Source organism: Acinetobacter haemolyticus CIP 64.3 = MTCC 9819 (genome assembly GCF_000369065.1).
Classification (GTDB): Bacteria; Pseudomonadota; Gammaproteobacteria; order Pseudomonadales; family Moraxellaceae; genus Acinetobacter; species Acinetobacter haemolyticus.
In genome coordinates this window covers 418,535-533,877 of sequence record NZ_KB849799.1, presented here as the reverse complement: position 1 = coordinate 533,877, position 115,343 = coordinate 418,535, and the positions used below count along the sequence as shown (strand labels likewise).

The window sequence follows — 115,343 nt, the reverse complement described above, 5'->3', positions numbered from 1 at the left end:
AACTTACGTACAGTGTTTGATGCAACTGTATTCAGTTTTTCAATCACTGAAGGCTCTTCTTCAGGGATGTCGATTTTAGCAGCGATCGTTTGACGACGTACTTGGTCACCTGAGCGCTCAGTGATTGAAAGACTATTTACGTTAGAAAGACGCGAATTAAAATTTTGAGAATCTTTGCTAAGAACGCGGGCTGCCAAATTAGTACCTTCAACATCGCTGTTTAACGATGAAGACTGAACCATTTCAGCATGTAACGGGCTTAAACTTAAGCCTGCCGTCAGCGCTAGAATATATTTTAGCGAAAACTGCATTGTATAAACTCCTAGAGAACATGCTTTTCTATTTCAACAAAAACACCTGAAATATAGTGCACATGTCTAATTATTCACTTTTGCAATTTGCAATTTGGAGGGCAGTTTTAACCATTTTATGCGTTTTAACGGCCCGTTCACTTGGTGTGGATAATATTCATCGCTTGCGAAGTGTGTCTAGTCATTGGAGATAAATAGCAACAAAAAGTACAAAAACACACAAATATTGATCAATAAATAATCAATATTGTAACAAGATATGTTTTTTGCTGATTTGGTATACTTTTGCTCTATTTATTTTATTGACTTTTTGTAAAGTTCTAAAAAGCTAGTCTATCGACTAGCTACTTCAGTGCCCAATAACCATACAGCAGTCGCGTACATACGGCTTCTGTTATAGGTTGTAATGACTTGGAAATTCGGATAAGTAATGTAATAAATCGGACCAGAACGATCTTGCAGTTGGATGACATTCACTAGATCAAGATCGTCGATTTTTACCAGCGGATTAACAGGTGTAATCCCAAGTCGTTTTAACTCACCATACGGTGTAGGGAGTGTCAAATCTTTTGCAATGATACTTTCTGGGTCATTTCCAAGATAACGTGCTGGAAAGCCAATCGGGCGATCTCGTTCCCAACCATGCTTCGCTAAATAATTTGCAATTGATCCAATCGCATCGATAGCAGAGTTTCTTAAGTCAATATGACCATTGCCATCGTAATCGACCCCCAGTTTTTGAATATTGCTCGGCATAAACTGAGGGTATCCAATTGCACCCGCATATGAACCGACAATACTATTGGTTGGATAACCTTCTTTGTAAGTCCATGCGATGAGCGCTGATAGTTCATCACTGAAGTAGTCAGCCCGACGTGGGTAGCCAAAAGCCAGCGTTGCTAAAGCATCGCGTGTTACAAAAGAACCTTTATTTGCCCCGTATCCTGTTTCTACGCCTAAAACCCCAAGGATCACTGCTTTAGGTACGCCAAATTGCTGTTCTGCACGATTTAGGGCATCTTCGTACTGGTTTTTAAAGCGGATACCGCGCTGAATGGTACCTTCAACCAAAAACATAGATCGATATTCGTACCAAGGTTTACTTTCACCAGGACGTGTCATGATATTTAAAATGTTGGGCAGATTACGCGCACCACTCATAGCGGTATCAACTTGCTCGCTACTTAAACCATAAGTAGACATCGTTTTTTGCTTGAACGCTGAATAATTAGGGTGGGAGTAAAATTCATTGGCATGAACCCAATTACAGCTTAAGAATAAACCTGCACTTAAGCTAAGAAATCGAACTGTTTTATTTAGAGTGTTATTCAACATATGTTTATAAAATTCCTCGTTATCGATGCGTATGAATAGACATAACCAGTCCAAAAGTCGCCATAAGTGTAATAATTGCAGTTCCACCGTAGCTCATAAAAGGCAACGGCACGCCCACTACAGGTAAAATACCACTGACCATGCCTGCATTTACAAATACATAAACAAAAAATGACAAACCAAATGCGCCAGCAACTAAACGACCATAGTTATGGAAACTTTGTAGACCAATTTGAAAGGTTCTAAAAATAATTGCGAAATATAATAGGATCAGCAGCGTCACACCAATTAAACCAAACTCTTCTGAATAAGCGGCAATAATGAAGTCGGTGTGACCTTCTGGTAAAAAATGTAGATGCGACTGAGTACCCTCTAGAAAACCTTTACCAGAAAAGCCACCTGAGCCAATCGCTGTTTTCGACTGAATAATGTTCCAACCTGTGCCTAAAGCATCCGCTTCAGGGTTTAATAAAGTTAGTACACGTTGCCGTTGGTAATTGTGTAGTAAAAAGTGCCATGCAATTGGGATCACGATCGCAACCGCACCCGCAGCTGCGGCAATTAATTTCCAAGATAAACCACTCAAGAAAAGCACAAAAATCCCACTTGCAATTACTAATAGTGATGTACCGAGATCGGGCTGTTCAGCAATCAGTACAAAAGGAATCAGAATCAGGATAAGTGATAGAAAAACCTGAGAGAAACTAGGTGGAAGCGCTTTACGAGACAAAAACCATGCGATCATCATCGGCATGCCAATTTTCATAAATTCACTGGGTTGGACACTTCCAAAGCCGGGGATATCGATCCAACGCTGTGCCCCCATACGCACTTCACCAAAAATCATCACCGCAAGTAAAGATAGAACCCCAAAAGCATAAAAATAAGGGGAAAACGCCTGATAAACCTTGGGTGGAATTTGCGCCAAACTCAACATGACCACAAAGCCAATACAAAAACTGATGGCTTGTCGACTGACTAAGCCGACGTTTTGTGCCGACGCGCTATATAAGATGGTTAGCCCAAGAATGGCATTTAGAATCAAAAAAAGACAAAGCCATGGGTCGATATGCAGTTGTTGCCAACGGGAAGGCTGTGTCGCTGTGCTTAAGCCATCACGAGGTGCTTGACGTAAAAATTTGTATTGGGAGCTTGGAGACATGCGATTCTAGATCAGGGAAATCAAGGCTTCGGGAATGCTAACATAAACGCTGATTTAGACAATGAAAATTTAGAAATTGTGACACTTCTTGGTTTTAAATCGGCATAAAAAAAGCGACGATTTTACAATCATCGCTTTGATATGAATGCTAGCTTATTTTTGAATCAACAGCTGGTCAAAGTGTTTGGTAAATACTTCTAACTCAGCTTGACTTAAACTTGGAATAAGTTTTTTGATCACGATATGTACAGCTGTTTCAACACCGCTAGTTGCTACGCTTGCCACACCACGTTTAACCATACCTAGACCAAGTGTTTTGTTGTACTCAGTCATAAAGTGTTGGATAAGTGCATCAGCGAAAGATTTAAATTGTTGGGTTAAAGCGTCACGCTGAGCTTTACCATTACCCGCTTGAACTTCAGCAAAGCTTTTCTTCATCTCTGTGACTAAGCTATCCGGCAAAACGGTACCAATACGTTGCTTACCATCATTGTCAGTAAACAAACTCTTTTCCATAAAGGCTAAAGATTCTAAGACTTGTTCGTTAGATGTTTTTCCTAGAAGCTGTTTCATCAAGGTTTCGACAATGCTACGAATTTTAATCGCAAGTCCTTCAGTGGTATCACGTTTTTCACTTGGCGGAAATTGTTGAACCAAATGAACCAACATGGTGTCAATTAACTCATCAGTAAGCTGAAGAGAAATTTTGTCACGTAAAGGGTATTGTGGCTCTTTACTATCACGATTGGCTTGTGCAAGTTGAATATCCTGACTCAAACTTGCTGACGGAAGAATACCGAAATAACTGGTCATTGAAGAACGTCCTCTATATCAAATTTATTCGTTTTATTGTCGTGCCAAGCGAATTGGCTCAGGCATCCATGACAAATCAGATACTCGACATGGATTAATATCCAATCCACCACGGCGAGTATAAGTCGCATAGACCATCAGCTTTTGAGGTCCTAGCAATTTCCAAATGTCAGCGAAAATTTGCTCAACACATTGCTCATGAAAACCATTATGCTGACGGTAGGAGATAATATAGGCTAATAGGCTGCGATAACAAGGTTTTTTGCCTTGAAAACGAATAAAAATCGTACCCCAGTCAGGCTGACCAGTAACGGGACAATTACTTCTTAATAAATGTGAGTGCAACGTGATTTCGACATCGTCTTCAGCTGTTGTATCTAGTTGCAACAACGTTGAGTCAGGATGTTCAGATAAGCGCTCTGGAACCAAGTCATCGATACAGATTCCTTGTGGTTTCGAAATTTCTAGCTCATCAACCTGAAAAAGTTGAAGCTCAATTTTTGCACCTGCAGCAGAGGATAAATCACGCTCAACAGTTTCGATGAATGCTTCTTTTGAATCAAACTTTGTGAAATTCAAACTATTGAAATAAAGTTTAAGCGACTTTGATTCGATTAAGTTCGGTGAGCTAGCAGGCAGTGTTAAGCGACCAATGGCAACCTGAGGTAGACCTAACTGATTGAGCCATGAAATTTCAAATACATGCCACCAGTCTTTACCTTGAGTGATTCCTTCAACATCTGCATATTGTTGACGAGATTCAGCACGAGAGATTGGAAATAAAACCTCCGGCTGATATTGAGTTGGGTATTGGGTTTCTTTACCCAATTGAGAATGTTCAACACTCATTCACGCATTCCTGAACCACGAGCCAATAAATGATAAGCGATTGCATATAAGACGACACAGCAAAGTGTCACAATGCCTAAAGAAAAGGAAACATTGACATCACTGTGTCCCAAAATGCCAAAGCGGAAAGCATTGACCATATATACAATCGGATTAATTAAGGATAAGTTTTGCCAAAATGGGCTTAGTGCACTAATCGCATAAAAAACACCGCCTAAATAGGTGAGGGGTGTTAGAACAAAGGTTGGGATGATCGAGATATCATCAAATGACTTTGCGTAGACAGCATTAATAAAACCGCCAAGAGAGAACAATAATGAAGTAATAATGACGGTATATATTGTCACGAAGAAATTATAAATTTCTAGATGCGTAAAGAACAGACTCATCAATGTCACAATCAAGCCAACCAAGACACCGCGACAGACACCACCAATTACATAGCCCCAAAGGATTAGATGCAATGGCACTGGACTCATAATCAGTTCTTCAATGCTTTTTTGGAATTTTGCACTAAAGAAACTTGAAGAAACGTTGGCGTAACTGTTGGTAATGACTGCCATCATGATTAAGCCTGGTACAATGAATTGCATATAGCTAAAGCCACCCATTTCACCGATACGTGATCCCACCAAATTCCCGAAAATCACAAAATATAAACTCATCGTGATCGCAGGTGGGAGCAAGGTCTGTGGCCAGATTCGCATAAAGCGGCGTATTTCTTTAACAACTAATGTCCACAGTGCGGTTTGTAACTGACTAAAGTTCATTGATCCGCTCCTGTAAGATTTTTTTCAACCATTTTGACGAACAATTCTTCCAGACGATTTGATTTATTGCGCATACTACTGACTTGAATATTTTGAGATTGCAATAACAAAAATAAGTCATTCATGTTATGTGCTTTATCCATGGTGACTTCTAAAGTAACTGAGTCGATCAAATTAAATTTGAAACCAATAATATTTAAATCCATGTGATTTATAGGTTCAGCCAAATCACAAATGAACGATTCTTCATTGAGTTGATTGAGGAAGCCTTTCATCGAAGTGTCTTCTTTAATCACACCGCGATCAATAATTGCGATGCGGCGGCATAGCATTTCTGCTTCTTCAAGATAGTGTGTGGTGAGAATGATGGATGTACCTTTTTCATTCATTTCCGTTAGAAATTCCCACATTGAACGACGTAATTCAATATCCACACCAGCTGTTGGTTCATCAAGAATCAATAGTTTAGGTTCATGCATCATGGCACGAGCAATCATGAGGCGGCGTTTCATACCACCTGAAAGCATACGTGATTGAATATTGCGTTTTTCCCACAATCCGAGCTTTTCTAAATAGTACTCTGCACGTTGTTCAGCTAACTTTTTAGGAATGCCGTAATAACCAGCCTGAGTTACCAAGATATCAAATGTTTTTTCAAATTGACCGAAGTTGAATTCTTGTGGTACGACACCTAAACATTGTTTTGCATGTGAAGGGTGAGTATCTAAATTGTGGCCAAAGATCTCAACTGAACCTGATGTTTTTTTGGTTAGTGAGCTGATGATGCCGATCGTGGTTGATTTACCTGCACCATTAGGTCCTAATAATGCATAAAACTCACCCTCAGGCACGGTCAGATTGATACCTTTTAACGCCTGAAAACCATTACGATAAGTTTTGGACAAATCGCTCAATACCAAAGCATCAGTCATAAAACGTCTCACGTTATTAAATAGAATGGGTATTCTGAGCGATATGGAACAAGAAACCAAGTGTAAAAGTGGTTTATCTTGTTCTATATATAGAACAGCGTGGTAAAGCGTATAACAAGTGATTTCCTCTAGTGAAATTAAGCGTTAATCGTTTTAAATTGCCTAATCAAGAAATCAATAAAAATCTGTAATTTCTTTGATATGTTTTGACCATTTGGATAGAGGGCGTAAAAGTTCATCATTGGACTATGGTAGTCCTCCAAACATCTTGAAATTTCTCCAGCATCAAAATATTTTTTTGCAATAAAATCAGGTAAAAAGACGATTCCGTAACCTTTGGTGCATAAATCTAGCAAGAGGTCTCCATTGTTACAGATAAATTTTGGATAACATTGGATCAACTCTGTTGTTTCATTTCTACTGAGGGTGATTTTATTGTGGCTGTTTTTTTGGCTATACAGCAAAATGTCATGCTTTTTTAGATCATCGATTGTATTTGGTATTCCTTTTTTATCAAGATATTCTTTTGATGCGTAAAAGCTTCGTTTATAAGTGCCAATCACCGTATTTTGGAAATTGTGATCTGCTACGTCATCAACTCTCAACGTTAGGTCAAATTGTTGCTCATAAATATCAACAAAACTGTCTGTTAGATATAAATCGATTTTAATGAAAGGAAATTGTTGAATAAAATCAGAAATAATATCGGTGAGAACGTCCCGGCTAAAGGACAGAGGAGCATTGATTTTTAGCTCACCTTCAGGATATTGCTGATCATAACTAATTTCATATTTTGCCCATTCTAATTCACTCATCATGACTTTCGCATGTTGATAAAATTTTTCCCCACAGGGCGTTAAATTCATTCGACGAGTTGTTCTGATAAAAAGCGAGACTTTTAAATCATTCTCAAGATATTGAATTCTTTTAGAAACTAAATCCCTTGAAATATTTAAATTTTTAGCTGAAGTACTAAAATTTCCATGTTCAACGACGCTTAAAAACGTATTGATGCAATCGATTCTGTCCATGGTTTATCCAATTGAAAGCTATTAAATTTATCTTTATGCATTTGAGCGAACTAAGCAAGTATGTTTCCAATTGTCTTTAAATTGCAGACAAACTGATTCAATTTTGCCATCTATTTTTTTACATTCCGTTTTGTTTTCATAGAACTACATTGTTTACAGTTACTATGTTGAGTTTGAAAATGAACAAATCACTTTTAGAACAATTATCACCAACAAATTGCCAAGTTATCTTCATTGATCATCAGCCACAAATGGCTTTTGGGGTACAGTCAATTGACCGCCAAGTCCTTAAAAATAATACGGTTGGTTTAGCTAAAGCGGCAAAAGTTTTTGGTATTCCAGTCACGATTACCACGGTTGAAACGGAGAGCTTCTCAGGTCACACCTACCCAGAATTGTTGGATGTTTTTCCTGACGCTCCTTTGCTTGAACGTACATCAATGAATTCTTGGGACGATCAAAAAGTTCGTGATGCTCTCGCTAAAAACAATCGTAAGAAAGTGATTGTTTCTGGTTTGTGGACAGAGGTTTGCAATAATACTTTTGCTTTTGGTGCAATGCTTGAAGGCGATTATGAGATTTATATGGTCGCAGATGCTTCTGGTGGTACATCTAAAGAAGCACATGACTATTCGATGCAACGTATGATCCAAGCGGGTGTTGTTCCTGTAACTTGGCAACAGGTTTTACTGGAGTGGCAACGTGATTGGGCGCACCGTGAAACTTATGATGCAGTGATGAATATTGTCCGTGAGCATTCGGGTGCTTATGGTATGGGTGTCGACTATGCCTATACCATGGTACATAAAGCACCTGAACGTACAACAACGAATCACCAAGTTGTGCCACCTGTTCCTGCAAAATAATAGATCATCGAAAGGCATGATTTCATGCCTTTCTTTTTGCTTATCATAAAAAATGGTGGGGTGAAAAATGTCTCAAATCGATTTAATTCTTAGAAATGCAAAAATTACGACCTTGAATCCACAGCAACCTGAAGCTCAAGCGATTGCTATTACAGCGGGTAAAGTCGTTGCCGTAGATGATAATGATAAAATTATGAAAATGGCATCAGCGACCACGAAAGTCGTTGATTTAAATGGTCGTCGCGTAATTCCTGGTTTAAATGACAGTCACTTACATTTAATTCGTGGTGGTCTGCATTATAACATGGAATTGCGATGGGAAGGCGTTCCCTCAGTTGCTGATGCATTACGATTATTGAAAGAACAGGCTGAAAATACACCAGCTCCTCAATGGGTACGTGTTGTTGGTGGTTGGAATGAATTTCAATTTGTTGAGCGTCGTCTACCGACATTGGATGAGATCAATAAAGCCGCACCAGATACACCTGTATTTATTCTACATTTATATGCAAAAGCAATGCTGAATCGAGCAGCTTTAGATGCACTTGGTTTTAATAAAGATACGCCTGACCCACCTGGTGGAACGATTCAACGCAATGAAAAAGGCGAACCGACTGGTCTGTTATTGGCAACACCTTCAGCGATGATTTTGTATTCAACATTGGGTAAAGCACCAATCCTTGAACGAGATGATCAAATCAATTCAACGCGTCATTTTATGCGTGAGCTAAATCGCTTAGGTATTACCTCATTAATTGATGCAGGTGGTGGTGGGCAAAATTATCCAGAAGATTATGATGTTATTCAACATCTGCACCAAAAAGAGCAGATGACGGTACGCGTTGCTTACAACTTATTTGCACAAAAAGCAGGGCAGGAATATCAGGACTATCAAAAGTGGACTGAGATGACCTTTCCTGGTGATGCATTCTTACAAATGAATGGTGCTGGTGAAAACTTGACATGGTCTGCTGCCGATTTCGAGAACTTTCTCGAACCACGCCCAGAACTGGTTAAGAGTATGGATGCAGAGTTAGAGCGTATCGTAGAGTTGCTTGCTGAGAAAAAATGGCCGTTCCGTATTCATGCGACTTATGATGAAAGTATTGAGCGATTCCTCGATGTCTTTGAACGTGTCAATGAGCGCAAACCTTTTGCTACTCGATTTATTATTGATCATGCAGAAACAGTGTCAGAAAAGAACATAGAGCGAATTGGTGCTTTGGGTGGTGGTATCGCAATTCAACACCGCATGGCTTTCCAAGGCGAATACTTTGTCGATCGTTATGGCGCGGCAGCTGCAAAAGCTACGCCACCAGTGAAAAAGATGCTTGAGTTAGGTGTTCCCGTTGGGGCAGGTACAGATGCGACACGAGTCGCCTCATATAATCCATGGGTCTGCTTATATTGGTTAACCACTGGCAAAACCGTTGGTGGACTACCGCTGTACGATGAGAAAAACTTGTTAGATCGCCAGACAGCATTGAAACTTTGGACTAAAGGTTCGGCATGGTTCTCAGGGGAAGCTGGTGTGAAAGGTGCTTTGGTGCAAGGTGAGTTAGCTGATTTAGTCGTGCTATCCGATGATTATTTCTCAGTTGAGGCTGAAGAAATAAAGAATATTGAATCAGTAATGACCGTATTAGGTGGAAAAATCGTATATGCGGGTGCTGAATTTAAACAGGATGATTCACCATTACCTCCAGCCTCGCCAACATGGTCGCCTGTGAGAAAGTTTGGGGGGTACTGGCGAGCTACAGAAAATCGCAATGCGCCGTCTAATCAACCATTGCAAGCTAAGTCTGCCGCTTGTGCATGCACCAATAGTTGTGGCATGCATGGTCATAGTCATGCTTGGGTTCTCGATGTTCCTGTGAAAGATAAAAAATCTTTCTGGGGAGCATTAGGCTGTTCTTGCTTCGCATTTTAATCCTTTCTTTTGCTGAGGTATGACTTGATTGGTCATACCTCTGAGATTTCCGCGATGAAAATGTACCTCTTATCTTTGGGAGTGGGGTTGTTGGTCGGCGTGTTGTATTACGTTTTAAATGTACGTTCGCCAGCCCCACCAATTGTTGCTTTAGTTGGATTGTTGGGTATGGTTGTGGGTGAAAAACTCATACCTCTGATTAAAGACTTTTTCCCTTCATAGCCTATTACGCTAGGTGTGATTTAAAAGCATATAAATTATTCAGTATTGTAGATCTTTAAATCATACATCTAGTCTCTTTTTAATTTCTTTTGTAGGGGGAGTGATGAAATATCTTTCGATTCAAACAAGAACAATGACGCTTTGTGGTTTTTATCTTTGTAGTCTGACTGCATCGACTTATATCTATGCAGATGAATTTTATTCACAAAATCCTCAGTATTTATTAGGAGATTGGAACGGAAAGCGTAACAATCTATCTGGTCAAGGTATTGATTTTAATCTCTCTTTCACCAATGAAACCGCGACCAATATAGATGGTGGCTTTAACGATGATTCAACTGTTCGTAATGCTAATCAGTGGACTTTTGGAACGACTTTAGATCTGGAGAAATTGAGTGGTTGGCAGAATACTCAAGCAAAAATTAGTATCAGCAAACGAGATGGTAGATCATTATCTACGGACCGTATAGCTGATCCAAGAACTGGTCAATTTAGTAACGTACAAGAGATTAGTGGACGTGGCCCTGTTTGGCGATTGAGTCAGGCTTCGATTCAAAAGGGTTTTGAGCAACAAGGAATCACTGTAAAGCTCGGTCGAATGAATATGGGGGAGGATTTCAATTCTGCACCCTGCGAGTTCCAAAACTTAACACTTTGTGGCTCTCAAGTCGGTAAAACTGTTTCTGAACTCTGGTATAACTGGCCCATTACGGTTTGGGCTGCAAATATTAAATATGATCTCAATTCCGCTTCAACTTTAGCTTTAGGCGTGTATGAATCCAATCCTGAAAATACAAAAAGGAGTAAAGGCTTTAATCTAAGTACGGATGGTTCAAAAGGTGTGTTAATCCCTGTGGAGTGGGTTTGGAAACCACAGCCAAATGGTCTAAATGGCATCTATCGCTTCGGTGCATTTTATAGTACGGCTGACGCGATTGATGTGTTAAGAGATGCGCAAGGAGAAGCCCAATTATTAGCTCAACAACGACAAGTACATTCAGGCAAATACAATTCTTGGTTTGTGGCACAACAACAGTTGACACAACATTCTGATGACCCTAAACGCGGGCTAACCCTTTTTCTCAATTTAAATATCAATGATAAAGCCACTTCAGAGCTTCTGGGTTCACAACAGATTGCTTTGCAATATAAAGGCTTATTTGATGCTCGACCAAATGATTCAATCGGATTGGGTGTGTCAAGAACGGAAGTAAATAAACAATTAAGGGCACGACAGAGATTGGAAAATCAAATCAATCAAATCACAGATTATCAAAATCCATCGTATGTGCCTATTCAATATGATGAAACAAACGTTGAGCTGAATTACACGTTTAATTGGTCACCTAGTGTGATGTTGCGTCCCAATCTTCAGTTTGTACATCAGGCCGGTGGTCTCAAAGAAATTAAAGATGCTTGGGTATTTGGACTCACTACACGGTTAAATTTCTAATTCAACAATAAATAAGGTGGAAATGATGCAAACAGAATTTGAGAGAAAACATAGCGTTTGGAGAACATGCCGCGATCCTGTTTTATTAACGATTGTCGGTGGTGCAATCGATACTATTGGTTTTATCGCCTTATTCGGTTTTTTTACGGCACACGTAACAGGTAACTTGGTTTTAGCTGGTGCTGCTTGGGTTAAAGGTGGTGCAGGGTTATGGATCAAACTGGCTGCCATTCCGCTATTTATTCTAACCGTTGCAATCACTAAATATTTGATTGATAAAAGCAGTCAAAAAAGAAAAACCTTATCTGCTCTATTTCTAGCCGAAGCAATATTTCTAACAGCTTTTATGCTGGCAGGTATTTATTTTGAACCTTTTACTAACCCAGATAGCATTACGATTGCGGTGACTGGCGGATTAGGATTAATTGCTTTGGCGATACGTAATACCTCGAGTAAAACACTGATTAAGCATATCAGCCCAAGTACGATGATGACAGGAAACACGACTCAACTCGGCATTGATCTCTCAAACTATCTTCGAAATCGTTCCTTAGACAATCGGAGCAAGCTTGAACATAGTTTAAGTATTGTTTTAGGTTTCGTTATTGGGGCTTTTTTAGGTGCGTTACTTTATGTTTATTTAGATTTTTGGAGTGTTGCATTCTTTATTTTACCAGTCTTGTATCTATCATTTTTAGCTTCTCAAGACCGCTTTATTATGCCTGAAACCTAGAGGTTAAAATGGATAAAAGTAGATTGGAGGCAATTAGTGATGGTGTGATTGCAATTGTCATTACAGTGATGTTAATTGAGCTTAATATCCCTCAGGGCAATACCTTTGCTGCCTTACAGCATGAGTTGCATACGCTTCTCAGTTATGTGCTGAGCTTTATTTATCTTGGGATTTATTGGAGTAATCATCATCATTTGTTCCAATTAGTCAAAACGGTAAATGGAAAAATCATGTGGGTTAATTTACATCTGATTTTTTGGCTCACCATGATTCCTTTTACAACAGCGTGGTCTGCACAAAGTAATTATGCCCCCATTCCTACAGCGGCTTTTGCTTTTATTTTGTTCATGTGCTCATTGGCTTATGATATCCTCGAACGATTGATTATGCGCGAACAGGGTGACAACTCAATAGCTCGGAAAGTCTTAGGCAAAGATAAGAAACTCGCAGTGTCTGTTATGTTGTACGCTAGTTCGATTTTTTTGAGTTTTATTGATACTCGTCTCACTCTATTTATTTTGATTTTGTTAGCAATGTTGTGGTTTTTTCCAAATAAGCACATTGAAGACTATTGTTCAGCAAAACAAGAGTAAGCACTGTACTCATTGAGTGAGAGGAAAATTTTAAAAATGGGCTATTTAAATTTTTCTCTGTTGGTGGGCTGTCTGTTTTTAATCAGCGCATGTCAGGCAATTCATTTGAAAGAGGAAAAATTAAGTCACGCATTAAAAAGTAAAGTTGATAATTTTCTACTCACCAATAAATTTAGTTATCAAACGGAAAACTTACTTTATTTGACGAAAACCAATCAAGTGCAATGCCTGAATAACGTAGATGCTTGTGTTAATCAAATCAAAACAATTAATGATAAAAAAGATGATTTCTATGCCGCGGTGAGTGAAATTTATTTAGCTAAAGCGATGAGCATGAATACTGACAGGTGTCGTATGCTTGGTCAGATGAATAGTTGTCTAGATCAGAAATTGCATTTTTTAGATAAGAGTCTTCGCTATAGTTATGTTTATCTCTTTAAGTCAAATAGCTCAGCTCAAGAGCGTATTTTTGATTATCGTTTGAATCAAGTGCGAATTATTTATAATGTCTCGATTTCCCAAATGCTTACAAGCGCATTTAAACGTGATGGTCGACTGAGCGATATTTGCTTTGAATCTCACTGTTATATTTTAGATTTTAAAAAATATCCAGCCTTAGAAGCACTCCCACTCAACTCATTTAAATCTAGTTATAACATGAACTTTTCTGGATTTAATATTGTAAATCGTCAGGATGGTTTAGGCGCTGAGTTTGTTGCGGAGCGTGAAGAAAAACCGATTCAGCCGAAATTTATTTTAAACCCACATGACTATTATAAAGGGCAGCCGAATCCTAATATCCATGCGCCTAAATTTTTTCCAATTACTGCGATAGCAGAGCCTAAAAAAGCCAGTTTAATCAATGAAATATTGGAAAATTCAAGCTTTAAAATACATTTGTTTGATCCTTTTCAAACAACACGGTTTGACGTTGAAGGACACCCTTATGTCATTACAGGAAATTATTCAGCGCCGTATGGTGCTTGGCTTGCTAAATACAATTTAGGTGCACTTGGTTATTGGACTTTAATTAATAAAGAACGAAATTTGATCATGCCGCATTTATATATGTTGGAGCCATACCATCCTCAGAAAAAAGTAGTGGTTTTAATTCATGGTTTGGCCAGCAGTCCAGAAGCTTGGGTTTCCTTGACCAATGATATTATTGGGGCTGAAGATCTGAGAGAAAACTATCAAGTTTGGAATGTTTTTTACTCAACAAATATGCCAATTTTCGAGAGCCGCTACCAAATTCATGCTTTGTTGCAACAAGCATTTAATCAACTTGATGCTTCAAGCCAAGCTGCCCATCAAGCTGTTTTGATCGGTCATAGTATGGGTGGGGTAATTAGTCGATTGCTTGTGAGTCAGGCTGATATTTCATCAGCAGCTGTAGAGAAAATGAATACAGCGCAGTTGGTACAATATCAACAACAAGCTGTGATCAAACAACGGTTTCAATTTGAGCCATTAACCAATTTTTCCCGAGCTATTTTTATTGCTGCGCCTCATCAAGGCACGCAATATGCGGACCGTTGGTTTACACAATTTGCCCGTAAAATTATAAAATTGCCACATGAGTTTTATACTGCGGTTGAGCAAGGTCAGCCGTTGAGCCGGTCAAATGAAAAAGGTTTGATTGAAAATGGTGCGGGTGATTTGAGTCATGGTTCTAAATTTATGCAGCTCAGCAAAGAGATTCAACCTAGCAAAGATGTTATTTATCATTCGATTGTTGGTAATTCAACTTCAGGACAATCGGTCGATAAAATGACTGATGGTATAGTGCCTTATCAAAGTTCTCATTTACCTAACGCTGCTTCAGAGTTGATTATTCGTGGTGGGCATTCTATCCAAGAAACACCAGAAGCTATTCTAGAAATACGACGTATATTGCGTTTACATTTAGCTCAAATAAAAGTTGAATCATAAAAGAAATCCCTAAGATATTCACTTAGGGATTGAGCTCAAATTTATGGAGCAATAAAGTGGCTTACCTTGGGTGGCGTATCACCACTATGTAGTGCTTGTATCTCAGCTTGTAGTTTTTGATCCTCAAAAGTGACTCTTTCATGTTGACGTAAATGTTCTACCCATGAGCTTACCAAGAAATATTCAATAAACTTGCTGTCATTGTTTGAATCTTGAAAAATCCCCCACGAGTAAGCACCATCTCTATATCGTTGATGTTTAAACATATCCATCAGTTGAATAAATTTATCTCGATTTTGTGCTGAAATCTGGTATTCAATAAAAATCATCACAGGTCCTCGATCTGGACGAATTTCATCTATGACCAGCGGGGCAGGCCAGTGTGAAGATGGTGCTAAGTTCAGCTCTTGTCCCTTAGCTAAATTAAAGAAGCGGCTAATCGGTAAAACCAAACATAAGCAGATTGAGGCTGTTAATAAGCTGGTTTGAATACTGGTAATGGAAGCAAGTTGTCCCCAAATCAAACTGCCAAGACTCATGGAGCCGAAGAAAAAAGTGACAAAGATTGCTAATCCTCGAGCACGAACCCATTCAGGTAATGACACTTGGGCAGATACATTGAGATTGGTGAGTACCGTAAGCCAAGAAAATCCAGCGATAAAACTAGCCATATAAGCCAAACCAAGATTCGGGATTAAAGCAAAAATAAACATGGCCAGTGCTGTGCCTAAACTACCAAAAACTACCAATTGATCGGTATTTAGCTTCTTTTTTAGCTTTGGCAAGGTAAATGCACCGACGACAGCACCGACACCGACCAATGCCAAAAGTGTTCCGTAGGTGGATGCACCACCTTGCAAGACCTCTTTTGCGATTAAAGGCAACATCGCCCAATAGGCGCTGGCGAATAGGAAAAAACTGATCGCACGAAATAAGGTGTTCTTTAACGCTTGACTATGAAAAGCGTAGCGTATACCGGTACGAATCGCGCCGAGTAGGTCTTCTTTGGGTAGCTGCCGTTGCATCGTTGGTGCTGGTTTCCACCAAAATAGCGCGGTGATTACGACTAAAAAAGTGAGTGCATTTAAGAAAAATGGGTAAGCTATACCTAAGGTTGTAATGATTAGACCTGCGATTGCAGGGCCAATTGCTCGACTGATATTAATCCCCACGCTGTTTACAGCAACTGCTTGTTGCAAAGCGGCTTTGGGAACAAGACTTGGAACGATTGCTTGCCAAACTGGCGCAGTAAATGCCGTACCAATTCCCATTAAAAAGGTAATGCCGATAATCGTGAGTGGTGTAACTGCATTAATATAGACTAAATATCCTAATAATAATGCGAACAGCGCTAAAAATGACTGAGTGACCAGTAAGATTTTTCGTCGATTAAAAATATCAGCGAAAGCACCTGCGGGTAACGCTAATAAAAATATCGGTAATGAAGTAGCAGTTTGAATGAGTGCGACCCAAATCGGTGAGTCGGTTAAACCTGCGATTAACCAGCCCGCACCGACATCATGCATCCATGTGCCAATATTGGAACAGACAGTCGCTATCCATAGAATTGTAAATGTTTTAGAGTGAAATGGATTTGTTGAATTAGACATTCGCCCCAAGCCCAAAGTAATTTTATATCTTTCTGTTATAGCTTGTTTTTCAGAGGGAATCAGTGGAATTTTTATTTTAATTTAATAGAAATTATTGAAAAGCAATTATGGTGCGCTCAGCGGGACTCGAACCCACGCCACAGGCTTCGGAGACCTGTACTCTATCCAGTTGAGCTATGAGCGCATGCGAGCCACATCATAGGGAAAAAAAACAAGCAGGTAAATATGTATGCCTGAACAAAGCTGTTTCTTGGCTATTAAAGCAGCAGTTTTAAGTTCCAATGGCCCGATTATGTACTAACGCTACTATAAGTGCTCTACAGAATAATTAATTAATTTAAGTGTTTGATTCAGCTGGATGGGAGGGATACGCGACTCTTGTAATGAGGTGATCCATTGCATTTGACAAACTTTCAGTTCGGGTATCGTTTTGACTTGCTGAATTTGTTGAATCAAAGGACGTGCCATTAAGCCACAATAACTACTCAATGTTTGGATCATGAGTTGTTGAATTTCTACAAATGCAAGTTTTTCTAAGCGATCAATTTCTTCATTTGTGGGATTCGCTAATTCTGCAAACTGAGTCGGATTATTTAATTTGGGCGATTTGTCATCTTCCTCATTTAAATTTATTTTTATTTCATTGGTTAGGTTTGGAGATGTGGCTTGTTCAGCCAATAATCCCATTTCGATTAATTGTTGTATAAGCTCAGTTGGTGCGAGCTTATCTTTGTGACTTTGATTTAGTTCATGAAAGTCATCATGATCAATTAAAAGTAATAAGCGACGTTGACGTGCGGTTAAAGCGATATTACGTTGTTTTAAAGCGGTTTGTCCCAGCTCAGTTTTAAAATAGTGTGACATCTTTTCGTCTTTCCCCAATCAAGACTTTGATAGGGGGCTAAGATAAAGTTGAAAAGTGACATTTATATTAACAATTTATTAAATATCATCATTTTGCTTTAAATAAACGCAATTATTTATCTCTAGGTCTATTTTACTAACTTAGTTTCTAATGCTTTGCGCAAATAGACGTCAAGGTCATCTTGACGAAGCAACCATTGCACATAATCTGTAGGCAAATCTTGAATCGCAGTGCCTTTGTGTTTCCCAAAAGTAATTGATTTCGGAATGCGAGCTTCTTCTGATGCAATATAAAGTTGTTCGATATTTTGAATATCTAGTTGGTGGATGATATGCATCAAAATATTAGCAGTTAAAATGATATCTGCATCTGCACGATGTGCGCCTTTTAGCATTTCTCTTGCTTTATCGCTGCCTTTAGAAATTAAGTAAATTAGTGCTGAAATGTTATGTGCTTCAGCATCAGGCCAGACATGACGTGCCAAGGCAAGTGTACAGATAGGTTTTAAGTGAGATGTCTCCACACCACAACGTGCGATTGCTGCGATGTCATAATCAACATTGTGACCAATAATATAAGTTGTTTCTGTTGGAAGTTGGAATTCATTATAAAAAGGTTGATCCACTAGATCGGATTCTAAAATATGATGGACAGCCATTGCTGCAAAGGATATCGGTTGACCGATTTGGTATAACTGATCAAAAATTTTTTTCTTATCTAAACTCAGTTTGCCACTTTCAATTTCGATAGGCGCATAGGCGATTTCAATCGGCAAACCATTTAGTGTATGTGTTTCAGTATCTAAAATGATGGTTTGCATAAAAGTTGACTCAATTGAAGTTGAATAGATGCACTTATCTTACAAGAAAATGAGTTTGAATATGCGTTAGAGGGATGAATTCTTTAAGTTCCAATGCTGTTATGAGTAAATAGAAATCAAGATTAAAAAAAACTTGAAAAAAAACGTGATTAAGCGTAAATCTTGTGAAGATTACACGACTTTAGAATCATGATTTCTAAAGCGAATAATGATAATGAAAATAGTTAAGGGAAAATCAGATGAAAATGAAGTTATTGACGGTTGTAATACTAAGTTCTAACTTGTTTTTTACTGCTTGTGGCGGTAGTGATGGAAATACTAGCTATATACCAAAACCAACAATACCTGAAAATAATATTCAAGAGCCAGTGGTAGGTATACCAGAGCTTTATACAAAAACAGATTTTAGTGCAGTTGCATCAGAAAGCTTGGTGATGACCTATAAAATGCTAGGGCAGAATGGTAAAGAGACTATGGCAACCAGCTTGCTGTTTGTTCCAGGTGGACCAATGCCTGCAACGGGCTGGAAAATTGTTGCATGGGCACATGGTACAACTGGTGTCGCGGATCAATGTGCACCAAGTCGTCAAGCAACCCATCCTGCTATTCAAAGTATGATTAGCCAATTTCTGGCGGCAGGTTATGTGGTGGTTGCGCCTGATTATGAGGGGCTTGGTGAACCCAGTGGTCGGGAACTACATCCATTTTTAAATCTAAAAAGTGAAGCCTATTCGATTACTGATGCTGTAGTTGCTGCGAGAGCTTATCTATCTAGTCGTGGAAAACTCACTTCACAACAATGGATGACCGTAGGGCATTCCCAAGGTGGTCACGCAGCTTTGGGAGCAGCACAATACGCAAGTCGAGCCAAGCTCGATTACAAAGGAACTATTGCCATTGCACCAGCGTCAAACCTTGAACTCATATTAAGAAAGGGTGAGGAGTCTGTTGAAAATGCGCCTGTTGAGCAGCAAATACCTATGTATGCCCAACTAGATACATACACAGCATTAATCACCGCTGGATTGCGCAATCTCCAGCCTACGTTTAGCTACATAAATATTTTTAAATCGCCAACAGATCAAATTGCGAGTAGGGCCGAATTAGATTGTGCAGATGTGCTAGGGGGAAGGTTTGGTGGTGCTATGCAAACGCATTTGCAAAGTAATGTTGATTTAACAAACTATCCTCGAACGCAAACAAATTTCATGACGATTCCATTGGTTAAAACTTTTTTAGAAAAGGATTCTCAACCAGCACAAGTAAAACTAAATCAGCCTGTAATCATTTATCAAGGTGTGAAAGATACAACTGTTCCAAAATTAGCAACAGATGCATTGGTATTGAATGCAAGAAATAAAGGTTCGAACATTCAGTATATTACCAATGCTGAATGGGATCATGGTACAGTTTATGGTGCGAATATTGAAAATATTGTGAATGACGTGAAAATGACGATGCCTGCTAATTAATTCATCGGGAGTAATTTATAATTAAATTATTCCTGAATTTTTACTTTTAAGTAAGCAATATCTGAACATATTATTCTCGTTGGTTTGTGCACGTAGACTTCTGATTTGAAATCAATCTTTTCAACATTATTGAAACCAAATGTTTTATAAATTTGCATACTTTCCTGAACTGCTTGTTTATATAGTAGTCCGGCCGAAAAATATGCGATTAAGGCTAAAGATAAACTTACAAGAATAGCCAATGCTGATTCTATAAAAATTTCTTCGTAAGATTCCCATTTAACTAAAAAGAAAATATTTATTAAAAAACTTAATATAAAGAATGAAAGTCCAATTGTTTTCTGTCTTTTTCTTAAACCTTCTATAGTAAAGCCGTGTTGAGGAAGTGAATAAATCAAATTTTGTTCAGGATGGTAGATTGCATATGCAAGACTTATATCGGTAAAGCTATTGGGATCAATAACGACATAAAGCTCATCACCTTCTTGAAAAAAAATATGTTCAGTAATCCCCATAACTGTATGGTGAGCAATTTGAAAGCTATATATTTTATAAGTTTTATTGATCCTATAAGCTAAAACGCGGGCATCAACATCAAACAAATTTGCTATGAGTGTTTGTGCTAAAGCAGCTTGCTCTTGTTCTATCTGAGTTTCATATTTTCGATTTCTAACACAGTAAAAATCATATATTTCTAAATGCTGAATTTTTCCGTTGATGCGAATCATTTTATCTAGACAATTAATTATAAAGCTCAATGCTAAGTTTAAGGAAAAATCTTAATGAATCAAAAGTGAAATTTTTATCAACATAAGCGATTTTTATTGAGAATTAAGCAAACTTCATTCTTCTTACTTATAAACTTCGTGCTACAATATGCACCAATCTTTAGCACGGCTTAAAAGCCCTAATTTATAGGACCCCCGCTAATGTTTGCCAATATTTCTATTGCTGAATTTGATCCAAAATTAGCTCAAGCGATTGCTTCTGAAGGCGAACGCCAAGAAGCTCATATTGAGTTAATTGCATCTGAAAACTATTGCTCTCCTGCTGTGATGGAAGCACAAGGATCAAAACTTACTAACAAATATGCAGAAGGCTATCCTGGCAAACGCTATTATGGCGGTTGTGAATATGTTGATGTAATCGAGCAACTTGCAATTGACCGTGCAAAAGAGTTGTTTGGTGCAGACTATGCAAACGTTCAGCCACACGCTGGTTCACAAGCAAACTCTGCTGTTTACTTAGCATTACTTAACCCAGGTGATACTGTTTTAGGTATGAGCTTAGCGCATGGTGGTCACTTAACTCATGGTGCGAAAGTAAGTTTCTCTGGTAAAACGTATAATGCGATCCAGTATGGCTTAAACCCTGAAACGGGTGAAATCGATTATGAAGAAGTTGAACGTTTAGCATTAGAACACAAGCCACGTATGATCGTTGCTGGTTTCTCTGCTTATAGCCAAGTTGTTGATTGGCAGCGTTTCCGTGATATCGCAGACAAAGTTGGTGCATACCTTTTTGTTGATATGGCGCATGTTGCGGGCTTAGTTGCTGCTGGTGTTTATCCGAACCCAGTTCAAATTGCTGATGTAACAACGACTACAACGCATAAGACACTTCGTGGTCCACGTTCTGGTTTAATCCTTGCTAAAGCAAATGAAGAAATCGAGAAAAAACTTCAATCAGCAGTATTCCCAGGCAACCAAGGTGGTCCTTTGATGCATGCAATTGCTGCTAAAGCAATTTGTTTCAAAGAAGCAATGTCTGAAGAGTTCAAAACATACCAACAACAAGTTGTTAAGAATGCTCAGGCAATGGCTGAAGTGTTAATGGCTCGTGGTTATGATGTTGTTTCTGGTGGTACAGAAAACCATTTATTCTTATTATCTTTGATCAAACAAGATGTAACGGGTAAAGATGCAGATGCATGGTTAGGTGCAGCGCATATCACTGTGAACAAAAATGCAGTTCCAAATGATCCACGTTCTCCATTCGTTACTTCTGGTATCCGTATCGGTACTCCAGCAGTAACAACGCGTGGTTTTGGAGAAGCTGAAGTTCGTGAGTTGGCTGGCTGGATTGCTGACATCATCGATAGCAAAGGCGATGAAAAAGTTATCGCTGAAGTAAAAGCTAAAGTTGAAGCTGTTTGTGCAAAATTCCCTGTATATGCAAACTAAATTGTATATTTAAAAAAGCGCCGTAAGGCGCTTTTTATTGTCTAATTAAATTGATTGGAGATAGGCATTCCAAACACTGATATTGTAAAATCTGTTGCAGTCGTAGAGTCTGAGTTGATAAAAAAGCACCCGAAGGTGCTTTATTTGAATCAATGGCGACGATGTTTTTTCTTTTTCCACTTTTTCTTTTGGTTTTGGCGGCTATCATAATAACGATCTTGACCAACTTGACGGCCCAAGGCAGCACCGCCAGCGGCGCCAGCAGCAGCACCGATATAACCACCTGTGGTTCCACCGACATTTTTACCTACAGCATATCCACCAACACCACCTAAACCGCCACCAATTGCAGCTTCGGTACGAGTACGTTTGCTACTTGCCGCAGCAGCGCCACCGGCACCACCTACAGCAGAACCGATCAAAGCGCCATTATGACCGCCAATTTCTTTACCAATTGCAGTACCCACAACACTACCCAGAGCAGATGTAGCAGCAACACGTGTTGCATTATCAGCATAAGTTGTCGTTGCTATAGTTGAGCTCGCTAAGATCGCACCCAATAATAAAATATTTGCTTTCATCATGACTCCATGTCCATCATCAATTGGACATCATTTCTAATGGCTGCAAATGTAACAAGGTTTGAGTGATAAATTGTGAAGACTATCGACCGTATTATTACGGTTTGGTGAATGGGTTGTAATCTTATGTTACGCTCAGCTCAAAATTAAGCCTTACTTCATAACTTAACAATAAAGCTGATCTGGTATTTCAGTAGACGGAATGATTTATCGTTATCTAAGCAGCATAATTTGTGATGAAATGGTGCTGTAATAGTAAGTTAGCCAGTTTCTCTATGTCTTTTGATTCGTAGAATCTGTAAACTATGCGCAATTTTTTGATTTTACTCGTGCTCTATTTTTGATGTGCACAGAGTCTTTAGATTTGAGATATTCCACCCATGAAAGCATCACTCCGTTTAAGACTAGATCAACTGTGTGATCGTCACGAAGAGCTGACTGCATTACTCGCTGATGTAGAAGTAATTTCGGACAATAAACGATTTCGTAAACTGTCCCGTGAACATAATGATTTAACTGAAATCACCGAAGTTTGGGGTAAATATCGTCAAGCAGAAGAAGATATTGAAACTGCTGAAATGATGAAATCAGATCCAGATTTCAAAGATATGGCTGAGGAAGAAATTAAAGAAAATAAAGCACGATTAGTTGAGCTTGAAGATCAATTGAATGTGTTGATGATTCCTAAAGATCCAAATGATGCAAATGCTGCTTATCTTGAGATTCGTGCAGGAACAGGTGGTGATGAAGCAGCAATTTTCTCTGGCGATTTATTCCGAATGTATAGTAAATATGCGGAGACACAAGGCTGGCGTATTGAAGTGCTTTCAGAAAATGAAGGTGAACATGGCGGTTATAAAGAAGTCATTTGCCGGATAGATGGTGAAGGCGTATATGGTCGCTTGAAATTTGAAAGTGGCGCACATCGTGTACAACGTGTGCCTGCGACAGAGTCTCAAGGTCGTGTACATACTTCAGCATGTACCGTTGCCATTCTTCCGGAAGTTGATGTCGACACCACAGTTGAAATTAATCCAGCAGATTTACGTATTGATACTTATCGTGCTTCAGGTGCAGGTGGTCAGCACATTAACAAAACCGATTCGGCAGTACGTATCACTCATATTCCATCAGGGGTAGTGGTGGAATGTCAGGAAGAACGTTCGCAGCATAAAAACAAAGCCAAAGCGATGGCTCTGTTAGTGTCGAGATTAGAAAATGCCAAACGCGCAGCTGCTGATGCTGCAACTTCGGAAATGCGCCGTGATTTGGTTGGTTCTGGTGATCGTTCTGAGCGTATTCGTACTTATAACTATCCGCAGGGTCGTATGACTGATCATCGTATCAATCTGACTTTATATAAGTTAGATGCAATTATGGAAGGTGATTTAACGGAATTGCTGGATAGCTTACATCGTGAATATCAAGCTGATCAGTTAGCAATGCTTGCACAGGAAAATGGCGGCTAATGAATATCGCTCAGGCATTAGAAATCAAAGGTGAAATCGACAGCTATGAGCGTCAAGAAGCTGCATGGTTGCTTGAACACATTTTAGGTGTCAATTCTTTGGAGTTAAAACTAAGACTTGAGCAAGAGTTAACTGAGATTCAAGAGCAAGCTTATCTAGATGGGCTTGCACGCATCGAGCAAGGCGAACCACTGGCTTATGTCACGGGTTCACAGCCGTTTTGGACGCTCGATTTAAAAGTTACACACGATACTTTAGTGCCACGTCCAGATACAGAGATCCTCGTTGAAACGGTGTTAAAGCTATCACTGGATCCGCAGGCCAATATTGTTGATTTAGGCACAGGGACGGGTGCAATTGCTCTGGCATTGGCAAGTGAGCGTCCCCAATGGTCTGTGACAGCAACTGATATTTACCAACCGACATTGGACGTTGCTCAGGAAAATGCGTTAAAGCATGGCTTCTCTCAGGTGAAGTTTGCCTGTGGCGCTTGGTTTCAGGCTTTGGTGGAACAACAGCAATTCGATTTGATTGTGTCTAATCCGCCTTACATCGATCCTGATGATGTACATATGCAAAAGCTAAAATCTGAGCCTGAACGAGCTTTGATTGCAGCCAATCATGGTTTGGCGGATATTGAAATAATCATTGCACAAGGTAAAGCTTGGTTGAAAGCAAAAGGCTGGATTGTACTCGAACATGGTTATGACCAAGGACGAGCCGTACGTGAAATTTTTGAGCTGCACGGTTTTGTACAAATCCAGACCATCAAGGATTATGGTGGCAATGATCGTGTGAGTTTGGCACAAAAAGCAGACTAATTACTTTGGGTAGAATGCTTTACAACTTGTGCCAATTCAGTATTACCTTGTTGTTCTAAGCCCTCTACTATTCCGATCGCATCGATCGGATCACGATTTTGGCTCATTTTAAACTGGCCGACCATCTCAGATACTTGAATTTCAACAGCCACAATGTGTCGTAACTCTTCAGCGATATATTCGCTTGGTGCATCTGACATTTTCCATGGTTTGTCCTGTTTGGCTTCATGTGTTCGAGTCAGGCGTGCCAAGATTCCACGTAATACTTTTTCATCCTGAGAGAAATAAATTTTTCCTTTGACGTGAACGACTTGATAATTCCAAGTTGGTACATGCTGATGATGTTGCTGTTTGGATGGATACCAATTGGGACTGATATATCCTTGTTGGCCTTGGAAGATCACAAGAACTTCAGCACCATTGTCTATTTGTGTATGGAGTGGGTTGTTTTTAGCGATATGAGCAACTAAAGTCGCATTTTGTTCATCATTAACTAGCAACTCAATAGGTAAATGCATAGCATCTAGCCCTGCATTATTCTGAGTGATGAGAGTCGCAAAAGGATATTGGCGAATTAAATCATGTAAAACATCTTGACGCGTTTCTTTAAATATTTGAGGGATATACATGAGTCAACTCCATTCACTAGCCTAAATGATGTAGGCGATTCTGTTTGTTCGGTGCAGATTTTCGATAACTTCCTGGACTCACGCCACTCCATTTTTTAAAAGCACGATGGAAAGCACTCGGATCATGGAAATTAAGATCATCACTAATACTTTGGATAGAGTCGTTGGTCTTGCTTAGTCTCTCAATCGCAATATCACAACGAATATCATTTTTAAGTTGTTGGTAACTTACACCTTCATGTTTCAGTCGTCTTTGAATCGTCGCTGTAGACATATTTAATTGTTGTGCAATATCTTTCAGTTCGGCCCATTCTGATGGTGGTTGCAACAGCAGTTGACGACGAATTTGAAGACTAAGCGAATTTTCATTTTTAAAACGTACAATTAAGTTATAGGGTGTATGTCTTAGAAAATCATTTAACGCTTGTTTGTCTTTTTTAATTTTATGCTTGAGATAATGGGCATCGAACTCAATACAATTTTGGGTTGCATGAAACTGGATGTTTTCACAAAAACGAATTCGATAATCTTGTATTTCCACAGGCTGATGGCATTTGAAAGACATCTTTAGAAACACAATTCGTTGGTCGCTTAACCAACACATTAAGCTATGTACTAACATCAAGAAAGTTGAATAGGTGAACATACGTTTCGGCTGATCACGGTCATGCAGAATTAAATAGGCTTTGCTTCCATTTTGAACCAACTCACCATGAATATCATCCAGTACTAAACTTAGGAATTTTAAAATTTCTCGAATAGCTTGTTCTAATGTATCTGCTTCAAATGCAAGTTTTGCCAATAGCTTGTAACTGCCACGACGCATCGGGTGGGAGTCCATGCCAAGAAACTCATCATTCATACTTTCAGCAAGCTCTACCCAAAGTTGAGCACATTGGGTAACGGGAATACGTGCTTTGGCAGAAGTTAATAGCTCAGCTGATATACCAGCCCGATTCGCAATATTGACAATATTTAAACCACGACTTGCAGCAACACTTAATGCTTCGCGTATCAAAGCATTTGAAATAGTATCTTTGGCAGAATTAAGGTCGAGTGGAGGATTTTTGCTCATACACGCATGTAATACAGGAGAGTAAATAGTTGAATGCTCAAAAGTTGCATTAAATTTGCTACTTTTTGGAATTGTATCGAAAAAAAGTTGAGATTACTCTCAGTTATAAAAATTTATATCTTTAATTTGATAGGAAATGTAAATGAAAATTCAAGGAAAACATTTTGTTATTACAGGCGGTGGCTCTGGTCTAGGTGCAGCAACGGCTGAATATTTAGTTGAAAAAGGCGCTTCTGTGACTTTGGTGGATATGAATGCTGAAGTTGGTGAGCAACAAGCGAAAGCTATAGGTGACCAAGCAGAATTCGTAAAATTAGATGTAACGGATGAACAAGCAGCTGAGCAGTTCTTTAAAGAGGTTGTTGAAAAGCATGGAAGTCTACACGGATTAATCAATTGTGCTGGGGTGGGACCATCGGCAAAAGTAGTGGGTAAAGATGGAGTTCATGATTTGGCAATGTTCTCTAAAGTCTTGCATATCAACGTCACTGGAACATTTAACATGTTACGTTATGCAGCAGATGCGATGAGTAAGAATAGTGTGGAAGAGGGTGATGAAGATCGTGGTGTGATTGTAAATACGGCTTCAGTTGCTGCTTTTGATGGCCAAATTGGTCAAGCAGCGTATTCAGCGTCAAAAGGTGCAGTTGTTGCGATGACCTTGCCGATTGCGCGTGAATTAGCACGCCATAGTATTCGTATCATGACAATTGCACCTGGTATCATGGAAACACCGATGCTGAAAGGTCTGCCACAAAATGTTCAAGATGCACTTGGGCAAATGGTTCCTTATCCTTCACGTTTAGGGCGTCCTGAGGAGTTCGCTCGTTTAGTTGCGCACATTGCTGAAAACGCATATCTCAATGGTGAGGTTATCCGTTTAGATGGTGCAATTCGTATGGCAGCGAAATAGATTGGGTTGTTTGAAAAGTACAGCCAATGCTGTACTTTTCACTTTTAATGTATCAGTTTGTAGTCTATTTTGACGCATCGTAGATTTGCTTATATATTGATAATGAAAATTATTATCAAGATTGGATTGAAATCATGCGATATCTGAACAAAGGTTTACTTACATTACTAGTATGTTCGAGTGTAAGTATTTCAGCTTTTGCAAACTTCACTCAAGCACCATTGCCATATAAAAGTGATGCTTTAGAGCCTGCTATCGATCAGCAAACGATGGAAATTCACTATGGTAAACACCATAAGGCCTATGTCGATAACTTAAATGCTCAGATCAAGACCTATCCAGAGTTGGATAAATTGAATATTGAGCAGATTCAGCAACAGATCTCTAAATACAATGCTGCAGTTCGTAATAATGGTGGTGGACATTTTAACCATGCATTTTTCTGGGAAAGCTTAGCCCCAACTGATAAAACGGGTAAGGTAAGCCCTAAATTGTTAAAGCAAATCAATCAAGATTTTGGTTCATTTAAAGCTTTTCAGGAACAATTTAACCAAGCAGCGACCAGTCGTTTCGGTTCAGGATGGGCATGGTTGATTGTCAATCCACAAGGTAAATTAGAAATTACCTCAACACCAAACCAAGATAATCCATTAATGGATATTGCCGAGAAGAAAGGTCAGCCTTTGCTAGGTTTGGACGTTTGGGAACATGCATATTATTTGAAATATCAAAATCGTCGAGCCGATTACACCAATGCATTTTGGAGTGTGGTGAATTGGAATAAAGTAAATGATCGTTATCAAAAAGCAAGTAAATAGTTTTTGATAAGGTATCCGAGACAAATAAAAAGTGATGGTTGAAACCATCACTTTTTTATTTGGATACGTTTATTGATTTTCCCAACGTTTATAAGCACGATTAAAACTAGAAAGTGATGAATAGCCTAAATTCCTTGCAATCTCATCTTTTGTTATAAAAGGATTCAGTAATAATTTTTGTGCTTTTGCTTTTCGTACTTGATCATAAAGAATCTGAAAACTTACATTTTGCTCTTGCAGCATCCGTTGCAAAGTACGTTTGGTTAGATTGAGTTTTTGAGCAACTTGATCAATATTGAGCAAGCCTTGATGCTGATCATCGATCAAATTTTTAACACGATGTAAAATATTTTGTGTCGCCACCAGCTCATCAAGCTCTTTCTGACATAATAATTTAAATTTTTCAGACGTTAGTGGGTCAGACATGCTTAATGGTTTCTCTAAAAACTTCGCTGAGCTTATTAAGCGAGTATGGGGTTGTTCATAATGTATTTCTGTAAAACTAGATGCCAAAATATGTTTAAAACGAGAAAAATATTCAGGACACTTACATTGTAGATCTATGCTTGGTTTAAAATCTGGAATAAAGAACCTTACCAAATGCACAAAGCCGGTTAAAAAGAAAACACAGCTAAATTCATAAGCTTGCAAGTCACAAGGGTCGTTAAAATCCATTACAGATTTATCGTAAATAATATTGTAATAGGCCAATTCATTTTCAACGACAAAATGTAAATCAACAAAAGAACATTGCAGACTCACAAATTGATTGATGGTTTGAATAGCATCAAGTGGATTTTTGGCAATGGCAACAGTGAAACCAAGTAAACCATGAGAACTGATTTTTAATTGTGTACTTGCATAAAAACCGATGCCTTGTTCTTGGGTCAAATCAATTGTTCTTGCAATAACTTTTTTGAAAGAAGTTAGACTAATTTTATAATTAATATCATGCAATTTTTCTATTTCTACTCCGGTGCCCCAAAATAATTCTTCTGCTGAAATATTCCATCGAGCAACGACTTCGCTTAGTAAGTGGACATAAGAACTACTAATAAAATGTGGATGATGAAGGCGGGGAATACTCATGGTATTAGGGGGATTCCTTTTGTAGTTTTGCTGAAATTTAGTAGAAATTAAAACAGTAAAATTAATTTGGAAATGTTCATTCATCGGATTTTTTTCATTTCATACCAAAATTGGCGTGAATTGTTATGATTTTGGCATCGTTTGTTTTAGTCTAAAAATCACACAATATTTTGAAGGAGTATACTTTGCGAGTCTTGTGTACGTTAGGAATGGATCCTCGTATATAACTTAGGACTAAGTTGTTGTAATAAAAATCAAAAATGCTTGGAGCAAAAAAGTGAAGAAAAAATATCTCAATGCAATAGTTTTAACGACGGGCATGCTCATTAGTGGTGGATCAGTTGTACATGCTGGTTTATTTAGTTTTCTATCGCCAAAAGCATCATGGCAAAACTGTGATGTGAAATCGTGTTCGGTAGGCGGAAGTACAAATGTCACTTCTAGCTATGCAAAAACGAAATATCCGATTGTATTAGCTCATGGAATGTCAGGGTTCTCGGCTGTTGGCCCATTGCAGTATTGGCATGGAATTACTGAAGATTTGGTGAGCAATGGTGCGAATGTATTTGTTACACAACAAGCTGCATTTAACTCATCAGAAGTAAGAGGAGAACAACTACTCTTACAGACCAAACAAATTTTAGCCATAAGTGGTGCTGAGAAAGTGAACTTGGTCGGTCATAGTCATGGGACGCATTCCATTCGCTATGTAGCGGGTTTGATGCCCGATAAAGTAGCCTCCGTTACCGCTGTTGCTGGCCCAGGAAAAGGTTCGAATGTAGCGGATGTGGTTTATGACTTTACACAATCACCAGTTGGGCCAATAGCTGCACCTGTCATTTCTGCTGGGGTAAATGCATTTGGTGCGTTGATTGGAATAGGTTCAGGTAACTACTATGACCAAGATTCTTTGGCTGGACTTTGGTCGCTGACGACTGCTGGGGCAGCAGAGTTTAATCAACGTTTCCCTGCTGGAATACCGACGGCAGCATGTGGTTCAGGGCGAGAACTTGAAAGTAACGGTGTTCGTTATTACTCATGGACTGGAATAAGTCCGTTTACAAATGCACTCGATCCATTTGATTATGCCCTAACGGCGACTTCATTGCTGATTCCGGGTGATAGTGATGGATTAGTTCCGCGTTGCTCAAGTCATCTTGGTACGGTCATTCGCGATAACTATGCATTTAACCATCTAGATGAAGTGAATCAGGTTCTAGGATTGGTTGGTTTTTTACAAAACCCTGTAACACCATTCCGCTTACAAGCGAATCGTTTAAAAAATCTAAATTTATAAGCAATATAGGGTAAGGGAGTAATTGATTTACTCCCTTCGTTTGATCATGGAAAGCTGAGAAACAATAGAGTAAAGGATTATGAGTGTTCAGAATTTTAATAATAAAAAAATCATTTTAATTGCGACTATATGCTTAATTATTTTCCTTGCTTTTATTTATTGGGTGTTTAAGCCATCAGTTCACGACCAAAGTCCTTTGAATAATTCACATTCACAGCGTGGCATAAATAGCGTAAGTGTTGAAAATAATTCTCAAGCACAGCTCTCAGGAAAGTTGCCTATTCTTGCCCCATCTTTACAAGGCACAGAAATTGATTGTCCTCTCCAAGTCGATGGAGACGGTAAATTGATTCTCACGATAGGTATTCGAAGCTGTTTTGATTATTTCTTTTCGAGTTTGGGAGAAAAAACAGAAACTGAATTAATTGGAGATATTCGTCAGTATCTACGTGCTACCTTGCCAGAAACAGCAGCAAATTATGGAATTTACTTACTTGATCAGTATGTTGCTTATACGCATGCATTAAAAAACTTGAAAACCAGCACGCATTTCAAAAAAGATGAAATTGATAAATTTCAAAATATTGTTGATCAAATGTCGAAGTTGCAACAGCAGTTTTTCAATGCGGCAGAAATTCAAGCATTTTTTGGAAATGAACGAAATTTTAATCAATTCAGTATTGATCAAATGCGTATACATGCCAATAAGACTTTAACAGCACAGCAAAAAGCAACTGAGTTAGCAAAGTTAATAGATCAATTGCCTCCTACTTTGGCTGATGGTGTTCGAGTGTCGATGCAATTTGCTGAATTACAGCAACTGACACAAGAAATTAAGGAAAAAGGTGGCTCTGCTCAAGAATTGCGGAATATGCGGGAAAGCTTGTTGGGTGTTGAGGCTGCTGATCGTTTGGAGAAAGTCGATCAAGAAGAAGCGGTTTGGCAGAATCAGGTAAATAATTATTTGTCACAACGTGATCAGATTTTAAAGAGTGATGTTGATGATGCGAGCAAGCAACGTGCTTTAAACCAGCTTAGAAATAACTCATTTGCAACTAAAGAGGAGTTATTAAGAGCACAAACTTATGAAATGATGCATGATCGGAAACGGTAAAATGCATTTTAATAAAGTACTTGTTTTCTATTTTAAGACATTAAGCTTAGAGTGGAAAAATTCATGAAATGTTTATAGAAATCTCATTTTATTGAGATTTCTTTGTTTAGCTTTTGACCTTTTCTGAGGATTTCAAATTCGACTGTTCCTGAGTTTAAGTAATTAGATATATCCACAAAATTGCTGACATCTCTGATGGTATTACCATTAATTTTTAATATAATATCATCTTCGAGAATTGTCCCGAATGCTGGAGAATCCTTATATATTACTTTGGCTTTAATACCTTCTAATTGTCCTGTTTTTGACTTGTCTAGATCAGATAGGTCTATAGGATATATGCCTGTAATTGATTCAAATTTATAAAAATAACTTACAATATACTCTTTTTGTGCGTTATATCTTGGCGCAGTTTGTATTAAAGAACTATTTGAGGAAGCATAAGGGTTATTATTTGAATTATCAAAGTTAGATTGTATTGTTGATTTTTGAGGAAAGGGAGTGGTGAAACTATAATAATCTACACTTCCTGTTGGCTTCTCATTAGTAAATAGTACAATTTGAGCTCCCATTTGATCAGCTCTTTTTTCTAGCGCTGCTACAACGTGCTCATAACCTCTAAAATCATCTCTACCATTAAATGTTTGGGATTTAATAGGAATATAGCCTTTTTCTAATAATTGTTTGGTAGATACATCAAACTCATCCGTTTTGAGTGCTTGAGCTTTAATATGCGGAGATATTTTAGGCTTTTTTAATGAGGGAATTGGTATGTAAACATTTGCATATATATTTGGATTTGTTGAAACTAACAATGTTATAAGACAGATGAACTTTAATAGAGTTTTTTCCATGATAAATCTCTTATATTCTATTTATATAATTTAACAAATTGTTTATTTAAAAGCGATATAAGTCATTAATTTCACTAGGTACTGTGGGTTGTTTTTGATTGTATTATGAGCTGCCTATGCGTCAGTGAACCAACAATGGCTACAGATACAGCTACAAAGTTATTTCTAAGCTGCCTATGCGGCAGTGAACCCGATAATGTGATCGTGTGTTGTTCGGGTACTTTTCTAAGCTGCCTATGCGGCAGTGAACAATTAAAAGTAATTCTTGATGAGTATGTGTTGTTTCTAAGCTGCCTATGCGGCAGTGAACAATAAAATAGCATAAATAAATTAAGAAAAAACATTAGCTTGGGTTGAAAAATACTTCAACACCCAAAGTTTTTATGCTGATTCATAAGGTATTGATTTTATTAAGCTGTTAAAGAGTAATAAAAATATTGGGGTAAATCCGTTGATTTGTCAAAATAAATGATGCAGCAAGCATTAAATGCTTTGCTAAATGAGATTAGCCACTTAAAATCAGCATTCGTTAAGCCGATTTTGAGATCATGGAACGTGTCTGATCATCTAGAACATACTTTTGAATTAACTGATGACGAAATGCATTTATATAGTCGTCAGATTTTATTAGATGGTTGGGATATTGAAGCACAAGAAAAATTAAAATTGGCAAATGTACTGATTGTTGGTGCTGGAGGGATCGGCTGTACAAGTGCAGAGTTACTTGCTCGTGCAGGTGTAGGCAAAATAACGATCGTGGATGCAGATACAATTGAGGTGAGTAATCTACAAAGACAAATCGCATTTACCTCAAATGATCTTGGGCAATACAAAGCAGAAACTTTGGCGAAACACCTACAAGAGATTAACCCACATATACAAGTCAGCTATCAAAATAAACGATTTGACGAAACGAATGCTGATGAATTGGTACAGCATCAAGATGTAGTGTTAGATGGTTGTGATAATTTTACGACGCGTTATCTCGTCAATGCTGTGTGTAAAACTCATCAAGTACCTTTGATTAGTGCTTCAGCAATCGGTTTCGAAGGTCAAATGTTTATGGTTGAATCTGATTCAGCATGTTATGAATGTTTGTTTCCTAAAGAAAATCAGACCAATGAAGGTCTACGTTGTGCTGAATCTGGGGTGCTTGCAACAACGCCTGTAATGGTAGCGTCATTACAAGCACATCACACATTGTTGTTTTTGGGTTTAGGCCTAACGCCGCTCAAGCAAAAATTGTTGCTTTGGAATGGTCTGAATCTAACACAACGTATTTTGCAGTTTGAAAAAGATGTAAATTGTCCAGTTTGTCAGGCAAGTGCGTCGGTAAATTGAATAAATTTTGCTAAACTAATGCCATCTTCGAGGCAATGAAAGATTATGAAAAGAAATATTTTAGTTGATGGATTACGATCTGTTGCACGTATAGGTGAAACAGTGATTGTTGCAGCACAAGCAGGTGTCAAATATGCAACTGAGAAGCCTAGTAATGCAAAATTAATGCGAGAAACTTTTGAATCATTAGGTTCAACCTATATTAAATTAGGACAGTTTATTGCGAGTACGCCGTCTTTATTTCCACGTGAGTACGTTCAAGAGTTTCAAGGATGTTTAGATCAAACTCCAACTTTACCATTTAGCTATATTCAGCAGGTATTGGCTGAGGAGTTTGAGGGGAAAGATTTAAACTCGATTTTTAGTTTTATTGATGAGAACCCATTAGCTTCAGCTTCGATTGCCCAAGTTCATGCCGCCAAATTGGTAACAGGCGAAGATGTAGTTTTAAAAGTACAAAAACCCGGTGTTGAAACCATTTTATATACTGATTTAAATGTGGTGCACTGGGCAACCAAACTTCTAGAAAAAGCTGTACCAAAAATCAAATTTGCATCGTTATCTGAAATTGTGGATGAGATCAAAACACGTATGGTACGTGAAGTTGATTTTATCGAAGAAGCACAAAACTTAGATGATTTTGTTCAGTATCTGAATATTTCGGGCAATCAAGCTGCGACAGCTCCAAAAGTGTATCACCAGTTTTCTACACGCCGTGTTTTAACCATGCAGCGGTTATATGGTGTGCCACTCACAGATTTTGACGTGGTAAAACAATATGCAAAAGACCCAACACAAGTATTAATCACAGCGATGAATACATGGTTTGGTAGTCTGATGTTGTGTAAAAGTTTCCATGCGGACTTACATGCCGGCAATCTGATGCTGCTTGAGGATGGCCGAGTTGGTTTTATTGATTTCGGTATCGTTGGTCAATTAAATCCAGAAGTGTGGACTGCTTGTATGGCGTTTATGGATGCCTTACAGCATACCAATTATATTGCTATGGCTGAAAACATGCTCAAAATGGGGATGACCAATCAGAAGATTGATACCCAAGTTCTTGCAGCAGATTTAGAGCGTTTATTTAGTGGCGTATTATTGGCTGATCCACAGGAAATTTTAAGCTCAAATCCAGCAGACTTGAATGATATTATGATGGATATGGTGGCTGTTGGTGAACGTCATGGCATCAAATTCCCTCGTGACTTCGCGTTATTATTCAAGCAAATGTTATATTTTGATCGTTTCATGCGTGTTCTTGCACCATATACCGATATTTATGCTGACCAGCGTTTGAAAATGGTTCACAATATCGAACCTGCTTCGTTGTTAAAGCACTAAAAATTTCAACGTAAAGTGATAATTGTTGTTTTATCCCCCTTTTTTATAAGGGGGATTTCATTTACTCAAAATTAGTAATGGTTTAAATAGATGAGATGTTAAGTGATGGATGCCATTATTATTGAAGGTTTAAAGGTTGATACCGTGATTGGTTGTTTCAACTGGGAACGCCAAATTATTCAACCGTTAATGCTTGATCTCACTATTCATAATGATCTGTCACAAGCAGCTCGATCAGATGAGTTAGAAGATACTCTTAACTATGCTCAGATTTGTGAGATTGCTGCGCAAGTGATTCAAGATGCAAAACCTAAACTGATTGAGCATGCTGCTCAGTTGGTATTAGAGGTCTTGTTTAATACGTTTCCTTCAATTGATTCTATTAGCATTACAATCCGTAAACCAGCCATCATTGCACAAGCAAATGCAGTAGGAATTCGCCTTGATCGCAACAGAAACGATTTTTGCGCTCGCGCTGGCGAGTAATGTTCAACAATTAGAAAATTTCAATTTTGCTTACGCTCAAATTATGAGTTTAGGAACAGTTGAGTTTTCTTCAATTTATGAAATCCCTTGTCGTGATGGGGTGGGTGCTGATTATTGGAATTCGGCATGTTTATTAAAAAGCCATTTAAGTGTTGATGAAATTGTTGATATATTAAAAAAATTGGAACAACAATCTGGGCGTGTCCGTCCATCGCATCATATTAGTTTGGATATCGATGTGATTGCATGGGGCGAAAGTTTAGATCAGATGCAATTTAATCCTAAAAAACTACCGCTTGCTTTAGATGTAAAGATTCCTTTGTATGAGTTGTGGCCAAATCAGATATTACAATATGATCAAAACAGAAAATATCCGATTATAACGCTTTAATTTATTTAAAATTAACATGATAACAACAGGAATAACGTGATGAAAACTCTTGTTTCCATTTCTATTATGGCGGTTTTGCTATCTGGCTGTGCGGCAATGAGTGTTGAGCAATGCAAAACAGCAAACTGGTTGAGTGTCGGTGAAAAAGATGGCTCAGCTGGATATGAATCTCGTTTAGATAAATATTATTCTTCTTGTCAGAAAGCCAATGTGGTTCCGAACCAAGCTTTATACGAAAAAGGCTATCAAAAAGGATTGGGATATTACTGTAGACCTGAATCTATTTTCAATGAAGCCTTAGAAGGGCGTGGTGATTATCGCGTTTGTTCGATAGAAAAGCGTGAGACATTACGTCCTTACTATCAAGTCGCACACGAATATTATCAAGCAAATTCGGAGTTTAATCGTTCTCAGAGTGATGTGAGCCATTATTTGCGAGAGTTGGAACGTAAAGACCTATCTGCTAAAGATCGAGATGAATATAAGAAACGTTTATCTGATCTACGATCAAATCGTAATCGTGTACAGTTCCGTTATCAGGATGCGGTTCGAAATTTAGAGCGTTTTAAAGCAGAACACGGTTTGCCGTGATTGATAAGATGGCGTTATATCTTTATATAACGCCATTGTTTTTAGATGTAATAACTGGTTTTAGTCATTAGCTTAGAAATAGCTGTCATGGTAATGCGCACTGGTACAGGCAAATCCACACCACCTGCTTTTAATGCAGTATCCCGATGGTGTAGTTCATCTTCATTCATTTGCTCAAGGATCTTACGCGAGCGTTGATCTTGTTCAGGTAATTGTTGAAGATGCTCTTGTAAGTGTTGACTTACTTGGCGTTCAGTTTCAGCTACGAAGCCCAAACTATATTTATCACCTGCGATGCCTGCAATTGCGCCCATACCATAAGATAAACCGTACCAAATTGGATTTAATACACTGGTGTGGCTGTCTAATTCTTTCAAACGATCTTCACACCAAGCGAGATGGTCTTGTTCTTCAACGGCTGCTTGTTGCATTTCTTCACGGACATGCGGCAATTTAGCGGTGAGTGCTTGACCATGATAAAGCGCTTGTGCGCATACTTCACCACTATGATTGACACGCATTAAACCTGCAACATGGCGAGCATCACTGACACAAAGTTGTGAGGCTTCATCGTTTGCTGGATTGCTGCGCTGGGAAGTTGTTGCCCCTGGAACTAAACTGCGTAATGCTTGGTCAAATGAATTGATCAGTTGATCCAGACCTGTGTAGTGACGCATGGATTAATCCTCTAATGTAGTAGGTGCATTTTTCAGTAATGGCTTCAGGCGTGTTAATAACCAAAATGAAAAAATGGCACTGAGAACAGCAGTAATGCTAAATAAGATTTTAATATCAATTTTCAAAATGCTTAAGATTAAAATTGAGAAAATTGCTGAAGAGACCATAAATACAGCATTTAATATATTATTAGCAGCGACAACGCGTGCGCGATGAGAGCGAGGTGAATAAGCCTGCATCATGGCATATAAAGGCACGATGTAAAATCCACCGCTAATACCTAATAGTGTAACAGCCAACATAACGTGATAATAAACAGCACCTTCAGAAAATACGTCACCTAAACTGAGCAGCTCACCAGTGCGCTCTGGTACAAAAGTTAAACTTGCTGCTAAGTAGAAAGCAAATACGGTTAAACCGATAGCACCATAAGGGACCATTTTAATATTAATTTCAGAGCCACCGATGCGTCGGCACAATAAAGACCCAATCCCGATTCCAACAGAGAAAAAGGTGAGTAATAAGCTCACTACATTTTCAGAGGCATGTAGATTTTGTTGCGTAAGCTGTGGGATTTGAGTGAGATAAGTTGCACCATAGAACCAATACCAAGAATTTCCTAATAAAACGGTGAAAACAATAGGGATACTTTTGGCATATTTGATGGTTTGAAAACTGGTACGGAAAAAGTTCCAATCTATCTTTAAATCAGGGGCAGCAACTTTTTGCGGGAGAATAAAGCGACTTGCTAAATAGCCTAAGCAAGCAATAATTAAAACTGTAATACTAATCCACAATAAGTTACCTGCGGAGGAAGCAATAACAGCCCCACCAAGGATCATACCAAACAAAATTGCAATCGATGTACCCGACTGAAAAAGTGCATTTCCAGACATGAGTTCTTGAGGTTTTAGAATTTCTGGTAAAATTGCATATTTAATTGGACCAAAACAAGTTGAGTGTGTCCCCATTAAAAATAAAGCAAATAATAATAGCCATAAATTACCCAATAGAAAGCCAGCTGTACCGATCATCATGATGACGATTTCAAGTAGCTTTAGAAAGCGGACGAGTTGGGATCTTTCATATTTATCAGCAACTTGACCTGCTGTGGCGGAGAAAAAGAAATAGGGCAAAATGAACAGTAACGCGGCTAAATTATTGAGTGTACTGACTGCTGCACTTTGTTGTTGAATCCAGCCATATGTAATCACCAAAAGGAGCGCTTGTTTATAAACATTATCGTTTAACGCACCAAAAAATTGAGTGAAAAACATTGGGGCAAACCGACGTGATGTCATTAACTGTTCATCTTGTTTCATCATGTGTTCACTTCATTATGATTTATAAAAATATGTGACGATCTGTAAAAAGACTGAGAAATACATGTATGATACTTTTAATGTTTGATTGGATGAAAATCAACAATTTGAGGTTGTTTTCATCGATCAGAAACGATAAATCAAAAAAGTATGTTTAGAGACCTACATGCCATCTAAATCTAAGTTTAAACAGTCAACATTGGTTCATTCTATGCATTTAATATTTAAAATGCAGAGCTTTCCTAAACTTATTTGTAGTGGTTTTTTGATTAGCTATTGTATATCAGTAGCTTATGCCGACGAAGAAGCTGTTGTTGTGGCTGAAAATTCAACAATAGAACGAATGAAAGATCAAGTGAAGTCGATTCCTTCACCTGAAATTCCTTATGAAACATTTAATTTATCTTCAGAATATTACAATCCTGCGCAAGATAGTGTTGCTGCACTTAAACAACAAGAAGAAGCTCCAAGTCAAATTGATACGCTGAAACCAATACAATTAGATGAAAATTTAGAGCATCTTCCTGTGATCGCTGTAGATCAGAATATGGCGAACGAGATTTTTCAAATTGCTGAAGAAGCCAAAAATGATGCATTGGCTTATCGAGAGAATGTAGCTAAAAATCCTGAGCTTGTAGTAAATGAAGCAACACAATCTGAATTAACAGAGATCAGTAACCCACCAGTTAATATTGATCGATTAATGCAAGAGATCCAAGCGGATAGCCAGATTATTGTTGAGGCAAATGAATCAGGAAGAACTCTAGCTGATCTACAATCAAAGACAGAGCAAGTAGAAGAAAAAGCTGGCTTTTTTAAACGTATAGTCAATCGCTTTAGACCTGAAAATTTACTCGGCGCGGAAAGAGTTCCTCGTATCAGTGCTGATGTATCAGGCGCTCCACCGGCGTTAGCGACCAATATCAAAGCAAAACTTTCAAGCTTTACCCAAGAAGCATTTGAAGATTTCAATGTTGCTTTACCACAGCTTCGTTCATTGACAAATCAGGCTGCACAAGCAGTTGGTTATTATGATGCACGCTTTAGTTTTGAAAAGCTGAGCGATAGTCGGGTGAAAGTGACGGTTGAACCAAATGAACCAGTCAAGATTGATAAACAGAATATTGAATTTACAGGTGAGGGTGAAAACGCACCTCAATTTCAAGTTATTCGTTTAATTCCAGAACAAGATGAAGGTGATATTTTTAATCACGGTAAATATGAGGCGACTAAAACAAAAATTACCAATGCAGCTTCAGACAATGGATATTTTGATGCTTATTGGCGATTACATGACGTTAAAATCAGTCAACCTGAAAAGACCGCAGAAATTAACTTAAAATACGACACAGGTGAGCGTTATAAGCTAAAAGCTGTTGAGTATAAAATGAGTGATCCAAGCAAGCCTTTACCGCTTACTCAAAAAGTGCTGGATAGTCTTGCTCCATGGAAAGATGGTGATGATTACGCATTCTGGCGTGTCAATGTATTGGCAAATAACTTAACCAATACGCGTTATTTTAACTACACACTTGTTGATACTATTAAGCCTGATGCAATTCAGCCGCCTTTAGATTTACCACCTGATTTACAGGCTTTGGTTGATCAACAACGGGTTGAACAGTCTCAGTTATTTAGTGCTCAACAAAAAGCAGATATCGCGCGGCAGCAAGTTGTCTCTGCTGAAGAAGTGACCCAAGATGTAGTCGATGAGTCGCAATTCTCTGGCAGTGAGCCAACACCTGCTTATTCCTTAGCGCGATCCATGCCAAATATTCAAAATGATGAGACAGAGCGTCAAGCGTTAGAAGAACAAGCTCGGCTTGAAAAGAAAATCCCCGTAGTTGTAACACTTAATGCGGATCGTCTCAATACGATTGAGACAGGGGTCGGTTATGGTACAGATACAGGCGCACGTATTCGTAGTCAGTATCGCCGTGCTTTTGTAAATAAACATGGGCATTCTTTTGATGCCAATATTGAAGTTTCTGAAATCCGTCAATCCATTGATGGTCGCTATAGCATCCCTTATAAACATCCACTCAACGATTATTTTAACCTTGTTGGTGGTTATGAGCGCGAAACCCGTGACAATATTGGACCAAATGTTGAATTATTAGTTGAGTCTGCGGTTGTTGGTGGTGAGCGGGTAATTAAAAATCCACTAGGGGATTGGCAACATACTTTTGGTCTACGTTATCGTTTAGATCGCCTCACCGGAAAAGGTGATGTTGATGTTTCAGAATTACCTGATGCTTTTAGGGCAGCGGGTACAAACTCTGAACAAGAGTCTTTATTACTCGGTTATGAGATTTCTAAAACCAACTCTAATACTCGTTTAAACCCAACTAAAGGCTTTAAACAGACCTATAAGGTGGAATTGGGAACTGAATCGATTCTTTCAGATGCCAATATGGCGATTTTAACTGCGGGCTGGCGATTTATTTATTCATTGGGCGAAAATGACAATCACCAATTTGTAGGGCGTGGGGACGCAAGTTATATCTTCACTGATGACTTTGATAAGGTTCCATATAATTTGCGCTTCTTTACAGGTGGTGACCAATCACTTCGTGGATTCGATTATAAGAGTTTATCACCAGAAGAAGATGGTTATAAGATCGGGGGACAAGCACTGGGTGTTGGTTCTTTAGAGTATAACTATCAATTTAAAGATGGTTGGCGTGCTGCAGTTTTCTCTGATTTTGGTAATGCTTTTGATAAACAATTTAGTAACCCGACTGAATATAGTGTGGGGGTTGGTATCCGTTGGAGATCACCAATTGGACCTATTCGTTTAGATGTGGCATCTGGGATCTCAAATGATAATCGTCCGATTCGATTGCATTTCTTTATCGGACCGCAACTTTAAAATTTTTTAATAGCCCTTTTACTGGGGAAATGATTTCGGGTTAATTATGACGGAAGAAGTAGAGCAGCAACAAACACCTTCAACAGGTCCAAAACGGGAACGGCGTATTCTTCGGAGTATTTTGCTGATGGTGTTGATCATCCTTCTGTTATTGGTCAGCTCTTTACTTGTGATGATGTCAACCGATAAAGGAAGTCGTTTCCTCTTAGATCGTGTTTTGCAAACCCAAAAAATCATTCATTATGAGTATGAAAGCGGTAATTTATTAAGAGGCATTATTCTCAAAAATGTTTTAGTGCAGTTAGAGGCAGTTGATGTTTCCTTAGACCGTGCCGATGTTTCTTTAGGTTGGAGAGCAATTTTAAAGAAAGAAATACATTTAAGTCATGCTGATGTAGCCAATCTCAAAATTATTAACAAGAAACCACCATCTGGTGAACCCTTTGGATTTGACCCGATCAAGCTGCCATTTATTTTGCGTATTGATGAGGCATCCTTAGATCATTTGGAAATTCAAACTGCGACTGCAAAAATCAATTTTGATGATATATATCTAAAAGATGCACTTTGGTCAGAGACTAAACTTAAATTTAAAGATTCCCGTATGGATATGGGGTATTTGGCAGTTAAAGATGCAACTGGTCAAATTGATTTTAGTGGCAAGTATCCATTAAATGCTAAAGCGGATCTGATAATTCCTGCACTAAATAGTATTGATATTGAAACAATTAAAGTGGTAGCGACAGGTAGCCTAGACACTTTGAGAGCTGGTGTAGCGACACTGACTCCAGATTTGCTCACTGGGTGGGCTGTGCTTCATCCGGTGCGGGATCAAGTGCCGATGCAAGGTGAATTGTTTTTTAGAAATTATCATTTGCCAATTTTAAAAGAACAGAAACTTTTTGCGAAAGATGGTATTGCAAGATTCAAAGGAAATATAGAAAAACTCGTTTTGAGTTTAGATACTGATTTGAAAGGCGAACAGATTCCTGAGGGTAAATATAATGCGCTGATGGAAACGGATTTGACGGATCAACTCAACATTCAGGACTTCAATGGTCAGTTGATGGGTGGTTCTGTCAGTTTGAAGGGTCTAGTCAATTGGAAAGATCATGTCTCATGGGATTTAAAAGGACGTTTAGATCGCTTAAATGCAAAAGATGAAACTTTGCCACAGATTGCGCAAGACTTTCTGCCGCCAAGTTTGGATGCAAACATTAGTTCAACGGGTATGTTGAAAAATGGTATGTCAGTCAATGCGCAACTTGCGTTTGATAAATACGAAACATGGCAAGTAAAATTGAATCAATCGGAGCAGAAGAATAATCAACCCGAACCGATGCTATTAGATGTTGCTTGGCAAGGTATAGATCGTGCAGTTCCTTATATCGGGTGGTTAAGTAGTGCTGAAGGGCATACTAATATCACTTTAAAAGATGATCAACAAGATATTTATGTAGCGACTACGGTACGTCCACATGAACAAGGGCTTTTACCTGCTGGTAAATACGATGCGCATATTGATTTAAAAGGTAGCCTACTCAATGTTGAAAACTTTAGTTATGTTGCTGAGAAAGGTCGCCTAGATGGTCAGGCAAAGGTTAAGCTTCCAACAGATAAACAGCAGTTGGCTTGGCAAGCTCAACTTAAAGCCAAAGATTTTAATCCACAAACGGTTGCTCTGGCTGCACCTGTCAATCTATTAAATGGTGAAATACTTGCTTCTGGTTTTGCCAAACCAAATCAGCAAATTATTCAATTTGAACGAATTGATTTGCAAGGGCAGTTGGCTCAAGCAAATCAAAAAGAAACAGTCGTATTGCAAGGCAAGGCAACTACCGCATTGATGTTTGATGATGTTCAAGCTGGCGGTGGCTTTAAAAGTTTCGCAGTTGATTACGATGGTTCTTTAAATGCTTTAAATCAAGGGAATGGTTTACTAAAAATTAATATCGCAGGTACACCAACCAATATAAAGATTAATGAATTAAAGCATGATGGCGTAGCTGGAAAACTGTTTGCTACAGGCACTGTTGATTTACAAGATAAGATAGGCTGGAATATAGAGACATCTCTCGTTCGTTTTAAACCGCAGTACTTTGTTTCAAGTTTAAAAGGTGAAGTCTCTGGACATGTTAAAACTCAGGGTGTTTGGTCTGATAAAGTTAAACGTATTGATATTCGTCAGCTCAATGCGGCAGGTTTTTTAAACAATAGACCGGTACGTGGTCGTGGCAACTTGTCTTTATTACTGGATTCGAATCAAACAGGTTTCTTACCACAACAATTTGAAGCCAATGATTTATTTTTTGCTTATGGTCAGAATCAGTTGCAAGCGACGGGTAATGCGCAAAGCTTACGCTTTAAAGTGAATGCTCCTGCTTTATATGAATTGTATCCAGGATTGCGCGGGCGTGCTTATGGCAGCTTAAATGTTCAGTCCCAACCACGTTTGAGCGCAACTGCAAATCTTGTAGTCGATGGTTTCGCTTTTAATGATTTGGCGAGCGTTAAATCTTTGCGTATTCAAGGTCAGTTGCCGACTTCTGAAACAACACCAACAAAGTTAACCGCAACTATAGACCAGTTGCGAAGCGGTAAACGAGAGTTAGAAAATGCGACCCTGAATTTAACAGGCACACGCAGAGCGCATTTATTAAAACTTGAAACAAAAAATGCACGTACTAATTTCTATGTTCAGCTCGCGGGTGGCTTTAATCAGAATAATGATTGGCTTGGACAAATCCAAAAAGGTAAATTTAGTTCACGTCGTGTGAGTTTGGTACAAAATCAAAATACACCTGTGATATACACTACCGCACGGACAGAATTATATGTTGGGCAACATTGTTGGCAAAGTGCTGAGAGTCAATTATGTTTAGATCAACCTGCCAGAATTAGTCCAGAAAAAGGCAATTTTTCATTTGTTACCAAGGATCTTGATTTAAAAGACTTTGCGGCATTTATGCCAGAAGGTATTGCAGTTACAGGTCAGTTGAATGGCTATGCAAAAGCATCATGGGCAAAAGGCACTCGACCTAAGTTAGATTCACGTTTAGTAACGCGCAAAGGTGAAATTGGGTTAGCAGCCGAAGACCCTCAAGATCCAGCAACGACAGTAACGTATGATGAGTTAAGCCTGATTGCTAAAAGTATCAGTGACGGTCTGTTATTCCGTGTGGATATGAAAACTCCTGATATTGGTACGGGCTATGCGAATGTTGTAATCGATCCATTCCAAACGGGTATGCCGATGCGTGGGGAGATTGCTTTTGATGATGTTCAGCTTAAAGTCTTTAAACCGTTTATCAAAGATGTACGTTCGATGGCTGGAACTTTAGCATTGGCTGGAAAAATCAACGGCACACTAACACAGCCTCAATTTACAGGTGAAATGCGTTTGAAGAATGGGGCGATTAGTATGATTTCGCTTCCTGTCAATCTCACCAATATGCAGCTTTATTCATCCATCCGACAAGATACTGCAAGTATTGATGGAGCATTTAATAGTGGTCAAGGTGTAGGGCGAATAAAAGGCCGCTTTGATTGGAAAGATAATCCTCATTTATCTTTAACCTTAAAAGGCGATAATTTGTTGGTTCGTCAAGCACCAATGATCACTGCGATTGTGCAACCTGACTTGAGCTTAGATGTTTACCCATTTGATCAGCGTTTAAGTTTGAGAGGAACGATTGATGTACCTCGTGCACGTATATCAATGCCTGAAAGCTCGGCGACTGTGGTCAATGTCTCTCCAGATGTGCGTGTGGTGCATCAAGGCCAAGATTTACTTGCGACCTTAAGAGCAGCAAAGCCGTGGGATATTCGAGCTGACATGACAGTCACGTTGGGGAATCAAGTTATTTTCCAAGGTTTTGAAAGTAACATTCCTTTGGTGGGCCGATTACATTTGTCACAACGTGGTTTAGAAACGGCTATGCGTGCTAATGGTGCAATAGGTGTCAGTCAGAAAGTTAAAATTGAAGCCTATGGTCAAAGCCTAGATCTGAATCGCGCGATTGCACGTTTTAACGGACCACTTGCAAACCCGACGCTTGATATCGATGCCAATAAGTCAGTGCAAGGCAGTATGGTGGGGGTGCGTGTCGCGGGTACAGCGACTGTACCAAACGTGCAAATTTATAATGATGCAGGTTTATCTGAACAAGAAGCACTCAATGCTTTATTAACGGGTCGCATCAATGAAGGTGGTAGTGGTTTAAGTAATACCGAAGGATTTAAATCTGATGTTAATAATACGATTGCTGCGGCAGGTATTAGTATGGGCTTGGGTGGCACACGTGCATTAACCAATCAGATTGGGCGAACTTTTGGATTAAGTGGTTTAGCACTTGATGCTCAAGGAACAGGTGATGATACACAGGTGAGTTTAACAGGCTACATCACACCTGATCTGTTTATTCGTTATGGTGTTGGTGTCTTCACACCTGTGAATAAATTGACATTACGTTACCAGATGAATCGCCGTTTATATTTGGAAGCGAGTCAATCATTAGAGCGGGCAATTGACGTTTTCTACAACTGGCGATTCTAACTTTAATAAAAACCTGTTTTAGTCAATAAAGCAGGTTTTTTATATTAGAGACTTTCACAAGCATCTGTGAAACGTAAATATGCCCTAGTAATTTGTATGTTTTTATTACCATGAGCGATATTTTAAATCGTTCATTTTGCAAAATAACTCGCTTTGAGTATGATGTGTGCATCAAATTAACCGCAGTATGATGATGAAAAAAGTTTTGTTGATTGCAATAGGTTTGGTCTTGGTTGGATGTGCAGACAAAAAGCCATTAACGCCAGAAGAGAAATGGCATGGTTTTTGTGTTAGTGTAGGTAATGCCGCGCGTTCGATTACATTAGATCGTCAAAATGCAATTGAGAAACAGCAAGCAATAGAACATGCGGGAAAAATTGAAGATAAAACCATTCATAAATTCATCTTGCAGATCATAGATGAAGTGTATGAGATACCAGTCGATCAATTGAAGTCTGATCCGAGTGCAATTCGTGATGAAATGAAGCAAAAGTTCACAGAGCAGTGTTTAGCGACACCACACGATGAGCTTCCAAACTATAAATCATTTTAATGTGTTCACCGAAAAGACAACACCAGTTGTCTTTTTTTATGGGTCTAATTTATTGTTTTACTGGACTTTGATCTAATACCAAAGCGGTATTTAAAAGGGTGCAACATTTCGCTATAAAATAATGGTCATCACGTAGATATACGGCAGTTGCATTAACTTTTATTGCGAAGTCTAGTAAAATTTTGCTGTCCACATTACTTGTAAAGCTTGTAGAAAGCTGGAACTTACAAGTAATTTTTTAAAGAAGAGGAATAACACTGTGCTAGAAGCTTACCGCCAACACGTTGAAGAACGTGCCGCACTCGGAGTCCCACCGAAGCCACTTGATGATGCTCAAACTGCTGAACTAGTCGCATTATTAAAAAACCCACCAGCAGGTGAAGAAGCATATTTAGTTGACTTGCTTGAAAACCGTGTTCCAGCTGGTGTTGACCAAGCTGCTTATGTAAAAGCTGCTTTCTTAGCTGCGATTGCAAAAGGCGAAGCGACCTCTCCACTTGTAACTAAAGAGCGTGCCGTATACTTACTTGGTACGATGCTTGGTGGTTATAACGTAGCACCGCTAGTTGAACTTTTAGACAATGCTGAACTTGCAGAATTAGCTGCTGAAGCGTTGAAGAAAACACTTCTTGTATTTGATGCCTTCCATGATGTTGCTGATAAAGCAAAAGCTGGCAATGTAAATGCAAAAGCAGTATTACAATCATGGGCTGATGCTGAATGGTTCACAAGCCGTCCAGACGTTCCGGAAGAAATCAAAATCACTGTGTTCAAAGTAACAGGTGAGACTAATACTGATGACTTGTCTCCAGCGCAGGATGCTTGGAGCCGTCCAGATATTCCGTTACACGCTAACGCAATGTTGAAAAACGAACGTGATGGTATCAATCCTGAAAAACCAGGTGAAGTTGGTCCATTAAGCCAAATCAAAGAATTGATCGCGAAAGGCAACCAAGTTGCTTACGTGGGTGACGTGGTTGGTACAGGTTCTTCTCGTAAATCTGCAACTAACTCTGTACTTTGGTTCTTCGGTGACGAACTTCCACACATTCCAAACAAAAAAGATGGTGGTGTGTGCTTAGGTTCTAAGATCGCTCCAATTTTCTTCAATACAATGGAAGATGCAGGTGCATTACCTGTAGAAATCGACGTTGCCAACATGAACATGGGCGACGAAGTTGTATTGAAAATTGATCACACTGCAGCAAAAGTTACAGCGTTCAAAGACGGCGCTCAAATCGCTGAATCTGAACTTAAAACACCTGTACTTCTAGACGAAGTACGTGCTGGTGGTCGTATTAACTTGATCATTGGTCGTGGTTTGACTGCGAAAGCGCGTGAAGAATTAGGTCTTGAGCCTTCTACTTTATTCCGTACGCCAGTACAACCTGCTGACACTGGCAAAGGCTTCACTCAAGCTCAGAAGATGGTAGGTCGTGCATGTGGTCTTCCTGAAGGTCAAGGTATCCGTCCAGGAACTTACTGTGAACCTAAGATGACGACTGTTGGTTCTCAAGATACAACTGGTCCTATGACTCGTGACGAGTTAAAAGACTTAGCGTGCTTGGGCTTCTCATCTGATCTAGTGATGCAGTCTTTCTGTCACACAGCTGCGTATCCAAAACCAGTTGACGTAACAACTCACCATACATTACCTGACTTCATCATGAACCGTGGTGGTGTATCTTTACGTCCTGGTGACGGTATTATCCACTCTTGGTTAAACCGTATGTTACTTCCAGATACAGTAGGTACTGGTGGTGACTCACATACTCGTTTCCCAATCGGTATTTCATTCCCAGCGGGTTCAGGTCTTGTTGCATTCGCAGCAGCTACTGGTGTTATGCCACTGGATATGCCTGAGTCTGTACTTGTTAAGTTCAAAGGTAAAATGCAGCCTGGTATCACTTTACGTGACCTTGTGCATGCGATTCCTTACTACGCGATTCAAGCGGGTGACTTAACTGTAGAGAAGAAAGGTAAGAAAAACATCTTCTCTGGTCGTATCCTTGAGATCGATTTAACAGAAATGGAAAATGACTTGACTGTTGAGCAAGCATTCGAACTTTCTGATGCATCTGCTGAACGTTCTGCTGCTGGTTGTTCTATCACGCTTTCTGAAGAGAAAGTTGCTGAATACCTACGTTCTAACATCACCATGTTGAAGTGGATGATCGCTGAAGGTTATGGCGATGCTCGTACACTTGCTCGTCGTGCTGAAAACATGCAGAAGTGGTTAGATAACCCAAGCTTGTTAAAAGCTGATGCTGATGCTGAATATACGAAAGTATATGAAATCGATCTTGCTGATATCAAAGAACCTATTCTTTGCTGCCCGAACGATCCAGATGATGCAAAACTTCTTTCTGACGTTCAAGGTGACAAAATTGATGAAGTATTCATCGGTTCTTGTATGACCAACATCGGTCACTTCCGTGCAGCGGGTCAATTGTTAGATAAAGTACCAAGTGGTTCATTATCTACTCGTTTATGGTTGGCTCCACCAACGCGTATGGACGAGCATCAATTGATGGAAGAAGGCATGTACAACATCTATGGTCGTGCTGGTGCGCGTACAGAGATGCCAGGTTGTTCATTGTGTATGGGTAACCAAGCACGTGTAGCACCGAACACAACATGTGTATCGACTTCTACTCGTAACTTCCCGAACCGTTTAGGTCAAGGTGCAAACGTTTACTTAGCTTCTGCTGAGCTTGCATCTGTAGCTGCTGTTCTTGGTAAATTACCAAGCCCAGAAGAATATCAACAGTATGCGTCGCAAATTGACAGCGCTTCTGCTGACATCTACAAATACTTAAACTTCGACAAGATGAGCGAATATACAAAAGAAGCTGATCAAGTTGATACTAAGAAAATCCAAGCTGCTCAATTGACTTAATGAGCTAGGATTAAGAAAAGCCGAAAGGCTTTTCCCTAGCGCAAGAACAAAGCTATGCTTTGTTTGAGCAGAAAGCTAAAATAAGGGCTGAAGATTCAGCCCTTATTTTTTATAAAATGAAAAGCATCTTAAATTTAAAAGACAATATCCTTGAGTTAGAAAATATTTTTTATAAAGAGCAAAATCTTGAGGAGTTAAAAATCTCAATCCAACAATTATTTTCTAAGATATTAAAAGCGTATCCGTATCTAAAACCTCCAACGTTTTCAATTATTCCTACTAAAAGTTTAGAATTTATCGTTTGGTATCAAGATCCGAATGCTGTTACTGAGACATTGTTAATCGAGCAAAATGGTTCAGATGCATATATATGGAAAGGTGCTGATCAGAAATGGTATTTGGATGATTTTTATTCTGAGCCACATCAAATTGCCTGCAAATTAATAGAAATTATGCCTGTATTTCATTCTCTTCCTGAAAATCCTAGAGAGGTAAAGCATCTACTTGAAATAGGTATAATGGATTTTGATGCTAATTTTTTTCCAAAGTTTTCAGAAAGAAAACTAGAAGATGATAGGGAGGTTCTTACATGGGATGATCGTTTTTTGTTGGTAGGAACTCAGCTAGAAAATCTTAAAATTTATAGTCATAAGCAATGGAACGATTTAGTTAATCGAGAAAATTATTATTCAGAGTAAGGTAGTTGTTTATGGCATTTACACATGATTTTGTTTTATTGAATAAAAATGAATTCTCTTACGATGACTGTTGTAAGCTTATAGGGAAGAATCCTTATTTTAAGTTAGAGAGGAACATTCCTATTCGCATAGAATGCTCCTCAATTTTAAATCACCAATAACCCAATACTTTCCACCACAGTCCGCCAATCACCACAAAGATGATAATATTAACCACGCTCATGACAAAGCCAGCTTTCCACCATTCACCTAGTGTGGTGTAGCCTGAGCCAAACACCACAGGGGATGTCCCCGTTGCATAATGGGTTAAGGTCATCATGATGCTAGAAGCAGCAGCCATCATTAAGGCAAACAACATCGGTGGTGCACCCAATGCGAGTCCAGCCGTATAAAAAGCTGCAAACATGGCAGTGATATGTGCCGTGGTACTAGCAAACATATAATGAGCATATAGATAAGCAAGCATCAATAACAAGCATGCAGGCATCCAGCTTAAACCTAGAGAGCCAATACTATTTTCGAGTACACCTGAGAACCAAGCGATCAAACCAAGTTTATTCAAATAAGTCGCCATCATCACCAAAGCGGCGAACCAAGTGATCGTATCCCATGCACTTTTTTGCGTCAGAATATCTTCCCAAGTCAGTACACCAGTGATCAGCAGCAGGCCTAAACCAATAAAGGCTGTTGTGGTTGGATCAACTGCCCAAGCAGAACCAAAGAGCATAGCTGGAATACCAGCCCATAACAGCAGCAAGATACCGAATACGCCGAGCATAATGATTTCATTTCGACTGACTGAACCCATTTCTGTTAATTTATCTTTTGCAAACTGAGCAGCATTCGGTGTTTCTTTAACTTCAGGTGGGTACATCCAATACATGATCAATGGCATGATGATCAAGGCAATTAAACCTGGTAGTAACATCGCCAATGCCCATGTACTCCAACTCAATGAAATTTCACTGTTGGTTGCCTTTGCCACGAGATCAACCACTAAAGGGTTAGGTGCGGTTGCGGTAATAAACATCGCGGAGGTAATTGGGTTCGCTTGGTAATTGACCAGAGATAGAAATTTACCCATACGACCTTCAGTGCCTTTGGCAGGATCAGAGTCATAACTGGTAGAAATTGCACGTACAATCGGGTGAATAATCCCGCCACCACGTGCGGTATTACTTGGGGTCACAGGTGCAAGAATCAGTTCGGAAAGCACCATGCTATAACCAATACCAATGGTTTTCTTGCCCCAAACGGCGATAAATAAATAGCCTAAGCGTGCGCCCAATCCTGTTTTTTGTAACCCTTTAGAAATCATGATGGAAATACCAATCAACCAAATCAATGGATTAGCAAAGCTGCTAAGCGCATCTTGAATCGCACCACTTGGACTATCATTGGTGACACCTGTCACGGCGACTAAGGTGATGGCAATAATCGCAATCGCACCAATTGGCATTGCTTTACCAATGATGGCGGCAATAACACCGACAAACATAGCCAATAAATGCCATGCTTCTGGATCAACACCAGACGGTACAGGAATAATGAACCAAATAATGAGAGCAATAGATATAGCGATAAATGTAGGGAGAGTTTTGAATCCCATGTGTTGTTTCCCCTTGTTGTCATGGGTTTAATCAAATTTATAGTTCTTTATGAATGAATCTTTAAAGAAATAACCGTTAAGTCATAATTATCGATGACTAGAGATCGGTAATTCAAAGAGTATTTTGTTGATTGCTTGTGAGATCGTTCATTCAATCACCATATTTATTTTAGATCGCTGGTAATACAGCAAGAGTGATAGAAATTTTTATTAAATTCTGATCTAACATGCTACATTTTGAACTTGCTTGATAAAACTATAAGTACGGTATGACACAACTAAGACGTTTTGTGTATTGCACACTGCATGATGATGACTATCAAACTACGTTTAGCCGAGGCGTTAACTACTTTCTTATATTTTTGATTGTGGCAAATGCTATGGCAGTCATGCTGGAATCAATCGACTCTATTTTTTATCCAAATCAGATGTTATTTGAAACATTTGAGAATATTTCGATCGTTATTTTTTCGGTTGAGTATCTGTTGAGGGTATGGAGTATTGCCGAAAAAGATCCACAGTCACCAGCATGGCAGCAACGTTTTGCTTGGATGAAGAGTGGTGGAGCAATCATTGATTTGCTCGCAATCCTTCCAGCGTATCTCAATTTCTTTGTCAATATCGATTTACGTGTCCTCAGAATTTTACGTTTATTGCGATTACTCAAATTGACGCGCTACTTTGTATCATTGCAGATATTATTACGTGTGATTCATCGAGAAAAAGGTTCTTTTCAGGCTGTTATTTTTATCTTAATTATCATGATTGTAATGACGGCATCTGGTATTTATGTGGTTGAGAATCAAGCTCAACCAGAAGAGTTTAGTTCGATACCAAAGGCTATGTGGTGGGCGGTAGTTACTTTAACCACAGTCGGCTACGGTGATGTAACACCAGTGACTAACATGGGTAAGTTTTTAGGGGCGATGATCACTATTTTAGGGGTCGGGATTGCAGCACTTCCAGCAGGTATTTTGGCTTCAGGCTTGGCTAATGAATTAAACTTACGCAATCAAAAGCTAGAACAAGAATTTCGCGAAGCTTTACAAGCAAGGGGAATTGACTTGTTACATGATCAACGTGAGATTGAAAATATTCGTTTAAAAGTAGGATTACCTAAAGAGCAAACTCATGAAATTATTATGCAATTGGTGAAGGAAAAAATCTTAGAAGATCAGGAGCAGGCCACTCAGCATAAAGCAAAAAGTTTTTGTCCACATTGTGGTGAAAAATTATCTGAGTAAATATCAATTTTATTGTAATAATCAATAAAAAGTTGAGAGAGTTAACTGTTATAGTAAGTGAAAATTTGAACAAATGAATTATTTTTCTATATGAGTTTACTTACTTTTTTCTCTTTTATTGTGTATTCAACCGTAACCTCAATTACACCTGGCCCAAACAATATTATGTTGGCTGCTTCTGGCTTGAACTTTGGCTTAAAGCGAAGTATTCCTCATATTTTAGGAATTGGTTTTGGCTTTGGTGTCATGGTAATTCTAGTCGGTTACGGGATTGGTGCGGCACTAGGTTCTTCGCCTTTGCTTTATGAAATTCTAAAAATCATAGGTATTAGCTACTTATTGTATTTAGCTTATAAAATCTATCGAGCGGGTAGTATTAAAACCGATACCAAAGTTGATAAGCCATTAAGTTTTATGGGCGCTGCTTTATTCCAATGGGTCAATCCGAAAGCATGGATTATGGCTATGGGAGCAATTACGACTTATAGCTCAGCAAATAGTCGATTGGTAGAATTCGTTTTTATTGGTGTGATCTTCGGATTGGTGAGTATTCCAAGTGTTGGGGTGTGGGCGTATATGGGTGAAAAGTTGAAAATGATTGTAAATCATCCGAGGAAAGTTCAATTGTTTAATACAGTGATGGCGCTGTTATTGGTCGCATCCGTTATCGTTCCGATTAAAGATTCAGTTAATTTTTTTATCCCTTAAAGATATTAAATGTTGTCATAGCATTACCCATACTTTCTTGCGTATAACCTAAAAACACCTTGCTTTGTTGATAAGTTTTCGTCATTTGACTGGACTTATTAAAGATAAGGAAGCTTACTCTGTCCCAGTCTAATATTTTTCAGCTACACAATGAATGAAAATAATATTTAATATAACTTAAAGTTGTTATAAGCAGGTTTAGCAAATATTAAAAAAAGATAACAATAATAATTATCATTTATGATATTTTCTTATTTGATGTTTATTGTAATTTTTAAGCATTTTTTAAGGTTGTTTATTAAATGAAATTCTCCCGCCATGATTAAACGGCGCTATTTATTGGTTTTACTCATACCTTTGGCATTGATTTCCTTGTTTGTTGGTGTTGGGGATATGAGCCTTGCTGGATTGATTGCAGGCAATCCACAAGATTGGCAACTCTTTTGGACGAGTCGATTACCACGCCTGATGGCGATTGTTGTTGCAGGTGCTGGGTTAAGTGTCTGCGGTTTAATTATGCAGTCATTAAGTCGAAATCGCTTTGTTTCACCAACCACAGCGGGTTTATATGACTGTGCACGGCTGGGCGTTTTGATTTCGATTATTTTGCTTCCAAGTGCTTCTATTTTTGCCAAAACTGGATTTGCGATTATTGTCACGCTGATTGGTGCGATGACATTTATGAGTATTCTTGCCACTTTAAAGCACCGAGATACGGTGTTTGTGCTACTCGTTGGGATGATTTTTGGCAGCATTATTTCAGCATTTACGACTTTTATTGCTTTGCAACTTGATTTGTTGCAGAACTTAGCAGGGTGGTTGCAAGGGGATTTCTCAACCATTTTGAATGGTCAATATGAATTGATTTATTTAAGTATTCCCGTTCTTGCCTTGATTTATATATTTGCCAATCGTTTTGTCTTGGCAGGCTTGGGTGAAGACTTTGCGACAAATCTAGGTTTGAACTATAAACAGACACTTTTCTTAGGTTTGCTGCTGGTCTCAGTAATTACTGGTGTAGTGATTGTGACTGTCGGCGCAATTCCTTTTCTCGGTTTAATTGTACCAAATCTAGTCAGCCTTTATTTAGGCGATCATATTCGCAAAACGCTTTCACATACGGCATTGCTTGGTGCGTTGCTGGTCTTACTGTGTGATGTTTTTGGTCGAGTGGTGATTTATCCCTATGAGGTTTCGGTCAGCCTGATTATGGGGGTGGTTGGTAGTGTGATTTTCCTGTGGTTATTACTCAGGAGATATCGTTATGCATAATACCACGAAGCTGGTTGTACTTGCGGTTGCTGTATTGGTCAGCATTGGATTATATCTCGGTTGGAATCTCGGGGTTGCATGGCAGTATGCACTGGGACTGCGTTTAAGAACGGTCGCTGCAATTGTCGTTGCAGGTGTTGCTGTTGGTGTTTCAACTTTGGTTTTTCATACGATTGTAAATAATCGCGTGGTCACACCACAAGCCTTAGGTTTGGATAAATTATACGAATTATCTAAAACTGCAATTATTTATTTCTTTGGTGCGAGTACGCTATTGTCGCTTAACTTTGTGACTGATTATTTGATCAGTTTGTTGTTAATGGTGACTTTTGCTTTATTACTGTATCGCTTCATTTTTCAGAAAGTTGCACAACAAAATATTTATTTCTTGCTGTTGGTTGGTCTGATTTGTTCGACTTTATTTGACAACATGACCACCTTTTTTCAGGTGTTGCTCGATCCTGATGAGTTTCAAGTCGCTGCATACGCAGGCTTTGCAAGTTTTAATGTAGTAAAGCTGGAAACGGTTGCACTATCGTTGCTGACTATTCTCCCGATTCTTTTTTATAGTTTTCGACATTATCACATATTGAATGTGATGGCGTTGGGACGAGATCACGCGTTAAATCTCGGATTGAACTATGACAAAACCAGCCGCTTGTTACTGATCCTCGTGGTATTGGCACTGGCATCTGCAACAGCCCTCGCAGGTCCAATGATGTTCCTTGGCTTATTGGTACTCAATATTACGTTGGAACTGTTTAAAACCCATCATCATCATATTTTACTGCTCGGTATTGTTTTAGTGAGTGTGCTATGTCTCATGCTCGGTCAATTTATCGTATTACATGTACTGAATTTCAAAACCACATTGAGCGTGATTATTAACTTTGTCGGTGGAATTTATTTCTTCTGGATATTATTGAAGGAAAATAAAAAATGGCAATAGAGCTGAAGAATTTACGAAAAAGCTATCATCAACAGTGCGTCGTCAATCAAGTCTCAGTCACGATTGCCAAAGGAAAATTTACCGCATTTATTGGACCTAATGGTGCAGGTAAAAGTACGGTACTTTCGATTATGAGTCGTCTGATTGATGCAGATCAGGGACAGGTATTGTTGGATGGTCAAGATTTACGTGACATGAAAAGTGCGGATATTGCCAAAAAAATGGCGATTTTAAAGCAGTCCAATCATACCGAATTACGGCTTAGTATTGAGGATCTGGTGGCATTTGGAAGGTTTCCATATTCTCAGGGGCGTCTGACCCAGCAAGACCAGGACATTATTGATCGTTCAATTGCTTATATGGATTTGCAATCAATGCGTCATCGTCAGCTAAGTGAGTTGTCTGGTGGGCAGCGACAACGCGCCTACATTGCGATGATTCTGGCACAGGACACCGAATATATCTTATTGGATGAGCCGTTGAATAACTTAGATATGAAGCATTCTGCTCAAATTATGCGTGTGCTGAAAGATCTTGCTGAAAATCATGGCAAATCCATCATTGTCGTGATTCATGACATTAACTTTGCCTCTGTGTATGCCGATCACATTATTGCAATGAAAAATGGTGAGTTGGTCTATCAAGGGCATCCGCAGCAGATTATGAATGAAAGCACTTTAGAAACGATTTTTGATTTTCATATTCCGATTCAACAAATTCAGCAACACAAATTAGGTTTGTATTTTATTAGTTAGGAGTTCGTTATGCTGTTCAAAAAGACGTTGCCGATCATGATGTTGAGTGCAGTATTGGCTGCATGTGGTCATTCAAATGAACCTTCTGCGGCGCAGGAAGGAACTACAAACAGTCATGAAATGAAGAGTTTTAACAGTAAAGCAGGTCAGATTTCGATCCCATCGAACTTGTCTCGTATTGCGGTATTAGATACGAATGCATTGAATACCATTCATACGCTTGGGGCAGATGATAAAGTCGTTGCTTTACCCAAAGGAACACCATTGCCTGACGTGCTAAAGAACTTTAATGACGGTCAATATCTGGATGTTGGTACAGTCAAAGAGCCAAATCTTGAGAAAATTGCAGGGAGTCAGCCGGAGTTGATCTTGATGAGTGGGCGTATGGAAAATTTGGTGAATCAGATTAAACAAATTGCGCCCACCTATTTTGTAGATGTGGATTACAACAATCAGTTTAATTCGTTTAAACAACAAACTTTGAATATTGCTGAAATGGTCGGCAAGAAATCTGAGGCAGAACAACAATTAAAAACCTTGGAGCAAGACATTGCAGCGCTAAAAGAAAAAACCAAAGGTAAAACTGCATTGGTGATCTTGGTGAACAACAGCAAGATTGCGGCCTATGGTTCAGGTTCACGGTTTGGTAATATCCATGATTTATACGGTTTTACCCCAGCAGATGCTTCGATTAAAGTGGGCTTGCATGGGATGGCTATTTCACATGAGTTTATTGCCCAGAAAGACCCAGACTATTTATTCGTAATTGATCGTGGTGCTGCAATCACGGGTAATCAAGAGGGCGCAAAACGAGTATTGAATAATAATATTGCCAATCAATCTAAAGCGGCCAAAAATGGCAATATTGTTTATTTGGATTCGAGCAATTGGTATCTAATGAATAACGGTTTAGGTGGTATGCAGGCAATGGTAAAAGAAGTCGCTGATGCTGTGAAATAGCTTCAGCCATGATAGCGAGGTGTGAGCACGAGGCAGAATCTGTCGTTAAGCGACGACAGATTCTTTGTTAGCTGAGTATTTTGCGTAAGCTAAAGCGATTAATAGCACAATTAAACCACCTAAGCTTAAAACGAAACCCACCCAAATTGGGGCTAACCAGCCCATATTATGGCTCAGTACCCATCCACCTAAAAAAGCACCAAGGGCATTGGCTAGGTTGAAGGCTGAGTGATTCAATGATGCCGCCAAAGTTTGAGCATCCCCAGCAATATCCATCAAATGGGTTTGTAAGGCACTACCTAAACCAATCACAGTAAAGCCAATCAAAAATAAAGCAGTAATCGCTGTATATAGATTCGCCATCATAAAACTGGCGAGTACGAAGGTGAGTGCGGAACTGATTAAAATTCCAATCATGGTTTTAAATAAATGGCGGTCTGCAAGCCAACCCGCAACTAAGCCACCAATGACCATACCCACACCCCAGATTGCCAACGCAATAGGAACAACAGAAATATCGGCATGTGTATATTCAGTGAGGATCGGGGAGACGTAACTATAAACGGAAAACATACCGCCAAACCCGATTGCGCCAACGGCAAGTGTTAACCACATATTAATATTTTTTAAGCCTTTCAATTCAGCCCGAATACTTGCGGTTTTTTGTGGGCGAATATTGGGCACAAAAAGACCGATGCCGATCAAGGTAATGAAGGCAATTAAAGCAGAGAACTCAAATCCTGTTTTCCAGCCGAATTGTTGACCGAGCCATGTGGCGATGGGTACACCAATGACATTCGCGATAGTCAGTCCCATCATCACTTGAGCAATTGCAATCGCACGACGTTGCTTACCCGCTAGCTCTGCTGCAACTAAAGCCGCTACGCCAAAGTAAGCACCATGTGGAAAACCTGCAATAAAACGAGAGACCAACATGGCTTCTGAGCTTGTTGCTAAGGCAGTTGCAGCATTTGCTAGGCCATAAAACAACATCAATGCAAGTAGCAATGTTTTGCGAGGAACTTTGGCACCCAAGATCGCAATAATGGGAGCACCAACCATAACACCGAGTGCATAGGCACTAATGAAATATCCAGCATGAGGGACACTGACATTTAAATCAGTTGCAATTTCTTGAATTAGTCCCATTGCAACAAATTCAGTTGTACCGATACAAAAACTACCAATCGCAAGTGAAAAAATCACGAGAAATAAAGAATAGTTTTTTGATGGGGAGCTAAGCGAGGGAGCGTTTGGGGAGGACATAGGGTCTCGAAGCAAATTAAGCGAAGATATTATATCGGGCAGATCACAGAAATGTGAAAAAGAGCACAAATTTTATAGATGTCACCTAAATTTGCAATCGTAAATTAGCATGATAATACTAAATCTTTATGATAATTATTTTCATTTATGTATAATGCAATGCATAAAATAATTGGCTAAACCACTACGCTTAATCAATGAGTATGTGGGGGAAAGGATGGGAAACAATTGTGAATAAATTATTGATAGCATCATTGGCACTGATCTCAGGTTACAGCACAGCACACGAACCTTATGTTGCACCAGTAGCATATCAAACCACCAACACGCAGGTTGCAATTTTGGCTGGTTATGCTGAAGAAGCTTTGCATAGTGAATATGCATTAAAAAGTCCGAAGTTTGAAATCACCGATCCAAAACAAGTTAAAAACACGGTAGAGCCAGACTCAAAACTGGGAACAGCTACGGTATTTGATTTGAAATTACCTGAAGCGGGTACTTATCGTGTGCAAACCACAGCAAGCTATCCGTTGAAATATGTGCAAGATCAAAAAGAATGGAAATTGTTCTTTGATATGGCAGCGGATAAAGCGCCTGCAAAATCTGAACGAGATTATCTGATCCCTGCCGATCTTAAAACTAAGAAAATTAATCCTGTAGAAGTCACTCGTGAATGGACGTTATTGACCTACGTGACGAAGGAAAAAGCTTCACCTGTACAGCCAATCGCAGCGCCGATTCAAGTTGAGTTTTCAACACATCCGAATGAACTAAAAGCTAATCAGCCTACAAAAGTAAAAGTTGCGAAAGCAAATCAACCTTTAGCCAATGCAGAAGTTGTAGTCCGTGCTAAGGGTGCAACGGATGAACAAGCGCAAACACTAAAAGCAGGCACTGATGGATCTGTAGATTTAACATTTCCACGCGCAGGTGAGTATCTAGTAGAAGTTACAGAGTCGGTTGATAGCAAGAAAAAACCAAGTAATCAGTTTTATAGCATTATTAGTTTATCTGTAAATTAACTCTGATCATAAGCTGATCTATATGTATGGATCAGCTTATTCATTTTATTCATCATCCATCGCATTGCTGTAAAATTTTACACCCAATTTAATGCGATCACGTCCATTACTCATACGCCAGCGATTGGTGTCTCTTAACGAATAAACCTCTGTACACGACAAATTTCATAGGATCCTTGTCCTATCAGGCTTTTTCTTTCTTAAAATTGCTAGCACTTTCTTAAATTCTTCTTTTTTTCCAAAACCAATCAAACGTAGAATAGCCATTTGAACATAGTCCAAACCGTAGCGAAATAAACTTACTGAAAGTCGTCCATGCTTCTTTATTTTTATCGCTTTTTTCCGATCATGTTGCCATTCACCTGTTAAATAGCACCAACAGAAACCGATAGCTAGCACTGCTATCAATTTCTTGACTCGTCTAGGGTCTGTTAAACGAGTATTTTCAAGATTGAATCCACGTCCTTTGAGACAACTAAATAACGTTTCGATTTCCCAGCGTAATGCATAATCACGAATAGCAGAAGCATTAAACATAGGAGAAACAACAAGTAAAAGCTCTCCATCTTCTAATCGTAGCGCACTAATATACAGTTTCACTCGACCAACCCAAATACGTCGTTTACGACATTCAGTTTGACCAACTTGAAGATGACGAAATAAATCACTAATTTTATGATTCTTGGCTAAGTGATTGGTCACAATAAAGTTTTTTTAACACGTATACAGAAGTTAATGTCATTTTCAATTAACCATGTAAACCATTTCTCACCGATAAATTCTCTGTCTGCAAACACATTCACAATACGATCTTTACCAAAAATGGAGATAAAGCGTTGAATCAAAGCAATACGCTCTTTTGTATCTGAATTTCCACGTTTATTGAGCAATGTCCAAACAATAGGTATCGCTATTCCACGATAGACGATGGCTAACATCAAGATATTAATATCTCGTTTTCCCCATTTCCAATTAGTTCTATCCAAAGTTAATTGGACTTTATCGAATGAAAATATATTGAAAATTAACTGAGAAATTTGACGATAATCGAAATACTGATCTGCAAAGAAGCGTTGTATACGTCGATAAAATGATTGTGGTAAGCACTTGATGGGTAAGGCTTTAGATGCAGAAGAAAGATTACATGTCTGTTTTACAATTAATGCAAGCATAATCAGTGTAAAACATTTTGCATGTGACTTGTTCCACTTTAGATATTTGTTTAAGATGAGATGTAACTCATTGAAATGTGTCATCATATTCGTCGTCAGAAAACAAGTATTATGCCATTATTTCAATGAGTTATCTTTTTTTGTCGTGTACAAAGCGAATAAACACAACCACAATACTCTTGTTGATAGAATTCTTCTCTTTTACTGATTTCTAGCATACGTACTGCACCGCCATGCTTGCGCCAATTATAATCCCAGTATTCGATATTAGGATAATGTGCAGCGGCGCGGAGACCACAGTCATTGATTTGCTGCATATTCTTCCAACGAGAAATACCCAATGAGCTGCTAATCAAGCTAAAGCCATGTTCATGGGCATATAATGCGGTTCTTTCAAAACGCATGTCAAAACACATCGTGCAACGAATGCCTTTTTCAGGTTCATTCTCCATGCCTTTCGCGCGAGCAAACCAATTATCGGTATCGTAATCACAGTCGATAAACGGAATATTATGTTTTTCTGCAAAACGAATGTTTTCTTCTTTACGAATCAAATATTCTTTGACTGGATGGATGTTTGGGTTATAGAAAAAAATCGAAAAGTCGATACCAGATTCGATGAGGGTTTCCATGACTTCACCTGAACATGGCGCACAGCAGGAATGTAATAGTAATTTATCATGACCTTTAGGTAAGGTTAGTTTTTGGCGTTCAAGAGACATGTTCAACAAAAGGAATAAGTGAATTATCGACTATTGTAAAAGTTTTAGGTAACACAAAACGCTGAATTTAGTGAAAGTTTTTCAGCATAAAATGAAATTAATTTAACTTTAAAAATTGCAAACAGTTCAAAATATTTTCTCGTGTATGCGCTGTTTAATATGTGAATGATAAAGTAAAGTCATATTGAGGTAAGCTAATTAATTTTATGTTAAGATGAATTAAATTCAATTTTGGTTTTGGTCGTGTTAGAGCTTCGTCATTTAAAAACATTGATTGCTTTACGAGAGCATGGTTCATTGGTTGCTGCTGCAGCGGATTTATGTTTAACGCCATCCGCGATTTCTCATCAACTTAAAGAATTGGATCATTGGTACGGGGTAGAGGTGGTAAATCGTCGCAGTCGTCCCGTGACTTTTTCCAATGTCGGACAACGCCTACTCAAGCTTGCAGATGATATCTTGCCGCAAGTACAGATAGCCCAAACGGATATTACTCGGATTGTGCATGGGCAGACAGGACGTATTATTTTTTCTTCCGAATGCCATAGCTGTTTTGACTGGTTGATGCCGTTATTGAATCAATACCGTCACCAATACCCAGATGTGGATTTGGACTTTGCAGCAGGTTTTGAATCCAATCCACATGAATTGTTGCAAAATGCTGAATTTGATTTATTGATTACAGCTGATCCTATCGCTTTAAAAGGGATCGAATATTTCCCAATTTTTGAATATGAATCGCGTTTAGTGTTATCCAATACACATCCACTTGTGCGAGCCGAACAAGTTACAGTGCAGGATTTAGCTGAGCAAACCTTGATTACTTATCCAGTTGATAAACATCGTTTGGATATCATGGCGCACTTGTTTATTCCTGAGAATATCCAGCCTAAACATATACGGACAACAGATTTAACCCAAATGCTTATTCAGTTGGTTGCTAGTGGGCGGGGCGTAGCGGCTTTGCCTGATTGGGTCGTGAATGAATATGAACAAAAAGGTTGGGTTGTCAGTCGTCGCTTGGATTGTGTTGCACCGCAGGGTCTAAGACGTACATTGTATGCGGGCTATCGAACTGAAGAAAAAGAGAAAAATTATTTTGAGGGCTTTTTAAAGCAATTAGAAAAATTTTCAAAAAAACGTACAGTATATTACGAACGCTAATATATGGTGGTGCTAAGCAGATCACTTAGAAACTCTAGATCATTTCTAGGTTCTAGGTGATTTTTTGTTTTTCTCGGTATATTTATTGACTGTTAAATTATTGGTCAAGACTTCCCAATCAAAAGTGAAAGGATACCTGCTGCGATCAAAGGACCTACAGGTACACCACGGAGTAATGCAACCCCTGCAACTGTACCAATCAATAGGCCTGCAATGACATCGGGTTGACTGGTCATGAGCTTCATTCCACGACCGCCCAGCCATGCAACCAATAATCCTATGGCAATGGCGATTAAAGACTTCACACTGATGAAAGACTTTAAAATATTATCGCCACTGATCTTGCCACTCGCAATCGGCGCGAGGACACCAATGGTTAGAATAATAATTCCAATATTTAAGCCATGTTGCTGGATATAAGGGAAAAATTGGTCTAAAGGTGTGAGTTTCACCACAATCAATACAGCGGCAGCTATCGTAACCGCCGTATTGTGACTAAAAACGCCACAAGCAAGTAAGATGATGAGTACCAATAAATTAACATCAAGCTGAGAAAACATATTGAGAAGAAAAAGCAATAAAGTTGAATTGTATCGTAATTTGTGAAGCTACTTTCCAATAATTTACATGATGGTAAAACAAGCAGGTTTCCTGATCTACTTTGTCTATGCTGTCATTAAGATTTTATGCTTGATAATTATGCATTTTGGCTCGATAAAGTTGATCAAACGCGTATGCAAGGTCAGCAAGTGTCGTTGCTTTTAATTTTGCTAAAAGAATATCTTGTGCTTGTTGCATCGCATCTTCTAAGGCCGCATTTACAACACGTTCAACACCGCATTCTGGATTTTCTCGTTCATTACCGATTGCGAAAATGGTTGGTTCGCCTACTGCATTATAAATATCTAATAATGTTGTTTTTTCTAAGTCAGCTATAAGATGCCAACCTCCTTTGGGTCCCTTTACCGATTGTATAAAACCTGCATTTTTTAATCCTGCCATTGTACGTCTGACGACTACAGCATTGGTTGAAAGCATATGTGCAATTTCTTCTGAAGTGAAAATCTTGTTTTGACGTGCCATATGGAGTAGCACATGGAGCATTCGAGAAAGTTTGCTGTCGGTACGCATAGCATGTAGGGTGATTTAAGGTTGGATATTAATGTAACATCAAAAGTTGCAAATATAAATAAAAAGTACTAGTGTAACTTTAAAAGTTACTTATTGGTGTGTGAAAATGAATTATGATGTGGTAATCATTGGTGGTAGTTATGCCGGTCTGGCAGCAGGCTTGCCACTGGGTCGTGCAAGAAGAAAAGTTGTAATAATAGATGCAGGGCAACGTAGAAATCGCTTTGCAGATCACTCACATGGTTTTCTAACACAAGATGGTGCGCTTGCGAGCGAAATCGCACAGATCGCCAAGCAGCAATTACTTCAATACCCAACAGTGGACTGGATTGATGGGCAGGTAAAGCGGTTAGAAAAAAAAGATGATCTTTTTCATATTTGTATTGATGGTATACAGGCGGTAAGTGCGAAAAGAATCATCATTGCAACTGGTGTACAAGACCAACTGCCTGAGATCAAGGGGCTTAAAGAACGTTGGGGAAAAAGTATTTTTCATTGCCCTTACTGCCATGGTTTTGAGTTAAATCAAGGAAAAATTGGGTTAATTGCAAGTTCTGAGCATTCAGCCCATATGGCAATGTTATTACCCGAATGGGGGAGCGTGACCTACTTTTTGAATGGCCAGCCTTTAGCCGCTGAAGTAGAAGCACAGTTGATTGAAAGAAATGTCGTGATTGAAAAAAGGCCTATTGCAGAAATTATTGAACACAGCACAGTTGTGCTGTCTGATCAAAATCATATTACTTTTGAAGGGATATTTGTCACAACCAAATGTGTAATTTATCAAGATTGGATACATAAGCTCGCATGTGAGTTGGAGCACAACCCAATGGGGCAAATGATTAAAACCAATGCCTTAAAAGAAACATCAATATCTGGTGTTTTTGCGTGTGGAGATGTAGCTCGATTAGGTGGATCAGTTTCATTGGCTGTAGGCGATGGGACGATGGCTGGTGTTGCTGCACATCGATCATTGGTTTTCTAAGTTAACATAGGGTTTAAAGGTCATATTCACATTAAACATGTAGAAATGACCTTTTATCCGCATTAAGCAAGTTTTCGATATGCTTCGTACTGGTAACTAGAGATTTGTTCATCCCAAAACATTTGCCAAAGGTCACAATATTCTAAGCAAAGATCACGGATTAAATCATAATCTGATTCGACGCAAGCCTGAGCCAAGACAAACCATAGATCATCTTCGTGGTCATCATCTGCAGCTTCGGCGGATGCATCATGTGAGACGCCATGGACATAGTAATAACCACTATCTACATTGAAACCAACCGCTTTGGTTGCTTGACGTAATGCAGGGCTAAATAGAATTACTTCTTCTTCAGCGACCGCAAGTAAAGCAGTTACAGCTTGATAATGATCAAAGGTATTTTCTAAAAATGAGCGAACTTTCTGCGCAATAATAGACGGTTGATAGTTATTACGCTCTGTTTGTGTTAACTCAAAATCATCAAGTACATCTTCAAACAAAGGATAGTGTGCGTATTCTGGATTACCAGAATAATACTGATTGTTGTCTAATGCAGGACGAAAACCGAACTCATCCAGAATATTAAGATTTAATAAAAAGCGAGGATACATTTTAGAACCTGACAGGAGTCTCGGCTCTAATTGCTTTGTCTGGAATTGAGCCATCAGTAGCGCATCAGTAAAAACTTGCACGATTGCATGTCGATATTCTAAGTGGATGTGTTTTAAGGTTTCTTTATCGATTAAACCATCATTCAGAAGTTGGATGGCGGGATGTTTTGAAACAGGATGCTTTGAAATCTCCGCTCTTAAACTGTTCAGAAAGTTCAAATTCTTGTTCCAAGCTTCTGTAGAAATGCTATTTTTCATACCGTCTATAGCTTTCTGCCTTGGGTTGTCAAAGTTTTCAAATATTTTTGGCATAGTTTTTTACTCAATGAATTAATAAATGTTATTGCTTTTCCAATGATATAGTTCGATTTTTTTTGGTTGTTTATGAATATAACTATTGGTCCAACCAAATATCTTTTTATTGGATAAAATAAATATAAGGTGATTTAGAGGTGAAATCAATTTATTAAGCGAGCTAAAAAATAACCATTCAGATTGTTAATTAATCAAAAAATATATAAAAGGTGATTTATTTCACATTAATAATTGAATTTATTTTTAAATAGAAAGAAATTTTTACAAATCAGCTTGTTTGTCATCTTATTTTTGCTTAACGTATAATAGTGAACTTGATTGGAAGTGTTATATTTCCTATTATGTTCATAAAGAATATGGACAACAGCATAGTCGCCAGATTTTTCAAGCCTATAAACTATGCCTAAATAATATATTAAGTTTATATTATAATTCTAAAAGGATAATAAAATGTCAAAAAAAGAAGATATTATTGCAACGGCTCTGTACCTCTTCAATCGTCATAATTATAGCTCTGTTGGGGTAGATCGAATTATTAGTGAGTCAGGCGTTGCAAAGATGACATTCTACAAGTATTTTCCATCGAAAGAGAATCTGATTGAAGAGTGCTTATCACGAAGAAATAAAAGTATTCAAGAAGCTATTGAGCATGAGGTGAATCAGTTAAGTGAAGAAGATTATTTAGGTAAGATTAAAGCTGTCTATTTTTGGCATCTGTCATGGTTTAATTCGGATGATTTCCATGGTTGTATGTTTCAAAAAGCATCTTTGGAAATATTGCAACAATATCCATCTATTATTCGTCCGATTGTAGAGTATAGAGAATGGTTAATGGGGCTGGTTGAGGATTTGTTTGAAAAAGCGAAAGTATTTCAACCTCACGTTTTGACTGCTATGTATATTAATATATTGGATGGTATGACGGCCTATGCCAAAGTAAATAAGGATCATTCTGAAATAGAAGAGTGTTGGTATTATATTGAACGGTTGATAAATTTAGAGGCGGCTTAAAGCCGTATTTTAATTACCGATTAATCTTAAAAAAACCGAGTGAATTTATCACTCGGTTTTTTTAGTTTAAATATTAAAGCTTATTTTTCAACAAATGCGCGTTCAATAACATAATCACCCATCACACCCATACGTGGTGATTCAACCAAGCCGTGTTGATCGAGTAGTGCAGCAACATCTTTTAGGAATGCTGGGCTACCACAAAGCATGGCACGGTCAGTTTCACGATTGAAACGAGGCAAACCAATTTTTTCAAATAATTCGCCAGTTTCGATTGCTGTTGTTACACGACCTTGTGTATGGAATGGTTCACGCGTCACAGTTGGGTAGTAAATCAACTTGTCTTTGATTCCTAATTCTTCAAAGAATTCATGGTTAGGAAGTTCATTCAAGATGAGATCTTGATAAGCGAGTTCAGATACATAGCGTGTACCGTGAACCATAATCACTTTTTCAAATTTTTCGTAAGTTTCTGGATCACGAAGTAAAGAAAGAAATGGCGCAAGACCTGTACCAGAAGATAAAAGATATAAGTTTTTACCTGGTAATAAGTCGTCGTGTACTAAAGTACCTGTAGGTTTTTTTGAAATCAGGATTTCGTCGCCTACTTGTACTTTTTGTAAAATAGAAGTTAGTGGACCGTCCTGTACTTTAATCGAGAAGAATTCAAGTTCTTCTTCATAGTTCGCACTTGCAATCGAATAAGCGCGCATTAAAGGCTTGCCATTCACTTCAAGTCCGATCATCACAAACTGACCATTTTTAAAACGTAAGCTTGCATCGCGTGTGGTTTTAAAGCTGAAAAGTGTGTCATTCCAGTGGTGAACATGAGTAATGCGTTCAACGTTAAAAGCAGCCATTAAAGGTCTCGATCACAGATAAAAGAAACAGATTGCTATTCTAATCTAAAATCATTCTCGATAAACTGAATATATTTAATTGTGTTTATAAGAAAAAGTGATGATTGACGCTGTAACGATGCCGATTATTGGCTATATGCATTCTCCTTATCGTGAAAAATTTGGCATTCCTCGACAGCCAAATCTTGTAGAAGTCGAATGCTTTATAGAAATGGCTGAACCCTATAATGATTTGTTGGCATTTGATGGTTTGGAAAATTTCAGTCATTTGTGGCTAGTGTGGCAGTTTCATGACAATAAAAATAGTGATAACAGTTTGAATCAACAGCCTAAATTTCGCGCACAAGTACGCCCGCCGCGTCTAGGAGGGAATCAGAAAATTGGGGTCTTTGCAACAAGAAGTATGTACCGCCCATCACCGATTGGTTTGTCTGTGGTCCGTTATCTGCGTGTTGAAAAACACGCCAAGAGCGTTCGTCTGTACGTTTCGGGAGCAGATTTGTTGAATGGTACGCCGATTTTGGACATAAAGCCCTATATACAGTATTCGGATGCAATAGTTGATTCGGTAAGTGGCTATGCACAAGAACAGCCTGTACGTAAGTTGGTACAATGGATGGAATCTGCACAATCACAGCAGCTACTGTTACTAAAGCAAGGTATTTTAAATAAAAGAGTATTAGGCGAACTCGAACAAGTGTTATCTTTAGATCCACGACCTGCATATCAAGATGATGCGGAACGGGTCTATGGAATGTGTTTTGCAGAATTAAATATTCAATTTACAGTGGATGAAAGGAATGTGTCGATTGTAAATATAGAGCAAACAAACTTAGAAATATAAATGAGTTATAAATTTGGGGGAACAGACGGTAATGCAAGCACAAGCAAAATTTGCAAATTTTTCTTTTACAGTCGATGTGACGTGGTGTTTAGAGCAACTACTAAAAGATGGGCTTATTACTGAACGAGATAAATTACTTATTCAGACCACTCATCGACAAAAAGAGCAATTGAAATGGCATCCGTTGCAGTGGATTGCGAACTTCAAGCTCAAAGATCAGTTAAATCCAACCTCTACTTTGACGTTGAATCGTTTATGTCAGTGGCTTGCTGAAAAAGCGGCAGTTCCATTGTTCGTGATTGACCCTTTAAAGGCAGATGTAACAGCTCTAACTAGCGTTATGTCGCAAGAGTTTGCGGTGAGAAATCACATTCTTGCGGTTGAAGTACATGCCGATCGGATTTTGATTGGAACTGATCAACCGTTTTCTACAGAGTGGCAAAATAACTTAGAGCGAAGTTTAGCCCCGAAAAGAATAGAAAAAGTTTTACTGAATCCAGAGCAATTACAACGATACTTGCACGAATATTATCAAGTGAGTCGAGCCGTCAACTCATCACAAAATACCAGCGCATTTGATCGTGATAATAAAGGTGTAGAAGCACTTTTACAGCTAGGAGACACCCAAAATCCAGATGCAAATGATCAACACATTGTTAAATTGGTTGACTGGGTGCTGCAATTTGCTTTTGAGCAAGGTGCGAGTGATATTCATCTTGAACCTCGTAAGGATAAGGGGAAGGTACGTTTCCGCATCGATGGGGTATTGCATACGATTTATAATATGCCTGCAAATACGCTGACCGCAGTTATTTCCCGCATCAAAATACTTGGCCGGATGAATGTCGCTGAAAAGCGTAAACCTCAAGATGGTCGTTTAAAAACCAGAACGCCAAAGGGACAAGAGACAGAATTGCGTCTTTCTACTTTGCCGACTGCTTTTGGCGAAAAGTTAGTCATGCGTATCTTTGATCCAGAAGTATTAGTACGAAGCTTTCAACAACTTGGTTTTGAAGGGCATTTATTACAGAGTTGGCAACAACTCACCCAACATAGCCATGGGATTATTTTAGTCACGGGACCGACAGGTTCTGGGAAAACCACAACACTCTATTCATCGCTAAAACAATTGGCGACTGAACAAGTCAATGTCTGTACCATTGAAGATCCGATTGAAATGCTTGAGCCAAGTTTTAACCAGATGCAGGTCAATCCAAACATTGAGTTGGGTTTCGCTGATGGGGTACGTGCTTTAATGCGTCAAGATCCTGACATTATCATGGTGGGTGAGATTCGTGATCATGATACTGCGAATATGGCGATTCAGGCAGCGTTGACAGGGCATCTGGTGCTATCAACTCTTCATACCAATGATGCGCCCTCGAGTTTGACACGACTACATGATCTTGGTGTGCAGCCTTTCTTAACTTCAGCTACGATTTTAGGGGTGTTAGCACAGCGTTTAGTACGTCGATTGTGCCCACATTGCAAGCAAGAAACAGCAATAAATGAGCAAGAGTGGGAGCATTTAACCTTTGATTATATGATGGATATGCCAACCACAATGTTCAAGGCAGTAGGTTGTGAAGTATGCCGTCATACAGGTTATAAAGGTCGTGTCGGTATATATGAATTTATGCCTGTGAGTCTAGAGTTAAAGTCACTAATCAGCGCACATGGCACACTCAATGATCTTCGAACTCAAGCAAAAAAAGAAGGTATCGAACCATTGCGAATAGTGGGTGCTCGTAAGGTGATTGAAGGAGTGACAACGCTGGAAGAGGTTTTGCGAGTTGTTCCACTTAGCTAGTTGATTTTTCCATCTTCAGATTCACCTCATCTTGGTTTGTTTAAATAACCTCATCGAAATGATGAAATTAGAATGAGGAAATCAAGATGAACGTATTTTCAAAAGTAGCAGTGATTGCGAGTTTGGTTGGTGCAACGACCATGGTTGCAGCGAATACGGGTGCGGTAAATCAACAAGCTTTGACACCAACACAGATTAGTACGGTACAGCAAGCATTGACCTTAAAGGATGATACACCTATCAAGCTCAAAGGTTATATTGTTAAAGCAATTGGTGATGAAAAGTACCAGTTTAGTGATCAAACAGGTAGTATCACCGTCGATATTGATGATGAATTATGGCAAGGTAAGCCAATCTCAGCCAAAACGCCTGTGACTATCATTGGTGAGATTGATATTGACTACAAACCGAAGAAACGTGTTGAAGTTGATGTAGATCAAGTTCAATTTTGATGACAGGTGCTCATACAAAACCACATGATATTCATGTGGTTTTTTGTTTATGCTTTAATTGAATATTAAAAATAAAATGAGAGCGTTTATTGATGCGGATTTTATTGGCAGAAGATGATGCTTCACAGGCGGAAAGCATTAAAGACTGGTTGGAAATGGATGGTTATAGTGTTGATTGGGTTGAGCGTGGTGATCATGCAATCTTAGCAGTTGAACAACATCAGTATGACTGTGTATTACTTGATCGAGGTTTGCCAAAAGCATCTGGTGATCAGATTTTAAAATCAATTCGACAACGTAACCTAAAAACACCAGTTATTTTCATAACTGCAAAAGATCATATCCATGATCGGGTTGAAGGTTTAGATCTGGGTGCAAATGACTATTTAGTCAAACCGTTTAACTTAGAAGAGTTATCTGCAAGAGTACGATCACAACTACGCCAGCATCAGGTTGATGCAGGGCAATATCTTAAATTTGCTGATTTAAAACTAGATCCACAAGCGAAAACCTTGAGTCAGGCAGAGCAGACAGTAAATTTAACTGCGAAGGAGTTTCAAATTTTATATAAATTAATGCAAAAACCAGATCATATTTTTACGCGGGAACAATTAGAAGAATCTCTGTATGCATGGGGAGATGAAATTGAAAGTAATGCAATCGAAGTGTTTATTTATCAAATTCGCAAAAAAATAGGCGGACAGTATATTAAGACTGTCCGTGGACTTGGCTATCGAATGCATCAGGAATAAACAATGAAAGTAGTGTCTTTGCAGACGAAACTAATAAAAACTTCAATGATGAGTTCAATCATTGTTGGCTGCGTGGCATTACTTTTATTCCTCATTATATCTGTTTACCAGACCATGCAAGTACAAGATGAAATCATGGATGAAATTTCAGATATGTTATTAATTTCAGATTTGACGGCAACATCTGGACAGCAAATAGATGAACTTAGTGATCAGTTTGACATTCAATATAGGTTAAGCAACCAGCATTATGTGCTCACTCAATCTGAGAAATTTCAACTTGATCAACAATATTATAAGTTTGCGATAGCACGCAATGATTATGGTTTTATTTGGCAGGATCAACAATTATGGCGTATTTATACAGCTAAAGATACTCATTCAAATATGCACGTTTTGGTGATACAACCTTTAGCTGAACGTTTTGAAGCATTATGGCATAGCATTGTTGGGTACAGCTTAATTCTCATTTTGGTATGGCTAGTACAATGGCTTATTCTATATTTGCTTATTAAACGGCAGTTTAAAATGATTCACCAATTGTCGGCACAAATTTCTGCAAGAAATGCTGATGATCTTCGTCCTATACATTCTGGTGAAATTGAACTTAAAGAATTGCAACCTATGTTGAATCAATTGAATCAATTGTTGCAACGTTTGAATCAATCATTACAAGCTGAACAACGTTTTACGGCAGATGCATCACATGAGCTGAGATCACCACTTTCAGCGATTCAAATGCGTCTACAATTATTACAACGTAAATATCCTGAACGTGCTACAGATTTTATTCAAATACAGCAGGATGTTAGTCGAGGAATTCAGACTCTAGAAAACTTACTTTTACTGGCACGTTTAGATCCTGAGCATGCTGATAATCTTCCCAAAACTCATTTTTCACTAAATGAATTGATTACTGAGGTGATGCAAGCACAAGCATTATTTGCCAATGAAAAATCAATACGATTGCATTCTCAGCTTGAAACGATAGAGAAAGATGATGTGTTTGGAAATCGTCAGTTATTGTTTAGTTGCATTCGAAATTTATTGGATAATGCAATTCGATATACGCCAAAAGATGGAAATGTCTATCTTCGACTTGAGCAATATCAGAACGTATCTGAACTGATTATTGAAAATGAAGGGGATATGATAAGTGAGGAAGTATTGGCACGATTAGGTGAACGTTTCTATCGGGCATTAGGAACGAAAACACAGGGCTCAGGATTAGGTTTGTCGATTTGTAGAAAGATAATCGAACTACATTATGGGCGAATGGAATTCTCCCAATCGACCTATGGAGGACTCAAAGTAAGTATTCAATTAAAAATAGAACAGCAAACGCCTAAACGTCATAAAGGATAAAAAAAGCAGTACGCGCTGACATACTGCTATTCCCACGTTTATTATTATCCGATTTTTATTATATTACTTTGTTAAAATCAGGCGGTTGTTGCGAGTCAAACGCAAACGGTATTCTTCTCCAGCATGCATAATCCGAATTTCACGTCCTAAGGCAAAAAGATTGTTTGAATGTAGCATTGGCAAAGATTGAGCTGAGTCTGTGCTACGAGTAAATAAGTTAAATGGTGCGTTCATTTGTTATGCTCCGTGGTGTGTTTTTTAATGCTTTAAATGATAATCATTATCGAATACACCTGTCAACGAAATTTTTGCTAATTTACAAAATCATTTATTATTTTTTATTTGGGATATGTAATTGAAATGTTCGGTTGCTTATACTTTTTATGAAATCTCAGGGATATTAAACTGTTATGGCTAAATCGATAGTTGAAGTTGCGATTGCAATTTTATTGCATAAATCAAAAGTGCTTGTCGGATGGAGGCAAGCAAATCAACATCAGGGCAATAAACATGAATTTCCTGGCGGTAAAGTCGAACAGCATGAAACGCCTGAACAGGCTTGTCGGCGTGAGATCTATGAAGAGGTTGGGATTGGTCTAAAAGATTGGCACAAATTCGATGTTATTCAGCATGAATATGATGATTTGATTGTGCGCTTACATTTATTTCATGCACATGTTCCAGATCAGTTCTTGGATTTAATTCATCAGCCATGGACGTGGTACAGCCGAGATCAATTACAGAATTTGAATTTTCCAAAGGCGAATAAGACAATCATCGAACGATTGGTATGGTCACATCTAATTAAGATCAGTGATCTTTTGCCTGCATTGCCACATAGTGATGCGCAATTTTATTGGCGTAATGAAAAGCTAAACATCGTGGAAGTTCAACAACAATTATCGGTATTGACTGATGACCAACTCAATAAGTTGATTATCAATTTTAGTCTTTGGCAACAACTTGATTCTAAATTACAAGCAAAAATTCAGACGATTCATTTAAAACAATCACAGCTTATGCGTTTTAAAAATGGTGAATTGATTGTTGGTAAGCGCTTTATCGCTGCATGTCATGATGCAGTGTCTTTAAAACATGCTCATGATATAGGTTGTGATGCTGTGTTTTTAAGTCCTGTGAATCAGACAGAGACTCATCTTGAAGCCAAAGTGTTAGGCTGGGATGGTTTTTCTGAATTGGCTGAGAATAGTGATATTCCAGTGTTTGCCTTGGGTGGTGTTGCACCTAAAGATATAGAACAAGCCCAAAAACATCATGCTTATGGGCTTGCTGGGATTCGTGAGTTTGAATCGATAGAATAGGTTCTGTTGGTATTTCACAGATCTTCGTTTACAGAGAACGAATCATTCTTCTCGCTTCATCGGCTTTTACGTTGTGATTTCGCGCTTCACTAGCACGAAGTACAATTGTCCAAAGTTGTTTTTTCATTACATTACTTTGGGCATAACTCAAACCACGTCGAGCAAGAGCTTCAGCATTTGCATATTGCTTACGTTGATCAGCAATCAATGCCAAATATAAGTATGTTTCAGCGGCTTGAGGTGCAATACGTTGTGCCTGAAGCGCAAAACGTTCGGCATCGCCAAACTGTTTTTGTTTGTACGCAGTTTGAGTCTTTTGCATCAATGTCTTGAAAGCGGGTAATTGCGCACCGTCATTGCTAAATCTTTGCTGTACCTTTTGTTCAGGCACTACGACTGGAACAGTTTGGCGCTTAATTTCTTTTTGCTCATAAGGTGTGATTTTGACGCCAGAAGGGGGTGGCGTAACTTTCTTCTGGCTATCATTCACCTTCGGAGGTGGTGTTTGAGGCGTAGGGCGTTCTGGTGTTGTGCTACAACCAGCAAGTATCATTACACCTGTTAAGAATAGCGATTTTTTAATCATTTCCAATCATCCGATCACTTAGTTATTGCCACTGTAACTACCGCTAGAGATAATGCGTGTAGAAGTTTGATTGGATAAATCAGTATCCATTTGATTTTCAGTTTCACGGATATAATTTCCGATACTGTCGTCATTACCATCATCATAATCATTCTGAGGGATATAGGTAGGCTCAACTTCGTAGTGTGATTGGCCGCAGAGGGTTGCACGACGTGGTACAGTTTGACGAAGTAGAGGAATGTACATTGCACCCTCACAACCTTGCGCTGACAGATCACCTGTAGAGCGATCAATCCATTGCCATTGGACATTATCCGTTTGACGTAAATTTACTGGTTCTTGACGAAGTTGTCTCATGACATTGGTCCAAACAGGCAATGCACCTGACGAACCTGTAAGTCCTGTAACCTTGTTGTCATCTAAACCTAACCAAACCACAGCAACATGATTTCCTGAATAACCTGCAAACCAAGAGTCGCGTGTATCGTTTGTTGTACCAGATTTACCAGCAAGATTTAATGATTCAGGTAGACTGTTATATGCAGAACGTCCAGTACCTGTACGCATGACCTGCTGTAAGCCGTAATTCAAGATATAGGCTGCTGCTGGATCAATGGTTTGTTGAACATTTAAACCAAATCGATCGAGCACGCGACCCTGAGCATCTACGACTGAACGAATTGAGCGTGTTGGATATTTAAAACCACCCGTAGCGAAGTTCCCATAGATACTGAGCACTTCCATCGGTGACATGTTTACTGCACCAAGATAAATCGAAGGATAGGCCGGAATATCTGAGTTTACTCCAAACTGTTTTAGCTTATTACTAAATGAAGAAAGACCAAATTCATTTGCTAAACGCACAGTTGAAAGGTTATAGGAGTTAGCCAGCGCTTGTTGCATCGGCACGATACCATTTTCATTGCCACTATAATTTTTGGGTGACCAGCTTTTACCACCATCAATTGGAATATTGACAGCCGTGTCTTCAACTGGGCTTGCCCATGTATAGCGGCCAGATTCAATCGCATTTAAGAAAATGACAGGTTTTAATAGAGAACCAACTTGACGTTTTGCATCAATTGTACGGTTAAAGCCAGTAAAGTCTTGAGTTGAACCAACTGCTGCAATTAACTCACCATTTTCAGGGTGAGCAACTAAAATAGCCCCTTGTAAGTCTTTAAGACGAGCAGGATTACGTTGAGCCAAGCGTTCAACTGAGTTTTTAAATACAGTCTGTACTTTGGTTTGTGCAATTGGATCAAGTGTAGTGAAAATCCTTAAACCCTGATTAGTTATGTCACTTTCTTGGTATTCCGTACGTAATTGACGGCGAACAATATCGAGGAAATCTGGGAATTTAGCTGGTCCAACGGTTGGTTTGCTAATAACATTGAGCGGACGAGCAATCTCATCTTGATATTCTGCTTCTGTTAAATAACCCATGACCATCATATTGTTTAAAACGACATCACGACGCTTTTTAGCTGCTTCAGGATTCCGCCAAGGATTATAAAGAGAAGGGCCTTGTACTAAACCTACCAAAAATGCTTGTTGAGAAATGTTGAGCTCACGCAGAGGTAAGCCAAAGTAGAATTGTGATGCTAGTCCGTAACCATTAATTGAATAGTTACCATTTTGACCTAAATTTACTTCGTTTAAATAAGTTTCTAGGATTTCATCTTTACTGTAATGAAATTCAATCAACAATGCCATGAGTGCTTCATTGGCTTTACGTTTAAGCGTTTTTTCTGGAGATAAATAAAAATTCTTAACGAGTTGTTGCGTCAGGGTAGATCCCCCTTGACGTTTACCACCTGTAGCATTACTCACCAAAGCACGAGCTGTACCACGTAGTGAAACACCATGGTGCTGGTAAAAATTACGATCTTCCGTTGAAATTAAGGCTTCAATCAACGTTTTAGGCACGCGATCAAGTTTAATTAGCACACGATCTTCATTATGTTGAGGATAAATCCCGCCGATCAGCATCGGCTCTAAACGAGCAATACCAGTACTTGAAGGTTTAGTTGAACGAATATCTCCAACACGACCATCTGAAAAACCAACTTCTAATACTTGCTCAGGTTCAGTACTGTCGCCATAGTCAAAACCACGCGTATGCACATAAAGTTTATTACCTTGTGTGACATAACTGCCTGACTTTTCGTAATTGCTAGTGTTTGTATAACCCAGTAATTTTAGTTCTTGAATGAAGTTTTCTTGGGTAATTGGCGCATTCGCATAGACCTCCAACGGGCGAGCAAATACTTTAGCAGGGATATCCCAGCGCTGACCTTCAAACTTATTGCGAATAATATTATCTAATCGGATCAGATAGATACTAAAGGCAACAAATATACCGATCACTAAAATTAAAAAGATTAGGCCTATAAAACCGATACCACGTTCACACTTCATAGATTTGCGTTAAAACAAAAACAATGTGGCTAATGATGCGTAGCTTATGAGCATTTTGCAATCACAAAACTGTGAATAAATAGCAACATGCAACAAAATCTTTCAAAACAAGTGGAGAATCACTGCATTAAAAACACAGAATCTACATTTTTATAGTTTTTAATCAATCATCAACGAATAATGATATGATATGCGAGAATCGCAACGGAGCCACATTTTTCGTGCAAATTTCACATAAATCCTTTCGAAATATTGGTCTAATTGGGCGACCAGATAAGTATTCTGTTGTAGAAACGTTATGTCTCATTCATGATCATTTAATTACTTTAGGGCTAAATCCTGTCTTTGATCAAGAAACATCACAATTGGTTCCATACAGCCACGGACAAACCGTAAGCCGTAACTTATTGGGTGAGGTGGTTGATCTTGTCGTCGTTGTGGGCGGTGATGGATCTTTATTGCATGCCGCTCGCGCCTTAGTTCGATATAATACTCCTGTAATTGGCATTAACCGTGGTCGATTAGGCTTTTTAACTGATATCAAACCTGCGGAAGCTATTTTTAAACTTGATCAAGTGTTACAAGGTCAATTTCAATTGGATCGCCGTTTCTTGTTGGAAATGGAAGTTCGCACCAATAATGAAACGATCTATGATGCGATTGCCTTAAATGATGTGGTCTTGCACTCTGGAAGATCGGTTCATATGATTGATTTTGAATTGAGTATTGATGGACAATATGTATATCGGCAACACAGTGATGGTTTGATTGTTTCGACACCAACGGGTTCAACTGCATATGCATTGTCAGGTGGTGGTCCGATTTTGCATCCGAGTATGGATGCGATTGCTTTAGTTCCAATGCACCCGCATACATTATCATCTCGTCCGATTGTTGTAGGTGGTCATAGCGAAGTTAAAATCACGATTCGTGAAAATCGTGTTTTACCAATGGTCAGTGCTGACGGACAACATAGCGTTGCGTTAAATGTTGGTGATACTGTACATATTCGAAAACATCCATTTAAACTAAGCTTATTACATCCGCCTGGTTATGACTTCTATATGGCATGTCGTACTAAACTAGGCTGGAATCAAGATTTCGAATCTTTTCAACAGGATGAATCATGAATATTGAACAAATGCTCGCTATTTTAAATCCTGAGATTGTAGAGCGATTAAAAACAGCCGTGGAAATCGGTAAATGGCCAAATGGTGTTGCTTTGACTAAAGAGCAACGTCAAACATGTATGCAAGCTGTTTATGCATGGGAAATAGAAAATCTTCCAGAAGAACAGCGTAGCGGTTATATTGATCGTGGCAGCAAAGAAGAAGGTGAAGAATGTGATGATGATCATCATAAAAATGAGCCTGAGTTCAAGCCGATTCGTTTCGTGTAATGACGCTTAAGAAATATTAAATGTCTCGATATTTTCGGGACATTTTTTTATCGTTTGATTTAATCATGACGAATAGACCAGAAATGAGACGATTTAAATAAATTGCAATAAAATAAGACAAAAATTGTCACAAATAGACGGGACGGTCTGAACATCTGATCGAATTTTCCTGTAAAATGCCCTCACGTTTAAAAAAACTCAATAAGAAGCGATGTTCAAGACTATTTATGCTGCATTAGAACAACTCGGCTTAACCGCACAAAAACGTGCGATACACATACAATTTGCCAATCCGAGCTTAAATCAACAAGTCTTCCTCCAAAAAATTCAAGGTCAGCATGCCATTAATCAGGGCATGACTGCAGAACTGATCTGCCTATCAACTAACGCCCACATCCCATTAAAACAGTTCATCGGTTGTCAGGCAGCGATAGACCAAGTTACTGATACAGGTACACTATTTAGAACCACAGGGATTATCACAGAAGCCGTACAAGGACAATCTGACGGTAGCCTCACGCTGTATAAACTCAAACTCCATGATGCAACCGCGCTGTGGCATAAACGCCGAAACAGCCGCGTGTTTATGAATAAAAATGTACTCGACATCGTACAAACCCTATTCAAAGAATGGCAACAACGCAGCCCACTATTTGCATCAAGTCTTACACTCGACCTTGGTGGGATCAAACAAGACTACGATATCCGTCCCTTTGTGATGCAAGCCAATGAAAGCGACTATGACTTCATTACCCGACTGCTTAGAAGCGAAGGCATTAACTGGCTGATCGATGAAGTACAACTGAACGTTGCCAACAGCACCAGTTCAATCCAAGCCCAAAAACTCCGCTTGATCGATGACAACAGCCAATACCAAGCCTTAAATCGAAGAACAATTCGCTACCACCGTAGCAGTGCCACCGAACAATACGACAGCATGACCAGCCTCATTGCAGAACGTGCGCTACAACCCACAGCAGTCCATATCCAACGTTGGCAAGCCGATGCCTTAGAACAAGAAGACGGAGCAGGTAGCGTTCAAAGCAAACACCAACATAGTCAACAACACGACAACGCCAGCTTAGGACTCGAAGACGCATGGCACTTCACCCCCGCATGGATGCAAGACCTGAATGGTGAAGATGGTGCAACAGCATCAGGCAACACCCAAATCGAAAAACTGAACCAACACCTCAGTCACTACCACGATGCCCAAGCCAAACAATTTATCGCCAGTACTACAGTGCGAGACACCCAAGTAGGCTACTGGTTTAAACTCAACGAACACCCAGAGATCGATCAACACAGTGGTGCAGACCAAGAATTTCTAATCACCGCCAAAAGCTACTACAACCAAAACAACCTACCAAAAGACTTACAACAACAAGTCCATCAACTGATCACCCAAAGCCAATGGCAAGATCACCAAAACACAAACCCAGAAGAACGCCAAGCCAACCAACTGACGCTACAACGCCGAAATATTAAAACCGTACCCGAATACCATCCACTGCAACACCGTCCAGCTGCTCACCCACAACGTGCCAGAGTAGTGGGACCCGAAGGCGAAGAAATCCATGTGGATGAATGGGGACGAATCAAAGTTCGCTTCCTGTTTACCCGCAATGACGACCATAGCCACGATGGTGGTGCAGGCAGCAACAACAACGATACCGATTCAGCTTGGGTGGATGTACTCACTCCTTGGGCAGGCGAAGGCTATGGCGCACGCTTCCTACCCCGCATTGGAGAAATCGTCGTCATCGACTTCTTTGATGGCAACATTGACCGTCCCTTTGTCACAGGACGACTCCACGAAGCACAACGCAGTCCAACAAAATTCGATGACCAAGGCAAATTACCTGATACCAAAAAACTGGCAGGGATCAAATCCAAAGAATACCAAGGTTCAGGCTACAACCAACTGCGCTTTGATGACACTACAGGACAGATCAGTGCCCAACTACAAAGTAGCCATGCAGCCAGTCAACTCAATCTCGGCAAGCTGAGCCATCCCAAAGCCCAAGCAGAAAGCGAAGACCGAGGCGAAGGCTTTGAACTCCGCACAGACCAATGGGGTGCGATTCGAGCAGGCGAAGGCTTACTGATCAGCACCCATGCACAAGACCAAGCACAAGGCGAACACCTTGAAGCGCAAACAGCCAAACAACAGCTGGAAGGCAACCAAAACAATGCCAAAGCCCTGAGTGAAGTGGCAAAGAACCAACAAACGGATGAATTAGAATCAGTAGAGCAATTACAGGCATTTGCAGAACAAATCCAAGAGAAGATAGCCCGCTTTGAACAAGCGATGCTGTTACTTAGCTCACCGAATGGCATCGGACTTAGCACCTCAGAAGACATACATCTGTCCGCGGATGGACAACTGAACCAATTTGCAGGCGACAGTATTAACCTGACCACCCAAAAGAACTTGATTGCCCAAGCCAGCCAAAAGATCAGTCTATTTGCAGCACAAAATGGAATTAAACAAGTTGCAGGCAAAGGCAAGGTTGAGATACAGGCACAAGGCGATGGTTTAGATATATTAGCGAAAGCTGGAATACAAATTATCTCGACAGAGGATACAGTTTATTTTAATAGCCCGAAGGAAATTGTATTAAAGGCAGAGAGTTCTGAGCTCAAATTGAATGGTTCGGGGATCTTTCCAACGACGGGTGGAAAGTTTGAGGTAAAGGCGGGGCAGCATTTGTTTGTGGGGGGGCAGAAAGTACCCATAGATATCCCTTTGATGCCAAATGAAATTAGAAAACAGCTGTTATTACAATACCATGATCAAGAACCAGTTCAGGGCGCAAATTTTACAATTAAATATGCAAATGGGCAGCGTTATTCTGGAATAACGAATAACAAAGGAATTGCAGATATTCAAGATGCACCAGAAGGTGAAGCGGTTGTTACTTTTGGTGAAGATCAAAGACCATATCAGGTCATAGCTATAGCAGATGAAAACCCTGAACATAAAGCAGACTGGGCAATGGATGATTTTGAAGCCTCTTATCAGCAAGCACTGAAGGAAAAGAATAAATGAGTAGTGCAGAGAAGAAGATAGCAATCATTGAAATCGGCTCAGACATTTGGAGTAGAGCGACGCAAGCTGGTAACCAAATTGTAGGTGGTGCGAAACAGGTTAAAGATGGTGTAGTTGCTGGAGGAAAATGGATTGGTGGTGCTTTACAGGGAGAGTTTAACGATAAAGCAACTGTAGGTCAGATTTTTATTGATGCTGCAATAAGTATGTTTCCTGTAGCTGGTGAAGTAACAGCAGCACGAGACTTGGTTGCAATTTTGATGAAGATGGCGGATGACAAAAAAGAAGCTTCTGAAGTTATTAATTGGGTCAAAATTATTTTATGTTTATTGCCAATTATTCCGATTTTTGGAGGTATTTTAAAAGGAATTGGTCGTCTCTTAATCACAGTGATGAAAGATGCAACAAAGGTTGCTGAAGTGGCTGCTGCTATACTCGCCTTTTTAAGAAAAATGGGTTATGGCAACTCGGTTCAATTCATTCAAAAACTTAATTTCGCCCAATACCAAGGTAAAATTTTGTCTGAATTTAAGAATGGCCTTTCACGTATGAAAGATGGCTTTGCTTTTATTAGCCAGAAAATGGGTGGAGCATTACCAGAAAGTGTCAGTGTTTATGTGAATTCAATGGGGCCAAAATTAGATGAGTTGGGACGTCTTGCAGATAAGATGATTCCTTCAGCTATTAAAGAGTTGGATCAAGCATTAAATAAAGTTCGTACTGAGATCATTCGTCAAATGAATGAGGCAGGTGCGAAGATTGGCGGTACTCAGACCAAAGTGATGACCACTGAAGCTCGTCTAAGTTCGACAGCATCTAAAGCGATTGCAAGTAAAGGGCATACGCCTGCACCTTTGAGTCATTTTGAGCCAGTAGAAGGCTATACTGATTTAAGGAAAAATCTTAGTTGGGTTATTAATACATTTAGTGAAAAGGCTCCGATCGAAGCAAAGACTTTTAAACCAGGGAGAAAAATAAATATTAACCGAGTACTAGATTCATCTGATCCAAAACCTTTTGGATTATTTTGGGGGGATAAACTACCTAAAAATGGCACAGAATGGCGGTTAGATTGCGCTGTTAAATCAGAATGGTCAAAAAATGGAATTTATATTGAGTTGGAGAGAATTCCAACCGTAAGTGAACTAAAGTCTATGGGGATAAAGGTGCCGAATGACTGGGATGGATTAAAAGTATGGGAAGGGAAAATTGCAGAACAAGTTGATTTAGAAAATAAACTTGGGACAGGTTTATTACTACCCGGTGGCGCCACACAATTAGTGATTGATTTTTATCATCCGAGCAATGTCCCAATAAAACAATATATTGAAAAAATTTCAAAAGGCTTTAAAAAAACCAATTGGCCTGATGCTGTTTTACCAACAGATATCTCCACAACAGTGAAATATTTAGAGGAATTGGAACGCTCTAAAAAAATTGCACAGCAAGGACAAGTACAGAGAAGCATTTCATCAACAGGACGAGCAAACAGTCGTAACGAGGAGTCAAGATAAACGTGAAAACCAATGAGATTAAACGGGAAAAAGCCATAGATTTGAATAAGATATACTCAAGTTATTCTTTTTTTAAGAAAATATATGATCTACATGCTGACTTTGTTAGAGAGTTTGAACGACTTTTAAGAAATCCTACAAATGAGATTAAAGAAAATTATAGTGAAAACTATGAGAAACAATACGTAATGTATTTAAATGTATTGAATAATCAAGAAAAAGCGTTAGAACTTTTTTTTAGAACACCATATAAAAATGAAATATATCCTTTGTTTTTTGAAGGCGGAATAAAAGGAGTAATATTTGGCCGTTATGGAGATGAGAAAGATTTAGCTAATGATCCTTTATATATTGAACTAGGTATACGTGGGAGAGATGGTAGTCTATTTGAAGAACCATATCATATTGGGGCTATTAAAAAGCTTCTTATAGCATCTGAAATGCTAGATATAGCAAAAATTACAGTTTCATCAGATTATAAGTATGCACAATATTTTCTGCCTAAAAATTTAGATAAATTATTTCAAAAATGGAGTTTTGAATCATTGTTTGAATTAAGTTATTGGCCTTTATATAAAGAAAATATTATAGATAAAGTGAGTAGCTCATTAGAATGCAAGAGTTTTGACACAATTGTTATAGAATCCGACCATGAAATATCTATAACTGGCATTTATGAGGCAAAACTAGATGGTGGGGATAAAGGCTGCCCTAATTACTTTTATCAAGGAACCATTGCACCAAAATATAGTAATGGAGATATACAGAAATCTAAATCTACCGAATGGAACTTAATTTGGGAAGATAAACGTTATTTGGATGGAACGATTCCAGAAGAGGAGAAAACATATATTTTTAATATTGAAAATATTAATGCCAAGGCTGATACCAACATAGAAGCTACCGAGAAACTGAGTGTACGAGCAGGTCAAGTATGCCCAAAAACTGGTTACTGGTTTACAGTCGCACAAGAAAATTCACGACAATATTTTAAGCAAGGTGAAATCTTACCTGAGCTTAAAACTCAGGATTGGGGTGAGGTATATTGGCAGTTTGATAGTGAATAGATGGAATGTTGGTTGAATTTGGGATGGAAATAATACACCAATTTTAAATTTTCCCTCAAAAAATATTTAATTGAATTTTATTTTGGGGGTAAGTCATGCCTATAATTTATTTTATGTGTTTGTTATTAAGTGTGCTCTGTTTTTCTCATTTTAACCCATTCATATTGTTGATTTTTAGTGTCATTACACTCAGTTTTTATTGGTTTTGTTATTACTTAAAATTGAGCAAAATTCAGATTTGTTTGTCTTATATTTATGGAGGTCTAGTAATAGGGTTGCTTTTAAGGTTAACTATCTATTTTTGGCTAAGTAAAAATTATCATTTGTTTATATTGCTGCCAATTATTGCAGTTATTCTAATTATTGTTTATGAAGAGTTATTTAAAAAGAATTATTCACTGAATCCTAGTTTTTTTTCTGAGGATAAAAATTTTGAAATAGTCAAAAATAAACAACAGATTGAAGAGTTTTTTAGTAATCCAGAGCGGCTTATTGGTACCTCTATAAACGAAATAGAAAAACCCCATAATGCAGGACTTTGCAATCTGTTTGGGAGTTATGACTTTGGCATAGCTTATCATGAGTGGTATACAAAGAAGCATAAGATAGAAGTGATAACCAAAAATGAGATCTGTATTGAAATTTCAGTGATTAAAGGCGACTTCACTGAGAAATCGCTTCACTCATTCTAATTTAAACGACTATCCCAAAGAACTTTAGCCTTTACCATGGCTTCATCGTAGCTGTTGACAGCGCCCATTGTATAAAGTGCGATTCCCATAGTCTCTATGATTGCCATTTCACCATATTCGTGTGTTTGCTCACCGAGCCAAACAGCTTTAAATACTGCAAGATCAAGTTCCTCTTCGATTGGGCTACGATCAGGCGTCAGTTTTGGTAATTCATGCTCATATAACTCCCCATTTTTTATTCCACAAATAAGTGTCTTGGCATCAGGATTACGTTCAAACTCACCACCTTCACCCTTAATCACTGCACTATTTTGATAACCTAAACGAAAAGCGGTTTGCTGGTGTGAAGTACGATAAGCAGGATGGAAAATAGCTTGTAAAGTTGCCTTAGCATTGAATGGATTAATTAAACGCGCAAGTGTGTGAATCGGAGAGCGTAAGCCCATCACGTTTCTCAGTGAAATAAGCTCACTTAGAATTGGTGAGATGACTTCTAGTGGCAGATAGGCAAAATTATGCTGATTAAGTTGAGTGCTGACATCTTGTTCATTTTGGCAAATAGAATAGCCTAAGTATTGAAGAACTTGCTCAGTATAAACACGGTTAATGGTGTGACCTGATGCACCATGCATAACGATCTTGTAACCATGATGTGCCAAAGTTAGTGCTGCTAATAAAAACCAAGGATAGTGTTTACGTTTACCGGCATACGATGACCAGTCTAAATCGACATCAAGTGGGGCAAAGTTCAATTGATCACGGGTCGCTTGAACAAAACCAGCAAGTTCATCTACAGATTCCTCTTTAACACGTAAAAGCATTAAAAAAGCACCAAGCTGTACATCAAGTACTTCATTTTTCAAAATCATGCTAAATGCTTGATAAGCTTCTTCATAGCTAAGTGAGCGAGAACCTGTCTTGCCTTTCCCTAAAATACGGACATATTGTGCAAAGGGATGTTCAGCAGTTTTATAGATATTTCGTTTTGTGTTCATGATCGGATTTAAGACGTCGCTAGCAGTGAAATTAATATGACATAAAAGCAGCATGTTTAGCGGAAAAATTCAGTTGTGCTGTTTAATCATTAATCAATTGTGCGTCAATTTGCGTGATTGCAAATAAAATAATTGACCGAATGAGTCTAGTGATTTGATGCAAACGGAACATGACATCTAGCCTAAAAATCATTAGCATGACTGCGAAGTGATTTTTTAAGAAAAATGAAATCGAAAGGAAATAATGATGTTAGCTTACGATGCAGATTTGGAACTCTTCCGCGATAACTTTAAACGTTTTATGAGCGAACATATTGCACCTCATTATGAACAATGGGAACGAGAAGGGCTTATGCCTCGTTCTGTTTGGAACTTATTAGGTGAAAATGGTTTCTTGTGTGTAGATGTGCCAGAAGAATATGGTGGTTATGGTGTACCAACGCATTATTCATTGATGTTAGTAGAAGAATCTGCACGTGCAGGTTATTGCGCATTATCAACCGCGATTTCATGTCACTCTGAAATTGCAGCACCATATATTCAACATATTGGTACAGAAGAGCAAAAGCAATACTGGCTACCTAAAATGGTATCTGGTGAAGCTGTTGGCGCGATTGGGATGACTGAACCGGGTGCTGGTTCAGATTTACAAGCAATGCGTACGAGTGCCATTTTGCAAGATGATCATTATTTATTGAATGGCTCTAAAACTTTTATTTCAAATGGTCAACATGCGGATGTTGTGGTACTTGCGGTAAAAACCGATCCACAAGCACGTGCTAAAGGCGTATCTTTATTGTTGGTCGATACCCATCTGGATGGATTTAAGAAGGGAACAAATTTAGACAAGATCGGTTTACATTCGCAAGATACTTCAGAATTGTTCTTTGATAATGTAAAAGTACCTAAAGACCAATTACTTGGTAACGCAGGTTCAGGTTTTGCTTATTTGATGCAAGAGTTACCACGCGAACGTACTGCAATTGCATCAACTGCTTTGGGTGCCATTCGCGGAGCAATTGATTTAGCAACGACCTATGTAAAAGAGCGTCAAGCTTTTGGTCAAGCAATTGCGCAATTCCAAAATACACGTTTCGTGTTGGCTCAAGCAAAGATTGACGAATTAGCAACGGCAGCGTTCTACAACCAAAATGTTGAATTGTATATGCAAGGTAAATTGGATGTTGAAACTGCTGCGGCATTGAAGAGCTTCAGTACTGATATGCAGATGAAAGTTGCAGATAACTTGCTTCAACTCTTCGGTGGTTATGGTTATATGATTGAATATCCGATTTCTCGTTTCTTTGTAGATGCACGTATCCAACGTATTTACGGTGGTACCAACGAGATTATGAAAGAAATCGTAGCACGTGGATTGATTGGAAAATCTTAATTTATCCAGATTATTCAGCCTGCTTTTGAGTAGGCTGTTTTTTCTAAATAATATTAGTTGGTCGTTTTATAAATAATAGGATAGTTCTGTTGTCTCGGTAGTTTGTGCAGAGCCTTGTTGATCTTCATTAAAAAATCGTCTGCTTGATCTTGGTTTGGCCAATCATCGTTGTATTGACTCCTTTTTTGTATATTTACCCCGCAACCACGTATTTCCATATTTTCAGGGTTAAACGACCAATCATTGGGGTTCGTTAAAGTGATATCCAAAGCGCTTCGACAACTTTGCCATAATACGACAAATTCATTGGTCGATTGAGGGGAGAATCCCTCAGCAGGATAAACTGAAAAACCTTTCATTTCTGAATTGAAAAATTTTGTAAACCTATAAGAAGGCATATCGCCCCAGAGTATTGCAGTATCGGGAGGTAATTGAATAGCAGTAAGGTTTTGTTCCGCTAAAGCATGTGTTTGTTGTTCTTTTTGAAATGAGTGCTTTGTTTGGTATTTCAACTTGGTTTGAGCTGGAATTGTGATGCCGCGGACTTGAGTTGTAGTCTGAGTCATATAATAAGGTGATGTATCACGGCTACAACCTGTAGGGTTATAGCAACCAATACAGCCAGTCAAAAGAATACTGTTTAGACTGAATATGGTTATCAATAAGATTTTATTCATTTCAAGTTACTATTCTTATTTCATTTAATTTCATCATAACTCAAGAACGAAGCGGCAGTATTCAATTGTTATGCGGTCAATGCTTAAAAAAAAACTGAACATCAGACATTATGTCTCTGTGCTGTTCATCTATGCCTACTGTCGTCAATTATAAGATTTAGATGTTTATGGGCTTGTTTAACCAATTTGCTTGGCGATGAATGCCTAATCAATAAATCATTCATAAAAAGAGTTAAAACTCAGCGTGTTTAATCATATAAAGTCTTGTTATACTAGCTCGGGAAATCAATTCATAGATGAATTGTAATCCATTTTTATAGATGATTTTGCTGAGGCTACATTCAATGGTAAACGATGGACAGAACACATCGACGTCACTTAACTTAGAACAAATTCGTAATGATATTGATAGTGTTGATCAACAAATCCAAGAATTACTAAATCGCCGCGCTTCGTTGGCTGAGGCAGTAGCTAAGGCGAAATTTGCAGCAGAAGAGAATCCATTATTTTATCGTCCAGAACGTGAAGCGCAGGTATTACGTAAAGTCATGGAACGCAATCAAGGACCATTATCTGATGCGACGATGGCTCGATTATTCCGTGAGATTATGTCTGCTTGTTTGGCGCTTGAAGCACCGCAAAGCATTGCATTCTTAGGGCCAGAAGGAACATTTACGCAATCGGCTGTTTTGAAACATTTTGGGCAAGATGCTATCGTGCGTCCGTTACCAACCATTGATGAAGTGTTCCGTGAAGTTGAGGCGGGTAGTGCACATTATGGTGTAGTGCCAGTTGAAAACTCATCTGAAGGAATCGTAAACCATACCCTTGATTGTTTTAAAGCATCGACTTTAAATGTCATTGGTGAGGTAGAACTTCGGATTCATCATCAATTTCTTGTATCAGAAAATACCCGCAAAGATAGTATTAAACAGATTTATGCGCATCAGCAGACTTTAGCACAGTGCCGTAAGTGGTTGGATGCTCATTATCCCGGTGTAGAGCGTGTTGCCCTAAATTCTAATGCAGAGGCTGCACGTCGTATTCGTAATGAATGGCATTCTGCTGCGATTGCATCTGACATTGCGGCGAATATGTATAATCTTGAGATTTTACATAGCAATATTGAGGATAACCCAGAAAATACGACGCGATTCCTTGTGATTGGTCGTGAAAAAATTCCTCAAAGTGGTAATGATAAAACCTCTTTATTGATCTCAGCACATGATCGTGCAGGTGCTTTATTAGAGATCCTTGCGCCATTTGCGAAGCATCAAATCAGCTTAACTAGTATTGAAACGCGCCCAGCTTTACCTGAAAAATGGGCCTATGTGTTCTTTATTGATTTAGAAGGTCATATTGATCAAGCTAATGTAGCTGCAGCTTTAGACGAAATTCGTCCGATGGTTAAAGAGCTGCGAGTACTGGGTTCTTATCCAATCGCTGTTTTATAATTTTTGACCGTATGGGTAGGTGGTTTATACATCTATCCATATCAAAATCGTCTTATTAGGCCAATATGTTTTATGTCTCAACCATTATTTAAAAAAGTTGCATTTATTGGACTTGGACTGATTGGGTCTAGTCTTGCTCGTGTGATTGTGGCAGAACAACTTGCATCTGAAATTGTCGCTTCAACACGCTCAAAGAAAACTTTAGATGACGCAAAAGCATTGGGTATTATTCAAGAAGGTTATGCAAATCCTGAAGAAGCTGTTGTAGGTGCTGACTTAATTGTTTTGGCACTACCTGTGCGTGCAACTCAAAAGGTACTCGAACAGATCAAGCCTTATCTGGACCAAAATGCCATCATTACCGATGTGGGAAGTACCAAAGGCAATGTTGTTGAGGCTGCAAAAGCCGTGTTTGGTGAGCGTCTACCGGTTGGTTTTGTTCCTGGACATCCGATCGCAGGTGCTGAACATACAGGTGTGCATGCAGGCAAAGTCGATTTATTTGCAAATCATAAAGTGATTTTGACACCAGTTGCTATAAGTGCGGATTGGGCGGTCGAAAAGCTGATTCAGCTTTGGTCTGCTGCGAAAGCTGAAGTCATCTGTATGGATGTGACCAAACATGATGAAGTATTGGCACACACCAGTCATTTACCACATTTGATGGCTTTCAATCTAGTAGAGCAATTGGCGAACCGTGAAGATAATTTAGATATCTTCCGTTATGCTGCGGGTGGTTTTCGAGACTTTTCTCGAATCGCAGCCAGTGATCCACAAATGTGGCATGATATTTTTTTCGCCAACAAAACTGCGATTTTGAATGCTGTAGAAGGTTTTGAACAGCAACTTTCAGTGTTGAAAAAACTGATCGAACAGGAAGATTCACAAGCGTTGATGGGATTGCTTGGGCATGCTCAAGCTGCTCGTCAACACTTTAACCATATGTTAGCCAAAAAACCTTTGATGGAGAAAAACAAGGTGACACAGCAATTTAGCATTTTACCGGGAAAGAAAACATTTACAGGTAAATTCACCGTACCAGGTGACAAGTCTGTGTCACATCGCTCAATCATGTTGGGAGCGATTGCTGAAGGCACAACGCATGTGACAGGTTTCTTAGAGGGTGAAGATGCATTGGCAACTTTACAAGCTTTCCGTGACATGGGTGTAAGCATCGAAGGTCCGAAGAATGGTGAAGTCACGATTCATGGTGTCGGTATGCATGGCTTGAAAGCCCCTGCAAGCGCTTTATATATGGGTAACTCTGGTACAAGCATGCGTTTATTGTCTGGCATGTTGTCAGCGCAAAAGTTTGATTCTGTGATGACAGGTGATGCATCATTGTCTAAACGTCCAATGGAGCGTATTGCCAAGCCACTTCGTGAAATGGGTGCTCAGATTCAAACCACCGGTGAAAAAGGTACACCACCAGTAAGTATTACAGGTAACCAAGCGCTTAAAGGGATTCAATACGATTTACCAATGGCTTCGGCCCAAGTGAAGTCTGGAATTTTATTGGCAGGTTTATGGGCAGAAGGTGTAACTTCAGTGACTGAACCTGAACCAACACGTGATCATACTGAACGTATGTTACGTGCCTTTGGATATGATGTGAAAACTGAAGGCAATAAAATTTCTCTTGTGGGCGGTGGTAAGTTAGTCGGTACGAATATTCAAGTTCCTTCTGATATTTCTTCTGCTGCGTTCTTTATGGTTGGTGCTGCGATTACTGAAGGTGCAGATGTTGTACTGGAAGCGGTCGGTATTAACCCAACACGTACAGGTGTCATTGAAATCCTAAAACAAATGGGTGCTGACCTAACTGTTGAAAATGAACGTATCGCTGGCGGCGAACCGATTGCAGATATTCATATTAAAGGTTCAAGAACGTTAAAAGGCATTCATATGCCTGAAGATCAAGTGCCATTGGCAATTGACGAATTCCCAGCATTATTTATTGCTGCGGCTTGTGCAGAAGGTCAAACTGTTTTAACGGGTGCTGCTGAACTTCGTGTTAAAGAATCTGACCGTATTCAAGTGATGGCAGATGGTTTGAAAATCATGGGTATCGATTGCACGCCAACAGAAGATGGCATCATCATTGAAGGTAAGGGCAAGTCTGGTGATTGGTCAGCAATCTTTAATGGTGGTGAAATTGAATCTCACCATGATCATCGTATTGCAATGAGTTTTAGTATTGCTGGTCTGAGAACAGCTGGTGCGATTACGATTCATGGTACTGAAACAGTTGCAACAAGTTTTCCGACGTTTACGGAACTTGCAAACACAGCAGGTCTTGATTTGAAAGTTGTAGAAGCTTAAGCAATTTTTGATTGCAATATAACTTAAAATGAAATCTATTTAAAAACGAGCCAAGCTAAAACTTGGCTCATTTTTTATCATATGTAGTAAGAATAGCTTAGAGTTGAAAAAAATAAGTTTAATAGGTCAGTATGTGGGAAATAATCTGAAGTTATGACTTTTTATTCAAATATAATTGAATAAAATCTTTAAAAATTGGAAATTATTGTCAAATACACTTTTAAAAAAATGCAAACAGGGAAATAATAGGTGACTAAATTTCATTGCATTGAAAAAGGAATAATAAGATGGAGTTAGATCGTTTCGATAAGCAGATTCTTGAGATCTTAACGCATGAAGATATGAACCTGAATGAGCTATCAGAACGTATTAATCTGTCTGTGAGTTCGGTGCATCGTCGGATCAAAAATTTGATTGAATCTCAGGTGATGGGACAGCTAAAAAGAGAAATTAACTTTAATAAGCTTGGATTCAGTTTACATATCTTATTGCAAGTTTCTTTGAGCAAGCATGATAGTGAGACTTTTGATAAGTTTTTAGAAGAGCTAGAAGATATTCCAGAAGTAACCAATGCTTTTTTGGTCACAGGGCAGAGTGCAGATTTTATCTTAGAACTTGTTGCGCGTAATATGGATGATTACAGTGAAATATTATTACGCCGTATTGGTAAAATCGACAGTGTTGTCGCGCTGCATTCCAGTTTTGTGATCAAAGAATACAACGTCTTTAACTGTTATAAACTTTTAAATAAGCTATAAAAAATGCATCTAAAAAGATGCATTTTTTACTCATATTGATTGCTTATGCATCAAGCTGTTCTAAGACTTCTTCAGAGAATTCAACGTTGGTATAAACGTTTTGAACATCATCAAGATCTTCTAACATATCAATCATTTTCATGATTTGTTTTGCTTGATCAACATCCGTGATTTCAGCCTTAGTTGATGGGCTCATAACGACTTCGGCATTATCAGATTTTAAACCTGCCGCAGCTAGCGCATCTTGAACCTCACCAAAGCTCTCTGGACTGGTAATGACGAGAATGCTGTCTTCATCAACTTCGATATCATCAGCGCCCGCTTCTAAAGCGACTTCCATAATTTTGTCTTCTAATGAGACATCTTCGAAAGAAATTTCACCACGTTTAGTAAACAGATATGCAACTGAACCATTCGTTCCTAAGTTACCATTGGTTTTACTAAAACAGTGTCGAACATCAGGTACAGTACGGTTTAAATTATCAGTCATCGTTTCAACGATAACAGCAACACCACCGACACCATAACCTTCATAGGTTACTTCTTTTAAATCATCATTTTCTTCACCACCAGCGCCGCGTTGGATTGCACGATTGATGGTGTCACGTGTCATATTGACAGAAAGTGCTTTTTCAACAACAGCACGTAAACGAGGGTTACTCGCTGCATCAGGACCGCCTAATCTTGCTGCGGTAACAATCTCGCGGATATATTTAGTAAAGACTTTACCGCGACTGGCATCTTGTTTCGCTTTACGATGCTTAATATTGGCCCATTTAGAATGACCCGCCATGGAAGTAACTCCAAAAAAATAAAACTCAAAAAGTGCGTGAATATTAGCATAGCAAGGGTTTTGTTGAAAACTCTCACCGCTAACATTCAAAATATAAAATTATGATGAAATCACAAAACTTGATCAGCTAAACTTTTTCTAATTAATTTTGACATCAATGTCATATTCAGCATACATCGCTTTAATTTTCTCTAGATCTTGTTGTAGATCAGTAGGCTGGATTTTCCCTAAAATTCCACCTTTTTTGGTCCGTGCATTGGCATACATTAAAATGATTGGGACGTTCGCTGCCTTGGCAATATGCCAAAAACCTGTACGGATTGGCTTACGTTCTTCACCATCTTTTGCTCGAGTGGCCTCAGGTGCGATGACAAGATTAAACTGCTCATTCTGATTAAATAGATCAACCATTTGAGTCACGATATCTTTGCTCGCCTTACGATCAACAGGGATACCCCCTAGACGTTCCAGGACAGGTTTTAATGGCCCTTTAAACAACTCTTTTTTGATCAAAGTATGGATTTTTAATTGCAAAATCTCAAATAGGGCAAGTGATAAGATTGTATCTAGGTTAGATGTATGCTCAAAACCTATAATCACTTGTTTCTTTTCTAAAATGTTAGGATCTACTTCGTATTCCCAACCTGTTGCTTTAAATATAGTTTTTCCTAAAAGTTTTCTCATGGTCACAACCATTACAACTGAATGACAGCAGTGTAATACGAGTTTTGTAGAAAATACATATCCGCAAATTCCAGATTGAATGAAAATTTGGATGTCTTATAAATGATCAAAAAACGTAATATATGCTTTACTCAATACGCAAAGATCAGATAGAATCAGCGCAGTTAATGATTTTACTTACAATTCTGTATGTTTGATAAAATCATCTGCTTGTAATTTAAGTTAAATTTAACTAAAATTCCGCAGAATTTAATCATAATAATATGATTTAAAGTTATAGGGCCTATAGCTCAGTTGGTTAGAGCAGCGGACTCATAATCCGTTGGTCCCGTGTTCAAGTCACGGTGGGCCCACCATATAAAACAACCACTTAGGTGTACTAATCCTAAGTGGTTTTTTAATGCCACCATTTGTTTAATCACTATAGTTTGGTATCTATCAAATTTGATTTGATAATAATTGTGCTATCACAATATTGGTATAAAATTATTATAATTATTAATAACTTATTTTTTATAGTTACGTAGTCGTTTGGTAAGACTGTTGTGCTTCTCAATTCTTCTTGGCTACTTTTTATGATTTAATAAATACATGAACAACAAAACAAAATGAGAGAAAAACATGAAAATAGCATATTTAGGTGGCTTTAAGGATGGAGAGGTTCTTACAGTGCCAATTGATCATGGTGATCCTTTGCAATTAAATTGGCTTATTCAGCATGAAGATATTGAGAAAGCAGAGCAAGATTTGACTGATCATTCACAACGAGATTTTGCGGTTACATTGAAAAAATGTGTAGTGAATTATCATTTGATGATGCTTAAAAAGAGTAAGGAAACTCGGTTTTTTTATGTTGAAGAAGGACTCCCGAGAGAGAAAGTTTCAGAGCAAATGAATCAGCATTGGAATAAATCAGATACTGTAGGTTTTGACTTTGAATGATAGATGTTTGACATAAATCTATTGATATGTAATTTATATCACATTATGTTTTGGTGATGTGTGCCCATTTTATTTAAAACTGTGCTATAAAACTTTATTTTTTGGGTGTTAAATAATTATTTAATAGCACAGTAGTATTGAGTTTTATTTTTCTATATTAATAATAACTAATAATAATTACACTATTATTGTTTTCGGGTCTCCTTTCAATATTAATTTCAATCATATTGTTTTTTTGTGAATTAATTACCAAATCATTTAAATTTGTTGATTCCTTATTTATTTTTTTATTTAAATTGTTGATTAATTCACAATCTTGATGCTGATGTTGCTGAGAACAAGTGTCTTCGACAATTTGTCCAGTTATTTCTATCGTATTGGCTGCATAGCTGGTAGAGGCTATGATTGCTAACGACGCAGACAATATGAATTTATATATTATTTTATTCATATTTATGATCCTTTTATAATGAATTAATTATTTATTAACATATAAATTAATATAAAGGCAATCTTAAATATAAGGTGTTGATTAAAATAATTTTTAAAATGTGAATTGGTTATAATTTTATTTTAATTTTGATAAGTGTTATATTGAATTGGGTTTGTTATCTTAATCACTTATTTCTTTTATAATGTGAATTTGGTTTAAATTTATTTTTTGAGAAGAAAATTAATCTTTCATTTGAATTTAAGCATTGAACAGTGCTTAAAAAAGAAAAAGCCTAATCTCAGGATTAGGCTTTCGTATTTATGCTTTAAATAATATTGCCACAGATATCAGTCGTACCTTGTGGGTAAGTGAACTGTAGAGCATTGCGGTCAGTGATTAGCTCTGATGAGAATTTTTGTTCGTCTTCTGGGTCAAATTCTATTGCCACACCGCTTCGAACATGAAAGCTAATATTCTCCAATATCGCTGGTAGGTTAGATTGATATCCTTTATCTATTCCGTTAAGAATAAAACCGACTTGCTTGCTTTCTTGGTTAATATATATACCTAAGCGTTGATAGCTTATTGGATTATTAGTCATGTTGATGTATTGGAAGTAAGTTGAGGTAGGGCCAGTTCCATCACTAAGTCGAGATGACAAACTATAATTTAAATTTGAAGGGTTTTCCCCAAAATCTGGATCATAAGTTCCTGATTGAAAGCCAAAATTTGAATCCACTGTATAGCCATTTCCTGTTATAGCTCTTAGAGATATGTCAGAGATGTAGGAAGAATTTTCTGAAAGTTTTTTAGGAACTTTAAGCTGCATTTCTAGTGCTATAATACCTGATTTAGGTAAAGTAAAATCGCCATCATTATTCGTACCACTTAATTGTGCTTTAGTGGTTGAGATGTAGCTGATGTACGAAAATTCTTCCTCTGTAAATGGTAATACTGAAAAACTGAATTTTTGACCATCAATAATCGGAAAGATGGTTATTGGCATATATCCAGAATTTTGATTGTTCCAATCATCGTAATCTTGTTGTGTTGCATCAAAGTTATACTGACATGTTTGACTCTGATTTAAACTACGTAAACTTAAGCTAGTTGATGTTGTTGCTGTAGATTGGGATGTAGTACTGCTACTTTGTGAGCTATTTTGATTTTCACCACAGCCAAGCAGGGCTAAGCTAAGCGTCAATATGCCAATTTTTTTCATTGATAGTTCCTATAAGTTAAGTGGTTTAAAATTTTTTTAAAAAAGCTAAAAGTTCATACTTTTGAATGGATTTAATTTTTATCAAGTGAAAATTTCAGAATTTATAGTTTGATTTTTTAAAAAAAAGACCTCTTTTAAAAAAAAGAGGTCTCGTGAAAAATCAATCATATTCAATAGTTACAGTTGCCATTGCTCGAACTTTTCCTGCTGTTACGTTGGCATTTGTTTGATAATATCGCGCTGTAAGTGGTACGTTATATTCAATAGTCTGGTTAGATTTAACTGTACCTAATTCTAATTTGTCACCTAAACCAATCACGCGATTCTGATTATTATAATTCCATAGAAGTTGAACACCTACACCGTTTGCTTTTGTTGCATTTGGTTCGAGATTTCTTAGGACTTGAGTGTTTGTACCTTCGGTTTGATAATCAAAACTCAAACTTATTAGGTTTTTCTCTTCATAACCTGTTGGGTTTTCACCACCGTTACAAAGGATATTTAGATCAAAGCTTTGCTCACCTTGCGTGGATCCAACACCAGTAAAACCTGATTTTGTGACAGTTGGTAGTGTGACAGCTTTGTTAATATTACCTCGCCATTCACAAGAAGAAGATGCAATAGTAATTGCATTTCCATAAACTGTGCTGGTTAAGAAAGGGCGATCACTTCGACTTCCAGCATAATAAGTACTATATTGTCCAGGAACTAATGTTCCAGAGCCTGTATTTTCTGCGGTTTTAATAATTTCAACTACAAAATAACCCTCAGCAAGAATAACACGAGTTCCAGGTACAGGACGTGTATAGGGGTAATAGCCTGAAAAGTTCGTCGCATTAAATGCTTCACGATAAAGTCGAATACCAATTCCAGGAATATTTGTTGAGTAAATACTATTGCCCAGTGAACTTATTGGACGATTCTGTATTAGCCTCGCTACCATCATTTCGTTACTATTACAATTGATGTACATAGTTTGAGAGTTAGGGCGGATTTCAAATAAAGATTTATTTAGAATTTTGCCAACAGGATCACTAGGTCGAACAACGACACGACCTACAGCCATACTAATGTCTATAGTTGTAAATCCTGATGCTGGTGTACAAGCTGCATTTGCCTCACCATACAAACCAAGACCAGCGGTGAGCAAAACACTGTTTAAGAGTAATTTTTTCATTTACAAACCGCCTCAGTCATTATTAAGTTTTGTTGATCTTGTGCAAGCTGAGCTATTACATCATAAGTAATCTCACATTGCTCAGTGCTATCATCACCCCATTTTACATACAGTTGATCTTGTGCTTTTTGGGTACGCAAATACACCATGCTACCTTGAGCAACAATACCAACAGACTCATTATTTTGATCAAATACTTGAGCTGCAAATGGTAGATTTTCACCAGTCGAAGTTTTAGCAGCAATGTAAATTGCATAACCTTTCTTCGTAGAAAAGTCTACTTTCGTAATAGACCCTGCGAATGGGGCAATTCGTTGGCTAGTTTCTTCAAGTTCGACATTTGTAGACATTTCTTGTGGATCTAGTGTGATGTCGTTTAAACGATATGGTGTTACATAAGGAATAACAGCATAGCCATCCTTATTGACACTTAAACCTGTTGTATTATTGACTTTGGCACCTGCTGCATCAGGAGCATAAACCAATACCATGGTTTGACCTTGTTCAGGGCCGAATAAGATACCATCGCGATGCGCAACAATATTTCCTGTTAAACTTACCATCGCTTGTTGATAGGTATCAGCAATACTATAAGATCCACCAACGGTCGTGAAATTGGTGCGATAGCGACCATTTACGTTGAATGTTGGATTGTTATAGTCTTGATGTGACATGGATGAACCATAGCTAAAGCGATCGCCAACAGTACCACTAACACCAACAGTTCTGTTGTTTTGTGATGCATTTGCATTCACATTCATCGAATGTTTCTTAAAGCTCAATGGGAAGGAGAGCGTCATCAAGTATTCAGTGTCACGTGTACGATTATTAGAGCTATAGTCAACTTGTCGTTTGGTTGCAGATAAACCATAAGTTAAACCATGGTAGTTATTACTATAACCAAACTGGTATTGTTTACCGCTTTCATTGCGATTCCAATAATCAACCCATGAACCGACCATGTAGAAGTTACCCCAACCATCAGGAAGACCCTGATTCAAGGTAATTTGAAATTCACTACGTTGTTTACCCACAGCATAGCTGTTGATACCTTTATCTTCCAAATCACGGATTAAAAGTGCATCACGTAATTTGTAATAATTTTCAGTCGAGTATCGATATGCGGCTAAGGTTAAATTGGTACTTGTCGGAGAGATCAGCTTACTATAGCTCAAGCGATAACTTTGACCAGATTGAGACGCTTTTTTCTCAAAGTCAGCTTCAGAATGGGTTACGTCAACTGAAATAGCACCTAGAGGTGTCGCAAAAGCTGTACCTAATAGTGCAGATGCATATCGTTCAGTTGCTTGAAAACCTGTATAACCAGTCAGGTAGTTGTTAATACCGAGTTGGTATTTACCTTGTACAACCCAAGGGTCTAAATCAATATCACGATCTCGGAACTCACCAGCAGTGACCGAGTAGCGACTCATGCCAGGTCTTAGCATTTGAACGACAGAAGCGTAGGGGATTGAAAATGTTTGAATATCACCATTTGATTCAATCACAGAAACTTCGAGTTCACCACCGAAACCCGTTGGGTAGAGATCATTAATTTCAAAGCTACCTGGTGATACAGTCGTTTGGTAAATCAATTGCCCTTGTTGACGTACTTCAACTTTAGCATTTGTTTTTGCATTGCCACGAATACGAGGTGCATAACCCAGCATACTATTTGGCAGCATCCGGTCATCACTAGAAAAATCAATACCACGGTATCCAAATGAATCGAAAACTTCACCATTGGTAAAACTATCACCTAATGTAAGTACACCACGATATTGAGGAAATGCACGTTGCAAATAGGTACTTGTAGATTGATAGTTTGATTTACTTTCATTCTCGTTAGGCTGATCTTTCCACTGCCATTGACCATTGTGACGTAATTGCCAGCCAGCAAGATTCGCTCCAGCTGTTAATGCCATAAATGCATTAGTGGTTTCTTTATTGTCATTGCTTCTATTAAATGTTTTATATGCACTACCGCTATAAGATAAAAAGCCAGCATTTACACCACGATCCCAAACACTTGGATCGACATAGCCTTGAGCATTTTTTTGTATCGCAACCTGAGGAATAGAAATATCTACACGCAACTTAGACGTATCAAAATCATAGTATGCATCTTCAATCCATTCATCTATTTTTAGGCAGCTATTTTGTGAAATAGCAGACTGATGGATCGCTAAAGCATCTTGCTTAACACCGTACTCGAGCAAAGTATTAGAGTTGAAGCAGGTAACGGCATTTTGTTTAGGATCGACAGCTTTAAATTGCATACGGCGTTTGCCGAACCATTTACCATTAATATATACGTCTACATTATATTCACCTGGTAATACAGGGTTACCGTACTTAAAGCGTGAAATATCGATCTTTTGCGCATCACCAATCAAAAACGAAGAGTCGAACTCGGCTTCCATCACATTATTGTTTTTGAGTTCGTCTGCATACACCATCACTGGCACAGTCATGCTGATTATGCCAGAGGTTAGGTAAAAACAAATATGACGCTTTAATAATCTATATGGTGCGTGCTTTTTTGACATAATAAGAATCGCCTATATTGTATAGGTACTTAAAATTATTGGTTATCTGGATGAAAAATGATTATTGAAACTTAATTGGTTTCTCGACACGTCCGCCATAATCATTCACATTGATAAAGCTCATTTTTTCAGTATTGGAGATTTTTAATTGAACACGATCTTCAGAAAATGGCTTTAACATTAAACCTTTGGGTAATAAATCAACTTTTTTATCACCATTGACTTGATAGATTGAAGTCATCGTAATGTGAAAAGGTGTTGGGTTTTTGATGACCACACTTTGACCTGCTTTTTGCCATTGCAGCTTATCGGCTGCTAAATTAGCATCTTCTTTAATACTCGCAGGGCGGTAGAAGAATTTAATTCTTGAACGAATTGCAAGTTGTAAAAAATTATCTGGTACTGATTCAGCACCTTTACCTGTTGGTCGAGGTGGAATATCCAATACGTTTAACCAAAGTACAGATTCTTGCTGTTGATTTAGCTGTGATGCACTTGGTAAAGCTGTAATCCGGAGAGTTTGGCTTTTTGTTGCTTCAACACGCGAAATCGGAGGCGTGATCATAAAAGGAACTTTTGATTGATCAGGTGTACTTTTTGGATCTCCTTCATCAATCCATGCTTGGACTAATGCAGGTTTAGAGCCATTATTACTGAGCTGTAAAGTGACTTCACGTGCATCGGAAGGATAAATAACGCGCGTGCCGTGAATGACAATCTCTGCATGAGTAGCAGTTGCTAACATTGAACAGAGTGCAAAACCAGACAAGAATTTACTACCGTTAAATGACATGTGAAACATTCTCAGAAAAAGGCGAAAGTGATGAAATACAGAGGAGTTTCTATGTTCGAAAACATAGAAACTCAGTTATCAATAGATTATTGATAAATAATTGTGTATTGAACTGAAGTTGTTACTTCACCAGCAGTTGAAGCGCCAGTTGCATAGTATTCAGCATAGTAGTTAAGATCAGCGCTACCGCCTTCTACAACGTCAACCCACTGAGAGTTAGCTTGAGCACCAGTAGCGCCAGCAGCTAATACAGGGATTACTTGGTTGTTGTCACCAAGTAATTGAACGTCAACGTTTTGAGCACCAGCAGCAGCTTGGTTGATTAAACGACCAGTATTGAAATCAACAGTTGCACCTGGTTCGAAGTAAGTTGCAACTTTACCAGCTGAACAGTCTTCCAAGTTGATTTGGAATGGAGTACGACCTGCTACATCACCAGCATTTGCTAGAGTTTGTCTAGAAACAGTAGGAAGAGTAACTGTGAAGTCTTTACCTGCTGGAGTAACGATGTTACAAGTTTTGTCAGTTACTAAACCATTGATTGTAATTGTTCCGTCAGCAGCTTGTACATTTGCAATACCAACAACTGAAAGAGCAGCGATCAAAGCAAGTTTTTTCATAATAATTTCTCAAATACATCAGCTAAAAGTTTGAATTATATTACCTCTTCAGTTAAATTTTTGCGCTGAACAAGTAATGTGCGAAATATACCATTAATTAAACAAAATGCAAACTGTGTAACAAAATGCTTAATTTTTGTTTAAATTTTCCTGCGATCAAATTTAACTGTTTGTTTCATTTTATTTTTTGGTCAAAAAATCTTCAATATACGGGTTGAGAAATATAAAATTTGGTAAAAATTACAAAAAATTTATTAGCAATAATTGATTGTTTATTTTTTGTTCAAAATTGGCGGAATTTTATATGAATTTTTTATGACAAATGATTAGGTATTCTTAAAATTAAAATTTTGGGTCATCAAAATGGTTAACAAAAAGCTCAAACTTTTTTTAAGAATTTTTTAAGATTGTGGGACTAATTTTTAAGCATGAATTGATGAAAAAAACACCGCAAGGAGATATCCATGAACATGCTTTATACCCACAAACCAGACTATTATTTCTTCGCACACAAGTTTGTTCTGTTTTTGCAGGATTATTTAAAGTCTCATCCGACAGAACACCAAACCAGTTTTAATTTACAAACGATCTATGATTTGTTTGGACATGACCGTGCTTCGAGTACGACTAATCTTGAAGGTATCCTAAACATTGTGGATGAATACGTACTTGAAACCGATCAAGGGAAGCAGGCATTGATTAGTGCTTATCATGTTCATCTAGATAGCCATATTTTGACTTTGCAATTCAACCCTAAAGCAATGCAAAGTCTAATAACAGGTATTCAAATTGAACGACCGCTTGCAGCTTAATGTTAGGTGTCTAAATTAAAGCTGAATACTTATATGGTTTAGTCAATTGTTTTAGCTTGAGCTGAATTTATCTAGGCTATTGGTTATGATGTTATTTCATCTTGTGATCAGAATAGCGCTATGGATAAGAATTTTGACTCTGAAACCTATACTGTAGATAAAAATTTGACTGATACTCTGATGTGGCTAATGCATCATCAGGAGGTATTTGATTCATTCCATTTTGATGTGCACTCACAGGAGTTATCCGTTACCCATGCTGCTGGTGTGGATATCATCCGAGAAGGAATGTTCTTAAATGCGAAATATGGCATCTTAGTGACATCAGTATAATTTCAAAACGAGAAAGAAAAAGCCTTGTCAGTTGACAAGGCTTTTGGCGTTTATGCACTCATTGCATCTATTGAGAGCTCTGCAACAGTTGGTTTTGGCTTTTCAGCAGTCAAACCTAATTTGGCAAATAACACTTGATCTTTACCTTCGCCAGCATTTGGCGTTGTAAGAAGTTTCTCACCAGAGAACAACGAGTTAGCTCCAGCCATAAATGCCAATGCTTGATCCGAATCACTAAGTGATTCACGTCCTGCTGATAGGCGAATATAGCTGTGTGGCATAATGATACGAGCAACTGCGATAGTACGGATCCATTCCGTTACATCTAGTTTTTCGACATCAGCAAGTGGTGTTCCTTCGATTGGCACAAGCATATTAATCGGCACAGACTCAGGATGCACAGGCATGGTAGCGAGTTCATGCAATAAACCGATACGGTCATTACGACTTTCACCTAAGCCAACAATACCGCCACTACACACTTTCATGCCAGCTTGACGGACATGATCTAATGTATTTAAACGGTCATCAAAAGTGCGCGTACTGATAATATGTGAGTAGTATTCACGTGATGTATCAAGATTATGATTGTAATAATCCAAGCCCGCATCTTTTAAACGTTCAGCTTGAGATTGATTTAACATGCCGAGAGTCATACAGGTTTCTAGACCTAAGGCTTTTACCTCACGTACCATTTCTAGGACGTATGGCATATCACGCTCGTGAGGGTTACGCCAAGCTGCACCCATACAGAAACGAGATGACCCAGAGTCTTTGGCTGCCTGTGCTTCACGAATTACCTTGTCAACTGCAATACGCTTTTCTGCTTCTAGTTTTGAGTCATAGCGTGCTGACTGGGAGCAATACTTGCAGTCTTCAGGACATTTACCCGTTTTGATTGAAAGAAGTGTGCTGACTTGAATCGTATTCGCTTGGAAATGTTGGCGATGAACGCGTTGTGCTTCAAAAACTAAGTCTAAAAAAGGTTGATCATATAAAGCTTGGATTTCATCACGAGTCCAGTCATTACGTAGGGTCATTGTTATATCCATGATGATTGATTACAAAGATTGAGATTAATCATACAGAAATCGTGCCAAAGCCATAGGGCAAAAAACATCATTTTTCTATTTGATGAACAGTAGATTGCTGCAATTGTTTTTGAATTGCCCAATCAATATGTACATTTACAATCTCATCGTGCCAAGATTTTGCTTCTTGCAATTTGGCTATGATTTCATCTGAGTATGGCGCATTTCCGAGTCCGATTGCAATATTGCGTTTAAAGGATTGATAGCCTGTACGCCTGATTGGACTACCTTCTGTATTTGCTAGGAAAGTTGCCTCATCCCACCGCCAAATATCGAGTAAGCTGATATTATCTAAGCTGTGTCTAGGGTCAAAATCTGGAATTGTTGCCGTCTTCGCAAAGCCATTCCATGGACATATCAACTGACAATCATCGCAACCGAAAATTCGGTTTCCAATACCAGCACGATATTCTTCTGGAATAATACCTTTATATTCAATGGTTAAATATGCGATACATTTTCTGGCATCTAACATGTAGGGTTCAACAATCGCTTGAGTTGGACATATATCAATACAAGCCGTACAAGAGCCACAATGTGCCGTTGCGGGCTGATCAAAGGGAAGATCTAACGATGTGAATAGCTCGCCTAAAACGAAAAATGAGCCTGATTTTTTATGGATGAGTAAAGTATGTTTTCCAGTCCACCCCATACCTGCACTTTCTGCCAGTGATTTTTCGAAAATTGGAGCTGAATCAGCAAAAGGACGTGACTCAAAATCGCCCACTTTTTCTTTAATTCGATTGGCTAAGGTTTTGAGTCGTCCACGTATCACTTTGTGATAATCACGACCTCGTGCATAGCGTGCGATAATGGCTGAATTTGGTTCAAATGGTACATAACGGGGCTTAGGGGGTGCTACAAGATAGTTCATTCGCACACAGATAATGCTTTTTGTACCTGGAACAAGCAATGTTGGATCTGCGCGCTTTTCTAAGTTCTCTTCCAAATAGTACATATCTGCATGATAGCCACGCTCCAAATATTCTTTAAAACGTGGTATTTGATCTTGAGCATCTGGTTTGGCAATGACACAATCAGAAAAGCCTAAGTCCAAAGCTTGTGCCTTTATCCAGCTTTTAAGCGCGTGGGGATCAAGCTGTTGAATCTCAATCTTTTGAGAAGCGTTTTTGGAAGAGTGAGTAGAGGCCATAAACCGATAATAAGAGGAAAACCATGCAACGTTTAGTTTACCATAGCCCAGTTTATGATAGTCAAAGTATACAAGCATGGGAGCAACGCTGGTTTGCTCAAAAAAACGCTTCACTGGGGTTGATGCAACAAGCGGCTTGGTCAATAGCACAAGAATTAAATAAACAATTTCTAGTTCAAAAAATTAAACATATCGCAATTTGGTGTGGACAAGGTAATAACGCTGGTGATGGTTATTATATTGCTGCTTTTTTAAAGCAGCAGGGTTTTAAAGTGACTGTGTTTGCAACAGAGCTAGGACATTCTATTGATTTACAACAGGCATTTAATTATGCACAAAGCCAGCAAGTTGATATTCAAACGATTGACTATTTGCTGTCTGAACATGAAATAGGGCAAGAATTGCCAATATTTGACTGTCATATAGATGCATTATTTGGGATCGGGTTAAACCGAATGCTTGATCAAAAATGGCAAAACATCATTCAACTCTACAATCTGCAAATAGGCTTAAAAATATCGATTGATATCCCAAGTGGATTACATGCCAATACAGGACAAGCTTTACCTTGTGCTATTCGAGCAGATCAGACTTTTACGCTATTGGGATACAAAGCTGGCTTGTTTACTGGGCAAGGCAAAGAGTATGTTGGGCAATTACATTTAGCCAGCTTGATTCCAGTTGATAGTGAATTACAGTCGATTGCCTATTTGTCACCTAAAAAAGTCGTGCTGCCGAAACGTCAAGCCTTTGGACACAAAGGCAGCTATGGACATGTTCTCGTCATCGGTGGTCATGCTGATATGGGGGGAGCGGTGATCATGTCTGCTGAAGCTGCTTTTCATGCGGGGGCTGGAAAGGTAAGCGTTATTTGTCATGCTAAACACCATCAAGCGATTTTGGCGCGCTCTCCAAACATCATGGTGCGAGATATAAATGCCTTAGAACAAAAAGAGATTGAGCAATTACTAAAGCAAATCGATGCAGTCTGTTTTGGTATGGGTTTAGGACGTGATGAATGGGCTGAATTAATATATTTAAAATGGTTTGAATGCCTAAATCGGCATTCGCATTTACAAGTCGCACTTGATGCCGATGGACTCTGGTTTTTGGCCAAACATCCACAACAATTAAATGCTCATGTTTATGCAACTCCACATTCAGGCGAGGCTGCAACTTTATTGGGTTGCACTGCAACAGAGATTGAGCAAGATCGTATAGCTGCAATTTATCAGTTACGACAAAAATACTCAGGGCAATGGGTGCTGAAAGGCGCAGGGAGTCTAATTTTAGAGAATGAGTTATTTATCTGTACACAGGGTAATGCAGGTATGGGTACAGGAGGTATGGGAGATGTATTGGCAGGCATGATTGCCAGTTTAAAAGCACAATTTGATGAGCAAGTCGCATTACATGAAATTGTCAGTTTACATGCACAGGCAGGGGATTTACTCGCTGAAAAGGGTGTGAGAGGTTTGCAAGCACATGAAATGGGGAAAATGATTTATCATGTGGTGAATCAAGCCTTGTAAATTAACCTAACGCCGTCTAGTACTTGAGCGACTCCGACCACGTGCCATACCACCTAGTGCATTTAAAACGGCCAGTTTAGTCATACTTCCTGAGGCGTGAGCATGACAAATGGCTGCAGCCAGTGCATCCGCAGCATCGGCTTGTGGCTTAATGGTTAAGTTCAATAAGCGCATCACCATCATTTGTACTTGTTCTTTATCAGCAGCCCCATAACCTACAACAGACTGTTTAATCTGGCGTGCAGTATACTCAGCCACTTGTAGATCTAAATTTACTAAAGCTGCAATCGCTGCGCCACGTGCTTGACCAAGCTTTAACGCAGAATCTGGATTTTGCGCCATAAAGACTTGTTCTACAGCAGCCTCTGTAGGGCCATGAAATTTAACAATTCGCTCCACACCTGCAAAAATACGTTTTAAACGCTCAGGCATTTCTTGAGTTTCTGTTCGAATAGTTCCTGCATCTACAAAGCGGAGTTTATTACCGTCTTTTTCGATAATGCCATAACCTGTTAAGCGGGAACCAGGATCGATACCAATAATCAGTGACATGAAGCGCTATTAAAGTATAAGTGTGTTGCTATTGTTACATAGCCATTGTAGGACGGCACTCTTTTTTTGTAGAGTTTAGAATCGAAAAGAGAATAATTGATCAAAGATTCAATGCAATAGTTTTATTTTTGCTGATATCTCGATTAAAGCACTAATAAAAATATTCTTCAAAAAATGCTCGACAATGTAAAAAAATCCCATATTCGTATTATTTTTAAACAATATTTTTAATATTTTACGAATTTTATAGAAAATGTTTGCATTAAATTTGATATGGGCGTATAAAGCTAACTCGCTGATGCGGGGTGGAGCAGTCTGGTAGCTCGTCGGGCTCATAACCCGAAGGTCGTTGGTTCAAATCCAACCCCCGCATCCAAATTAATTTTGCTCTGTGATGTATTGAAAGTAGTTGTTTGAACCATACGTCAAACACATGCTACCTTAGCTTAAATAAACCTAAATATAGCTAAAATTATTAGATTCTAGAAATGTAGTATTCCTCTCTCATCTGTCTAGCATTGTAGTAAATTAAATCGATCACCTGAGCTCAGTAATGAGTATAGTGAATTGAAAATTATTAATGAGTGGCGTATAGCCAAAGCCAGTAATGGCAATGAAATTTGTGTGAAAATCATCCCTTTGAAGCGTCAGCAAAATACGTTGAATGGTTCAAAATGGGTAGAAGTAGGTAAGAAAGTACTGTTGCAGTCTGGTCAAGAAGTTGACTTTAACTTGGATGGTAAAAGCTTTTATGCTTCGGTTAATCAGTTATATCGATTGACTTAGATGGTTTTTGTACTTGAAGTATCTATTTAATAAAGATAGATTGAGTTAAATCTAAATATCAAATCTAGATTTAACTCATAAATGAACAAAGTTTAAAAGGTTTAAAAAGTATGTCTGATACAGTTACTGGCACTGTGAAGTGGTTCAACGAAACTAAAGGTTTTGGTTTTATTCAAGCTGATTCAGGGCAAGACGTTTTTGCTCACTTCAGCGAAATCCAAAGCAATGGTTTTAAAGTTTTACATGAAGGACAACGTGTTTCGTTCGTTCTTGGCCAAGGTAAGAAAGGACCACAAGCGACTAGTATCTCTGTTATCTAATAGAAAATACTTTTAGCGAAAAAAGCCTGCATTTCGATGTAGGCTTTTTTGTTTTATTTTCTTACGATTTTTCGATAATAAACCTCAGAATAGACCATCATCTTAGACTAGATAGATATTGCGCAAAAAAAGTAAAGTCGTGTATAGTAAATATTAACTAGAAGAATAAGACTGCTGATTCAAAAAATCTTTTCATTTCGTAGTTTAGTCAAACCTTTCGTTTTATCAGATTTCTTCTCAGAGTTTATGATTCCAAGTTGCTTGCTGCTAAGCACCCTCCATTTTTAAAAATAGGTTAAAGATATGTCTAATACTGTTACTGGTACAGTGAAGTGGTTCAACGAAACTAAAGGTTTTGGCTTTATTCATGCAGACTCTGGACAAGATGTTTTTGCACATTTCAGTGAAATTCAAAGTACTGGCTTTAAAGTTTTACATGAAGGTCAAAGAGTTACTTTTACGATCACTGATGGTAAGAAAGGACCACAAGCAACAGGTATTACTGTTGTGCCTTAAAACACAGCAATAGCTTTAAAGAAGCCCGCGATTTGTGGGCTTCTTTGTGTTGATTATGCGAAAAATGATCGCAAGTGATGAGCTGGTTGTATTTAGCTTGATTACCAGCCACTGGCAACAGGTTTTTGGACAGGGTGGATTGGATAGGTAATTGTGACTAATTTAATATTACTACGGTCATAAAAAGTACTCCCTTGTATAAATAAGCAACTATTTACTGCTTTGGAGTTTAAGACGGCATTTATTTGAATCTTCTCAACTTTATATGAGGCATTGTGTTGAGAAGTATGAATGTTTTGATAATCTTGAGTTGTTCTATTCCATGGGATGTCAAAAAGTTTCTTCATACCACCACTGGCTGTTTTTCCTAACAAGTGATTTTCAACTGAGACTTTCAAAGGGTGTTGTATTTCACATTGTCTTTTTTCTTGAAAAGTTGGGCCATTACCGATGGCATACTTTCCACACATACAATTAATAGCCGCATTAGGATTTAAGTTGATAATAAAATCATCAATTTGAATAGATCCTTCAGTAAAACGTTTTGTTTTTTCAGTGATAGTGGGTTTTCCCATTGCGACAACACGATAAGCTACGAAGAGATCATTAGCGTTAATTTTTTTAGAGCTTAGTTTGTGACTATTGAGGGAGATATTGCTATTACCAAATTTTTTTAGGAGCGCAGATTCTACTTCTGCAGCGTAGCTGCTATCTGTTTTTATTGATATATTGCCGACACTGATTGCTTCATAGAGTACCTGAGTGTTCGCGGAAAGATCTAGCTCAGTTAAGTTTTTGACTGTAACGATTTTAATATCTTCTAATAAAACGCTTGTATGGTTTTGAGCTATAGGTGATAAATTTAAGATCTTATAAAAATTACTTATTATTTCTACACCGAATTGAGTCTTGGAATCAATTATTGTGTACGACTTGGTGGATATCAGGTTTTCTGGATTGGCTGCTTCACCTGTTGGACCAAAACCTTGTTGCCACTGTGCTCCAACGTTTACATCTTCTCTAGGGATATCCATAATTTTAAATCCCTTAAATTTTTCGAAGTTGCTCGCATTGTTTTCTATTTTCGGCAAAAGTGTGCAGCTAGACACAGCCAGCATTAAAGGTAAAATAATAATAGTTTTATTCATACACTTAACTTCTTTAACTGGCCTTTGCTATGTATTTATAGTGCACTGAATGTTAAGCTTTTTTCAAGTGACATAATTTATTTTTCGGACGAGTAGATTTGGGGTGTAGTGGATGATTGAGACAAATATTGTCACAAATGAATTAAATTTTTAAGAAAATACATTAAATGGGTATACGACCTTTTGCTAATTTCATTTCATTATTTTTTTAGGCAAATTAATAAGTGTAGTACATTTAAAGAGTGCTAAAGTGATGGAAAACTTAGAACCGTATGCTCATGGGTTTGAGCAAGAGATACATGTACATTGTTGTAAGCGATCTATGGGAACGTTGTTGTTTAGTCTAGTGATTTTGATTGCAACGAGTCTCTGAGAGATAAAGCACCTTCATGGTGCTTTTTATTTATGCAGTATTTCTATTCGTTGAATGAATGATCACCTATATTTATTTTTAATAATCGTGCTTTTTATTTAATATGTAAGGCTTATAGTAAAAGGAATAAGCCAATGGACATTATACAAATAAAAGATTTTTCTGCTGAAAAGGGATATACGAAAGCGATTATTGCAATGGATGAGTGGATAAGCGCAGCACCCTATTTTTATATGATTAAGGATCACTATTTAGTTGATGAGGCTATTCGGCTAGAGTATGTGATTATTCAGTAATTAAGCAAAACTATGAGTTTAGATCAGAAATAATACTTTCTGTTTCAAATCATAGACATAATAATTTATCATTTTTGATATCTTATTTTTTTCAAATTTAAGAATTCAAACTTATGAAAAAGATCTTATTTTTAGGTTTAATGATGACTTCACTTGCCGCATGTACATCTACACCAAGCAGTGAAATGACACCACCAAAAATTGGAATGGCGAATCCTGCAAGTAAATATTGTGTTGAACAGGGTGGTCAACTAGAAATTCGCAACGAAGCAAATGGACAAGTTGGTTACTGTAAACTACCAAATGGTCAAGTGGTTGAAGAGTGGGAGCTTTTCCGTGCGAGCCAACCTAAATGTTTAGCTGATGAAGCACAAAAATTAGTCGGTCAAACAGGTTTAACGGAAGCACAAATTAAAGAAAAAACCAAATCTGAAATTGTACGTAGTATCGGACCAAATCAACCTGTAACGATGGACTATCGTGAAAATCGTGTTACGGTTACCGTAGATCCAAAATCTAAAAAGATTACCCATGCAAGTTGTGGTTAAAACATAAATCATTTATGGCTCTCAATTAAAAATATTTGATTGGGAGCTTTTTTATATCTGTGAAACATCGAAGACTTGATAAATCCAAAAAAGTACCCATCTCTTTAATTAGTTATTTTTTATTTGCTGTACTGGCTTTACTTTTATAAACTCTGTGCTGCACATTTTTTCAACCTTCTGAGATAGACGAAGCTTTGACATGAATCTACTTCTTATCGTGGTATTTGGCACAATTGCTGAAGTTTTAGTATGGATCGGCGTGGGCGACCTTGTGGGGAGTATGTGGTACGTATTCTTCTGGTTTATTATCGCCTTCTTTATCGGTCTAAATATTATGCGTTCAAGCACGTCAAGTATTATGCCGCCGCAATTACAACAAATGCAAATGACAGGGCAGCTTGGTGGTGATCCAGCAGTAACGAAAAAGATAGCACTGGCTATGTCTGGTTTCTTATTAATGATTCCAGGATTAATTTCAGATGTGTTAGCTGTACTCGTGCTTATTCCTGCTGTTCAAACAGGTCTTCGTAATGCATTAATGAAAACCATGGCAAAACGTCAGCAAGCGATGATGGATCAAATGATGAATGGAATGGGTGGCGGTGCTGCAGGACAAAATCCTTTTGCTGATATGATGCGCCAAATGCAAGAGATGCAAAGACAGCAAGGTGGCGGTCAGTATCAAGATTCAACCATCATTGATGGTGAAGCAAGAGAAGTAAAACCAGAGCAAAAGAAAATTGAATTTAAAGATGTAAATTAAAATATAAACAAATGACAAAAGCACACTTCAAAATAGTGTGTTTTTTTATTGCTCATCTTTTGATTTAAGTGGCTTTTCTTCTGCTTCTGAGGTGGTTTTGGGGATTTGAGGTTGGTATTGGCTGGTTGTGAGCGTAGTAACTTTATTTTCCGATTGTTTGTAACTGCGACTACGATTGGCGCGCTCTCGAAATCCGCCTTTGTTAATCAGTTGGGTCATCAGATTTGATCCTGTAATCAAGTTTTAAAAAAGTATTTTAGCAAACAATTGCTTTGTAATCACATTGAGTACAGTTCTGTATGCAAGTCAAATATCACATAAAATTGTCATAAAATTTTGTTACTTTGATTTTACATCTGAGTAATCTTGATTGAATTCTTATTTTTTTTCTCATAGGATGAAGTTATGGTCGTAAAACTGCTACCAAATGAAAATAAAAAATAAGAAGTGGGAGGATAAATGATGTTATCTCAATATCATTGTGCGTGTTGTGACAAGGTTGTTGCATCGACAGACAAAGAGTGTCCGTATTGCGGTTCACAACATATTCGTAGTCCATATGGCTTATGGATGTTTTGTATTGCTGCTTGTTTAGTTGTGGTGGTGATTGCCAAAGTTGTACATGTTTATGTTCAGCAGAACCATGAAGATCAAGTCATGCAAAAAAATTCACTATTTGAAATTTTTAAACATGAAAATACACATCCCAAAAACTAGATATTTTCACTAGGAATAAAAAAAGCTCACAGCTTGTACTGTGAGCTTTGAGCTACTCTAAGATTTGAGGATTACAATCCTGCGGCATCTTTTAGGATGTCAACTTTATCTGTTTTTTCCCATGTAAATGCAGTGTCAGAGCCTTCACGACCGAAATGACCATAAGCTGCTGTTTGTTTGTACATCGGTTGAATCAGATTTAGCATACGTGTAATGCCATAAGGACGTAAGTCAAAATGTTCACGAACCAATTGCACGATTAACTCGTCTGATACTTTGCCTGTATTAAAAGTATTGATCGAGATAGATGTCGGTTCTGCAACACCAATTGCATAACTTACTTGGATTTCACATTTGTCAGCTAAACCAGCGGCAACAATGTTTTTTGCAACATAACGGCCAGCATAAGCAGCTGAACGGTCCACTTTCGATGGATCTTTACCAGAGAAAGCACCGCCGCCATGACGTGCCATACCGCCGTAGGTATCTACAATAATTTTACGACCAGTTAAACCACAGTCACCAACAGGACCGCCAATCACAAACATACCCGTTGGGTTAATGTGGAATTTAGTTCCAGCATGAAACATCTCAGCAGGAATGATTGGTTTAACAATTTCTTCAATCACTGCTTCTTTGAGTTGAATTTGTGAAATTTCGGGGTCATGTTGAGTTGAGAGTACAACTGCATCTAAGCGCACAGGTCTGCCATTTTCATAAGCAAATGTTACTTGGCTTTTCGCATCTGGACGTAACCAAGGTAGAGCACCTGAACGGCGTAATTCAGCTTGGCGTTCCATTAAACGGTGTGCATAAGAGATTGGGGCAGGCATGAGTACATCTGTCTCACGGCTTGCATAACCAAACATAAGACCTTGGTCACCAGCACCTTGATCTTCTGGCTTTTGACGATCAACACCTTGAGCAATCTCAGGAGATTGTTTACCGATCATGTTGATTACAGCACAGGTTGAACCATCAAAACCCAAATCTGAGTGGTGATAACCAATACCATTTACGGTTTGACGTACAATCGCTTCAAAGTCCACATTTGCAGTTGTTGTGATTTCACCAGCAAGAACAACAGCACCTGTTTTTACTAATGTTTCACAAGCGACACGCGCATACGGGTCTTCTTTTAGGATTGCATCTAAAATCGCATCACTAATCTGGTCAGCCATTTTATCTGGATGACCTTCGCTTACAGATTCTGAAGTAAAAACAGCATACTCGCGCATGAACGTCCTATCATTGGTATTTTCAAAAAGACAGAGTATGTTACATCGACTTGGCGGATAGGACTAGCATAAGCTGACCAAAAAGCATGAATTTATTTCATTTTCATTGTGTTTTTATTGATATGTGTATCAGAAAAACTAATATTAAAGCTTTAATTGATAAAGTTTTTCTGAATTGCTGATGTACTTTTTGAAAGAATACCTTTGAACAAATGTTTATCCTGTGAGCATTTACATAAAGAATTGTATTTGAACGATCAAAATATAAGAAATATCGTGTATTGCACTTTACCCCATCTTGTTTTTTTAAGACAATAGTCGCAGTTTTTGAAAGATGTTTTCTCATCTTCTTTTCTTATTGATTTAATCGGATTCTGACTTATGACAACCCCTTTAAATGAACGTCGTATTGCAAATGCAATTCGTGTCTTGGCTATGGATGCTGTGCAACAAGCAAACTCAGGGCATCCTGGTGCTCCAATGGGGATGGCAGATATCGCTGACGTAGTTTGGCGTGAATTTTTAAATCACAACCCGACAAACCCACAATGGGCAAACCGTGACCGTTTCGTATTGTCAAATGGTCATGGCTCAATGTTGCAATATGCGTTGCTACATTTGACGGGATATGATTTGTCTATTGAAGATTTAAAACAATTCCGTCAATTACACTCTAAAACTCCTGGTCATCCAGAATTAGGCTATGCACCGGGTATTGAAACGACAACTGGTCCGTTAGGTCAGGGTATTGCCAATGCAGTTGGTTTTGCTTTAGCTGAAAAAACTTTAGCTGCACAATTTAACAAAGATGGTTTAAACGTTGTTGATCACTTCACTTACTGTTTCTTAGGTGATGGCTGCTTGATGGAAGGTATTTCACATGAAGCATGTTCACTTGCAGGGACTTTAGGTCTTGGTAAGCTCGTTGTTTACTATGATGACAATGGTATTTCGATTGACGGTGAAGTTGAAGGTTGGTTTAGTGACGATACTGAACAGCGCTTTAATGCTTATGGCTGGCAAGTACTTCGTGTAGACGGGCATGATGC

The 115,343-nt window shown here is 38.5% G+C and carries 108 protein-coding genes, 3 tRNA genes and 2 pseudogenes (2 of these 113 running past the window's edge); 65 read left to right on the top strand and 48 right to left on the bottom strand.

Annotated elements, in window-relative coordinates:
• The 8 genes from F927_RS02565 to F927_RS02530 form a co-directional block, all read right to left on the bottom strand.
• Positions 1–311, bottom strand: partial view of a septal ring lytic transglycosylase RlpA family protein gene (locus F927_RS02565; protein WP_004638601.1) — the 5' portion only. It extends 301 nt beyond the left edge of the window; only the first 311 of its 612 coding nucleotides appear in the window; it begins with the start codon at positions 309–311; the stop codon falls past the left edge of the window.
• Positions 312–644: 333 nt separating this feature from the next.
• Positions 645–1,646, bottom strand: a complete 1,002-nt coding sequence (mltB, locus tag F927_RS02560) for a lytic murein transglycosylase B (protein ID WP_004638602.1) — start codon at positions 1,644–1,646, stop codon at positions 645–647.
• 19 nt (positions 1,647–1,665) lie between these two features.
• Positions 1,666–2,808: a rod shape-determining protein RodA gene (gene rodA, locus F927_RS02555; protein WP_004638603.1), complete on the bottom strand. Its 1,143-nt coding sequence runs from the start codon at positions 2,806–2,808 to the stop codon at positions 1,666–1,668.
• A 153-nt stretch (positions 2,809–2,961) separates the two neighbouring features.
• Positions 2,962–3,621 carry a hypothetical protein gene (locus F927_RS02550; protein ID WP_004638605.1) on the bottom strand — a complete coding sequence of 220 codons (660 nt, stop codon included), beginning with the start codon at positions 3,619–3,621 and terminating at the stop codon, positions 2,962–2,964.
• Positions 3,622–3,654: 33 nt separating this feature from the next.
• Positions 3,655–4,470 carry an NADPH-dependent 7-cyano-7-deazaguanine reductase QueF gene (gene queF / locus F927_RS02545; RefSeq protein WP_005081180.1) on the bottom strand — a complete coding sequence of 272 codons (816 nt, stop codon included), beginning with the start codon at positions 4,468–4,470 and terminating at the stop codon, positions 3,655–3,657.
• Complete coding sequence (locus F927_RS02540) at positions 4,467–5,240, bottom strand: ABC transporter permease (protein ID WP_004638607.1); 774 nt, start codon at positions 5,238–5,240, stop codon at positions 4,467–4,469. The genes queF and F927_RS02540 overlap by 4 nt, the downstream gene beginning before the upstream one ends.
• On the bottom strand, positions 5,237–6,172 hold the full coding sequence (locus tag F927_RS02535) for an ABC transporter ATP-binding protein (protein ID WP_005081178.1): 936 nt from the start codon (positions 6,170–6,172) through the stop codon (positions 5,237–5,239). The genes F927_RS02540 and F927_RS02535 overlap by 4 nt, the downstream gene beginning before the upstream one ends.
• Before the next feature lie 137 nt (positions 6,173–6,309).
• On the bottom strand, positions 6,310–7,203 hold the full coding sequence (locus F927_RS02530; RefSeq protein WP_005081177.1) for a LysR family transcriptional regulator: 894 nt from the start codon (positions 7,201–7,203) through the stop codon (positions 6,310–6,312).
• Between the two features lie 179 nt (positions 7,204–7,382).
• On the opposite strand from F927_RS02530, the gene F927_RS02525 reads away from it, so the two are divergent.
• The 7 genes from F927_RS02525 (at position 7,383) to F927_RS02500 (ending at position 14,932) form a co-directional block, all read left to right on the top strand.
• The gene (locus tag F927_RS02525) at positions 7,383–8,069 is read left to right on the top strand and encodes a hydrolase (protein WP_005081173.1); all 687 of its coding nucleotides are present in this window, start codon (positions 7,383–7,385) and stop codon (positions 8,067–8,069) included.
• A 67-nt stretch (positions 8,070–8,136) separates the two neighbouring features.
• Positions 8,137–9,999, top strand: a complete 1,863-nt coding sequence (locus F927_RS02520) for an amidohydrolase (RefSeq protein ID WP_005081170.1) — start codon at positions 8,137–8,139, stop codon at positions 9,997–9,999.
• Positions 10,000–10,053: 54 nt separating this feature from the next.
• Positions 10,054–10,221, top strand: a complete 168-nt coding sequence (locus F927_RS16750) for a DUF1427 family protein (RefSeq protein ID WP_017394405.1) — start codon at positions 10,054–10,056, stop codon at positions 10,219–10,221.
• A gap of 103 nt (positions 10,222–10,324) precedes the next feature.
• Positions 10,325–11,674, top strand: coding sequence for a carbohydrate porin (locus F927_RS02515; protein WP_005081165.1), 1,350 nt, complete (start codon positions 10,325–10,327; stop codon positions 11,672–11,674).
• 25 nt (positions 11,675–11,699) lie between these two features.
• On the top strand, positions 11,700–12,407 hold the full coding sequence (locus F927_RS02510; protein ID WP_005081163.1) for a YoaK family protein: 708 nt from the start codon (positions 11,700–11,702) through the stop codon (positions 12,405–12,407).
• A gap of 8 nt (positions 12,408–12,415) precedes the next feature.
• Positions 12,416–13,000, top strand: coding sequence for a TMEM175 family protein (locus F927_RS02505; protein WP_005081161.1), 585 nt, complete (start codon positions 12,416–12,418; stop codon positions 12,998–13,000).
• A gap of 36 nt (positions 13,001–13,036) precedes the next feature.
• The gene (locus F927_RS02500) at positions 13,037–14,932 is read left to right on the top strand and encodes a lipase family alpha/beta hydrolase (RefSeq protein ID WP_005081159.1); all 1,896 of its coding nucleotides are present in this window, start codon (positions 13,037–13,039) and stop codon (positions 14,930–14,932) included.
• A gap of 41 nt (positions 14,933–14,973) precedes the next feature.
• On the opposite strand, the gene F927_RS02495 is transcribed toward F927_RS02500, so the two are convergent.
• From F927_RS02495 to F927_RS02480, 4 genes are all read right to left on the bottom strand, one after another.
• Positions 14,974–16,542 carry an MFS transporter gene (locus tag F927_RS02495; protein WP_005081157.1) on the bottom strand — a complete coding sequence of 523 codons (1,569 nt, stop codon included), beginning with the start codon at positions 16,540–16,542 and terminating at the stop codon, positions 14,974–14,976.
• A 108-nt stretch (positions 16,543–16,650) separates the two neighbouring features.
• Positions 16,651–16,726, bottom strand: a tRNA-Arg gene (locus F927_RS02490).
• 122 nt (positions 16,727–16,848) lie between these two features.
• The gene (locus F927_RS02485; RefSeq protein WP_005081155.1) at positions 16,849–17,406 is read right to left on the bottom strand and encodes a hypothetical protein; all 558 of its coding nucleotides are present in this window, start codon (positions 17,404–17,406) and stop codon (positions 16,849–16,851) included.
• A gap of 128 nt (positions 17,407–17,534) precedes the next feature.
• The gene (locus F927_RS02480; RefSeq protein WP_005081154.1) at positions 17,535–18,227 is read right to left on the bottom strand and encodes a 3'-5' exonuclease; all 693 of its coding nucleotides are present in this window, start codon (positions 18,225–18,227) and stop codon (positions 17,535–17,537) included.
• Positions 18,228–18,466: 239 nt separating this feature from the next.
• Here F927_RS02480 and F927_RS02475 point away from each other — a divergent pair, with 239 nt between their 5' ends.
• Positions 18,467–19,699, top strand: a complete 1,233-nt coding sequence (locus F927_RS02475; protein ID WP_005081151.1) for an alpha/beta hydrolase — start codon at positions 18,467–18,469, stop codon at positions 19,697–19,699.
• Between the two features lie 26 nt (positions 19,700–19,725).
• Here the strand turns inward: F927_RS02475 and F927_RS02470 are convergent, their stop codons facing one another.
• Positions 19,726–20,427 (bottom strand): hypothetical protein, encoded by a 702-nt coding sequence (locus F927_RS02470; RefSeq protein WP_005081149.1) that lies wholly within the window; start codon positions 20,425–20,427, stop codon positions 19,726–19,728.
• A gap of 201 nt (positions 20,428–20,628) precedes the next feature.
• On the opposite strand from F927_RS02470, the gene glyA reads away from it, so the two are divergent.
• On the top strand, positions 20,629–21,882 hold the full coding sequence (gene glyA / locus F927_RS02465; protein ID WP_004638623.1) for a serine hydroxymethyltransferase: 1,254 nt from the start codon (positions 20,629–20,631) through the stop codon (positions 21,880–21,882).
• A gap of 149 nt (positions 21,883–22,031) precedes the next feature.
• On the opposite strand, the gene F927_RS02460 is transcribed toward glyA, so the two are convergent.
• Positions 22,032–22,463 carry a hypothetical protein gene (locus F927_RS02460; RefSeq protein ID WP_005081147.1) on the bottom strand — a complete coding sequence of 144 codons (432 nt, stop codon included), beginning with the start codon at positions 22,461–22,463 and terminating at the stop codon, positions 22,032–22,034.
• A gap of 380 nt (positions 22,464–22,843) precedes the next feature.
• Here F927_RS02460 and prfA point away from each other — a divergent pair, with 380 nt between their 5' ends.
• Positions 22,844–23,932, top strand: coding sequence for a peptide chain release factor 1 (gene prfA / locus F927_RS02455; protein ID WP_004638625.1), 1,089 nt, complete (start codon positions 22,844–22,846; stop codon positions 23,930–23,932).
• Positions 23,932–24,753: a peptide chain release factor N(5)-glutamine methyltransferase gene (gene prmC / locus F927_RS02450; RefSeq protein WP_005081145.1), complete on the top strand. Its 822-nt coding sequence runs from the start codon at positions 23,932–23,934 to the stop codon at positions 24,751–24,753. The genes prfA and prmC overlap by 1 nt, the downstream gene beginning before the upstream one ends.
• Here the strand turns inward: prmC and F927_RS02445 are convergent.
• Together F927_RS02445 and F927_RS02440 are read right to left on the bottom strand one after the other, a co-directional pair.
• On the bottom strand, positions 24,750–25,382 hold the full coding sequence (locus F927_RS02445; RefSeq protein ID WP_005081141.1) for an FMN-binding negative transcriptional regulator: 633 nt from the start codon (positions 25,380–25,382) through the stop codon (positions 24,750–24,752). The genes prmC and F927_RS02445 overlap by 4 nt on opposite strands.
• 16 nt (positions 25,383–25,398) lie before the next feature.
• Complete coding sequence (locus tag F927_RS02440) at positions 25,399–26,457, bottom strand: AraC family transcriptional regulator (RefSeq protein WP_004638628.1); 1,059 nt, start codon at positions 26,455–26,457, stop codon at positions 25,399–25,401.
• A gap of 142 nt (positions 26,458–26,599) precedes the next feature.
• Here F927_RS02440 and F927_RS02435 point away from each other — a divergent pair, with 142 nt between their 5' ends.
• Together F927_RS02435 and F927_RS02430 are read left to right on the top strand one after the other, a co-directional pair.
• Complete coding sequence (locus F927_RS02435; protein ID WP_004638629.1) at positions 26,600–27,370, top strand: 3-hydroxyacyl-CoA dehydrogenase; 771 nt, start codon at positions 26,600–26,602, stop codon at positions 27,368–27,370.
• Positions 27,371–27,504: 134 nt separating this feature from the next.
• Entirely contained in the window at positions 27,505–28,188 is a 684-nt protein-coding gene (locus F927_RS02430; RefSeq protein WP_005081137.1) for a superoxide dismutase, read from the top strand.
• 69 nt (positions 28,189–28,257) lie between these two features.
• On the opposite strand, the gene F927_RS02425 is transcribed toward F927_RS02430, so the two are convergent.
• Positions 28,258–29,277, bottom strand: a complete 1,020-nt coding sequence (locus F927_RS02425; protein ID WP_017394407.1) for a helix-turn-helix transcriptional regulator — start codon at positions 29,275–29,277, stop codon at positions 28,258–28,260.
• 277 nt (positions 29,278–29,554) lie between these two features.
• Between F927_RS02425 and F927_RS02420 the strand changes: the two genes are divergently transcribed.
• Positions 29,555–30,574, top strand: coding sequence for a lipase family alpha/beta hydrolase (locus tag F927_RS02420; protein ID WP_005081133.1), 1,020 nt, complete (start codon positions 29,555–29,557; stop codon positions 30,572–30,574).
• Between the two features lie 79 nt (positions 30,575–30,653).
• Positions 30,654–31,688: a lipase secretion chaperone gene (locus tag F927_RS02415; RefSeq protein WP_005081130.1), complete on the top strand. Its 1,035-nt coding sequence runs from the start codon at positions 30,654–30,656 to the stop codon at positions 31,686–31,688.
• A gap of 83 nt (positions 31,689–31,771) precedes the next feature.
• Here the strand turns inward: F927_RS02415 and F927_RS16745 are convergent, their stop codons facing one another.
• Entirely contained in the window at positions 31,772–32,542 is a 771-nt protein-coding gene (locus F927_RS16745) for a hypothetical protein (RefSeq protein WP_005081129.1), read from the bottom strand.
• A 600-nt stretch (positions 32,543–33,142) separates the two neighbouring features.
• On the opposite strand from F927_RS16745, the gene F927_RS02405 reads away from it, so the two are divergent.
• The 5 genes from F927_RS02405 (at position 33,143) to F927_RS02385 (ending at position 36,695) form a co-directional block, all read left to right on the top strand.
• Complete coding sequence (locus tag F927_RS02405) at positions 33,143–33,883, top strand: HesA/MoeB/ThiF family protein (RefSeq protein WP_171502680.1); 741 nt, start codon at positions 33,143–33,145, stop codon at positions 33,881–33,883.
• 45 nt (positions 33,884–33,928) lie between these two features.
• Positions 33,929–35,227, top strand: coding sequence for an ABC1 kinase family protein (locus tag F927_RS02400; RefSeq protein ID WP_005081125.1), 1,299 nt, complete (start codon positions 33,929–33,931; stop codon positions 35,225–35,227).
• A 105-nt stretch (positions 35,228–35,332) separates the two neighbouring features.
• Positions 35,333–35,713: a dihydroneopterin aldolase gene (gene folB, locus F927_RS02395; RefSeq protein ID WP_004638638.1), complete on the top strand. Its 381-nt coding sequence runs from the start codon at positions 35,333–35,335 to the stop codon at positions 35,711–35,713.
• Positions 35,670–36,104: a 2-amino-4-hydroxy-6-hydroxymethyldihydropteridine diphosphokinase gene (locus F927_RS02390; protein ID WP_004638639.1), complete on the top strand. Its 435-nt coding sequence runs from the start codon at positions 35,670–35,672 to the stop codon at positions 36,102–36,104. Before folB ends, F927_RS02390 begins: the two co-directional genes overlap by 44 nt.
• Positions 36,105–36,143: 39 nt before the next feature.
• Entirely contained in the window at positions 36,144–36,695 is a 552-nt protein-coding gene (locus F927_RS02385; protein ID WP_004638640.1) for a DUF2799 domain-containing protein, read from the top strand.
• 41 nt (positions 36,696–36,736) lie between these two features.
• Here the strand turns inward: F927_RS02385 and coq7 are convergent, their stop codons facing one another.
• Together coq7 and F927_RS02375 are read right to left on the bottom strand one after the other, a co-directional pair.
• The gene (coq7, locus tag F927_RS02380; protein WP_004638641.1) at positions 36,737–37,372 is read right to left on the bottom strand and encodes a 2-polyprenyl-3-methyl-6-methoxy-1,4-benzoquinone monooxygenase; all 636 of its coding nucleotides are present in this window, start codon (positions 37,370–37,372) and stop codon (positions 36,737–36,739) included.
• 3 nt (positions 37,373–37,375) lie between these two features.
• A complete protein-coding gene (locus tag F927_RS02375) occupies positions 37,376–38,698 on the bottom strand; it encodes an MFS transporter (protein ID WP_005081122.1) in 1,323 nt (440 codons plus the stop codon).
• 163 nt (positions 38,699–38,861) lie between these two features.
• Here F927_RS02375 and F927_RS02370 point away from each other — a divergent pair, with 163 nt between their 5' ends.
• From F927_RS02370 to F927_RS02350, 5 genes are all read left to right on the top strand, one after another.
• On the top strand, positions 38,862–41,567 hold the full coding sequence (locus F927_RS02370; RefSeq protein WP_005081120.1) for an autotransporter assembly complex protein TamA: 2,706 nt from the start codon (positions 38,862–38,864) through the stop codon (positions 41,565–41,567).
• Between the two features lie 46 nt (positions 41,568–41,613).
• The gene (locus F927_RS02365; protein WP_005081118.1) at positions 41,614–46,122 is read left to right on the top strand and encodes a translocation/assembly module TamB domain-containing protein; all 4,509 of its coding nucleotides are present in this window, start codon (positions 41,614–41,616) and stop codon (positions 46,120–46,122) included.
• A 166-nt stretch (positions 46,123–46,288) separates the two neighbouring features.
• Entirely contained in the window at positions 46,289–46,675 is a 387-nt protein-coding gene (locus F927_RS02360) for a hypothetical protein (RefSeq protein ID WP_004638645.1), read from the top strand.
• A gap of 259 nt (positions 46,676–46,934) precedes the next feature.
• A complete protein-coding gene (locus F927_RS02355; protein ID WP_004638647.1) occupies positions 46,935–49,574 on the top strand; it encodes a bifunctional aconitate hydratase 2/2-methylisocitrate dehydratase in 2,640 nt (879 codons plus the stop codon).
• 116 nt (positions 49,575–49,690) lie between these two features.
• Positions 49,691–50,272 (top strand): hypothetical protein, encoded by a 582-nt coding sequence (locus F927_RS02350; RefSeq protein ID WP_005081115.1) that lies wholly within the window; start codon positions 49,691–49,693, stop codon positions 50,270–50,272.
• 151 nt (positions 50,273–50,423) lie between these two features.
• Here the strand turns inward: F927_RS02350 and F927_RS02345 are convergent, their stop codons facing one another.
• Positions 50,424–51,881 (bottom strand): DASS family sodium-coupled anion symporter, encoded by a 1,458-nt coding sequence (locus F927_RS02345; RefSeq protein WP_005081113.1) that lies wholly within the window; start codon positions 51,879–51,881, stop codon positions 50,424–50,426.
• A gap of 269 nt (positions 51,882–52,150) precedes the next feature.
• On the opposite strand from F927_RS02345, the gene F927_RS02340 reads away from it, so the two are divergent.
• The 6 genes from F927_RS02340 to F927_RS02315 all read left to right on the top strand — a co-directional run bounded on the left by F927_RS02340 (position 52,151) and on the right by F927_RS02315 (position 57,769).
• Positions 52,151–53,125 (top strand): ion transporter, encoded by a 975-nt coding sequence (locus F927_RS02340; protein WP_004638650.1) that lies wholly within the window; start codon positions 52,151–52,153, stop codon positions 53,123–53,125.
• Positions 53,126–53,215: 90 nt separating this feature from the next.
• A complete protein-coding gene (locus F927_RS02335; protein ID WP_005081110.1) occupies positions 53,216–53,833 on the top strand; it encodes a LysE family translocator in 618 nt (205 codons plus the stop codon).
• A 318-nt stretch (positions 53,834–54,151) separates the two neighbouring features.
• Positions 54,152–55,105 carry an ABC transporter permease gene (locus tag F927_RS02330; protein ID WP_005081107.1) on the top strand — a complete coding sequence of 318 codons (954 nt, stop codon included), beginning with the start codon at positions 54,152–54,154 and terminating at the stop codon, positions 55,103–55,105.
• Positions 55,098–56,054, top strand: coding sequence for an iron chelate uptake ABC transporter family permease subunit (locus tag F927_RS02325; protein ID WP_005081105.1), 957 nt, complete (start codon positions 55,098–55,100; stop codon positions 56,052–56,054). Before F927_RS02330 ends, F927_RS02325 begins: the two co-directional genes overlap by 8 nt.
• Positions 56,045–56,809 carry an iron ABC transporter ATP-binding protein gene (locus F927_RS02320; RefSeq protein ID WP_005081102.1) on the top strand — a complete coding sequence of 255 codons (765 nt, stop codon included), beginning with the start codon at positions 56,045–56,047 and terminating at the stop codon, positions 56,807–56,809. The genes F927_RS02325 and F927_RS02320 overlap by 10 nt, the downstream gene beginning before the upstream one ends.
• Before the next feature lie 9 nt (positions 56,810–56,818).
• Entirely contained in the window at positions 56,819–57,769 is a 951-nt protein-coding gene (locus F927_RS02315) for a siderophore ABC transporter substrate-binding protein (protein ID WP_005081100.1), read from the top strand.
• Between the two features lie 45 nt (positions 57,770–57,814).
• Here the strand turns inward: F927_RS02315 and F927_RS02310 are convergent, their stop codons facing one another.
• Positions 57,815–59,035, bottom strand: coding sequence for an MFS transporter (locus F927_RS02310; RefSeq protein ID WP_005081098.1), 1,221 nt, complete (start codon positions 59,033–59,035; stop codon positions 57,815–57,817).
• A gap of 230 nt (positions 59,036–59,265) precedes the next feature.
• On the opposite strand from F927_RS02310, the gene F927_RS02305 reads away from it, so the two are divergent.
• Positions 59,266–60,057: a DUF4198 domain-containing protein gene (locus F927_RS02305; protein ID WP_198421055.1), complete on the top strand. Its 792-nt coding sequence runs from the start codon at positions 59,266–59,268 to the stop codon at positions 60,055–60,057.
• Positions 60,058–60,102: 45 nt separating this feature from the next.
• Here the strand turns inward: F927_RS02305 and F927_RS17335 are convergent.
• From F927_RS17335 to F927_RS02290, 3 genes and pseudogenes are all read right to left on the bottom strand, one after another.
• A pseudogene (locus F927_RS17335) lies at positions 60,103–60,213 on the bottom strand (epoxyqueuosine reductase QueH); the annotation flags it as partial.
• A 9-nt stretch (positions 60,214–60,222) separates the two neighbouring features.
• Positions 60,223–61,313 (bottom strand): IS4-like element ISAba33 family transposase gene (locus tag F927_RS17030; RefSeq protein WP_107010211.1). Its coding sequence is split into 2 segments (ribosomal slippage): positions 60,223–60,773 and positions 60,773–61,313, totalling 1,092 coding nucleotides; the frame shifts between segments, so codons are not numbered across the junction.
• 68 nt (positions 61,314–61,381) lie between these two features.
• A pseudogene (locus F927_RS02290) lies at positions 61,382–61,951 on the bottom strand (epoxyqueuosine reductase QueH); the annotation flags it as partial.
• A gap of 243 nt (positions 61,952–62,194) precedes the next feature.
• Between F927_RS02290 and F927_RS02285 the strand changes: the two are divergent.
• A complete protein-coding gene (locus F927_RS02285) occupies positions 62,195–63,115 on the top strand; it encodes a LysR family transcriptional regulator (protein ID WP_005081091.1) in 921 nt (306 codons plus the stop codon).
• Between the two features lie 104 nt (positions 63,116–63,219).
• Here F927_RS02285 and F927_RS02280 read toward each other — a convergent pair whose 3' ends face one another.
• Together F927_RS02280 and F927_RS02275 are read right to left on the bottom strand one after the other, a co-directional pair.
• Positions 63,220–63,675, bottom strand: coding sequence for a DUF441 domain-containing protein (locus tag F927_RS02280; protein WP_004638660.1), 456 nt, complete (start codon positions 63,673–63,675; stop codon positions 63,220–63,222).
• Positions 63,676–63,799: 124 nt separating this feature from the next.
• Positions 63,800–64,246 (bottom strand): Rrf2 family transcriptional regulator, encoded by a 447-nt coding sequence (locus F927_RS02275; protein ID WP_005081089.1) that lies wholly within the window; start codon positions 64,244–64,246, stop codon positions 63,800–63,802.
• 106 nt (positions 64,247–64,352) lie between these two features.
• On the opposite strand from F927_RS02275, the gene F927_RS02270 reads away from it, so the two are divergent.
• The gene (locus F927_RS02270) at positions 64,353–65,231 is read left to right on the top strand and encodes an NAD(P)/FAD-dependent oxidoreductase (protein WP_005081087.1); all 879 of its coding nucleotides are present in this window, start codon (positions 64,353–64,355) and stop codon (positions 65,229–65,231) included.
• A gap of 62 nt (positions 65,232–65,293) precedes the next feature.
• On the opposite strand, the gene F927_RS02265 is transcribed toward F927_RS02270, so the two are convergent.
• Positions 65,294–66,154 (bottom strand): hypothetical protein, encoded by an 861-nt coding sequence (locus F927_RS02265; protein ID WP_005081085.1) that lies wholly within the window; start codon positions 66,152–66,154, stop codon positions 65,294–65,296.
• Between the two features lie 453 nt (positions 66,155–66,607).
• On the opposite strand from F927_RS02265, the gene F927_RS02260 reads away from it, so the two are divergent.
• Positions 66,608–67,168, top strand: coding sequence for a TetR/AcrR family transcriptional regulator (locus tag F927_RS02260; protein WP_004638664.1), 561 nt, complete (start codon positions 66,608–66,610; stop codon positions 67,166–67,168).
• Positions 67,169–67,248: 80 nt separating this feature from the next.
• Here F927_RS02260 and F927_RS02255 read toward each other — a convergent pair whose 3' ends face one another.
• Positions 67,249–68,028 (bottom strand): ferredoxin--NADP reductase, encoded by a 780-nt coding sequence (locus F927_RS02255; RefSeq protein WP_004638665.1) that lies wholly within the window; start codon positions 68,026–68,028, stop codon positions 67,249–67,251.
• 100 nt (positions 68,029–68,128) lie between these two features.
• Here F927_RS02255 and tsaA point away from each other — a divergent pair, with 100 nt between their 5' ends.
• The 5 genes from tsaA to F927_RS02230 all read left to right on the top strand — a co-directional run bounded on the left by tsaA (position 68,129) and on the right by F927_RS02230 (position 73,251).
• Complete coding sequence (gene tsaA / locus F927_RS02250; RefSeq protein WP_005081081.1) at positions 68,129–68,872, top strand: tRNA (N6-threonylcarbamoyladenosine(37)-N6)-methyltransferase TrmO; 744 nt, start codon at positions 68,129–68,131, stop codon at positions 68,870–68,872.
• Positions 68,873–68,903: 31 nt separating this feature from the next.
• Complete coding sequence (locus tag F927_RS02245) at positions 68,904–70,682, top strand: type IV pilus assembly ATPase TfpB (RefSeq protein WP_005081079.1); 1,779 nt, start codon at positions 68,904–68,906, stop codon at positions 70,680–70,682.
• An 86-nt stretch (positions 70,683–70,768) separates the two neighbouring features.
• Entirely contained in the window at positions 70,769–71,134 is a 366-nt protein-coding gene (locus F927_RS02240) for a NirD/YgiW/YdeI family stress tolerance protein (RefSeq protein ID WP_005081078.1), read from the top strand.
• Positions 71,135–71,226: 92 nt separating this feature from the next.
• On the top strand, positions 71,227–71,886 hold the full coding sequence (locus F927_RS02235) for a response regulator transcription factor (protein WP_004638671.1): 660 nt from the start codon (positions 71,227–71,229) through the stop codon (positions 71,884–71,886).
• A gap of 3 nt (positions 71,887–71,889) precedes the next feature.
• Entirely contained in the window at positions 71,890–73,251 is a 1,362-nt protein-coding gene (locus tag F927_RS02230; RefSeq protein ID WP_005081075.1) for a sensor histidine kinase, read from the top strand.
• 63 nt (positions 73,252–73,314) lie between these two features.
• On the opposite strand, the gene hemP is transcribed toward F927_RS02230, so the two are convergent.
• A complete protein-coding gene (hemP, locus tag F927_RS02225; RefSeq protein ID WP_004638676.1) occupies positions 73,315–73,485 on the bottom strand; it encodes a hemin uptake protein HemP in 171 nt (56 codons plus the stop codon).
• A 176-nt stretch (positions 73,486–73,661) separates the two neighbouring features.
• Between hemP and F927_RS02220 the strand changes: the two genes are divergently transcribed.
• On the top strand, positions 73,662–74,573 hold the full coding sequence (locus F927_RS02220; RefSeq protein WP_005081073.1) for a thiamine phosphate synthase: 912 nt from the start codon (positions 73,662–73,664) through the stop codon (positions 74,571–74,573).
• A 28-nt stretch (positions 74,574–74,601) separates the two neighbouring features.
• Here the strand turns inward: F927_RS02220 and F927_RS02215 are convergent, their stop codons facing one another.
• Together F927_RS02215 and mrcB are read right to left on the bottom strand one after the other, a co-directional pair.
• Positions 74,602–75,159, bottom strand: coding sequence for a tetratricopeptide repeat protein (locus F927_RS02215; RefSeq protein WP_005081070.1), 558 nt, complete (start codon positions 75,157–75,159; stop codon positions 74,602–74,604).
• Positions 75,160–75,177: 18 nt separating this feature from the next.
• Positions 75,178–77,580 (bottom strand): penicillin-binding protein 1B, encoded by a 2,403-nt coding sequence (gene mrcB / locus F927_RS02210; RefSeq protein WP_005081068.1) that lies wholly within the window; start codon positions 77,578–77,580, stop codon positions 75,178–75,180.
• Positions 77,581–77,801: 221 nt separating this feature from the next.
• On the opposite strand from mrcB, the gene F927_RS02205 reads away from it, so the two are divergent.
• The 6 genes from F927_RS02205 to F927_RS02180 all read left to right on the top strand — a co-directional run bounded on the left by F927_RS02205 (position 77,802) and on the right by F927_RS02180 (position 85,304).
• Positions 77,802–78,710, top strand: a complete 909-nt coding sequence (locus F927_RS02205) for an NAD(+) kinase (RefSeq protein WP_005081066.1) — start codon at positions 77,802–77,804, stop codon at positions 78,708–78,710.
• Complete coding sequence (locus F927_RS02200) at positions 78,707–78,979, top strand: YeaC family protein (RefSeq protein ID WP_004638685.1); 273 nt, start codon at positions 78,707–78,709, stop codon at positions 78,977–78,979. Before F927_RS02205 ends, F927_RS02200 begins: the two co-directional genes overlap by 4 nt.
• A 211-nt stretch (positions 78,980–79,190) precedes the next feature.
• Positions 79,191–82,031 (top strand): type VI secretion system Vgr family protein, encoded by a 2,841-nt coding sequence (locus F927_RS02195; RefSeq protein ID WP_005081064.1) that lies wholly within the window; start codon positions 79,191–79,193, stop codon positions 82,029–82,031.
• Positions 82,028–83,545, top strand: coding sequence for a hypothetical protein (locus F927_RS02190; protein WP_005081062.1), 1,518 nt, complete (start codon positions 82,028–82,030; stop codon positions 83,543–83,545). The genes F927_RS02195 and F927_RS02190 overlap by 4 nt, the downstream gene beginning before the upstream one ends.
• Positions 83,546–83,547: 2 nt before the next feature.
• Positions 83,548–84,612 (top strand): Imm71 family immunity protein, encoded by a 1,065-nt coding sequence (locus F927_RS02185; protein ID WP_005081059.1) that lies wholly within the window; start codon positions 83,548–83,550, stop codon positions 84,610–84,612.
• 242 nt (positions 84,613–84,854) lie between these two features.
• Complete coding sequence (locus tag F927_RS02180; protein ID WP_228127567.1) at positions 84,855–85,304, top strand: hypothetical protein; 450 nt, start codon at positions 84,855–84,857, stop codon at positions 85,302–85,304.
• On the opposite strand, the gene F927_RS02175 is transcribed toward F927_RS02180, so the two are convergent.
• Complete coding sequence (locus F927_RS02175; protein ID WP_020846396.1) at positions 85,301–86,299, bottom strand: glycosyl transferase family protein; 999 nt, start codon at positions 86,297–86,299, stop codon at positions 85,301–85,303. The genes F927_RS02180 and F927_RS02175 overlap by 4 nt on opposite strands.
• A gap of 247 nt (positions 86,300–86,546) precedes the next feature.
• Here F927_RS02175 and F927_RS02170 point away from each other — a divergent pair, with 247 nt between their 5' ends.
• Positions 86,547–87,692, top strand: coding sequence for an acyl-CoA dehydrogenase family protein (locus F927_RS02170; RefSeq protein WP_005081053.1), 1,146 nt, complete (start codon positions 86,547–86,549; stop codon positions 87,690–87,692).
• A 53-nt stretch (positions 87,693–87,745) separates the two neighbouring features.
• Here the strand turns inward: F927_RS02170 and F927_RS02165 are convergent, their stop codons facing one another.
• Entirely contained in the window at positions 87,746–88,369 is a 624-nt protein-coding gene (locus F927_RS02165; protein WP_005081050.1) for a hypothetical protein, read from the bottom strand.
• A gap of 344 nt (positions 88,370–88,713) precedes the next feature.
• On the opposite strand from F927_RS02165, the gene pheA reads away from it, so the two are divergent.
• From pheA to F927_RS02150, 3 genes are all read left to right on the top strand, one after another.
• Positions 88,714–89,823: a prephenate dehydratase gene (gene pheA, locus F927_RS02160; protein ID WP_005081048.1), complete on the top strand. Its 1,110-nt coding sequence runs from the start codon at positions 88,714–88,716 to the stop codon at positions 89,821–89,823.
• 72 nt (positions 89,824–89,895) lie between these two features.
• Positions 89,896–92,145, top strand: a complete 2,250-nt coding sequence (locus F927_RS02155; protein WP_005081045.1) for a bifunctional prephenate dehydrogenase/3-phosphoshikimate 1-carboxyvinyltransferase — start codon at positions 89,896–89,898, stop codon at positions 92,143–92,145.
• Positions 92,146–92,432: 287 nt separating this feature from the next.
• The gene (locus F927_RS02150; protein WP_005081043.1) at positions 92,433–92,903 is read left to right on the top strand and encodes an Lrp/AsnC family transcriptional regulator; all 471 of its coding nucleotides are present in this window, start codon (positions 92,433–92,435) and stop codon (positions 92,901–92,903) included.
• A 43-nt stretch (positions 92,904–92,946) separates the two neighbouring features.
• Here the strand turns inward: F927_RS02150 and F927_RS02145 are convergent, their stop codons facing one another.
• Both F927_RS02145 and F927_RS02140 read right to left on the bottom strand, forming a co-directional pair.
• On the bottom strand, positions 92,947–93,696 hold the full coding sequence (locus F927_RS02145; RefSeq protein WP_004638700.1) for a YebC/PmpR family DNA-binding transcriptional regulator: 750 nt from the start codon (positions 93,694–93,696) through the stop codon (positions 92,947–92,949).
• Between the two features lie 138 nt (positions 93,697–93,834).
• Positions 93,835–94,380 carry a 1-acyl-sn-glycerol-3-phosphate acyltransferase gene (locus tag F927_RS02140; RefSeq protein WP_020846398.1) on the bottom strand — a complete coding sequence of 182 codons (546 nt, stop codon included), beginning with the start codon at positions 94,378–94,380 and terminating at the stop codon, positions 93,835–93,837.
• Positions 94,381–94,659: 279 nt separating this feature from the next.
• Here F927_RS02140 and F927_RS02135 point away from each other — a divergent pair.
• Together F927_RS02135 and F927_RS02130 are read left to right on the top strand one after the other, a co-directional pair.
• A tRNA-Ile gene (locus tag F927_RS02135) sits at positions 94,660–94,736 on the top strand.
• A 265-nt stretch (positions 94,737–95,001) separates the two neighbouring features.
• Positions 95,002–95,322, top strand: a complete 321-nt coding sequence (locus F927_RS02130) for a hypothetical protein (RefSeq protein ID WP_005081038.1) — start codon at positions 95,002–95,004, stop codon at positions 95,320–95,322.
• Positions 95,323–95,479: 157 nt separating this feature from the next.
• Here F927_RS02130 and F927_RS02125 read toward each other — a convergent pair whose 3' ends face one another.
• The 6 genes from F927_RS02125 to F927_RS02100 form a co-directional block, all read right to left on the bottom strand.
• Positions 95,480–95,773 carry a hypothetical protein gene (locus tag F927_RS02125; RefSeq protein WP_005081037.1) on the bottom strand — a complete coding sequence of 98 codons (294 nt, stop codon included), beginning with the start codon at positions 95,771–95,773 and terminating at the stop codon, positions 95,480–95,482.
• Positions 95,774–96,080: 307 nt separating this feature from the next.
• Positions 96,081–96,977 (bottom strand): DUF4882 domain-containing protein, encoded by an 897-nt coding sequence (locus F927_RS02120; RefSeq protein WP_005081034.1) that lies wholly within the window; start codon positions 96,975–96,977, stop codon positions 96,081–96,083.
• Between the two features lie 160 nt (positions 96,978–97,137).
• Entirely contained in the window at positions 97,138–98,154 is a 1,017-nt protein-coding gene (locus F927_RS02115) for a fimbrial protein (RefSeq protein WP_005081032.1), read from the bottom strand.
• Positions 98,151–100,703, bottom strand: a complete 2,553-nt coding sequence (locus F927_RS02110) for a fimbria/pilus outer membrane usher protein (RefSeq protein ID WP_005081030.1) — start codon at positions 100,701–100,703, stop codon at positions 98,151–98,153. Before F927_RS02110 ends, F927_RS02115 begins: the two co-directional genes overlap by 4 nt.
• Positions 100,704–100,764: 61 nt before the next feature.
• Positions 100,765–101,496, bottom strand: coding sequence for a fimbrial biogenesis chaperone (locus F927_RS02105; RefSeq protein ID WP_004997033.1), 732 nt, complete (start codon positions 101,494–101,496; stop codon positions 100,765–100,767).
• Between the two features lie 86 nt (positions 101,497–101,582).
• Positions 101,583–102,116 (bottom strand): fimbrial protein, encoded by a 534-nt coding sequence (locus F927_RS02100; protein ID WP_005081028.1) that lies wholly within the window; start codon positions 102,114–102,116, stop codon positions 101,583–101,585.
• 464 nt (positions 102,117–102,580) lie between these two features.
• Between F927_RS02100 and F927_RS02095 the strand changes: the two genes are divergently transcribed.
• Both F927_RS02095 and F927_RS02090 read left to right on the top strand, forming a co-directional pair.
• Positions 102,581–102,928 (top strand): hypothetical protein, encoded by a 348-nt coding sequence (locus F927_RS02095; RefSeq protein ID WP_005081026.1) that lies wholly within the window; start codon positions 102,581–102,583, stop codon positions 102,926–102,928.
• Positions 102,929–103,048: 120 nt separating this feature from the next.
• On the top strand, positions 103,049–103,261 hold the full coding sequence (locus F927_RS02090; RefSeq protein ID WP_004638793.1) for a hypothetical protein: 213 nt from the start codon (positions 103,049–103,051) through the stop codon (positions 103,259–103,261).
• 50 nt (positions 103,262–103,311) lie between these two features.
• On the opposite strand, the gene bioB is transcribed toward F927_RS02090, so the two are convergent.
• Positions 103,312–104,301: a biotin synthase BioB gene (gene bioB, locus F927_RS02085; RefSeq protein ID WP_005081024.1), complete on the bottom strand. Its 990-nt coding sequence runs from the start codon at positions 104,299–104,301 to the stop codon at positions 103,312–103,314.
• Positions 104,302–104,380: 79 nt separating this feature from the next.
• Positions 104,381–105,505 carry a tRNA epoxyqueuosine(34) reductase QueG gene (gene queG, locus F927_RS02080; RefSeq protein ID WP_005081022.1) on the bottom strand — a complete coding sequence of 375 codons (1,125 nt, stop codon included), beginning with the start codon at positions 105,503–105,505 and terminating at the stop codon, positions 104,381–104,383.
• A gap of 23 nt (positions 105,506–105,528) precedes the next feature.
• On the opposite strand from queG, the gene F927_RS02075 reads away from it, so the two are divergent.
• Positions 105,529–107,037, top strand: a complete 1,509-nt coding sequence (locus tag F927_RS02075; RefSeq protein ID WP_005081020.1) for a bifunctional ADP-dependent NAD(P)H-hydrate dehydratase/NAD(P)H-hydrate epimerase — start codon at positions 105,529–105,531, stop codon at positions 107,035–107,037.
• A gap of 6 nt (positions 107,038–107,043) precedes the next feature.
• On the opposite strand, the gene ruvC is transcribed toward F927_RS02075, so the two are convergent.
• Positions 107,044–107,589, bottom strand: a complete 546-nt coding sequence (ruvC, locus tag F927_RS02070; protein WP_004638800.1) for a crossover junction endodeoxyribonuclease RuvC — start codon at positions 107,587–107,589, stop codon at positions 107,044–107,046.
• A 299-nt stretch (positions 107,590–107,888) separates the two neighbouring features.
• Between ruvC and F927_RS02065 the strand changes: the two genes are divergently transcribed.
• The 4 genes from F927_RS02065 to F927_RS02050 all read left to right on the top strand — a co-directional run bounded on the left by F927_RS02065 (position 107,889) and on the right by F927_RS02050 (position 109,211).
• Positions 107,889–107,965 (top strand) — tRNA-Met (locus F927_RS02065).
• Positions 107,966–108,156: 191 nt separating this feature from the next.
• The gene (locus tag F927_RS02060) at positions 108,157–108,375 is read left to right on the top strand and encodes a hypothetical protein (protein ID WP_004638801.1); all 219 of its coding nucleotides are present in this window, start codon (positions 108,157–108,159) and stop codon (positions 108,373–108,375) included.
• A gap of 110 nt (positions 108,376–108,485) precedes the next feature.
• Positions 108,486–108,695 (top strand): cold-shock protein, encoded by a 210-nt coding sequence (locus tag F927_RS02055; RefSeq protein WP_004638802.1) that lies wholly within the window; start codon positions 108,486–108,488, stop codon positions 108,693–108,695.
• Positions 108,696–108,998: 303 nt separating this feature from the next.
• Complete coding sequence (locus F927_RS02050; RefSeq protein ID WP_004638805.1) at positions 108,999–109,211, top strand: cold-shock protein; 213 nt, start codon at positions 108,999–109,001, stop codon at positions 109,209–109,211.
• 101 nt (positions 109,212–109,312) lie between these two features.
• Here F927_RS02050 and F927_RS02045 read toward each other — a convergent pair whose 3' ends face one another.
• A complete protein-coding gene (locus F927_RS02045; RefSeq protein ID WP_005081017.1) occupies positions 109,313–110,359 on the bottom strand; it encodes a hypothetical protein in 1,047 nt (348 codons plus the stop codon).
• A gap of 507 nt (positions 110,360–110,866) precedes the next feature.
• On the opposite strand from F927_RS02045, the gene F927_RS17160 reads away from it, so the two are divergent.
• The 3 genes from F927_RS17160 to F927_RS02035 all read left to right on the top strand — a co-directional run bounded on the left by F927_RS17160 (position 110,867) and on the right by F927_RS02035 (position 112,339).
• On the top strand, positions 110,867–111,028 hold the full coding sequence (locus tag F927_RS17160) for a hypothetical protein (RefSeq protein WP_004638809.1): 162 nt from the start codon (positions 110,867–110,869) through the stop codon (positions 111,026–111,028).
• Positions 111,029–111,141: 113 nt separating this feature from the next.
• Entirely contained in the window at positions 111,142–111,576 is a 435-nt protein-coding gene (locus F927_RS02040; RefSeq protein WP_005081013.1) for an I78 family peptidase inhibitor, read from the top strand.
• Positions 111,577–111,775: 199 nt separating this feature from the next.
• Complete coding sequence (locus tag F927_RS02035) at positions 111,776–112,339, top strand: FxsA family protein (protein ID WP_005081011.1); 564 nt, start codon at positions 111,776–111,778, stop codon at positions 112,337–112,339.
• A 45-nt stretch (positions 112,340–112,384) separates the two neighbouring features.
• Here F927_RS02035 and F927_RS17155 read toward each other — a convergent pair whose 3' ends face one another.
• Positions 112,385–112,558: a hypothetical protein gene (locus F927_RS17155; RefSeq protein WP_004638813.1), complete on the bottom strand. Its 174-nt coding sequence runs from the start codon at positions 112,556–112,558 to the stop codon at positions 112,385–112,387.
• Between the two features lie 240 nt (positions 112,559–112,798).
• Here F927_RS17155 and F927_RS02030 point away from each other — a divergent pair, with 240 nt between their 5' ends.
• Positions 112,799–113,056 (top strand): hypothetical protein, encoded by a 258-nt coding sequence (locus tag F927_RS02030; RefSeq protein ID WP_171055746.1) that lies wholly within the window; start codon positions 112,799–112,801, stop codon positions 113,054–113,056.
• 71 nt (positions 113,057–113,127) lie between these two features.
• On the opposite strand, the gene metK is transcribed toward F927_RS02030, so the two are convergent.
• Positions 113,128–114,294 carry a methionine adenosyltransferase gene (gene metK / locus F927_RS02025; RefSeq protein WP_004638816.1) on the bottom strand — a complete coding sequence of 389 codons (1,167 nt, stop codon included), beginning with the start codon at positions 114,292–114,294 and terminating at the stop codon, positions 113,128–113,130.
• A 381-nt stretch (positions 114,295–114,675) separates the two neighbouring features.
• On the opposite strand from metK, the gene tkt reads away from it, so the two are divergent.
• Positions 114,676–115,343: the beginning of a transketolase gene (gene tkt, locus F927_RS02020; RefSeq protein ID WP_005081009.1), read on the top strand. The gene runs 1,321 nt beyond the window's last position; the window shows 668 of its 1,989 coding nt (coding positions 1–668); the start codon lies at positions 114,676–114,678; its stop codon lies beyond the right edge, outside the window.

Coding starts and splice junctions, on each gene's coding strand:
- mltB (WP_004638602.1), bottom strand. CDS start 1,646: ATGTTGAATAACACTCTAAATAAAACAGTTCGATTTCTTAGCTTAAGT.
- rodA (WP_004638603.1), bottom strand. CDS start 2,808: ATGTCTCCAAGCTCCCAATACAAATTTTTACGTCAAGCACCTCGTGAT.
- F927_RS02550 (WP_004638605.1), bottom strand. CDS start 3,621: ATGACCAGTTATTTCGGTATTCTTCCGTCAGCAAGTTTGAGTCAGGAT.
- queF (WP_005081180.1), bottom strand. CDS start 4,470: ATGAGTGTTGAACATTCTCAATTGGGTAAAGAAACCCAATACCCAACT.
- F927_RS02540 (WP_004638607.1), bottom strand. CDS start 5,240: ATGAACTTTAGTCAGTTACAAACCGCACTGTGGACATTAGTTGTTAAA.
- F927_RS02535 (WP_005081178.1), bottom strand. CDS start 6,172: ATGACTGATGCTTTGGTATTGAGCGATTTGTCCAAAACTTATCGTAAT.
- F927_RS02530 (WP_005081177.1), bottom strand. CDS start 7,203: ATGGACAGAATCGATTGCATCAATACGTTTTTAAGCGTCGTTGAACAT.
- F927_RS02525 (WP_005081173.1), top strand. CDS start 7,383: ATGAACAAATCACTTTTAGAACAATTATCACCAACAAATTGCCAAGTT.
- F927_RS02520 (WP_005081170.1), top strand. CDS start 8,137: ATGTCTCAAATCGATTTAATTCTTAGAAATGCAAAAATTACGACCTTG.
- F927_RS16750 (WP_017394405.1), top strand. CDS start 10,054: ATGAAAATGTACCTCTTATCTTTGGGAGTGGGGTTGTTGGTCGGCGTG.
- F927_RS02515 (WP_005081165.1), top strand. CDS start 10,325: ATGAAATATCTTTCGATTCAAACAAGAACAATGACGCTTTGTGGTTTT.
- F927_RS02510 (WP_005081163.1), top strand. CDS start 11,700: ATGCAAACAGAATTTGAGAGAAAACATAGCGTTTGGAGAACATGCCGC.
- F927_RS02505 (WP_005081161.1), top strand. CDS start 12,416: ATGGATAAAAGTAGATTGGAGGCAATTAGTGATGGTGTGATTGCAATT.
- F927_RS02500 (WP_005081159.1), top strand. CDS start 13,037: ATGGGCTATTTAAATTTTTCTCTGTTGGTGGGCTGTCTGTTTTTAATC.
- F927_RS02495 (WP_005081157.1), bottom strand. CDS start 16,542: ATGTCTAATTCAACAAATCCATTTCACTCTAAAACATTTACAATTCTA.
- F927_RS02485 (WP_005081155.1), bottom strand. CDS start 17,406: ATGTCACACTATTTTAAAACTGAGCTGGGACAAACCGCTTTAAAACAA.
- F927_RS02480 (WP_005081154.1), bottom strand. CDS start 18,227: ATGCAAACCATCATTTTAGATACTGAAACACATACACTAAATGGTTTG.
- F927_RS02475 (WP_005081151.1), top strand. CDS start 18,467: ATGAAAATGAAGTTATTGACGGTTGTAATACTAAGTTCTAACTTGTTT.
- F927_RS02470 (WP_005081149.1), bottom strand. CDS start 20,427: ATGATTCGCATCAACGGAAAAATTCAGCATTTAGAAATATATGATTTT.
- glyA (WP_004638623.1), top strand. CDS start 20,629: ATGTTTGCCAATATTTCTATTGCTGAATTTGATCCAAAATTAGCTCAA.
- F927_RS02460 (WP_005081147.1), bottom strand. CDS start 22,463: ATGAAAGCAAATATTTTATTATTGGGTGCGATCTTAGCGAGCTCAACT.
- prfA (WP_004638625.1), top strand. CDS start 22,844: ATGAAAGCATCACTCCGTTTAAGACTAGATCAACTGTGTGATCGTCAC.
- prmC (WP_005081145.1), top strand. CDS start 23,932: ATGAATATCGCTCAGGCATTAGAAATCAAAGGTGAAATCGACAGCTAT.
- F927_RS02445 (WP_005081141.1), bottom strand. CDS start 25,382: ATGTATATCCCTCAAATATTTAAAGAAACGCGTCAAGATGTTTTACAT.
- F927_RS02440 (WP_004638628.1), bottom strand. CDS start 26,457: ATGAGCAAAAATCCTCCACTCGACCTTAATTCTGCCAAAGATACTATT.
- F927_RS02435 (WP_004638629.1), top strand. CDS start 26,600: ATGAAAATTCAAGGAAAACATTTTGTTATTACAGGCGGTGGCTCTGGT.
- F927_RS02430 (WP_005081137.1), top strand. CDS start 27,505: ATGCGATATCTGAACAAAGGTTTACTTACATTACTAGTATGTTCGAGT.
- F927_RS02425 (WP_017394407.1), bottom strand. CDS start 29,277: ATGAGTATTCCCCGCCTTCATCATCCACATTTTATTAGTAGTTCTTAT.
- F927_RS02415 (WP_005081130.1), top strand. CDS start 30,654: ATGAGTGTTCAGAATTTTAATAATAAAAAAATCATTTTAATTGCGACT.
- F927_RS16745 (WP_005081129.1), bottom strand. CDS start 32,542: ATGGAAAAAACTCTATTAAAGTTCATCTGTCTTATAACATTGTTAGTT.
- F927_RS02405 (WP_171502680.1), top strand. CDS start 33,143: ATGCATTTATATAGTCGTCAGATTTTATTAGATGGTTGGGATATTGAA.
- F927_RS02400 (WP_005081125.1), top strand. CDS start 33,929: ATGAAAAGAAATATTTTAGTTGATGGATTACGATCTGTTGCACGTATA.
- folB (WP_004638638.1), top strand. CDS start 35,333: ATGGATGCCATTATTATTGAAGGTTTAAAGGTTGATACCGTGATTGGT.
- F927_RS02385 (WP_004638640.1), top strand. CDS start 36,144: ATGAAAACTCTTGTTTCCATTTCTATTATGGCGGTTTTGCTATCTGGC.
- coq7 (WP_004638641.1), bottom strand. CDS start 37,372: ATGCGTCACTACACAGGTCTGGATCAACTGATCAATTCATTTGACCAA.
- F927_RS02375 (WP_005081122.1), bottom strand. CDS start 38,698: ATGATGAAACAAGATGAACAGTTAATGACATCACGTCGGTTTGCCCCA.
- F927_RS02370 (WP_005081120.1), top strand. CDS start 38,862: ATGCCATCTAAATCTAAGTTTAAACAGTCAACATTGGTTCATTCTATG.
- F927_RS02365 (WP_005081118.1), top strand. CDS start 41,614: ATGACGGAAGAAGTAGAGCAGCAACAAACACCTTCAACAGGTCCAAAA.
- F927_RS02350 (WP_005081115.1), top strand. CDS start 49,691: ATGAAAAGCATCTTAAATTTAAAAGACAATATCCTTGAGTTAGAAAAT.
- F927_RS02345 (WP_005081113.1), bottom strand. CDS start 51,881: ATGGGATTCAAAACTCTCCCTACATTTATCGCTATATCTATTGCTCTC.
- F927_RS02340 (WP_004638650.1), top strand. CDS start 52,151: ATGACACAACTAAGACGTTTTGTGTATTGCACACTGCATGATGATGAC.
- F927_RS02335 (WP_005081110.1), top strand. CDS start 53,216: ATGAGTTTACTTACTTTTTTCTCTTTTATTGTGTATTCAACCGTAACC.
- F927_RS02330 (WP_005081107.1), top strand. CDS start 54,152: ATGATTAAACGGCGCTATTTATTGGTTTTACTCATACCTTTGGCATTG.
- F927_RS02325 (WP_005081105.1), top strand. CDS start 55,098: ATGCATAATACCACGAAGCTGGTTGTACTTGCGGTTGCTGTATTGGTC.
- F927_RS02320 (WP_005081102.1), top strand. CDS start 56,045: ATGGCAATAGAGCTGAAGAATTTACGAAAAAGCTATCATCAACAGTGC.
- F927_RS02315 (WP_005081100.1), top strand. CDS start 56,819: ATGCTGTTCAAAAAGACGTTGCCGATCATGATGTTGAGTGCAGTATTG.
- F927_RS02310 (WP_005081098.1), bottom strand. CDS start 59,035: ATGTCCTCCCCAAACGCTCCCTCGCTTAGCTCCCCATCAAAAAACTAT.
- F927_RS02280 (WP_004638660.1), bottom strand. CDS start 63,675: ATGTTTTCTCAGCTTGATGTTAATTTATTGGTACTCATCATCTTACTT.
- F927_RS02275 (WP_005081089.1), bottom strand. CDS start 64,246: ATGCGTACCGACAGCAAACTTTCTCGAATGCTCCATGTGCTACTCCAT.
- F927_RS02270 (WP_005081087.1), top strand. CDS start 64,353: ATGAATTATGATGTGGTAATCATTGGTGGTAGTTATGCCGGTCTGGCA.
- F927_RS02265 (WP_005081085.1), bottom strand. CDS start 66,154: ATGCCAAAAATATTTGAAAACTTTGACAACCCAAGGCAGAAAGCTATA.
- F927_RS02260 (WP_004638664.1), top strand. CDS start 66,608: ATGTCAAAAAAAGAAGATATTATTGCAACGGCTCTGTACCTCTTCAAT.
- F927_RS02255 (WP_004638665.1), bottom strand. CDS start 68,028: ATGGCTGCTTTTAACGTTGAACGCATTACTCATGTTCACCACTGGAAT.
- tsaA (WP_005081081.1), top strand. CDS start 68,129: ATGATTGACGCTGTAACGATGCCGATTATTGGCTATATGCATTCTCCT.
- F927_RS02245 (WP_005081079.1), top strand. CDS start 68,904: ATGCAAGCACAAGCAAAATTTGCAAATTTTTCTTTTACAGTCGATGTG.
- F927_RS02240 (WP_005081078.1), top strand. CDS start 70,769: ATGAACGTATTTTCAAAAGTAGCAGTGATTGCGAGTTTGGTTGGTGCA.
- F927_RS02235 (WP_004638671.1), top strand. CDS start 71,227: ATGCGGATTTTATTGGCAGAAGATGATGCTTCACAGGCGGAAAGCATT.
- F927_RS02230 (WP_005081075.1), top strand. CDS start 71,890: ATGAAAGTAGTGTCTTTGCAGACGAAACTAATAAAAACTTCAATGATG.
- hemP (WP_004638676.1), bottom strand. CDS start 73,485: ATGAACGCACCATTTAACTTATTTACTCGTAGCACAGACTCAGCTCAA.
- F927_RS02220 (WP_005081073.1), top strand. CDS start 73,662: ATGGCTAAATCGATAGTTGAAGTTGCGATTGCAATTTTATTGCATAAA.
- F927_RS02215 (WP_005081070.1), bottom strand. CDS start 75,159: ATGATTAAAAAATCGCTATTCTTAACAGGTGTAATGATACTTGCTGGT.
- mrcB (WP_005081068.1), bottom strand. CDS start 77,580: ATGAAGTGTGAACGTGGTATCGGTTTTATAGGCCTAATCTTTTTAATT.
- F927_RS02200 (WP_004638685.1), top strand. CDS start 78,707: ATGAATATTGAACAAATGCTCGCTATTTTAAATCCTGAGATTGTAGAG.
- F927_RS02195 (WP_005081064.1), top strand. CDS start 79,191: ATGTTCAAGACTATTTATGCTGCATTAGAACAACTCGGCTTAACCGCA.
- F927_RS02190 (WP_005081062.1), top strand. CDS start 82,028: ATGAGTAGTGCAGAGAAGAAGATAGCAATCATTGAAATCGGCTCAGAC.
- F927_RS02175 (WP_020846396.1), bottom strand. CDS start 86,299: ATGAACACAAAACGAAATATCTATAAAACTGCTGAACATCCCTTTGCA.
- F927_RS02170 (WP_005081053.1), top strand. CDS start 86,547: ATGTTAGCTTACGATGCAGATTTGGAACTCTTCCGCGATAACTTTAAA.
- F927_RS02165 (WP_005081050.1), bottom strand. CDS start 88,369: ATGAATAAAATCTTATTGATAACCATATTCAGTCTAAACAGTATTCTT.
- pheA (WP_005081048.1), top strand. CDS start 88,714: ATGGTAAACGATGGACAGAACACATCGACGTCACTTAACTTAGAACAA.
- F927_RS02155 (WP_005081045.1), top strand. CDS start 89,896: ATGTCTCAACCATTATTTAAAAAAGTTGCATTTATTGGACTTGGACTG.
- F927_RS02150 (WP_005081043.1), top strand. CDS start 92,433: ATGGAGTTAGATCGTTTCGATAAGCAGATTCTTGAGATCTTAACGCAT.
- F927_RS02145 (WP_004638700.1), bottom strand. CDS start 93,696: ATGGCGGGTCATTCTAAATGGGCCAATATTAAGCATCGTAAAGCGAAA.
- F927_RS02140 (WP_020846398.1), bottom strand. CDS start 94,380: ATGAGAAAACTTTTAGGAAAAACTATATTTAAAGCAACAGGTTGGGAA.
- F927_RS02130 (WP_005081038.1), top strand. CDS start 95,002: ATGAAAATAGCATATTTAGGTGGCTTTAAGGATGGAGAGGTTCTTACA.
- F927_RS02125 (WP_005081037.1), bottom strand. CDS start 95,773: ATGAATAAAATAATATATAAATTCATATTGTCTGCGTCGTTAGCAATC.
- F927_RS02120 (WP_005081034.1), bottom strand. CDS start 96,977: ATGAAAAAAATTGGCATATTGACGCTTAGCTTAGCCCTGCTTGGCTGT.
- F927_RS02115 (WP_005081032.1), bottom strand. CDS start 98,154: ATGAAAAAATTACTCTTAAACAGTGTTTTGCTCACCGCTGGTCTTGGT.
- F927_RS02110 (WP_005081030.1), bottom strand. CDS start 100,703: ATGTCAAAAAAGCACGCACCATATAGATTATTAAAGCGTCATATTTGT.
- F927_RS02105 (WP_004997033.1), bottom strand. CDS start 101,496: ATGTCATTTAACGGTAGTAAATTCTTGTCTGGTTTTGCACTCTGTTCA.
- F927_RS02100 (WP_005081028.1), bottom strand. CDS start 102,116: ATGAAAAAACTTGCTTTGATCGCTGCTCTTTCAGTTGTTGGTATTGCA.
- F927_RS02095 (WP_005081026.1), top strand. CDS start 102,581: ATGAACATGCTTTATACCCACAAACCAGACTATTATTTCTTCGCACAC.
- F927_RS02090 (WP_004638793.1), top strand. CDS start 103,049: ATGGATAAGAATTTTGACTCTGAAACCTATACTGTAGATAAAAATTTG.
- bioB (WP_005081024.1), bottom strand. CDS start 104,301: ATGACCCTACGTAATGACTGGACTCGTGATGAAATCCAAGCTTTATAT.
- queG (WP_005081022.1), bottom strand. CDS start 105,505: ATGGCCTCTACTCACTCTTCCAAAAACGCTTCTCAAAAGATTGAGATT.
- F927_RS02075 (WP_005081020.1), top strand. CDS start 105,529: ATGCAACGTTTAGTTTACCATAGCCCAGTTTATGATAGTCAAAGTATA.
- ruvC (WP_004638800.1), bottom strand. CDS start 107,589: ATGTCACTGATTATTGGTATCGATCCTGGTTCCCGCTTAACAGGTTAT.
- F927_RS02055 (WP_004638802.1), top strand. CDS start 108,486: ATGTCTGATACAGTTACTGGCACTGTGAAGTGGTTCAACGAAACTAAA.
- F927_RS02050 (WP_004638805.1), top strand. CDS start 108,999: ATGTCTAATACTGTTACTGGTACAGTGAAGTGGTTCAACGAAACTAAA.
- F927_RS02045 (WP_005081017.1), bottom strand. CDS start 110,359: ATGAATAAAACTATTATTATTTTACCTTTAATGCTGGCTGTGTCTAGC.
- F927_RS17160 (WP_004638809.1), top strand. CDS start 110,867: ATGGACATTATACAAATAAAAGATTTTTCTGCTGAAAAGGGATATACG.
- F927_RS02040 (WP_005081013.1), top strand. CDS start 111,142: ATGAAAAAGATCTTATTTTTAGGTTTAATGATGACTTCACTTGCCGCA.
- F927_RS02035 (WP_005081011.1), top strand. CDS start 111,776: ATGAATCTACTTCTTATCGTGGTATTTGGCACAATTGCTGAAGTTTTA.
- F927_RS17155 (WP_004638813.1), bottom strand. CDS start 112,558: ATGACCCAACTGATTAACAAAGGCGGATTTCGAGAGCGCGCCAATCGT.
- F927_RS02030 (WP_171055746.1), top strand. CDS start 112,799: ATGATGTTATCTCAATATCATTGTGCGTGTTGTGACAAGGTTGTTGCA.
- metK (WP_004638816.1), bottom strand. CDS start 114,294: ATGCGCGAGTATGCTGTTTTTACTTCAGAATCTGTAAGCGAAGGTCAT.